This window comes from Streptomyces echinatus (genome assembly GCF_014203595.1).
Classification (GTDB): domain Bacteria; phylum Actinomycetota; class Actinomycetes; order Streptomycetales; family Streptomycetaceae; genus Streptomyces; species Streptomyces echinatus.
Window position 1 is genome coordinate 1 of sequence record NZ_JACHJK010000008.1, and the last position, 114,399, is coordinate 114,399.

A 114,399-nucleotide genomic window follows, 5' to 3' on the forward strand; every position below is an offset into this window, starting at 1 on the left:
CCGGGTGGGGGTAGGCGAGGGTCAGTCCGTCCTCGCCCACGAAGACGACTCCCTGGGAGTCGATCTCCAGCCGCTGGTCGAGTGTGGAGGACCAGCTCGGGCCGAACCAGCCGCCGAGCCGGTACGACGACTCGAACTGGCGCTTGACCAGGAGGGGCAGCGTGCCGGGCAGGAGGATGTCGGTGGCCGGCAGCACCATCCGGCCGGTCGCGACGTCCACGGGGTCCTTTTCACAGACCTTCTCGAGCGGGCGCCGGGAGACGTCCCGCGCTCCTTCCTCGACCGCGTTCCGGGCGGTCTTGCGCGCTCCCTGTTCGGCGAGTTCCTCCACGCCTTTCTTCAGGCCGAGTCGTAGTCCTCCCCTGGCCAGTCCTGTGCCCTTCGTGCCGGCCATCTCGGGGAACATGCGGCCGAAGAACTCCGAGGGGTCCTTCTTGAAGCCGTCCACGGATGCCTGGACGGCGCGCTCGGGGTGGGCGGCGGTGGAGACCAGGCCGGTGAGCGTCGTGTTGACGTTCTGCAGGTAGGCGGCCGGGTGGGTGAGGTTGTAGGGGTCCATCGGGTTCAGGCCGCGGACGAAGCTGTACAGGCCGGCCGTGCCCTTCAGCACGCCGCCCGCCACGTGGGTCAGTTCGGTGGCGGCACCCTGGAATCCGTCCGCGAGGTTGTCGCCGAGGCGGTCCAGGGGCGGGGGCTCGGCCGGGGCGTGGGCCAGGGCCGCCTTGACCTTGCCCCGGGCCTCAAGAGCGGCGGTGTTGCGCTGCTTGCGGGCCTCGGCCAGTTTGTGGTGAGCGGACCGGACATCGGCCTTGCCGGGGTCCTCGAACGACCCCGGTTTCGGGCCGGGGTCCTCGCCCGCCTCGGCCTTGGCCTTGTACGACTCCACCTTCTCCTTGTGGGCCTCGAAGGCTTCCTTGGACGCCTTCACGCCCTTGTCGTACAGCGCCACGGCCTCCTCGGCCTGCCCCTGCGCCCACTTCACGGTGTCGGCGTAGGCCTCCAGCGCCCCGGCCGCCGTCGTGCAGGCCTCCGCGGCCTGTGCCCACTTCGTGGGGTGCACACCGAACTTCTCGCGGAAGGCGTCACCGCCCTCGCCCTTCCAGCCGGAGGAGTCGACCTTCTTCAGCCCCTGGCCGACCTTGTCGAACGCACCGTGGAAGTCCCGCAGGTGCTTGGCGCTCTCCCGGATCTTCGACGGGCTGCCGTGGACGAGCTCGTCGGCCTCGTCGGTCTCACCCAGCTGCTGCTCACCCGGAGTCGCACCCAGGTCCGAGGCGACCCCGTCGCCCCAGTCCTCCACCACGTCGGCCCACTTGTGCGCCCCGACGTGGTCCAGGCCGTCACCGATCTTGTCGGTGGTGTAGTCGACGCCCTCGCCGAGGAGTTTCTTGCCGCCGTCGAGAAGCTTCTCGCCCTTGCCCAGCAGCGAGTTGGTCACATCCCCGAGGCCCATCAGCCCTCACCGCCCTGCCGCTCGGCGGCCTCGGGGGGAGGGGCTCCGAGACATCAGCGGCCCTCGGACCGTCTTCCCGGCGAACCCGTTGCCCTCGTTGGTCAGCGACCGCACACCCCACTCCCAGCGATCGCAGAACGACCTGAACTCATCCGCCAGGCCCTCGTGCCCCAGCGCCATCCCGCACGGCACCCCGGCCGTGGGGACAGCCGCATCGGGCAAGCGGGCGCCGGGGATCGTCCGGTGACGCCGCTGACGGGCGGCCTCACCGCGAGCGACCGCGCAACGGGCCGGCGCCTGCCCGTCGGGGAGCGCCAGGACGAGACGGACACCGTTGAAGTCCGCTGTCGGCAGCCCTCGTTCGGCGTTCCGACCCGGCCCGTCGCCCAGCGGCACCAGGACCGGCGTACGACGGAACTCACCCAGCAGAACCGCGAACGCCCGACGCCTTCGCTCGGTCTCCTCCCGGGCGTCCGGGCGCGGTTGGTCCGCCCCGGCCATGTCCGCATAGTCGTACAGTCCCGACCTGCGTGTATGCCCCGTCGCGGTGGTGTCTCCCCCGTGTTCGACCATGCTCGGGATCGTCACATCGGGAAGTTGCCGATCGCAACGCGTCCAGGCGCTCGGCGGTCAGGTTCAGCCAGTCGCGAGGGCCCCGGCGCGCGACGGCGCCCGGACCGTCGGGGTCCGGGCGCCGGGGGTGGGGGTGGGGGTGGAGGTAGGGGTTCGGGTCAGGGGAGGGCGTGTACGTGGGCGCCGACCGGGGTCGACCAGGCGTTGCCCGATGCCGCGTCCCAGTTCGTGGACCAGGTCATCGCGCCCCGCAGGTCGGGGTAGGTCCTGGACGGCTTGAAGGAGCCGCAGTTCGTGGCCGCCGTGAGGCAGTCCAGGGCGTTGTTCACGACCGTGGGGGAGACGTAGCCGCCGCCCGCCGCGCGGGTGGACGCCGGCAGACCGAGGCCCACCTGGGACGGGGACAGGCCGCCCTCCAGCTGGATGCAGGCGAGGGCGGTCAGGAAGTCGACCGTGCCCTGGCTGTAGACCTTGCCGTCGCAGCCCAGCATGGAACCGCTGTTGTAGTACTGCATGTTGACGACCGTGAGGATGTCCTTCACGTTCAGGGCCGTCTGGAAGTAGGACCCCGACGTGGACTGCATGTCGATCGTCTGCGGTGCCATCGTGATGACCAGGGACGAGCCCGCCTTCGCGGACAGGGAGCGGAGCGCCTGGGTCATGTACGTGGCGTTCAGGCCGTTCTCCAGGTCGATGTCGACGCCGTCGAAGCCGTACGTCTGCATCAGCGAGTAGACGGAGTTCGCGAAGTTCGCCGCCGAGCCCGCGTCGTTGACCGACACCGTGCCCTTCTCGCCGCCGATCGAGATGATGACCTTCTTGCCGGCCGCCTGCTTCGCCCTGATGTCCGCCTTGAACTGGTCGGCCGTGTATCCGCCGAGTCCTGACGAGTCCAGGGTGAAGGAGACGGCTCCCGGCGTGGACGTCGCGTCCGCGAAGGCCACCGCGATGATGTCGTAGGCGGCGGGGACGTCGGAGAGCTTCTGGACCGTCGCGCCGTTGTTGAAGTTCTGCCAGTAGCCGGTCACCGCGTGCTTGGGGAGCGTCCCGCCCCCGCCGCCGCCCGTGCCGGAGGACGTCGTGCCCGTCACCGTCGCCGACTTCGCCGACTCGCCGGCCGCGTTGGCCGCCGTGACCTGGAACGAGTACGACGTCGACGCCGACAGGCCGGTCACCGTCGCCGACGTGCCGGGCACCGCCGTCACCTTGGTGCCGTTGCGGTAGACGTTGTAGCCCGTCGCGCCCGACACCGCCGACCAGGACAGGGAGACCGAGGAGGAGGTCGTGCCGGAGACCGAGAGGCCGGCCGGTGCGGACGGGACCGTGGGGGCCGGGTCGCCGCCCCCGCCGCCGTCGGGGCCGTAGACGGAGAGGTCGTCGGCGAGGTAGGCCGCCTGGCCGTACCAGCCGTGGGTGTAGACCGTGACCGACGTCGTCGACCCGCCCGTGGTGAAGCTCGTCGACAGCTGCTTCCAGGACGCCGAGTCGGGGGTCCACGTCGAGACGTCCGTCGTGCCGGTGCCCGTCACGCCCAGGTATGTGTAGCCGCCCTGCACCCACGCGCTCAGGGTGTACGTGGAGTTGGGCCTGACCGCCACCGTCTGGGCGCACTTGGCGTTGTCCTGGCCGGCCGGGGTCGCCTTCAGGGCGCCGGTGCCCCCGTGCACCGGGGAGGAGACCGTCGTGCCGCTGCCGGCCGTACAGGTCCAGTTGGCCAGGCCGGACTCGAAGCCCGCGTTCCTGACGTTGTTGACGTCCGCCGCGGACGCGGGGGAGGCCGCGGCGAGGCCCGCGACCGAGAGGGCCAGGGCGGTGGCGGCGGACCACGTCGCGAGCCGTCGTCCGCGGGGTCTGGGTATGCCTGGTGCGCGGTCCACTGGAGCCTCCGGTGGGGAGTTGGCGGGGAGAGAGGGGAGAGGACGGTGGCCACCGCTCGCCCTACAAGTTGGTCCAGACCAATCGGGGTGTCAAGAGGTCCAGACCAAAACCGTCTCCGGTTCGCGGCTCAACCTGTCCGGGTTTGGCGGGACTTGCTCCCGGAGAGTTCCACACCGGCTTCACAAACGCTGTTCTCCGGTCATACGCCCGTGGATACAGTGCTCAGGTAGTCACGCAATGAAGTCGTCCTGGCGCATTGGAGTCACGCCGGTGGGCCGGAGGGTGTGAAGAGCGGGGAGCTGCGCGTGCCAACTGCCATCGCCGTGACCAGCGCCGACATGGCACTGCCGGCGCAGGACGAACGGACCATGCCCGCCGTCGTGCTGACCGGTCTCGACCGCAAGCCGCTCGACGAGGCCCTCACCGAGATCCACGCCCTGACCGAGCAGCACGGGTACCTGGTCGTCGTGTGCTCGCAGGCCACCCCGGACCCGGTCGTGCGGCGGCTGTACACCCTGCGCTCGCTGCTGGAGAGCGACCGCATAGCCCTGTTCCGGCCCGGGCTGCCGCCGCTCGGCATCGCCGTCCTGGCCCGGCAGCTGCGCCAGCTCGCCTCCTGCGACCTGAGCCCGGGCGTGCTCGCCTCGGCCGGACGGCTGCTCACCCACTACATCCACGCCGGTGCCGTCCTCGGCTCCGTCGCCAGACTGGACCGGGTCCCGGTCGGGCTGAAGGCGCACGCCAGGTCCTGGGTACCGGGCAGCCAGTTCGCCGTCCTCGCCCATCCCGAGCCCCAGCTCGTCAAGGTCGCCCCCGACGTCACCCTCAAGGGACCCGAGTTCAGCACCTGGATGCTGGTCGCCAAGGGGCAGCTGCAGTGCGACTGGGCGGCCGGCCTGGGCACCCGGTGGGGCGTCCACGGCCTGCGCGAGACCCCGCTGCCCGCCGAGTCCCCGGCGTGGTGGGGGACCGGCCGGCTGGTCGAGTTCTGCGGCTACCTCGCCGACCTCTCGGTCCTCTACCAACTGGTCACCTCCGTACGGCAGGCCAGCTGTCACTGGTGCGGCCTCGACGTCATCGGCGACCGCTGCGTCTTCTGCTCCGCCACCCCGCCGCCCGCCCACGAACCCGGCGCGCCCCGCGCACTGGAGCAACGCACCCCCGCCTGACCGTCCCGGACACGACCCTCACATCCCGCACGACCGATTCCCCCAATGAGGTTGCACGGTTCATGAACTCCCGTCAGCGCCGCGGCGTGATAATCCTGATCCTTTCGGCACTGTGCGCTCTGGGCGCGTTCGCCGGCGTGCTCTCCGTCGTCCGTGACGTGAACTCCAAGGTCGGGCCCGAGGTCACCGCCTACCGGGTGAGGGCCGAGGTGAAGCCGTACACCACGCTGAGCACGGGCCAGTTCGAGAAGATCGAGATGCCTGAGCGGTGGCTGTCCGACAACGCCGTCACCGACCTCGGGCAGATCCGCGGCAAGATCGCCGTGACCACCCTGCGGGCGGGCTCCCTGCTGCAGACCGACATGATCGTGAACCAGCCCGCCCTCCGGCCCGGCGAGCAGGAGGTCGCCATCATGATCGACGCGGCCACCGGGGTCGCCGGCAAGATCACCCCGGGCTCACGGGTCAACGTCTACGCCACCTTCGAGGGGAAGAAGGAGACCGCCCCCGACCAGTCGAAGATCATCGTGACCAACGCCCGGGTCCTCGACGTCGGCCAGATCACCGCCCTCGACCCCGACAACGACAAGAACCAGCAGCCCACCGAGGCCGTCCCCATCACCTTCGCGCTGTCCACCATCGACGCCCAGCGCATCACCTACGCCGAGTCCTTCGCCCAGCGCGTCCGGCTCGCGCTCGTCGCCCCCGGCAGCGAGACCAGCGTCCCCGACAAGGACCGCACCTACGAACTCGCGACGGACAAGTGAGAGGCGGCCATGCCCACCAGGATCCTCCCGGCCGGCGCGGACCCGGACGCCGTCCGCTCCCTCACCACCCTGCTCAGCCAGCTCCCCGACGCCGAACCGCAGCCCCCGGTGACCGACTCCACCCAGCTGGTAGACACCCTCGCCCGGTACGCCGCCGAGTCCGTCGACGAACTGCCCGAAGTGGTCGTCGTCCACGAACGCATCGGCCCCGTCCCGGCCCTGGAGCTGATCCGCGAGGTCGCCCTGCGCTTCCCGGCCGTCGGCGTCATCCTCGTCACCACCGACGCGAGCCCCGGCCTGTTCGCCGCCGCCATGGACTCCGGCGCCCGGGGCCTGGTCGCGCTCCCGCTGTCGTACGAGGAACTCGCCGGCCGGGTCCAGGCCGTCGCCCAGTGGTCGACGGGGGTACGACGGCACCTCGGGCACGGTGCCGAGGTGCCGGCCGGGGCCGGCGGCACCGTCGTCACGGTCAGCGGCGCCAAGGGAGGCGTCGGCGCGACCCTGGCCGCCATCCAGCTGGCCCTCGCCGCCCAGGCCTCCGGCCGCCCCACCGCACTGGTCGACCTCGACCTGCAGACCGGCGACATCGCCTCCTACCTCGACATCCAGTTCCGCCGGTCGGTGGCCGACCTGGCCGCCATCACCGACATCTCGCCCCGCGTCCTCGCCGACGCCGTCTTCCGCCACGACACCGGCCTCGCCCTGCTCCTCGCACCCGGCGACGGCGAACGCGGCGAGGAGGTCTCCGACCGCGCCGTCCGCCAGCTCGTCGGCGCCCTGCGCTCACGCTACGAGGTCGTCGTCATCGACTGCGGCGCCCAGCTCAGCGGCGCGGGTGCCGCGGCGGTGGAGACGGCGGACACGGCCCTGCTCGTCACCACCCCGGACGTGATCGCCGTACGCGCCGCCAAGCGCACCGTACGGATGTGGGACCGGCTGCAGATCCGCAAGGCCGAGGAGACGACGGTGGTCGTCAACCGGCACACCCGGCACACGGAGATCCAGCCGGCCCTGGTGCAGCGCATCACGGGCACGGCGCTGGCCCGTACGGCCGTGCCCGCCAACTTCAAGGAGCTGCAGGCGGTCGTGGACGCGGGGCGGGTCCACGAACTCGACGCCAGGAGCACGGTGAAGCAGGCGCTGTGGGGGCTCGCGGGGGAGCTGGGGCTGGTACGGGCCGCGGACGAGGGCGGCTCCCACCGGGGCGGCGGCCGGGGGCCGGTGGGCTTCCGGCGGCGGAAGGAGTGAGCGTGGGATGAGACGGCCGGGTGGGGATCGCGGTCAGGTCAGCATCGAGTTCCTGGGGATGACGCCGCTGATCCTTCTGACGCTGGTGCTGATGTGGCAGGCCGTGCTCGTGGGGTACACCTTCACGCTCGCCGGGAATGCTGCCGACGAGGCCGTGCGGGCGGGGACGGCGGCGCCGCGGGGCGACGCGCGCCAGGCCGCGTGCGCGGAGGCGGGGCTGAAGCACCTGTCGGGGGCGTGGAGGGGGGACGCGTCGGTGGAGTGCAGTCCGTCCGGCTATGTCACGGCCGACGTCCGGCTCAAGGTCCCGGTCCTCTTCCCGGGCGTGTTCTCCTTCCCCGTCACCGTCCACGGGCACGCCGGAGCCGTCGAGGAGGTGAAGGACTGAGATGCCGTACCGCCGCCGGCGCGACCGGGGCCAAGTGGCCATTGAGTACCTGGGGTTCCTTCCCGTTCTGCTGATCGTGGGACTGGCCGGCCTCCAGATCGGGGCGGTCGCGTACGCGGCCGAACAGGCCGGCACGGCGGCACGGGCGGGGGCGCGGGCGGCCTCCCTGCGCCAGTCCTACGACCAGGCGTGCGCGGACGCGGTGAGCGGCGGGATCCAGGTGGCGTGCTCGGCCGCCGAGGGAGACGACTCCGTCACCGTCACCGCGACCGTCCACATCCCCACGATCGTCTGGGACCTCGGCTTCGCCACCAAGGCCGCCACCATGCCGCTCGACCACTGAACGAGGAGTCGCCGACCATGAGCCTGCGGGCACGCATCAGCACTCCGGAGGAGCACGCCGGCCGGGGCGAGGACGGGCATCTGGTCGCCTCCTACCGGGCCAAACTGCTGGAGGAGATCGACCTCGCGGAGATGAGCTCGCTCGCGGCGGCCGAGCGCCGGGCGCGGCTGGAACGGGTGCTCGGGCACATCATCAGCCGCGAGGGACCGGTGCTGTCGACCGTCGAGCGGTCCCAGCTGATCCGCCGGGTCGTGGACGAGGCGCTCGGCCTCGGCATCCTCGAACCCCTCCTGGAGGACGCGTCGATCACCGAGATCATGGTGAACGGCGCCGACGCGATCTTCGTGGAGCGCGGCGGCCGGGTGGAACAGCTGCCGCTCCGCTTCGCCTCCGCCGACCAGCTGATGCAGACCATCGAGCGCATCGTCTCCACGGTCAACCGCAGGGTCGACGAGTCCAACCCGATGGTGGACGCCCGGCTCCCCTCCGGCGAGCGCGTCAACGTCATCATCCCGCCGCTGTCCCTGACCGGCCCCATCCTCACCATCCGCCGCTTCCCGCGCTCCTTCACCCTCCAGGAGCTGGTCGGCTTCGGCTCGCTCGACGAGCACATGGTGTATCTGCTGGCGGGCCTGGTGCAGGCGAAGTTCAACGTCATCGTCTCGGGAGCGACCGGTACCGGGAAGACGACCCTGCTGAACGCCCTGTCCGGGCTGATCCCGTCGCACGAGCGCATCATCACCATCGAGGACTCCGCCGAACTGCAGCTGCAGCAGACCCATGTGGTCCGCCTGGAGTCGCGCCCGCCGAACGTGGAGGGCAAGGGACAGGTCACCATCAGGGACCTGGTCCGCAACTCCCTGCGCATGCGCCCCGACCGGATCGTCGTCGGCGAGGTCCGCGGCGGCGAGTCCCTGGACATGCTCCAGGCGATGTCCACGGGTCACGACGGATCGCTGGCGACCGTGCACGCCAACAGTGCCGAGGACGCCCTCACCCGGCTGCAGACCCTGGCCTCCATGTCCGACGTCGAGGTCCCCTTCGTCGCCCTGCACGACCAGATCAACAGCGCCGTCGACGTCCTCGTCCAGCTCACCCGGTTCGCCGACGGCGCCCGCAGGATCACCGAGATCGCGCTGCTCGACAGTCACGGCGGGGAGCCGTACCGGCTGGCCACCGTCGCCCGCTTCGACGCGCAGCCCATGACCCCGGACGGCCGGGTCCACGGCGTCTTCCGGTACTTCCCGCTGCCCCGCCGGGCCGCCGACCGCCTCTACATGGCGAGCCAGCCCCTCCCACAGGCCTTCGGCGTCGCCCGCACCGCCGACCAGCTCGCCACCCGAGAAGCCAGGTAGCCCCCCATGGAACTCCACACCCTCGTCCAGCTGACCACCGGCGTGGCGCTGCTGGCCTGCGTCCTGGCGGTGGCCGGCGTGCACGCCTACGCCTCCGGCCGGGCCCGGCGCGCCGCCCTCGTGGACCGCCTCGCGCACACCGGAGCACCGCCGGCGGCCGGACGCAGACGCCGCTTCCGCAACCTGGACCGGCGACTGCGCCGTACCCGCCTCGGCCGCCGGCTGGAGCTGCGCCTGGCGGCGACCGGCCTGGACGTCACACCGGGCGAGTTCTTCGCCTGCATGATCGCCGCCGTCGCCGCGCTCTGGCTGATCGGCCAGGCCGCCCTGGCCCCCTTCTTCGGCCCGATCGCCGGGCTGCTCGGAGTCGGGGCGGCGGTGCAGTTCCTCAACTGGCAGCGGCACAAACGCATCGAACGCTTCATCAACCAACTCCCCGAACTGGCCCGCATCCTGGCCAACGCCACCCAGGCCGGGCTCGCCCTGCGCACCGCGATCGGCATGGCGGCGGAGGAGCTGGAGGCCCCGGCCGGTGAGGAACTGGGCAAGGTGGCCGACCAGTTGGCTATCGGTCACTCCCTGGAGGACGCGCTCGGCGAGCTGGCCGACCGCCTCCCCTCCCGGGAACTGGTCGTCCTCGTCACCACGCTGGTCCTGTCGAACCGGGCGGGCGGCCAGGTGGTGTCGGCGTTGCGCAACCTGACCGAGACCCTGGAGGAACGCAAGGAGACCCGGCGCGAGATCCGCACCCAGCTCTCCCAGGTGACCATGACGTCGTACGCCGTCCCCGTCCTCGGCGTCGGCGCGCTGTTCCTGATGAACGGCGTGAAGGACGGCGCGCTGGACCGGATGACCGGCTCACCGGTCGGCCAGGCCTGCGTGATCATCGCGTTCGGCATGTACGCCGTCGGGTTCGTCCTCATCCGCCGGCTGAGCCGGATCGACGTGTGAGGGAGGTGACCCGATGGCATTCCTGCTCGCCCTGCTGATGGGCCTCGGGGTCTGGGGCGTCTTCGCCGGCGTCCGCATGTACCGCGCGGACGCCAGGCTCCCCGGCGATCTGGCCGTCGCCCTGGAGGTCGGCGCCACCCGCACCGGCGTGGTCGGCTCGGTCGTCGACCGCATGGGCATGCGCTACGCCCCGGCCGTGCTGCGCCTGATGGGCCCGCGCCTGGTGGCCAAGTACCGCCGGAAGATCGACCTCGCGGGCAACCCCGGTGGCCTGACCATCGACCGGTACGCGGCCCGCCGCGCGGTCTACGGCGCCCTCGGCGGCGTCGGCTTCCTGGTCTTCCTGCTGCGCGGACAGTGGTTCGTGGCTCTGCTCCTGCTCGCCTTCGGGGCGTTCTGGACGGAGGTCGGCATCTGGTCGGCGATCCGGGTCCGCCGGGACGTCATCGAGCGCACGCTGCCGGACTTCCTGGACGTGCTGGCGGTGGTGGTCAGCGCGGGGCTCGGTTTCCGGCAGGCCCTGGACCGGGTGGCCTCCCGCTACGAGGGCCCGTGGGCCGACGAACTCCGCATCACCCTGCGCCAGATGGACCTCGGCATGAGCCGCCGCGAGGCCTTCGCGGAGCTGAGGCGCAGGAACGACTCGGAACAGGTGGCGATGTTCGTGACGGCACTGCAGCAGGGGGAGGAACTGGGCGCCCCGATCGTGGACACCCTGGTCTCCCTGGCCAAGGACATGCGCCGCACCGACGCCCAGAACGCCCGCCGGAAGGCCGCGCGCGCGGTGCCCAAGGCCACGCTGATGATCACCACGTTCATGGTCCCGGCGACGATGCTCCTGCTGGGCGCGGGCCTGCTGCTCGGCTCCGGGGTGGACTTCGGCTCGCTCACGGGGAAGTGAGGACGGGCGTGACGGTGACCGGGCTGACGGGACGCGGGAGGCGCGTCGGCGGAGGGGGCGCCGCCGGGGCGTGGCGGTGGGCCGTACGGCGGGGGAGGGCGACGAGGGGCGGCGGACCCGGGGCGGGGCCGGCGCCCGGTCCGGGTTCCGGTTCCGCGGAGATCGGCTCGACCGGGGACGGGGCCCAGCCGGACCGGGCCACCGGGCGGGCGACGCGGGCCTCACGGGATCGTGAGGCGGGGAGCGGGTCGCGGGCCTCGCGGGATCACGTGGCCGGGACCGAGGCGCGGGCCTCGCAAGATGGCGCGGCGGGGAGCGGGGCGCGGGCCTCGCAAGATGGCGCGGCGGGGAGCGGGGCGCGGGGCTCATGGGATCACGTGGCCGGGAGCGGGGCGCGGGCCTCGTTGGGGCAGGCGGCGGTCGGGGCCGGTCCTGAGGGGGTGCCGGCGCAGGCGGTGTCCCCGGCCGAGCCTTCCGAGAAGCTCCAGATCCGGGCCCTGCAGGCGATGTGCCGCCAGGTCTTCGGCTTCCGGCTGGCGATGATCGTCGTGTCCGCCCCCGCCGCCCTGCTCAACGCGGCCCCCGGCCTCGGCGCCCGCCTGGTCGGCGCGGCCGTGGTCGTCACCTTCATGGTGTCCTACGTCCTGTTCCGCGACTGGGAGCGCTTCGGCCCCCTCCTGCTGCGCCACCCCAGCCTGCTGGCCGCCGACACCCTCTTCGGCTCCTTCCTGCTGATCTCGGCGGGCCCGGACACCACCCTCGCCTACGTCAGCGTCTGCACCCCGCTCCTGGCCGGTCTGGTCTACAGCTGGCGCGGCGCGGCCTTCTTCGCCTCCCTGCAGTCCCTGATCCTGCTGCTGGTCCACGCCACCCTGAACGCCGGCCGGCACGCACCCGTCGTCGAGGCCCTGCTCCTGCCCGGCCTGTGCGTCATCGCCGGCGCCATGGGCTCGACCCTGCGCAACCTGATGCTCCGCTTCGGCGCCGCGACCCAGGCCCTCACGACGGCGCAGGCCCGGCTCGCGGCGGCGGAGGCGGTGAGCGAGGAACGCGCCCGGCTGGCCCGCGAGATGCACGACTCCGTGGCCAAGACCCTGTACGGCGTGGCCCTGGCGGCGGACGGCCTGGCGGCGACCGCCTCGGCCGACGCCCCGGATCCCGCCCGCATCAGACAGCAGGCGGAACTGGTGTCCCGGTCGGCGCGCAGGGCGGCGGCGGAGTCCCGGGAACTGCTGACGGACCTACGACGGGACCAGCCGGCGGCGACGGACCCGGCCCCGTTCTGGCACGAACTCGCCGACCAGGCACTCGCCTTCACGAGACGTACGGGACTGCCGGTCACCTGCCACTGGCGGCGGACCGGCCCCGCCCCCCTTCCGCCCCTCCCGCCGCCCGTGGCACGGCACGTCCTGGCCATCGCGGCGGAGGCACTGGAGAACGCCCACCGCCACGCGTCCGCGACCCACGTGGACGTACGGGCGGCGGTCGACGGGCGGCTGCTCAGCCTCACCCTTCACGACGACGGCACCGGGCTGCCGCCCGGCACCACCCTCGACAAGCTGCGCACCTCCGGTCACTTCGGCCTGCTCGGCATGGTCGAACGGGCCGCGCGGGCGGGTGCCCGCCTCCGCGTCGGCCGGGGCGTCCACGAACGCGGCACGGAGGTACGGGTGGACGTCCCCCTGCCGGCGCCCACCCCCTCCGCCCCCGAATCCACGAAAGCCTGAGAGGAGGCACCATGCGGCCATCGCACGGCGACCCCCGGCCGGACTTCCCGGCACCGGCACCGGCTCCGCCGCCCCTGCGGCTGCTGGTCGCCGACGACAATCCCGTGGTCCGCGCGGGTCTTTCGGCCCTGCTCTCGGGCCGCTGCGACACCACGGTGGTGGCGGAGGCGAGTGACGGCCGCGAGGCGTACGAGGCGGCGCTCCGGCACCGGCCCGATGTCATCCTCCTCGACGTCCGCATGCCCGGGGTCGACGGAATCTCGGCGTTGCCCCACCTGGTGCGGCTGGCTCCCGTCATGATGCTCACCTACAGCCATGAGACGGAGACGGTGCGGGAGGCGCTGCGGCTGGGGGCGGGGGGATATCTGGTGCACGGCGAGTTCACGACGGAGCAGTTGGTGCGGGCGGTGCGGGATGTCCGGGAGGGGCGTCCGCATGTGACGCCTGGGGCGGCGCGGGCGCTGCTGACGACGTTGCGAGAAGATGCAGCTGCACACTCATCCCCCCAACTCCCCCCTATTTCCGGCGATCCATCCCCTAAAAGCCTTTCGCAACTGCAACCATCTATGGGACAGTCGTTCCGCTCACGGTTCCAGCTGAGTACGAGGGAGGCGGAGATCATGGACCTCATCGCGTCCGGCATGACCAACCAGCAGATCGCCGCCGCCTGCTTCATCAGCGAGAAGACGGTCAAGAACCACATCAACCGCATCTTCGCCAAACTCCACACCACGACGAGGTCCCAGGCGACGGCGAAGTGGCTGGGGGTGGCGTGACATGCCACGTCGACCGAACTACGCCACTTGGGAATGGGCCTGGAGTTGGGTCCTTGGGCCCTCTGTTCGACCTGGCGGAGCGCTCTACGGTTCGTCGGTCGAAAGCAAGCCCGGAGGGGAGCACCGTGAGCGATCTGTGGCTGAAGGCGACTGTGGCGACGAAGGTTCGCGTGAACGGCTGGAGGAGCACGACGGTCGAGTCAATCCGCCGCCGTGGTGGCGACCGGGGACAGACCGCGGTCGAGTATCTGGGCATCATCGCGGTAGTGGTCGCGATCGTTCTCGCGATCACGGGCACGGACATCGGCAAGACGATTCTCGACAAGATCAAGGCGAAGATCACGGAGATCACCTGACCGTCCTGCGCGCAGGCGGCGACTCCGGGCAGGCCTTCCCCATCTACATCACGGTGGTGGCGGGCCTGCTCTTTCTTGCGTTCGCCTACCTCGCAGTCGGCCAAGCGGCAGTGAACAGGAGCGGCGCGCAGACGGCGGCGGATGCGGCGGCCCTGGCAGCGGCACAGAGCCGTCGGGACGAACTGACAGGAAAGTGGCTGGAGATACTCAAGGACCCAGCCAAGTGGCAGGACGTCTTCCACGGCAACGTAGAGGTCGGTCCGGCCTGTTACCGGGCTTACCCGCTCGCCAAAGAGAACGACGCCGTCGTCGAAGACTGCGACGACACTCAGCCGATGAAGGTCACGGTCGAGGTCAGGACGAACAAGCGGGTGGGGAAGTCTGTCGTCCCGGGGGTGGAGGACATCCAGTCGACCAGCTCCGCCATCGCCGTTGTCGAACCGATCTGCAGTTCTGATGACTCCGGTGAGGGCGGCGAGGACAGCCCACTGCCGGCACTCCGCTGCAATGGCACGGTCTGGGAGCCGAATCCGGACGACCCGGAGGACCTGCCAGGCCCCGAGGATCTCTTCGATGTCCACCTGGCCGCCGACTGACAAGCGGACGACGAGCGAAAAGGGAAGCAACGCGATGAGCATGCGGTTCGCTGCGAAGGCTCGCAGGGGAATGGTCGCCGTGACCATTGCTGCCGGCTTGGCGGTCGGTGTGGCCGGTTGCGGTGGTGGGGACACCGGTGACAAGAAGAAGCCGGACACCTCCACGGCTCCTTCCGAGCGGGGTGGTTCTCAGGCAAGCCCGCAGGAAGGCCAGTCCGCACAGCCGCTGGCCGAACTGCGCGGCCCTGATGGTCTGACGCTGGCGGTCATGTCGGCCCAACGCGATTCCGGTGGGTTCGTCACCATCAACGCGCAGCTCAAGAATGACGGCAGCAAGGATGCCGTTCTCTCGTCACAGCTGACCGGCAACGAGACTGAGATCATGAAGAACGGGCAGTCCTTCGGCGGAGCCACGCTTGTGGACTCGAAGGCGCGTAAGCGCTACTACGTACTGCGGGACACCGACGGCCGCCCTTTGACCACAATCGGCGTTCAATCCGTCAGGGCGGGGGACACTGTTCCCGTCTTCATGCAGTTCCCGGCACCGCCGGCCGACACGACGGAAGTCAGCTTCCAGCTGCCCACCTTCGCCTCCGCCAGCATCAAGATCTCCGGGTGAGGCTCCAGTGACCACCACCCCCCGGCGTGCCCTCGTCGTCGCTGTTCTTCTGGTCGGTGTGAATCTGGCCGCCGGTACCGCGGTCGCCGACGACACCGGGCCCAGCGAACCCCCCGGTACCGAACCCACCGCCACCGCCCCCGTCAAGGTCGACCCCACCGACCCCGATCTCAAGCTGCCCGAAGGTGCCACGCTCGCCGAGGCCAAGGTGCTGGACATCAAGTCGGTCGTCGAGGACCAGAGCGGGGACGAGCGCCGCGAGGACACCAACGCCGACGTGACCTTCGCCCTCCAGGCCGAGGTGCTGTTCGGCAAGGACAACGCCAAGATCGGCGGAGAGGCGAAGGCCCGCATCGCCGCCATCGCCCAGGAGATCAGCAAGCAGAACCCGACCCGGGTCCGCGTCTTCGGCTTCACCGACGACCTCGGCTCCTCCGCCCACGGCGACACCCTCTCCAAGCAGCGCGCCAACGCCGTACAGGCCGTACTCGACCAGGACCTGAACTCCCCGGCCCTCACCTTCGACGTCCGCGGCTACGGCGAGCAGTACCCGATCGCCGACAACTCCACCGAGGAGGGCCGGAGGAAGAACCGGCGCGTCGAGGTGTCCTTCCCCCGTACCCGGGACTGACCCGGAACGGCCCCTCTACTCGTCCACCTCGTACTCGAACCAGATCCGATGGGTGCCGTCCGGGTCGATGGCCAGACCGCCGGCCCCTCGGATCCCGGCCAGCGCCCCCGTCCCGCTGCCCGGCACGATCACGAAGAAGTCGGCCTCCCTGCCGTCCCCGCGCGTGGTGCCCGAATGGGCGAAGTTGAAGGTGCCGGTCCGGTCGCGCAGGGTGCCCTCGAAGGACTCCATGGCCACATAGGTGCCGGTCGCGCTCACCTGGTCGTACGCCGCGGTGAACAGGGTCACCGACACCCCGGCGGCCTCACCCTCGTACCGCTTCCGCATGGTGGCCACGCCGACGGGCACCGCCGTCTCGATCCCCGGCTCCGGCACCCGCACCTCGGCCGGAGTGAACTCTTCCACCTTGAACGTTCCCGTAGCACGCATGCCCGGATGCCAGTGCCGCCCCACCGCCATCACGCCACGGTCCGGCAGATCGCCTCGGCCACCCGGCCGCACCGCACCGGCGTCGGCCCCGCACCGGCACCGACTCCGCATCCCGACTCCGCACCCCGACTCCGCACCGGCCCCGCCCCGCGGCCCCGCGGCCCTCAGGGTGTCGTCTCCACCTCCACCCGTACGCCCGCCCGCATCCCCCACCCCGCCATCGCCCCCGCCTCCGCCTCCAGCACGTGCCGCGCCCGCAGGCGGGGCAGTCCCAGGCGGCCCGGGGGCATCGTGCGGACGGCGATGACCGTCAGCCGGCGGTCCAGGTAGGCCACGTCGATGGGGATCCGCATCCCGAACGTGTGCACCCCGCTCGCCGGCGACAGCAGCATCGCCCCGTCGACCGAGTCCCGGCCCAGGAGCCCCCTCGTCCGCGCCCGGTAGGAGGCCGAGATCTCCAGGGGGACAGGCGCGCGCACCTCCCCGGAGGCCGCCCGCACGATCAGCCGTCCCCGCCCGTCCCGCCAGCGCCCCATGCCCCGTCCTCCCCGCCCCGGTGCCGCCAACTCGCCGGATGCGTAAATGCGTTGTCCTTTCCCGTCCTCCCCACTAGGAAGGGCGGTATGACAGGACTCGGTGTTGTATTCCGCCCCCAGCTTCCTCCCGAGCGGCTCCGGGCCGTCGCCCGTCTCGCGGACGACGTGGGCCTCGAAGAGCTGTGGCTGTGGGAGGACTGCTTCCTGGAGGGCGGCGTGTCCACGGCCGCCGCCGCGCTCGCCTGGACCGAGCGGGTCCGGATCGGGATCGGGCTGCTGCCCGTACCGCTCAGGAACGTGGCCGTCACCGCGATGGAGGCCGCCTCGCTGGAACGCATGTTCCCCGGCCGGGCCGTCCTCACCGTGGGACACGGGGTGCAGGACTGGATGGGACAGGTGGGTGCCCGGGCCGCCTCACCGCTCGGCCTCCTCGGCGAGCACCTGGACGCCCTGCGGGCCCTGCTGCGCGGGGAGCGGCTCAGCGTCCGCGGACGGTACGTCCAGCTGGAGGACGTCGCCCTGGACTGGCCCCCGCGGCAGCCGGTCGACATCCTCGCGGGCGGCACCGGCCCCCGCACGCTCCGGCTCTCCGGCGAGAAGGCCGACGGCACCCTGCTCACCGCCGCCACGTCGGCGGACGGGGTACGGCGGGCCCGGAAACTCGTCGAGGAGGGGCGGCGGGCCGCGGGACGGGACGCCGGCCCGCACCGGATCGTCGTCTATCTCCTGGCCGCCACGGGGGACGGCGCCGCCGCCCGGCTGCGCGCCGAACTCGTCGCCGAGGGGATCGAGCCGGGGTCGGACGTGGGCGTCGCGGGGGACGCGGGCGCGGTGGCCGAGGCGGTGCGGCGGCTGGCCGAGGCCGGCGCGGACACCGTCGTACTGCAGCCGACGGCGGACGAGCCCGACCCGGAGGGCTTCGTACGCTTCGCCGCGGAGCAGGTCCGGCCCCTGGTCCCGTGAGGCACCCGCCCGGGGCCGGCACCGGCCCCGGGCGCCGACCGCTGCGCGAACCCGGCCTCCGAAGGCCCCGCGCCGCGGCCTCCGTCAGGGGGAAGAACCGAGGGGCCGCGCCCTCCGGCCCCTGCGATCATGGCGGTATGACAGCGGATCGTTCCTTCGAAGACCTCGTGGCCGAGGGTGTCGCCGTGCCCACCGAGGGGTGGGACTTCTCGTGGTTCGAGGGGCGGGCCACCGAGGCGAGGCCGTCGTGGGGGTACGCCCGGTCGGCGGGGGAGCGGCTGGCCGGCGCCGAGGCCGCGCTCGACATCCAGACCGGCGGCGGAGAGGTGCTGGACTTCGCGCTGGGCCGGGCGGAGCCGGCCCGGCCGGTGCTGGTCGCGGCGACCGAGGGCTGGCCGCCGAACGTGGCCAGGGCCACCGCCCTGCTGCGGCCCCGTGGTGCCGTGGTGGTCGCGGCCCCGGACGACGCGCCGCTGCCGTTCGCGGACGAGGCGTTCGACCTGGTGCTCAGCCGGCACCCGGTGCGCCCGCACTGGGACGAGATCGCCCGGGTGCTGCGGCCCGGCGGCACATACTTCGCCCAGCACGTGGGGCCCGCCAGCGTCTTCGAGCTGGTCGAGTACTTCCTCGGGCCGCAGCCGGAGGAGGTGCGCTGCGCCCGCGACCCCGAGCGGGAGCGGGCCGACGCCGAGGCGGCGGGGCTGGAGGTCGCCGGGCTGCGGGCGGAGCGGCTGCGGATGGAGTTCCATGACATCGCCGCCGTCGTCCACTTCCTGCGCAAGGTCGTCTGGATGGTCCCGGGCTTCACGGCCGAGGCGTACGAGCCCCGACTGCGGACGCTGCACGAGCGGATCGAGAAGGAGGGACCGTTCGTCGCGCACAGCGCCCGCCACCTGTTCGACGTGCGCAGGCCGGGCCGCTGACGAATCCGGCGAACCGGGGGACAGCCGGGTGATTCGGCCGTGGATTCGCCGAGAGTTCTCTCGGAGTTTCCACATTGTTATTCACCGCGGTTCACAGGCGCCTCACCCGTCACGTAGGTTCATACCAAGGTAATTCGCGTCAGCAAAGCTGCGCAGCCGGTACCGCGCAGTGGAGGGGGCTGCGCGGTGCCGTGAAGCCGCACGACGGCCGCCCCGGGCCGGAGCGGAACGGTCAAGTCACCGTTCGCCGCCCGGTCGCCCATCGGGGGGACCTCCTGGGCGACGCGCCGAAGTGCCCCCAAGACGGCCTAATCCTTGCGAATTCATTCGTATCCGGCTCGATTTCCCTGGGATTCCGTCGTGAATCGGCCACGGCATACCCCTGAATCTCGCGTTCCGTGGCCACCGGGGCGTCGCCGGGCGATTCCGGAGAGTAGTTGTGGCACGCCGATGCACCCACCATCCCTTACGAAGGGTTATGGTGGAAACCCCCCCTCGGGCCGGTCCGTCTCCCCCCCACGGACCGGCCCGTTTTTCATGGGCCGGTCCGGAACCGTGCCGCCGGGGCCGGCGTCCCCCTCACGGGCGCCGGGCCGCGCCCGGCGCGCGGCCGCGCCGCTCGGGCGCGACGAGCCCCGCGCGACCCCGCACCGGACGGCCGGCGGTGCGCACCCGGCCCCAAACCCCGGGCCAGGACCAGGCCTCCGGCAGCGGTAGGCTCAACGGCTCCGGCACCCATACCCCGCGCCCAACCCCCGGAGGGTCACGTGAACCTGCGCGACAAGCTGCGCGGCCTGCTCGTCAGGCTCTACGCACGCCGGGTGGAAGGCCACCTGGACCACGCTCAGGTGCCCAAGCACATCGGCGTCATCATGGACGGCAACCGCCGCTGGGCGAAGGCGTCCGGCTCCAGCGCCGTCCACGGCCACCGGGCCGGTGCAGAGAAGATCGAGGAGTTCCTCGGCTGGTGCACCGAGACCGATGTCGAGGTCGTCACCCTGTGGTTGCTGTCCACGGACAACTTCGAACGCCCGCAGGAGGAACTCGTCCCCCTGCTCGGCATCATCGAGGACGTCGTCCGCACCCTCGCCGCCGACGGCCGCTGGCGCGTGCACCACGTCGGTACGCCCGACCTGCTGCCCTCGCAGATGCAGACGGCGCTGAAGGAGGCCGAGGAGGCCACCGCCCACATCGACGGCATACTCGTCAACGTCGCCATCGGCTACGGCGGCCGGCAGGAGATCGCCGACGCCGTGCGCTCCATGCTGCACGACGCGCAGGACAAGGGTGTGTCGATGGAGGACCTCGCCGAGTCCGTCGACGTCGAGATGATCGGCCGTCACCTCTACACCGGCGCCCAGCCCGACCCGGACCTGGTGATCCGCACCAGCGGCGAACAGCGGTTGTCCGGATTCATGCTCTGGCAGACCGCCCACTCCGAGTACTACTTCTGCGAGGTCTTCTGGCCGGCCTTCCGGAAAGTCGACTTCCTGCGCGCCCTGCGCGACTACGCCGCACGTCACCGCCGCTACGGCGGCTGACCCGCACCGCACCGCCCCGTCGCCGCCCGGTGACGGGGCGTTGTCGTTTACCCCGTTCGGAGGGATGTAACGAGGAGTTCACCAGCGTGCTGTTGGCCGCATTTGCATGGCGCTGCATGTTCGAGGGCATAAGCCAATCAGGTTGACACCCGAACCACGGGCGTCGGATCTCAGCGGGCGGCACGGGGCCGTCCGCCCGGGAGGCCCTTTGCACCAGCCCGACCGTGCGGTCACGGCACGGAAGCAGCCGCGGAGGGCCGGTTCACGGCCCGCCGCACGCGGGGGCCTGACACCGGTCCAGCATCACTTCGTCGCTCCCCGACCTCATCCGAGGGGGTACGTCCTTCCGTGGTGACCAGCACAAAGCGCCATAAGCCCGACCGGCGCACGTATGTTCTCGACACCAGCGTCCTGCTGGCCGACCCGAACGCCCTGACCAGGTTCGACGAGCACGAGGTCGTGCTGCCCATCGTCGTGGTCACGGAGCTGGAGGCCAAGCGGCACCATCCCGAACTCGGCTACTTCGCCCGCCAGGCCCTGCGCCTGCTGGACGACTACCGGGTGAAGAACGGTCGCCTCGACGCCCCCATCCCGATCGGGGAACTCGGCGGGACGGTCCGGGTCGAGCTCAACCACTCGGACCCCAGCGTGCTGCCCACCGGCTACCGCCTGGGGGACAACGACTCCCGCATCCTCGCGGTGGCCCGTAACCTGCAGGCCGAGGGGTTCGACGTCACCGTCGTGTCGAAGGACCTGCCGCTCAGGATCAAGGCGTCCTCGGTCGGTCTCCTGGCCGAGGAGTACCGGGCCGAACTCGCCATCACGGAGAACTCCGGCTGGACCGGGATGTCCGAACTCACCCTCTCGGGCGAACAGGTGGACATCCTCTTCGAGGAAGGCCATGTGTACGTCCCGGAGGCGTCCGACCTCCCCGTGCACACCGGGCTGACCATCCAGTCCGAGCGCGGCAAGGCGCTCGGCCGGGTCACCGCCGAGGGCAATGTCCGCCTGGTGCGCGGCGACCGGGAGGCGTTCGGCATCAAGGGCCGCAGCGCCGAGCAGCGCATCGCGCTCGATCTGCTGCTCGACCCGGACGTCGGCATCGTCTCGATGGGCGGCCGGGCCGGCACCGGCAAGTCGGCGCTGGCGCTGTGCGCGGGCCTGGAGGCGGTCCTGGAGCGCCGCCAGCACCAGAAGGTGATGGTCTTCCGGCCGCTGTACGCGGTCGGCGGGCAGGAACTGGGCTATCTGCCGGGCAGTGAGGCGGAGAAGATGAGCCCGTGGGCGCAGGCCGTCTTCGACACCCTCTCGGCGGTCACCAGCCGCGAGGTCATCGAGGAGGTCACCGCGCGCGGGATGCTGGAGGTGCTCCCGCTCACCCACATCCGCGGGCGCTCCCTGCACGACGCCTTCGTGATCGTCGACGAGGCGCAGTCACTGGAACGGAATGTCCTGCTGACCGTTCTGTCCCGGATCGGCGCCAATTCGCGGGTGGTTCTCACCCATGACGTGGCGCAGCGGGACAATCTGCGCGTAGGCCGTTATGACGGAGTCGTCGCCGTGGTGGAGAAGCTCAAGGGGCATCCCCTCTTCGCCCATGTCACCCTGACTCGCTCGGAGAGGTCCCAGATTGCGGCGCTTGTGACCGAAATGCTGGAGGACGGCCACATCTGACGCTGAACCGACGGCTGTTGGCGCCGTCCGGCAAAGGCCACGAGCCTAGCCGGGCGGCGCCTTCGCGCGTGGGGCTTTCCTGAAATCCCTAGGGCCAAACGGGATGTGAGCTTTCACACGCAACACAGAATTGCCACGCGGCGTCCGGTTACGGCAGAGTCTCACTCCTGTCAGGCCCCGCATACGACACACCTGTACCCCCAGCGGTACGGCACCACAGAAGTAACGCTTTCAACTCCATAGCGTCGTCGTATGCCGCCCGAGCACCACGCGGCTCTCCCCTCTGGGGAGTTGCCCACCGGGCCCGCGCCTCCCGTGACCCCGCAGTTGGGAGGCCAGTGCCAGGGGCACGATTGCGTCCGCCAGGGTCACCGAAGCGGGCGATGCTGGAAGGAAACCGTGTGAGCCGGATTTCGGTCCGGGGATTCGCAGTGGCCTCGGCCACCGCGGTCACCGCCGTCGGAAGCGTCGTGGGCGTTGCCTCGGGCAGCACCGCGCAGCCCAACGACGCCGAGGCGACGGCAGCCGACACCACGCTCCTCGCGGAGATACCCGCGGGTCAGCAGGCGCAGGTGCAGACCGCGTCCCTGACGCAGCAGGCCGACGCGCAGGCCATCGCCGCGGACGCGAGCGCCAAGAAGGACGCCGAGGAAGCGGCCCGCAAGGCCGCCGCCGAGACGGCCATCGCGAAGAAGGCCGACGCGGAGCAGGCGGCCAAGGAGGCCAAGGAGCGCGCCGAGACGAAGGCCGCGGAGGCTGCCAGCCGCAGCGATGTCCGCGACTCCTCCAGCTTCCCGACCCAGTCCAGCTACTCCGTGGCGCAGATCCAGGCGATGGCGCGTCAGATGGTGGCCGGCGACCAGTTCCAGTGCTTCAGCAACATCGTGGACCACGAGTCCAGCTGGAACTACCAGGCGGTCAACGCCTCCTCCGGTGCCTACGGTCTCTTCCAGGCCCTGCCCGCCGGCAAGTACGCCTCGGCGGGCGCCGACTGGCAGACCAACCCGGCGACCCAGATCAAGTGGGGCCTCAACTACATGAACGAGCGGTACCACAGCCCCTGTGGCGCGTGGTCGTTCTGGCAGGCCAACCACTGGTACTAGGCCCTACCGCCGTCGCTCGACCTCGCGCAGCCCCTCCCCGTCCTCAGGGGAGGGGCTTTCGCCCTGTACGGTCGTATCCGGACGACTCCCGGGGGGAGTGGTGGCGAGTACCCGGGGACGCGGGGGAAGAGGACGGATCATGTCGCGAGTGCCAGGGTGGCTGGGCCGGCTCGGGGCCGGACTCACCGAGATGAGCGAGCGTCTGGACGAGCGCCGGGCGGAGGTCGAGAAGGACCACGCGGAACCCGCCGCCTCCGCCGCTCCCGAACCGGCCGACGCGCCCGCGGACACGCCCGCCGACACGCCCGCGGACCCGCCCGCCGAGACGGCCCCGGCCGCCCGGCGGACCGCGCAGCCCTCCGGACCGCGCCCCGACCCCGCCGAGGCCGTGCCCTGGGGTGTCCGGGTCGCCGCCGAGGCGGGCTGGCGGCTGCTGGTGCTGGCCGGCACGGTCTGGGTGCTGATGCGGGTCATCAGCGCCGTCCAGCTGGTGGTGTTCGCCTTCGTCATCGCCCTGCTGGTCACCGCCCTGCTCCAGCCGACGGTCGCCCGCCTCACCCGGCGCGGGGTGCCGCGGGGCCCGGCCACCGCGCTCACCGCCATCAGCGGCTTCGTCGTCATCGGCCTCATGGGCTGGTTCGTGTCCTGGCAGGTGATGGAGAACATCGACACGCTCTCCACCCAGATCCAGAGCGGCATCGACGACCTCCGTAACTGGCTGCTGAAGAGCCCCTTCCACGTCACCGACAAGCAGATCAACCAGATCGCCAAGAACCTCCGCGAGGCGATCGGCGCCAACGCCGACCAGATAACGTCCGCGGGTCTGGAGGGCGTCCAGGTCATCGTCGAGGCCCTCACCGGCATCCTGCTGGTCTTCTTCTCGACGCTGTTCCTGCTCTACGACGGCAAGCGCATCTGGGAGTGGTTCCTGAAACTGGTGCCCGCCGCCGCCCGCCCGGGCGTGGCCGGCGCCGGCCCGCGCGCCTGGCGCACCCTGACCGCCTATGTGCGCGGCACGGTCCTGGTCGCCCTCATCGACGCCATCTTCATCGGCATCGGCATCTACTTCCTCGACGTGCCGATGGCCGTGCCGCTGGCCGTGTTCATCTTCCTGTTCTCGTTCATCCCACTGGTCGGCGCGGTCGCCTCCGGCGCGCTCGCGGTGATCGTGGCCCTGGTCACCCAGGGCGTGTTCACGGCCCTGATGACGCTCGTGGTGGTCCTCGCGGTCCAGCAGATCGAAGGGCACGTGCTGCAGCCGTTCATCCTCGGCCGCGCGGTCCGGGTGCACCCGCTGGCGGTCGTCCTGACCGTGGCCGCCGGCGGCATGGTGGCCGGCATCGGCGGCGCGGTGGTGGCCGTACCGCTGGTGGCGGTGACGAACACGGTGGTCGGGTATCTGCGGCAGTACTCGCTGGAGATGCAGCAGCGGGACTCCGCCGGATCCGAGGACGAACCCGCGGAGGAGAACGCGAAGGACCCCGCTCACCAGGGGTGAGCGGGGTCCTCGGGACAGGGCCTACTCGGCCAGCACGGCCTCGGCGTCCAGCGTGACGCCGACCGCCTGGACCACGGAAGCGATCTTGAACGCCTCCTGGACGGTCTCGCGCTCCACGCCGGCCTTGCGCAGCACCTGCTCGTGCGAGTCCAGGCACATGCCGCAGCCGTTGATCGCGGAGACCGCGAACGACCACAGCTCGAAGTCGACCTTCTCCACGCCCGGGTTGCCGATGACGTTCATCCGCAGGCCCGCGCGCAGGGTGCCGTACTCGTGGTCCGACAGCAGGTGGCGCGTCCGGTAGAAGACGTTGTTCATCGCCATCACCGCGGCGGCGGCCTTGGCGGCCTGGTACGCCTCCGGCGAGAGGTTCGCCTTCGCCTCCGGCTCCAGCTCACGCAGCACGATCGGGGAACGGGAGGCGATGGCGGTCGCCAGCACCGTGCCCCACAGCTGCTGGGCCGGGAGCTCCGAGTTGCCGATGACCGAGCCCAGGTTGAGCTTCAGGTCCTTGGCGTAGTCCGGGACGCGGGACTTCAGCGAGTCGAGCGACATGGGTCACTCACCGGCCAGCAGCGCGACCGGGTCGAGGGTGTCCTCGCCCTTGCTCCAGTTGCACGGGCACAGCTCGTCGGTCTGCAGGGCGTCGAGGACCCGCAGGACCTCCTTGGGGTTACGGCCCACGGAACCGGCGGTGACCATCGTGAACTGGATCTCGCGGTTCGGGTCGACGATGAAGACGGCACGCTGCGCGAAGCCGTCCTCGCCCTCGATGCCGAGGTCGCGCATCAGCTCGTGCTTGGAGTCGGCCAGCATCGGGAACGGCAGGTCGGTCAGGTCCGGGTGGTCCTTGCGCCAGGCGTGGTGCACGAACTCGGAGTCACCGGAGAAGCCGAGGATCTGGGCGTCGCGGTCGGCGAACTCGTCGTTCAGCTTCCCGAACGCGGCGATCTCGGTCGGGCAGACGAAGGTGAAGTCCTTCGGCCATGCGAACACGACCAGCCACTTGCCCTCGTAGGACTTGTGGTGGATCTGCTCGAACTCCTTGCCCTTCTCCAGCGAGACGCAGGCGGTCAGTTCGAACTCGGGGAACTTGTCACCGACAGTGAGCACACGCTCTCCTTGCAGCGAAGAAACTTCCCTTTTGGGGTGTTTCCCATGGATTGGACGCTGTCGATGTTGGCACAGGGCGCATTGATTAGTGAAATAGCTACACTCGGTGGTGTTGATCGGAGGTGGCTATCAGTGGCCATGGGTAACGGGAAGCGCAGGCAGCCGAGCCTCGCGCAGCTGCGGGCGTTCGCCGCCGTGGCCGAGCATCTGCACTTCCGGGACGCGGCGGCGGCCATCGGGATGAGCCAGCCCGCCCTCTCCGGCGCGGTGTCGGCGCTGGAGGAGGCCCTCGGCGTGACCCTCCTCGAGCGTACGACCCGCAAGGTGCTGCTCTCGCCCGCGGGGGAGCGGCTGGCCGTGCGGACCAAGGCGGTGCTGGACGCGGTCGGCGCGCTGCTGGAGGAGGCCGAGGCGGTCCGGGCGCCCTTCACGGGTGCGCTGCGCCTCGGGGTGATCCCCACCGTCGCTCCGTACCTCCTGCCGGCCGTGCTGCGGCTCGTGCACGAGCGCTATCCGCACCTCGACCTCCAGGTGCACGAGGAGCAGACCGCCAGCCTGATCGACGGCCTGCACTCCGGCCGGCTCGACCTGCTGTTGCTGGCGGTGCCGCTCGGCGTGCCCGGCGTCGTCGAACTCCCCCTCTTCGACGAGGACTTCGTGCTCGTCACCCCGCTGGACCACTGGCTCGGCGGCCGGGAGGGCATCCCGCGCGAGGCCCTGAAGGAGCTGAACCTGCTGCTCCTGGACGAGGGGCACTGCCTGCGCGACCAGGCTCTTGACATCTGCCGGGAAGCCGGCCGGGCGGACGCGCCGGTCACCACCACGGCCGCCGGACTGTCGACGCTGGTCCAGCTCGTCGCGGGCGGCCTCGGCTGCACCCTGCTCCCGCGCACCGCTCTGAAGCTGGAGACGACCCGCAGCACCCAGTTGCTGACCGGCTACTTCGCCGAGCCAGCGCCGACCCGCCGGGTCGCCTTCGCCATGCGGGCCGGCGCGGCCCGGGCCGCCGAGTACGAGGAGCTGGCGGCGGCCCTGCGGGGGGCGCTCCGCGCGCTGCCGGTGCGGGTGCTGGACGCCGACGTTTAGGGGGTTTCGTTTGGATCAGCCCGGGTCCGCGACGCCCGGCACGGCACCTCGCCGCGTTGTCGGACCACCCGAGTACGCCCAGTACGCGGATGGTCCTCCGCCTTGCGATGCACCGCACCGGACGCCGCGGCCTGATCCGACCTGATCCAAACGAAACCCCCTAGCGCTCCGGGGAGGGTTGCGCCCCGGGTTGCGCGGCCGCGGGCCGGTGGGGCGTCTCGCGCAGTTCCCCGCGCCTCTTCAGGGCGCCGGCCCCGCCGTCCCTTCGGGGCGCCGGGCTACTCCGTGCGCAGGCCCTCCGGGCGCATCATCCGCAGCAGGGGCGGAAGGCTGAGCAGGGTGACCGCGAGGACCACCGCCGCGCCGGCGCCGGTCATCGACAGGACGCTCGCCCAGTCGACGGACACCGTCGCGTCCACCATCTCCAGCAGCACCGTGCCGAGCGTCAGCCCGACCACCGAGGCGAGCAGCAGACCCAGGGCGATCGGGACCGCCGTCTGCCACAGCACCGACATGCTCAGGGTGCGCCGCCGGGTACCGAAGGCGACCAGCGACGACAGCAGCTTCCTGCGCTCGCGCAACTGCTCCAGCTGGGACACCAGCAGGCTGACGCCGATCAGTGCCAGCACGCAGATGGCGCCGACGAACGTTCCGGTGCGGATGGAGGTGAACTTGTCCGACTCCTCGGTGGACGACCACAGCATGACGTCCGCCAGCGGATCGACCGCCGCCGCCGTGTTGCGCACGTACTCGTGCACGTTGCGGACCGAGTCGTCGACCGACACGTACACCGACCCGCTGAACGCCGCCGCTCCGCCCCCGGGCGCGGCGGCCGGGGTCAGCAGGAAGCCGCCGAACTCGTTGCCGTTCGGGGAGGTGATCGAGCGGACCTGCTTCAGGCCGCCCGGTACGGTCCAGGTGACCTCCGGGCGCTGTTCGAAGCCGTAGGTCATGTCGAGCCAGAGCCGGCGGCCGGGCTTGGCCAGTTTCGCCGTGTCGGCGTCCGAGACGCTGTCGGAGCCGGTGGCCACGAAGACGTCCCCGTCGTGGCAGCTGGGCAGCCGTGCCACCTCGCGCAGGGCGGCGCAGTCGCCGACCGTGACACCGGTGGTGGTGGCGGGCCCGTTGCCGCGCCAGGTCCGGTCGCCGACCTCGGCACTGCCCAGCGCGATCGCCTTGTCCACGCCCTTGGTGGCGGCGAACTTCCCGGCGGCCGTGGTGAAGGGAACGCCGCGGGAGAGGTTGACCTGCATCTGGGCGCGGGTGGTGTCCTGGCCGGTGACCTTGGTGTAGTCGCCCTGGACGCCCGCGAACAGCATCTGCATCGCGATCGCCCCGGCCACCGCGACCGCGATGCCGTTCACCATGCGGGCCGCCGAGCCGCTGCTCAACTGCAGGCGCCGTACGGCCAGCTGCCAGGCCACCGGGCCGGGGCCCAGCCGGGCCACCACCGCCTCGACGATCCACGGCAGCAGCGTCGTCACGCCGACGAGCAGCAGCAGCACACCGCCGATCACCAGGTACTCGTTGAAGTAGGTGTCGCGGCCCTGCCCGACCATCGGGGAGAGCATCGCGAGGCCGCCGAGCGGCAGCAGCAGCCGCCACCACAGCCGGCGGCGCCTGGGCTTGGCCGTGCGGACCACGCCCAGCGGCTCGATGACCACCCGGCGCAGCGCGAACAGGGTGACCAGCACCGCCGCCGCCGGAACGGTCACCGCGACCAGGGCGGCCAGCGCGGGCGCGGGGTCGAGATAGCTGGGGAAGACGCTGATGCCCATGATCTCGACCGAGCCCGCGAGCTGACGGCCGAGCAGGAAGAAGACGGTGCCGAAGACCAGACCGACCAGCGAGCCGGCGAGTGCCTCGCCCGCCGCGATCCGCCGGGTCGACCGGCTGTCGGAGCCCACCAGCCGCAGCGCGGCCAGTCTGCGGTCGCGCCGCTCCCCGCCGAACCGTACGGCGGCGGCGATGAACACGGCGACCGGCATCAGCAGCACCACGAAGACGACCAGCACCAGCAGCAGCAGGACCGGGTCCAGCCCGCGCGCCTTCGTCGGCTGCAGCGGACCGAACTTGGCGATCCGGGCCGTCTGCCAGCCGTTGATCCGCGGGGCCAGGTTCTTCACACCGGCGTAGTAGGCGAGTTCGTGCGAGCCGACGAGGCCGCTCTCGCCGATGGTCCCGACGACGCGGTACGGCAGCCGCTCGCGCAGCAGCTTCCCGTCCGAGGAGCCGAGGAGTTCCTTCAGCGCGGGGGAGACGACCATGTCGCCCGGCGCCGGGTACTTCGCCAGGCCGGGGGCGACAGGTGCCCGCGGTCCCTCCGGCTCCACCAGCCGGCCCCGGACGTCGCTGCCGTGGAACGTGGTGTCGGCGTCGGAGATCACCAGGGTGTCGGCGGCCTTGGGCCGGTTGGGGCCGTAGGTGTAGTCCAGACGGGCCTCGTCGCGCTCGTGCCGTACCGACAGCGCGTTCGGGATCGCGGTCGTCAGCAGCAGCAGCGCAACGCCGAGGCCGACGCCGACCGCCGTCAGCAGCATCCGGATCCAGCCCTCGCGCCCGCCGGTGAAGGCGAACCGGGCCCCGAGACCCAGGTCCCTGGACCTTCCCCACGCTCGGCTTCGCTCGCGCGGGAGGTGCCCCGTCCGCACGTTCATATGGCCCGCTCCATGTCCCGGGACCTGCCGTCGCGGACGACGATCTCGCGGTCGGAGTAGGCGGCCACCCGGGCCTCGTGGGTGACCAGCACCACGGCGGCGTTGGTGGAGCGGGCCGCGTCGGTCAGCAGCTCCATCACGCGCTCGCCGTTGAGGGAGTCCAGCGCGCCGGTGGGCTCGTCGGCGAACACCACCCGGGGGCCGGTGACCAGGGCCCGGGCCACCGCGACCCGCTGTCCCTGGCCGCCGGAGACCTCGCCGGGCCGCTTGCCCTTGAGGCCGTCCACCTCCAGGCGCTCCATCCAGCCGAGCGCGGCCCGCTCGGCCTCCTTGCGGGAGGTGCCGTTGAGCCGCAGCGGCAGGGCCACGTTCTCCACGCAGGTCAGCTCCGGGACCAGCTGGCCGAACTGGAACACGAACCCGAACTCGCTGCGGCGCAGGGCGCTGCGGCGGGCGTCGTTCATGCCGGCCAGTTCGTGGCCGTCGTAGGTGATGGACCCGGAGTCGGGCGGCACGATGCCGGCGAGACAGTGCAGGAGCGTCGACTTGCCGGAGCCGGAGGGGCCCATCACGGCGACGACCTCGCCGGCGTGGATGGAGAACTCGGCGCCGTCGAGCGCGACCGTGGGGCCGTAGGACTTGCGCAGGTTGTCGGCGGACAGCAGGGAGCCGGGGGGAGGAGTCACTTGGCCACCGCCTCACGGAGCCGGTCGAGGCGTGCCGCGGTCAGCTCCAGCCAGCGCAGGTCGGCCTCCAGGTGGAACAGGGCGTGGTCGCAGATCAGCTGGTCCGCGAGGTCGCCCTTGCGCTTGCGGTCGGTCAGGATGCGCATGCTGCGCAGGTGCTCGGCCCGCTGGGTGTCGAGGATGTCGGCCGCGTCGCGGTGGGTGAGGAGCGCGAGGACGACCTTGGTGTAGAGGGTCGACTGGAGGTACTCCTCCGGCTTCTCCGGGGTGGCGAGCCAGCGCTCGACGTCGGTGACGCCGGCGTCGGTGATGGCGTACCGCTTGCGCTCGGGGCCGCCACCCGCCTCGATCCCGTCGACTTCCACGAGCCCGTGCTTCAGCAGCCGGGACATCGTCGAGTAGACCTGGCCGTAGTGCAGCGGCCGGTCGTGACCGAACTTCTCGTCGAAGGCCCGCTTGAGGTCGTAGCCGTGGCGCGGGCCGGACTCCAGGAGCCCTAGGAGGGTGTGACCGATGGACATGCGAGCACTCTACACATGGTGTATACGCGGCATGTATACGCCGAGTGTGCAGATCATGGCGGGCGGTACGGCCTCGCAGGTGGGGCGCCATTGTCATGGTTCGGTAACGACCGCCGGCCCCGTCCCCTGAGGGGGCGGGGCCGGTCAGGCCGACGGGGGCGGGGAGGCGCTGTCGCCGGGGGGCCGTCCCCGGCGCGGCAGCGGACCCGCCTCCCGGGGCAGCCGCCCCGCCTCGGCCAGCGCCCTGCGCAGCAGGAACTCGATCTGTGCGTTGGCCGACCGCAGTTCGTCCCCGGCCCACCGGGCCAGCGCCTCGTACACCGACGGGTCCAGCCGCAGCAGCACCTGCTTGCGCTGCTGCGGCCGGCGCCGCGGAGTCTCCGGAGAGTCCGTCACTGGTAGAGCGTTCCCGTGTTCAGGACCGGCTGCGGGGCGCGGTCCCCGCAGAGCACCACCATCAGGTTCGACACCATCGCCGCCTTCCGCTCCTCGTCCAGCTCCACGATGTCCGCCTCCGAGATCCGGGCGAGCGCCGCCTCGACCATCCCCACGGCGCCGTCGACGATCTGCCGCCGGGCCGCGACGACCGCCCCCGCCTGCTGCCGCTGCAGCATCGCCGAGGCGATCTCGGGAGCGTACGCGAGATGCGTGAAGCGCGACTCGATGATCTGCACTCCGGCCGCCTCGACCCGCACCTGGAGCTCGACGGCGAGCTTCTCGGTGATCTCCTCGGCGTTGCCGCGCAGCGACAGGCCGTCCTCTTCATGGGCGTCGTACGGGTACTCGATGGCGATGTGCCGGACGGCCGTCTCCGTCTGCGTGGCGACGAACTCGGAGTAGTCGTCCACCTCGAAGGTGGCCTGGGCGGTGTCCTGGACCTTCCACACCACGACAGCGGCCAGCTCGATCGGGTTGCCGTAGGCGTCGTTGACCTTCAGGACGGCGGTCTCGTGGTTGCGCACCCGGGTGGAGATGCGGGTCCGCGAGGTGAAGGGGTTCACCCAGCGCAGTCCGTCCTGCCGGATCGTGCCCCGGTAGCGGCCGAACAGCTGGACGACTCTGGCCTCGCCCGGCGCGACCGTGTTCAGGCCGCGCATGGCGATGACGGCCGCGAGGAAGACGACGACACCGGCGGCGATGAGCCCGCCCTTGGCGCCGGCGGCGGAGACGGCCGAGGCGGCGGCGAACAGCGCCACGGCGCCGCCGAGCCCGACGAGGCCCAGCAGCAGGGCGAGCCCGCCGCCGATGCTGTGGGCGGTGAACTCCCGCACCCGCGGCGCGGGCATCTCGGGGACGTCGGCGGTGGCGGCCGGCGTGGGCGTGGACATAGGGGTCCCCCGTTCTCGTAGCGCTTAGCTGACTTCTAGCTAAGTGATATCACTTTAATCCGACAGGCAACCCTGCGCCAGTGTCAGCCGTCGGTTCCGGTGGGGCGGGTGCTGATTGTCACGTCCGTAAAAGAGCGGATCGGACGCCCTTTGTCATATAGAGGGGTGTTAGCTTTCGGAGCTGACCCCGAGACGGAAGCGAGCGTAGGGACCCATGGGACGAGCGGAAGAGAGACGAGCGCGACAGCGCGGCGGCCACCGCGCGGCGCCCAAGCGCCGCCGCTCCGCTCCGGAGGCCGGCAGCGCGTCGACGGCCGGCGGCGCACCCGCGGCCGGCAGTACCGCCGGGGCCGGCGGCAAACCCACGGCCGGCGGCAAGCCGGCGGCGGGCGCCAAGCCGCCCAAGAGCCTCATACGCCGGATATTCGGCTGGAAGAAGATCCTCGGGACCTTCTTCGGAGTGTGTCTGCTGGGCATCCTGGGCTTCATCGGTCTGTACCTGTACGTGGACGTCCCCGAGGGCAACGCCGCCGCCCAGCGGCAGAGCAACATCTACAAGTTCAGCGACGGAACGATCCTGGCCCGCGACGGCGAGGTCAACCGCGAGATCGTCGACCTCTCCAAGGTGCCCCGCAAGGTCCAGCTGACCTTCGTCGCCGCGGAGAACAAGAGCTTCTACCACGACGCCGGCGTCGACTTCAAAGGCACGGCCCGCGGTCTGCTCAACACGCTGTCCGGCAAGGGCAAGCAGGGTGGCTCCACGATCACCCAGCAGTACGTGAAGAACTTCTACCTCAACCAGGACCAGACCGTCACGCGCAAGCTGAAGGAACTGGTCATCTCGCTGAAGGTGGACCGAGAGAAGTCCAAGGACGACATCCTCGCCGGCTACATCAACACCAGCTACTACGGCCGCAACGCCTACGGCATCCAGGCCGCCGCCCAGGCCTACTTCCGCGTCGACGCCGAGGACCTCTCCGTCCAGCAGGGCGCCTACCTCGCCGCGCTGCTCCAGGCACCGAGCCAGTACGACTGGGCGGTCGCCGGCCCCACCGGCAAGAAACTGGTCACGGCCCGCTGGAACTACGTCCTCGACAACATGGTCGAGGAGGGCTGGCTGCCCAAGGCCAAGCGGGACGCCATGCACTTCCCCAAGATCATGGAACCCAAGGGCGCCCCGGGCCTCGACGGACAGAAGGGCTACCTGGTCGAACTCGCCAACCAGCAGCTGGAGCACCAGCTCATGGCGGAACAGGGCCTGACCCAGTCGCAGGCCGAGGGCGCGGTCGTCGAGAACGGCTGGACCATCACCCTCAACGTCGACCGGAAGAAGCAGGCGGCGCTGGAGAAGGCCGTCAAGACCAGGCTGACCAGCAAGCTCGACAAGAAGAAGCGCAAGGTCGACGGCGACATCCAGCCCGGCGCCGTCTCCGTCGACCCCAAGACCGGCAGGATCGTCGCGCTCTACGGCGGCCAGAACTACTACGAGCACTACTACAACAACGCGACCCGCAAGGACTACCAGCCGGCCTCGACGTTCAAGCCGGTCATCCTCGCCGCCGCGCTGGAGCACAACGCCACCACGCAGGACGGCAAGCCGATCACCGCCGACACCCTGTACGACGGCACCAGCCGCCACCAGGTCCAGGACCACGGCCGCAAGGTCGGCTTCGCCCCGCCGAACGAGGACGACGTCGACTACGACGACATCACCGTGCAGCAGGCGATGAACAAGTCCGTCAACTCCGTCTTCGCACAGATGGGCGTGGACGTGGGCATGGACGAGGTCATGGGCACGGCCAACAAGCTCGGCATGGACACCAAGGGCATGCAGGCGGTGCCCGCCCAGACGCTGGGCTCGATGGGCGCCAGCCCCCTGGAGATGGCCGGGATCTACGCCACCTTCGCCAACCACGGCAACAAGGTGACCCCGAGCATCATCAAGTCGGCGGAGCAGAAGGACCGCACGGTCGACATCCCGGACCCCATCGGCGGCCCGGTGATCAGCCGCACGGCCGCCGACACCGTCACCTCGGTGCTCACCGGCGTGGTCGACGACGGCACGGCCAAGACGTCCGTGGCCAGCAACCCGCTGCGCGACGGCCAGCAGGTCGCGGGCAAGACCGGTACCTCCGACGAGAACAAGTCGGCCTGGTTCACCGGCTACACCCCCGACCTGGTCACCTCCGTCGGCCTGTTCGGCGAGGACCCGAAGACCAAGGCGCACGTGACCATGAGGTGGGCGACCGGCCTGCCGGCCCCCGGCCGGATCAACGGCGGCGGCTACCCCGCGGAGATCTGGGCCGCGTACACCTTCGGTGTGACGGCCAAGGCCGAGTTCGACCTGGACACCACCCAGGGCGCCGCCGTCGCGCCGACCGAGACGCCGAGCTGGACGCACAGCCCGAGCCAGACGCCGTCACAGACGCCCAGCAGCGAGCCGCCGACGTCCGAACCGCCGTCCCCCTCGCACACGCCGTCCCGGACCCCCTCGCACACGCCGTCCCAGACCCCCTCGCAGACACCGTCGCAGACGCCCTCCAGCAGCGCGCCGCCGACGGACCCCGCGACGGAGGATCCGCTCGACCCCGACGGCGACCTCGGCCAGTTGGGGCAGTAGGGCCACACACGAAGGGGGCGCCCGGAGTACTCCGGGCGCCCCCTTCGGCGTCGTCCGCCGGCGGGACTCAGCCGCGGTTCAGCTCGAACCAGACCACCTTGCCGGTGCTCAGCCGGGTCGCGCCCCAGCGCCGGGCCAGCTTGTTGACGAGGTACAGGCCGCGCCCGCCCTCGTCCGTGGCCCGCGCCTGCCTGAGCCGCGGCAGCTGCGGCACGTCGTCACCGACCTCGCAGCGCAGCACGTGCGTCCGCAGCAGCCGCAGGGTCACCGGCCGGGACGCGTACCGCACGGCGTTCGTCACGACCTCGCTGACCAGCAGCTCCACCGAGTCCGACAGGTCCTCCAGGTCCCACCGGGCAAGCGCCCGCCGGGCCAGCCGGCGGGCCTGGCCGGGCGCCGTCTCCTCCGGCTCCAGCGTCCAGTACGCGACATCGCTCGGCGCGATCCCGTCGAACCGGGCCGCGAGCAGCGCGATGTCGTCGTCCCGGTCGCCCGGACCGAGCATGTCCAGCACCTCGTCGCACAGCGCTTCCAGCGGCGGCGGATGGTCCGGGCCGGTCAGCTGGGCGGTCGCGGCGAGCTTCTCCCGCAACTGCTCTATGCCGGTCCACACGTCCCGCAGCCGGGACTCCACCAGCCCGTCGGTGTACAGCAGCAGGGTCGCCCCGGCGGGCGCGTCCAGCTCCACCGCTTCGAAGTCCACCCCGCCGACCCCGATCGGCGCGCCCGGCGGCACCCGCAGCACCTCGGCCCGCCCGCCCAGGTGCAGCAGCACCGGCGGCGGATGGCCGGCGTTGGCGATCGTGATGCGGTGCGTGACCGGGTCGTAGACGGCGTACAGACAGGTCGCCATGCGGTCGGTGCCCAGGCGCTGCGCCTGCTCGTCCAGGTGGTGCAGCACCTCCTGCGGCGGCAGGTCGAGCCCGGCCAGGGTCTGCGCGGTGGTGCGCAGCTGCCCCATGATCGCCGCCGACGTCATCGAGTGGCCCATCACGTCGCCGACCACCAGCGCGACCCGGCTGCCCGGCAGCGGGATCGCGTCGTACCAGTCGCCGCCGACCCGCGCGGTCTCCGCCGCCGGCAGATACCGGGAGGCCAGCCGGACGCCGGTCGGCCGGGGCAGGGTCTCGGGCAGCATGGTGCGCTGCAGCTCGTCGGCGATGTACGCCTCACGGCCGTACAGCACCGCCTTGTCGATGCCGAGCGCGCTGTGCGTGGCCAGCTGGGCGGCCACCAGCAGGTCGTCCGCCTCGAACGCGAGCCGCTCCGGGCGGCGCAGGAACAGGGCCGCGCCGATCACCCGGCGCCGGCCGCGCAGCGGCGCGAGGATCGCGTGCTGCCCGCTCGGCACGACCGCCTCACCGCCCTCGCCGAGCAGCTCGGGCAGCGCGGCCCGGGCCGCGGGCGCGTCGGCGAACACCGGCCGCACCCCGCGCAGCACCTCGTTCAGCGCGCCGCCCGGCCGCACCTCGCAGAGCTCCGTGGTGAGCGTCGACAGATCCGCCAGCGCGGACGCCTCCGGTTCCGGTTCGAACGCCGACGGCAGCAGTACCCCGTCGGTGTCCCGCTCCTCCGGTATCCGGTCGGTGCGGCGCAGCCGCAGCACCACCGGGCCGGTGGGCCGCTCGTCACCGACCGGCAGCGGGTCGCGCAGATAGACCAGGATCGCGTCCGAGAACGTCGGCACGGTGGCCCGGCACAGTCCCATCACGATCTCGTCCAGGTCGATGCCGCGGGCGATCCGCCGGGTCGCCGCGCCCACGAACCTGAGCCGGTCGCCGTCCCGCCGCATCGGCATCGGCCGTCCCGGCGGCAGTCCCCGCCCGGTACGGCGCTCCTCACCGCTCGGCGTCCGCTCCTGCGCGGCGCCGGGCTGCGCGGGAATGGCCTCCGGCGCGGGGCGCGGACGATGGGCGCCGGCTTCGGCGGTGGCGGGCTGGGAGTGCTCGGGGCCGTTGACCGGGGGCTCCTTCCCCATGCCGTCCTTTCCCTTGCCACGGGGCGTGGCCGTGCCCGGACCCGAGGGCGTCGTGTCGGCCCGGGCCTGCGTGGGTAAGGCCGGGTTGCCGAGCTGTTTCGAGGTACGCAGGAGCGCCCCGCGGGCCTCCGCGGGGTCGACGCCCGGCTGGGGGCGTTCGAAGGAGGTGGGCTGCTCCGTCACGCGTGTCGCATCCGTCCGTCCGGGGCTGTGCGCCGGGTACGCCGGGCGCGCAGTTGGTCCCGCCGAAGTCCCGATACCCGCAATACGTGCCCCAGGAACGGAATCCGCGCGGGGACGGAGGTTGTTCCCCTGCCGTTCGCGCGGCCGCCGCACTCAGCGGTGGTGCCGCCCTCGTACCCCTCGCTCACGTCCAGCCGCCCCTCGGTGACGATCGGTCAAGCCCGGCAGGTGCGCCGGGAGTTGCACTAACGCCCCTTGCGGAGGACGATCCTACGGTTCTTGCCCTGGGGCACATCAAGGGTCTCATGAGGACAGGTGCGCGGGGGTGCGGTCCCAGTCCTCGGGGAGAGAAGGTACCGCCCAGGCCGGGTCCGGGCGCCAGTGCTGCCAGCCGTCCGAGAACGGCGCCCCCCACGCGCGGACCACTTCCACCGCGTCCCGGCCGGCCGCCCGCACCCGTCCGGCGGTCCCCGCGTCCATCAGCCCGTCCCGCTGGGCCTGCGCGAACTCGTCCTCGTCCCGCCAGTGCCAACTGCGGTCCGGGTGTACGGAGATGTCCAGGAAGTGGTCCTCGGAGTCCACCCCGCCCGCCCACCGGGACAGCGGCTGCTCCAGGTTGACGTACCAGTTCTTGAACCGCCAGCCCGGGTCCCAGAACAGCCATACCGACCAGGGCCTGCCGGGCTGGGCCAGTTTCAGCACGCCCGTGCCGAACCAGCGGTCCCGCTGCACCGTGCGCGGCTTGGTGTAGCGGGACTCCAGCGGCTCCTGGTGCACGGCCGTGCCGTCGGTCAGGACCGGCTTCACGCAGTCGGTGCCGGGGGCCAGCCACACCGCCAGCACCTCGGCGTCGTCACGTACGACGGTGACGGGCCGGGCGATGTGGAAGCGCGGGCCCCCGTTCTCCCGGTAGCGCCACAGGATGTGTGTCCCCGGGGCCCAGCGCGTCGCGGGTCCCGCCGCCCCTCGTGTCATCGCTCCGTCGTCCGTCATGCACAGATATTAGGTGCCACGGGCATACGACGCTGCGGCGCGCGTCACGGCGGTCCGGTTGGCCGGAAAGGTTCGCCGCCGGTCACGGGCGGGTCATCCGCAGGACGTCCAGCGCCTCGTCGAGCTGCTGCGGCGTCAGGTCGCCGCGCTCCACGTAGCCGCCCTCCAGGACGACTTCGCGGATCGTCTTCCGCTCGGCGAGGGACTTCTTGGCGACCTTCGCGGCCTCCTCGTAGCCGATGTACTTGTTCAGCGGGGTCACCACGGACGGGGACGACTCGGCGTACTCGCGGGCGCGTTCGCGGTCGGCGGTGATGCCGTCGACCGTCCGGTCGGCGAGCAGCCGCGAGACGTTGCCGAGCAGCCGGATCGATTCGAGCACGTTCTTGGCGATGACCGGGAGCATCACGTTCAGCTCGAAGTTCCCGGCGGCACCGGCCGTGGTGATGGTGGCGTCGTTGCCGATGACCTGGGCGGCGACCATCAGCACGGCCTCGGGTACGACGGGGTTGACCTTGCCCGGCATGATCGACGAGCCGGGCTGGAGGTCGGGCAGCCGGATCTCGGCGAGGCCCGTGCGCGGGCCGGACGACATCCAGCGCAGATCGTTGGCGATCTTTGTCAGGCCGACCGCGATGGTGCGCAGCTGCCCGCTGGTCTCCACGACGCCGTCCCGGGCGCCCTGCGCCTCGAAGTGGTCGCGGGCCTCGGTGAGCGGAAGTCCGGTGGTCCGGGCGACCTCCTCGATGACGGCGGCGGAGAATCCGGGCGGGGTGTTGATGCCCGTGCCGACCGCCGTGCCGCCGAGCGGCAGTTCGGCCAGCCGGGGCAGCGAGGCGCGCAGCCGCTCGACGCCGTACCGCACCTGGGCCGCGTATCCGCCGAACTCCTGCCCGAGCGTCACGGGCGTCGCGTCCATCAGGTGCGTACGCCCGGACTTCACCACGTCGGCGAACTCCGCGGACTTGCGCTCCAGGGATGCGGCGAGGTGCTCCAGGGCCGGGATCAGGTCGTGGGTGACGGCCGCGGTGGCCGCGATGTGGATGGAGGACGGGAAGACGTCGTTGGACGACTGCGAGGCGTTGACATGGTCGTTGGGATGCACGTCCCGGCCGAGCCGCTCGGTCGCCAGCGTCGCGATGACCTCGTTGGTGTTCATGTTGGACGAGGTGCCGGAACCCGTCTGGAAGACGTCCACCGGGAAGTGCTCGTCCCACTTCCCCGCGGCGACCTCGCCGGCCGCCTCCTGGATCGCCTCGGCGACCTCCTTGTCCAGCACGCCCAGCTCGGCGTTCACCTTCGCCGCCGCCGCCTTCACGCGGGCCAGCGCCTCGATGTGCGCGCGTTCGATCCGCTGCCCGGAGACCGGGAAGTTCTCGACGGCGCGCTGCGTCTGCGCCCGCCACTTGGCATGGGCCGGGACCCGGACCTCGCCCATCGAGTCGTGCTCGATCCGGTACTGCGGCTCTTCGGTCGTCATCGTCGTACCTCCGAAAACGTGAGCACCCGTCGTGACAGGCGTATTCCCCGACGTGGCCGCCCGTCGGCGTGCACCGGGGGTGACAGCTGCTCCGGGGAGGCGCCGCGCGACGCGTCAGATCCAGGATCAGGTGAACGGCCGTCGCTGTCGCGGCGGCAATTTGTCATGAACGGAATAACAAATGACCGACCGCTCATTCACCGGGGGTGAATGCCTCGCGGAATGTGATTCCGGCCACGCATCGAGTGAATGCACGGCGCATGCACACCTCGGATCAGCGGATTCGCCGATCAATGCCGGATACGTGATCGAATCCGTCAACTCCCGCGGAATCGCGAGTACTTCCGCGTGCCACAATCCGGCCAAGACCAGGTGGGGGCAGGGAGTGCTGCGGTGACTCAAAGCAAGGCGATCCTTATCGGGGCGATCATCACCGGTGCCGCGGCGGTCATCGCGGCGGTCATCGCTCTCTGGGGCGGCCCGTCGGAGACCAACGCCTGCAAGAACGAGGCGCAGACCGTGCAGAACTGCGGCAAGGGCAACGAGATCCACATCGACCCGCCGGCGTCGGCCTCTCCCGCGAGCGGGGGGACGGGTGCGGCGGCCGGCTAGGGCGGTACGGCCGGCCGTGTACCTGGCGGCGGCCTGGCTGGCCGCCGCCGGTGTCGCGGGGTGCGGCGACACCAACTCGTGCCAGAACACGATCAACTGCGGCAGGGACAACACCAGCGAACAGACACAAGCGGTGCCCACCGGCGCTCCACCGGTCCCGGCCGGTCCCACGAGCACCGCGCCGTCCGAGACACCCGTCCCGCCCGACGAGACGGAGTCCTCCGGACCCCCGCCCTCCCCGGTGTCGGACCGCCGGTACCTCTCGGAGCTGGGCACGGTCGAAGACGCGGACTCGGACACCGAGGTCGACGCCACGGCGGTCGTGGGCGGCACCTCCTACGATCACAGCGTCACGTTCGTCTGTTCCGCGTACTGCAACAACGCGCCCGGGGAAAAACCGCAGAGCGTGGTCTCCTTCAACCTGGGCGGCGGTTATCGCACCCTCACGCTGAGAATGGCGGTACTCGATTCCAGCCCGGACGAAAGCGAGACCGGAACGTTCGAGGTCTATCTCGACGGTGTTCCCCAGGGCACCCGGCACGTACGTTTCGGTTCCCCGGAGACACAGACCCTGAAGGTCGCGGGCGTCAACCGGGTCCGGCTGGTCGCCCACCGCCCGGGAACGGTTCCCAATGCCGCCATGGCCGGCGCCCAGCTGCTCGACACCGTCGTGCCCCATCTGGCCTGGCTGGACCCCGAGTTGCGCCGCTGACGCGCAAAGCCCCCGGCCGACGGCCGGGGGCTTTGCGCGTGCGCCGTGACCGGGTCAGCCGAGGCCGGGCCCCCGCACCGGAATCGACGTGAACGTGGGCTGCGGGGCCGGATCCTGGAAGAAGTCGTTGCCCTTGTCGTCCACTACGACGAACGCCGGGAAGTCCTCGACCTCGATCTTCCAGACCGCCTCCATGCCCAGCTCCTCGTACTCCACGACCTCGACCTTCTTGATGCAGTCCTGGGCGAGGCGGGCGGCCGGGCCGCCGATGGAGCCGAGGTAGAAACCGCCGTGCGTGCCGCACGCGTCGGTGACCTGCTTGCTGCGGTTGCCCTTGGCGAGCATCACCTTGGAGCCGCCCGCGGCCTGGAACTGCTCCACGTAGGAGTCCATGCGGCCGGCCGTCGTCGGGCCGAAGGAGCCGGAGGCGTAGCCCTCGGGGGTCTTCGCCGGCCCGGCGTAGTACACCGGGTGGTCCTTCAGGTACTGCGGCATCTCCTCGCCCGCGTCCAGCCGCTCCTTGATCTTGGCGTGCGCGATGTCGCGGGCCACGACCAGCGGGCCGGTCAGGGACAGCCGGGTCTTCACCGGGTACTTGGTCAGCTCGGCGAGGATCGTGTCCATCGGCTGGTTGAGGTCGATCTTCACGACGTCGCCGGCCTCGTCGAGGTGCTCGTCGGTCGTCTCCGGCAGGAAGCGCGCCGGGTCCTTCTCCAGCTGCTCCAGGAAGACGCCCTCGGCGGTGATCTTCGCGACGGCCTGGCGGTCGGCGGAGCAGGAGACGGCGATGGCGACCGGGCAGGACGCGCCGTGCCGCGGCAGCCGGATCACGCGGACGTCGTGGCAGAAGTACTTGCCGCCGAACTGCGCGCCGATGCCGATCTTCTGCGTCAGCTCGAAGACCTTCTCCTCCAGGTCCTTGTCCCGGAAGCCGTGGCCGAGCGGCGAGCCCTCGGTCGGCGCGTCGTCCAGGTAGTGCGCGGAGGCGTACTTCGCGGTCTTCAGCGCGTACTCGGCGGAGGTGCCGCCGACCACGATCGCCAGGTGGTACGGCGGGCAGGCGGCCGTGCCGAGCGAGCGGATCTTCTGCTCCAGGAACTTCATCATGGAGGCCTCGTTCAGGACGGCCTTCGTCTCCTGGTACAGGAAGGACTTGTTGGCCGAGCCGCCGCCCTTGGCCATGAAGAGGAACTTGTAGGCGCCGCCGTCGGTGGCGTACAGCTCGATCTGGGCCGGCAGGTTGGAGCCGGTGTTCTTCTCCTCCCACATGGTGAGCGGAGCCATCTGCGAGTAGCGCAGGTTGAGCTTGGTGTAGGCGTCGTAGATGCCGTGCGAGAGGTGCTTGGCGTCCTCGCCCTCGGTGAGGACGTTCTGCCCGCGCTTGCCCATGACGATCGCCGTGCCGGTGTCCTGGCACATGGGCAGCACGCCCGCCGCCGCGATGTTCGCGTTCTTCAGCAGGTCGAGCGCGACGAACTTGTCGTTGCCCGACGCCTCCGGGTCGTCGATGATCCGGCGCAGCTGCGCCAGGTGGGCCGGGCGCAGGTAGTGCTGGATGTCGTGGATGGCCTCCTCGGCCAGCTTGCGCAGCGCCTCCGGCTCCACCTTGAGGAACGTCCGCCCGTCGGGTCCCTCCACGGTGGAGACGCCCTCCGACGTCACCAGCCGGTAGGGGGTGGTGTCCTCTCCCTGGGGGAGCAGATCGGTGTACGCGAACGCTGGGCGGGGCGGGGGGGAACTACTCGGCATCTCAGCCCATTCCTCACTCTGACGGACGGCGGCCCGCCGACGCTGGCGGGCCTCACCAGCGTAGAACCTGTCGCCGACGGCGAGGCTGTGAGGTAAGGCTCAGTCAGGGGTGTCGCGATCTATCGTGTTTCGGTAGGCTGCTGTCGTGGACCTTCAGAAGCAGACCGCACCCCCACCCGCGGGCGACCTCCGGGCCTCGGACGCCGACCGTGACCGGGTCGCCGACATCCTCCGCGAGGCCCTGGCCGAGGGCCGGCTGACCGCCGACGAGCACGCCGAGCGCGTGGAAGGGGTGCTGAACGCCAAGACGGTGGGGGAGCTGGAGGTCTTCATCCGGGACCTGCCGGCGGCCCACCAGCGCCCCGCGGGCCCCGCCTACACGCCCGTCCCGCCCCGCCCCGAGCCGGGTGCGATCCCGGCGCAGCCCGACGCCAACGTGGTCGCGGTGTTCAGCAGCGCCATGCGCCGGGGCCGCTGGCGCGCCGGGCGCCGGCTGCACGCGTACGCGGTCTTCGGCAGCGTGGAGATCGATCTCAGCGAGGCGATCTTCGAGTACCAGCAGGTGGTGATCAAGGCGGTCTCGGTCTTCGGTGACGTCCAGATCCGCGTCCCGGAGAACATCTCGCTGCGCGGCACCGGCGGCGGTGTGCTCGGCAACTTCGAGGTGAGCCCGCTGGACTCGGTGGACTCCGACGCGCCGGTCGTCTACGTCGACGGCTGGGCCGTCCTCGGCAACGTCGAGGCGCGGCCGAGGCGGGGCAAGGTCGTGGCGGACATCCTGGAGCGCGTCCAGGACAAGGTCGACCGGAAGCTGCGCAAGCACCTCGACCGTTGACGGCCGCCGGTCCGCCGGTCCGCCGGTCCGCCGGTCCGCCGGTCCGCGGGTCCACGGGTTCGCCGGTCCGCGGGTCCGCCGGTTCGCGCGGATCCGGAACGGTCCGGTCCTGTGGCGGCGGAGGCGTGGGGGCGCGAACGAGGAGTCGCGCGCCCGCGGTTGGGAACTCTGTGCATAGGCGCGCGCACAGCGGGTAGGCCTTGCTGCATCGTCTCTCGCTCGCGAAGCCGTCGTCAGGAGTAGACCGTGCTGCAACCGCCGCATTCGTCCCTGCAGGTAGCCGCCGTTCCGGCCCAGCGGGTGCCAGCGCGGGACAGGGACCAAGACGCTCCCTGGCACACCGAGGCGGTGTGCCGGCGCGACGAGGCCGGCCTGTTCTTCGCCCCGTCGAAGGAGCCGACCGCCGCCCGGCTGTCACGCGAGGAGGCGGCCAAGCGGGTCTGCTCCCGCTGTCCGGTCATGGTCGAGTGCCGTGAACACGCCCTCCTCCAGCCCGAGCCCTACGGCGTCTGGGGCGGCCTCACGGCGGCCGAACGCCGGGTGGTCCTGGCGCGGCGCCGCCGCCGGGAGATGGAGCTGAAGAAGGCGGCCGGGGCGACAGCGAACCGCATGGCGGGCTGAGACCGTCAGCAGGCGCCCCCTCCGCACGGGGGGCGCCTTCCGCGTCCTGAAGGGCGAGCCGTGTTCGGTGCGCGCCTCTGCCACGGAAGGCGCGGGAAACCGCGGACGACCCGCACTCACGCGCCCACCCGCACCAGCCTTGCCGACTCACACCAGCCGTGCCGGCCCCGCCCTCGTCGGGGGCGTGCTGCCCGGCTCGGCCGGGATGGCCCGCCCCCTTGTCGGCGAGTGCTACTTGGCCCGCTCGAAGTCGATCGCGCTGTAGGCCCGCAGCTTGCTCAGCCGGTGCTCGGAGTCGATCCTGCGCACCGTTCCCGACTTCGACCGCATCACGATCGACTCGGTCAGCGCGGTCTCCGACCGGTAGCGGACGCCGCGCAGCAGCTCGCCGTCGGTGATCCCGGTCGCGACGAAGAACACGTTCTCCCCGGACACCAGGTCGTCCGTCGTGAGCACCCGGTCCAGGTCGTGCCCGGCGTCGATCGCCCGCTGGCGCTCCTCGTCGTCCTTGGGCCACAGCTTGCCCTGGATGGTGCCGCCCAGGCACTTCACGGCACAGGCCGAGATGATGCCCTCGGGGGTGCCGCCGATGCCGAGCAGCAGGTCGACGCCAGTGCCCTCGCGCAGCGCGTACACCGACCCGGCGACGTCGCCGTCGGAGATCAGCTTGATGCGCGCGCCCGCCTCCCGGACCTCCCGGATCAGCCCCTCGTGCCGCGGCCGGTCGAGGATGACGACGGTGACGTCCTCCGGCATGGCCTTCTTGGCCTTGGCGATCCGTCTGATGTTCACGGCCACAGGCGCGTCGATGTCGACGAAGTCCGCGGCCTCGGGGCCGGTGACCAGCTTGTCCATGTAGAACACGGCGGACGGGTCGAACATCGCGCCGCGCTCGGCGGCGGCGAGGACGGCGATCGCGTTGGGCATGCCCTTGGCCGTCAGCGTGGTGCCGTCGATCGGGTCGACCGCGATGTCGACCTCGGGGCCGGTGCCGTCACCCACCTGCTCCCCGTTGAACAGCATCGGGGCCTCGTCCTTCTCGCCCTCACCGATGACGACGACGCCGTTCATCGACACGGTGGAGACGAGGGACCGCATGGCGCGCACAGCGGCGCCGTCGGCGCCGTTCTTGTCACCGCGCCCCACCCAGCGGCCGGCGGCCATCGCGGCGGCTTCGGTCACCCGGACCAGTTCCAGGGCGAGGTTGCGGTCGGGAGCCTCGGAGGGAACATCGAGCTCGGACGGCAGGTGATGGTTTTCGGTCATCGGAGCGCACCTTTCTGACTGATACGACGACGGCCGGATGAGGGGCTTGGCCCCGACTCTATCGTTAGGCAGACAAAATGAGCAGGGGACCCCACGGATGAGCGCCTGGGGCACCTGCGACGATAGGGGTGTGGCAGGTTCGAACGGTAAGCAGAAGTCGGCCCGGAGCATGGTCCTCTCCCTGGGCGTGATCGGTATCGCGGCGTTGGTCGTGTACTTCCTGGCGATCCCGCACGACAACCACGCTCCCGACGTCAAGCGGGTCGACTACCGGGTCGAGCTGCTCACGGCCCGCCGGGCGGCGAGCTACCCGGTCGCCGCGCCCGAGGGGCTGCCGGAGGCCTGGAAGGCCACCTCCGTCCGTTTCCAGGGCGCGGACTCCGATCGCTGGCACCTCGGCTTCGAGACCCCGGACGGCCAGTACGTGCAGGTCGAGCAGTCCCGGCAGAAGCGTGCCGACTTCATCGACCAGGCCAGCCAGGGCGGGTCGGCGACGAAGCGGACCGAGCGGATCGACGGCCGTACCTGGACCCACTACACGGGCGGCCGGTACGACGCCCTCGTCCTGCAGGACACTCCCGGCTCCACGACGGTGGTGGCCGGCACCGGTTCCTTCGGGGAGCTGACGACGATGGCGGCGGCGCTGAAGATGGGGTGAGCCGCGCACGGCATGCGGAAGAGGCCCCCGGCGGTGTGCCGGGGGCCTCTTCCGTGCGTACGGGCCGTGCGGACCGTCAGACGGTCGTGACGACGTCCTCGTAGGCCAGTCGCGGCGAGCGCGGGTACCAGGCGTCCGGGCCCGGGCGGCCGATGTTGACGACCATCAGCGGGGTGTGGTCGTCGTCCAGGAACTCCTTGCGGACGCCCTCGAAGTCGAAGCCGGTCATCGGGCCGGCGGCCAGGCCGGCGGCGCGGACGCCGACGATGAAGTAGGCGGCCTGCAGCGCGGCGTTCAGGGTGGCGGAGCCCTCACGAGCCGGGCGCTCGGCGAAGAAGACGTCCTTGGCCTGCGGGAAGGCCGGGAACAGCGCCGGCAGCTCCTCGTGGAACTCGTTGTCCGCGGAGAGGATCGCGACCAGCGGGGCGGAGGCGGTCTTGGGCTGGTTGCCCTCGGCCATGTGCTGGACCAGGCGCTCGCGGGCCTCGGCGGAGCGGACCAGGGTGATGCGCAGGGGGGTCTGGTTGAAGGCGGTGGGGCCGTACTTGACCAGGTCGTAGATCGCCTGGACCTGCTCCTCGGTCACCGGCTCGTCGGTGAAGGTGTTCGCGGTACGGGCCTCGCGGAACAGCAGGTCCTGGGCAGCGGGGTCAAGAACGAGAGACATACGTGACTTCCTCGGGTGCGCGTCCGGTCCGGGGAGCCCGGACCGGCTGACGGTACGACCCTACGGCAGCTTAGGTTTAAGCTTCAACTAAAACCGGGGCGTGGTGATCCGCTTCACAGCCCGGCGCCCCGGCGTGATCCGGGCGGAAGCCCCTAGCCGCGGCTCCCCTCGGCCGTTTCGCCCGCCTCCTCCTCGGCCAGCGCCGCGTCCAGCCGGGCCCGCGCCCCCTCCAGCCAGCGCCGGCACACCTTGGCCAGCTCCTCGCCGCGCTCCCACAGCGCCAGGGACTCCTCCAGCGTCGTACCGCCCGCCTCCAGCCGCCGTACGACCTCGATCAGCTCGTCCCGCGCCTGCTCGTACGAGAGCGCCTCGTCCACCTTGCTCGTCATTCGTCCACCTTCACTGTGAATTCACCGTCGGCGACGCGGGCCCGCAGCGCCTCGCCCGCCGTCACCTCGGCCGGATCGCGCACCACGTGCCCGTCCGCCCGTTGCAGCACCGCGTAACCGCGCCGGAGCGTCGCTGCGGGGGAGAGAGCCACCACGCGCGCGTGCGTGTGCGTCAGCTCCGAGTCCGCGCGGTCCAGCAGATGCCCAAGGGTCCGCCGGCCGCGATCGAGCAGCGAGGCCACGTGATCGGCGCGCTCGTCGATCATCCGGTGCGGATCCTCCATCGAGGGCCGGGCCAGCGCATGCGCCAGCCCCCGCTCCTCCCGGTCCACGAACGCGGCCGCGCAGCGCCGCGCCCGGTCCCGCAGCATCCGCACCCGCTCCAGCTCCTCGCCGACGTCCGGGACGACCTTCTTGGCGGCGTCCGTCGGCGTGGAGGCGCGCAGATCGGCGACGTGGTCCAGCAGCGGGTTGTCCGGCTCGTGCCCGATCGCGGACACGACGGGCGTACGGCACTCGGCCACGGCCCGCACCAGCTGCTCGTCGGAGAAGGGCAGCAGGTCCTCGACGCTGCCGCCGCCGCGCGCCACGATGATCACATCCACGTCGTCGAGCGCGTCGAGTTCCTTGACGGCCTGCACGACCTGGGGGACGGCGTGCACGCCCTGCACCGGGACGTTGCGCACCTCGAAGCGGACGGCGGGCCAGCGGTGCCGGGCGTTCTCCAGCACGTCCCGCTCCGCGGCGGACGCCCGGCCGCACACCAGCCCGATCAGCTGCGGCAGGAACGGGAGCGGTTTCTTGCGGTCCGGCGCGAACAGGCCCTCGGCCGCGAGCGTCTTCTTCAGCTGTTCGAGGCGGGCCAGCAGCTCACCGACGCCGACGGGCCTGATCTCGGCGGCGCGCAGGGACAGCTGGCCCCGGGGCGCGTACCACTCCGGCTTCGCCAGGACGACGACCCGGGCGCCCTCCCCGACGACGTCCGCGACCGCGTCGAACACCTGGCGGTAGCAGGTGACGCTGACGGAGATGTCGTAGGACGGGTCGCGCAGGGTGAGGAACACGACGCCGGCTCCCGGGCGGCGGGACAACTGGGTGATCTGCCCTTCCACCCACACCGCGCCGAGCCGGTCGATCCAGCCGCCGATGAGCCGCGACACCTCGCCCACGGGCAGGGCGGATTCCGGGGACGTGTTGACAGCCATGCGGCGAGCCTAACGGCCGGGGCCGACAGTGCGGTTCCGCGCCGTGGGGGAGGCGGGTGCGTTGCCGGGCGCGGGTGGTGCGGGGCCGGGCGTGCGGTTCCCCGCGCCGCTTCGGGGGCGGTCAGGGGGCGGTGTTCGGTGGCTCGCGTCGGCGTTGGGCCGTCAGCACCAGCAAGCCGATGAGGAGCCACACCGCGCCCAGCAGCTGGGCGGTTCCGGTCGCCTCCGTGATGACGGACAGCGTGATCGCCGCCCCGAGAACCGGCACCAGCGCGTGCCGCCACCAGCTCACCGGCCCCCGGGCCCGCCGCACCACGAAATACCCCACCACGCTCGCGTGCAGCAGCGTGAACGCGCACAGCGCGCCGATGTCGACCACCGAGACCAGCTGGTCGAGACCGTCGTCCCGGCGCGCCGCCCACCCCGCCGCCGCGAGCGTGACGCCGGCCGCGCACAGCAGCGCGACCCGCGGCACACCGGCGTCCGTGCGGGACAGCGCGGGTGGCAGCCGCCGCTCCCGGCCCATGGCGAACAGCAGCCGCCCGGCCGCCGCCTGCCCGGCCAGCGCCGCGAACGCCGCCCCGATCGCCTTGCTCGCGGCCACCAGGTCGTGCAGCCAGGCGCCGACGGAGGCGTCCACCACGTCGTAGAAGGCCGACCCCTGGCGCACGGGATCCGCGGCGAGCCGCGCGGACGGCACCGGCTCCAGCAGCGCAGCCAGATAGGTCTGCGCCACGAACAGCACCCCGGCCAGCGCCAGGCAGAACAGCAGCGCCCGCGCCACCTTCGCCGAGCCCCCGGTCACCTCCTCGGCGAACGTCGCGATCGCGTCGAAGCCCAGGTAGGAGAGGACCGCCACCGACACCGCGCCGATCACCGCGGACAGCGCGAACCCGCCCTGCGTGCCGTCCCCGGTCAGCGGCGACAGCAGCCCCCGCTCCGCCCCGTGCCGCGCCAGCACCACACCGGCCGAGACCACGAACACCAGCAGGACCAGGATCTCCAGGGCCAGGACGACAAGGCCCACGCGCGCGGCGGTCCGTACGCCCCACAGGTTCAGCAGGGTCGTGAGCACCACCGCCAGCGCCGTCCACAGCCACCGGGACACCCCGGGGACCAGCGCGTTCATCGCGATCCCGGAGAAGAGGTAGGCCACCGCGGGGATGAGCACGTAGTCCAGCACCGCCATCCACCCCGCGACGAACCCGGCCCCCTCGCCGAGCCCCGCGCGCGCGTAGGCGAACACCGAGCCCGCCCGCGGCACGACCCGCACCATCTGCGCGTAACTGAACGCGGTGAATCCCATGGCGACCGTCGCCACCACGTACACCAGCGCCACCGCGCCGCGCGACCTGGCGTCCAGCGTGCCGAACACCCCGACCGGCGCCATCGGGGCGATGAACAGCAGCCCGTACACCACCAGATCCGCGAAGCCCAGGCTGCGCCGCAGCCCGTGGTCAGCGCCGGCCCTGGAAGCTGTCGTTCCGGTGTCGGGCATACGCCCCAGTCTTCCCCGCGGGGCCGAGGGCACGCGATCTCAGGGCCGCCGAACGCGGCCTTACGATGGGACGCATGACCGCTTCGTCTGGCCGCCGTGTCCTGCTCGCCGCCCCCCGGGGCTACTGCGCCGGTGTGGACCGCGCCGTGATCGCCGTCGAGAAAGCCCTGGAGCAGTACGGGGCCCCGATCTACGTCCGGCACGAGATCGTCCACAACAAGTACGTCGTGCAGACCCTGGAGAAGAAGGGCGCCATCTTCGTCGAGCGGACCGAGGAGGTGCCGCCGGGCAACATCGTGATGTTCTCCGCGCACGGCGTCGCCCCGGTCGTGCACGAGGAGGCCAGGCAGGGCCGCCTCGCCACCATCGACGCCACCTGCCCCCTGGTCACCAAGGTCCACAAGGAAGCCGTCCGGTACGCGGGCGAGGACTACGACATCCTCCTGATCGGCCACGAAGGGCACGAGGAGGTCATCGGCACCTCCGGCGAGGCCCCCGAGCACATCCAGCTCGTCGACGGCCCCGAGGACGTCGCCAAGGTCGAGGTCCGCGACCCCTCGAAGGTCGTCTGGCTCTCCCAGACCACCCTGTCCGTCGACGAGACCATGGAGACCGTCGACGCCCTGAAGACGAAGTTCCCCGGACTCGTCTCCCCGCCCAGCGACGACATCTGCTACGCCACGCAGAACCGCCAGCTCGCCGTGAAGCAGATGGGCGCCGAGGCCGAGCTGGTCATCGTCGTCGGCTCGCGCAACTCCTCCAACTCCAAGCGGCTGGTCGAGGTGGCCAAGCTGGCCGGTGCCCGCGACGCCTACCTGGTGGACTTCGCCGACGAGATCGACGAGGCCTGGATGGAGGGTGTGACGACCGTCGGGGTGACCTCCGGGGCCTCCGTGCCCGAGGTGCTGGTCGAGCAGGTCCTGGAGTGGCTCGCCGAGCGCGGCTACGCGGACGTGGAGCTCGTCCGGGCGGCCGAGGAGTCCATCACCTTCTCGCTGCCCAAGGAGCTCCGCCGCGACCTGCGCGAGGAGGCGGCCACCCTGGTCGCCGAGCGCGGCGGGAGCGGCACCTCCGAGGCGTGACCGTCAGTGGTCCGTCGTAACGTGGAGCCATGCAGATCTTCGGCGTGGACATCGGCGGATCCGGGATCAAGGGCGCCCCTGTGGATCTCGACCGGGGCGACCTGGCCCAGGAGCGCTGCAAGGTGCTCACCCCGCACCCGGCGACGCCGGACGGCGTCGCCGACGGGGTCAAGCAGGTGGTGGACCACTTCGGCTGGACCGGGCCGGTCGGCCTGACCTTCCCCGGAGTGGTCACCGGCGGCGCCACGGTCCGTACGGCCGCGAACGTGGACAGGAGCTGGATCGACACCGACGCGCGCGCGTTGTTCAGCGGCAGGCTCGGCGGCCTGCCGGTGACCGTGGTCAACGACGCGGATGCGGCGGGCGTCGCCGAGATGGAGTTCGGCGCCGGCCGCGGGCGCCGGGGGACGGTCATCCTGCTCACCTTCGGCACGGGCATCGGCAGCGCCGTCTTCGTGGACGGCGCCCTGGTCCCGAACACCGAGCTGGGCCACCTGGAGCTGAACGGCCACGACGCGGAGAAGCGGGCCTCCAGCAAGGCCAAGGAGGACCACGACCTCAGCTGGGAGCGGTGGGCACGCCGTGTCCAGCGTTATCTGGCACACGTGGAGATGCTGTTCTCGCCGGAGCTGTTCATCGTCGGCGGCGGGGTCAGCCGCAAGGCGGACAAGTTCCTGCATCTCATCCAGGACGTCAGGGCCGAGGTCGTCCCCGCGCAGCTGCAGAACGACGCGGGAATCGTGGGCGCGGCGATGAGAGCGGCCCAGCACGCCTAGAGCCCGCCCACCGGACGCGCCGGGGCCCGGCCTCGCCGCCGCCCCGTTCGCGCCCCGCTCCCCAGCCCGGCCCCAGCCGCGCCGGACGTCCCCGCCCCGCCTCAGCCGCGCCGGACGCCCCCGCCCCGCCTCAGCCGCGCCGGGTGCCTCGGCCCGGTCTCAGCCGTGCCGGCGGCGGGTCCGCACCCACAGCACCCGGCGGGCGAGCACGAGCGCTCCGGCGGCGAGGGTCCCCCCGTACAGCCACCCGGCCTGGGTGGCGAGCCCGGTGACCAGCCCCATCAGGCGGCCGAGCAGCCCCCCGCCGCTCTCGGCGACCGGCAGCAGTCCCACGGCGAACGCGATCGGCAGGACCACGGGCGCGGTCAGCACGTCCCCGACCCGCACCCACAGCGCGGTCAGCACGCACACCGGCAGGAACAGCACGCCGTACACCGTCAGGGACGCCCCGAACAGCAGCTGGTCCAGGCAGCCGAGCAGGAACATCGCCATGACGCAGAACAGCCCGCTGCCGAGCCCGGTCAGCCGGGGGTTCGGAAGCCGCCGGCCCGCCGGACCGGACAGCCCCTCCCGCGCGGGCCCGGAGCCCCGTGCCTGCCGCGCGGACCGTCCGGCACGCGGCACGGGCCCGCGCCCGCCGGCGGCCCCGCGGCCGGCGCCCGGCCGGCGCCGTGCCTGCGGTGGCAGCGGGGTCTGCGGCGGGGTGCCGCGTCGCGGTCCGTCGTTCGGGGGTCGCGTGCTGTGTTGCTCCACAGGGACCAACCTAGGTCTGTTTATGTGCAGAATCGGCCCCGGGACACGCCGGTGGACGGAGCTTGGCCGCCCGTTCGACGCTCTCGTGAGGCGGCGGCGCGGGACGCCGTAAACTGGGGGATCGGCCAGTGTCGGTCTCTGGCCCCTGGCAGCCCCTGGCCCACTCAATTACGGGAAGTCGCAACGTGTCGCTCACGATCGGAATCGTCGGCCTGCCCAATGTCGGCAAGTCGACCCTGTTCAACGCCCTGACCAAGAACGACGTGCTGGCGGCCAACTACCCGTTCGCCACGATCGAGCCGAACGTCGGCGTGGTGGGCGTGCCCGACGGCCGCCTCGCCAAGCTGGCGTCGATCTTCAAGTCGGAGCGCATCCTCCCGGCCACGGTCGACTTCGTCGACATCGCCGGCATCGTGCGCGGCGCCTCCGAGGGCGAGGGCCTGGGCAACAAGTTCCTCGCCAACATCCGCGAGTCCGACGCGATCTGCCAGGTCATCCGTGCCTTCAAGGACGAGAACGTCGTGCACGTCGACGGCAAGGTCTCGCCGAAGGACGACATCGAGACGATCAACACCGAGCTGATCCTCGCCGACCTCCAGACCATCGAGAAGGTCCTGCCCCGCCTCCAGAAGGAGTCGCGGATCAAGAAGGACATCGCGCCGAAGGTCAAGGCCGTCGAGGAGGCCAAGGAGATCCTGGAGAAGGGCGACACGCTCTTCGCGCACGGCATCGTGCAGGGCACCGAGCGCAACGAGCTGCTGCACGACCTGCACCTGCTCACCACCAAGCCCTTCCTCTACGTCTTCAACGTCGACGAGGACGAACTGGTCGACGAGGACTTCAAGAACGAGCAGCGCGCCCTGGTCGCCCCCGCCGAGGCGATCTTCCTCAACGCCAAGCTGGAGCAGGACCTCGCCGAGCTGGACGAGGAGGACGCCCTGGAGCTCCTGGAGTCGGTGGGCGCCGAGGAGCCCGGACTCGCCACCCTGGCCCGCGTCGGCTTCAACACCCTGGGCCTGCAGACGTACCTGACGGCCGGCCCCAAGGAGTCCCGCGCCTGGACGATCAAGAAGGGCGCCACGGCCCCCGAGGCGGCCGGTGTGATCCACACCGACTTCCAGAAGGGCTTCATCAAGGCCGAGGTCATCTCCTTCGGCGACCTGGTCGAGACCGGCTCGGTGGCCGAGGCCCGCGCCAAGGGCAAGGCCCGCATGGAGGGCAAGGACTACGTCATGCAGGACGGCGACGTGGTGGAGTTCCGCTTCAACGTCTAGTCGATCTTGCGGAAGGCCGTCTGACCTGCGATGGAGTGGGTTGGGCGGCCTTTGTGGTCCGCGCAGAGTCCGCAGCGTGCTGACTTCGGTCAGCGCGCGGGGGAGCGGCTACGCCGCTTTGTCGACCTGTAGCTGGGCATCGGCGGACTGGTCCGCGTACGCCTTGTCGACGGCGGCCCGGGTCCGTTCTTCGGAGTCGGGCCACAGGTGGGTGTAGACGTTCAGCGTCATGGCCGCGTTGGTGCGGCCGAGGCGCTCGGAGACCGTCTTCACGGACTCGCCGTGCTTGATCAGCAGGCTGGCGTAGTGGAGGTGGTGGGCTGGATCGCCTCCTGCCACCACTTGGCTTCGATGAGCGAGCCGTCGATTTGCTCGTACTCCAGCGGTATTGGTGCTCGCTTGCCATCAACCGGTCCACGAACTCATCTTGCGGTGGCCCATTTGAGGATGTCGTACTGCAGCTCACCGGCTACCTCATCATGTGCCGCCCTTGCGGCCGGTACATGGCGTGCGCCGACTTCATGGAGCGGCAGTCAGGCAGCTGCGGCTACGTCCGGGTCCAACCGTTGGCGAAGTCGCATTGGAGGTCCGTCCAGCGGCGAAGCTCGGCGGGGGTGTGGCTGGGGTAGCCGAGGCGTCCCACGCCCTTGACCCACTCGTCCCAGAGGCCGTCGGGCTCCGTGAAACGGTCGGCGTGGCGGGTACCGAGGAGGGCGTCGAGGCGGAGGAGTGCACCCAGGGCGGCGGACTGGTCGTAGTGGAGGTCGGTGCGGGGGAGGTAGCGGTCGAGGTAGGCGGTGAGGATCTCAGCGTCGGCGTGTGTGCCGAAGCGGGCCAGGGCGAAGCAGTAGGCGCCGCCGGAATAGCAGACCTCGCTGGCCAGGAGCAGGTCGCCGAGGCGCGCTCGGAACCGTTCGCGGCGGTCGACGCCGATCAGCCAGCCGGCGGTGAGACGCGAGCGCCATTCGTACCCGAGGAGGGCTTCCAGTTCCTCGTCGTTGATCGCGGCGGCGTCAGCGATCAGGTGCCGGGTAAAGCGTGTGGTGTGCCACCACCGGGGGCCCAGGAACCGCCCGCCATTCAGTACGAGATAGCGCGGGAGGCCGCCGTACATCCTCGTCACGTAGCTCTCGACCACATGGCCGTAGCCGACTTCCTCGGGGTGCTGGGACGGCATCGGTCACCTCTCCGGGTGCAGGTCGGTCCGGTCGATCCAGGTGAGGGCGACGAAGATGTTGTCGCCGACGGGGGATTCGGAGGCTTCCAGCAGGGACCAGGTGCGGGACTCTTCGACCAGGTGCTCCCAGGGCGCGGTCCAGTCGAGTTCCCAGACCAGGGCGGGGCCGGGGACGCCGTATGTGCCGCCGGCGTCCACTCGCCAGAACTGGGAGTAGAGGATCACCTGGCCGTGGTCGGCCAGGTCGTTGATGATCTCGGTGAAGTGGGCTGAAGGCCAGCCGGGTGCGTTGTCCGCAGTGGTTGGTCGTAGGCGCGCGGTGAGCGACGGGATGACGGGGGTGCGTGCGCCGAGTTCGGTCAGGGCCCAGCGGATGCCGACAGACTCGGTCCAGTCCGGTGGGGTCGCCCGTTCCAGGCAGGCGCGATAGGCGTGGCGCAGGGGCTCGATGGCGCCGTCGATTTCCAAGCTCGCCAGGGCCATGGCCGCCCATTCGCGGACGGTCGGATTGTCGCTGTCCAGCAGGCTGATGAGAGCGGGGCCGCAACGGGGATCGCCCAACTCCTCGAAGACCTCGACGGCGGTCAGCTGGCCGAAGCCGCCGAGGGAAGGCAGGCCGTTGATGACGGCGGGTATGGCGTCGGCGCCGATCCAGATCAGCTCCGCGCGGGCGTCGTAGGACTCGTCGGCCTTGCCGTCGAGCTGCTGGACGAGTGTCTCGATGTGGGAGGTCATGACGCGGAGTGGTCCCGGCGCCAGAAAGTGGGGAGCCACCAGCAGAGAACCGAGCTGTCGTCGGGCCACGGGGCGCTGTCCTCGGCTGCCCAGTCCTCGAAGGAGTCCCGGGTTAGATCGATGGAGCGCCAGGCGGGGTCGAGCGGCTCGTCTTCGGCCGGCGGGCGGACGAACCGGTGGGCGTGCTCGTCGCAGGCGCCGAAGTCCTGGTAGTTCCGCTGGGCCTCGATCAAGTACACCTTGTTCACGCCGCCGCCCCTGGTCGGCCAGCGGAACAGGACCCTGTCGTCCTCCCAGAGGCAGACGGGGCAGATCTCGTACGAGCCGAGCAGCTCGCCCAGCACGCTGTGCCCGCAGCATGGGCAGGGGTAGCGGTCGCTCACCTGGGCAGTCTCCTTGCCGGTCCCGCCGGTGCGCCATGGATGTCTCGGTCTCCGCCCGCCCGGTCGGTCCGCAGCCAGTCCGCAGGAAAACGGCCGTCGGGAGCCAACGTATGCCAACGAGGATTCCCAGGTCAGGGTCCTGCGCTGAGCTCCGCCGCAGGTCAGGATCAGCCGCCGGATATTCCGCTTCAATGTGGCTCTGGCGAGGCCGCCCCCTTCGTCGTCACCGTGCTGGATGGGCGCTGGATGTCCTGACGTGGAGTCAGCGGTAATCAGCTCTCGTAGACGGATGACCGGTGCCCCACATGAACGACCCAGACCACCAGCTCTCCGTTGTCGATCGTGTAGACGACGCGGTAGTCGCCGACACGCAGACGGCGTCGCTCGGGCTGGGACACGAGTGCGGTGGTGTTGAAGCCGAGAGGGTCGGTCTCCAGCTCGGTCAGCTTGGCCAGGATGCGCAACGCTGTGTCGCGAGGGATCTTCCGAAGCTCGGCCTGCGCCTCAGGGCGGAAGACGGTTCGGTACTCACTCACCGCGCGCCAGCGTCTCCCTCATGATGTCCTCGATGGGGATGCCGGGGGCCGGGTTGGCCATGCGCTCATCGATGATCCTGTTGATCTCGCGCTCTTCCCATTCCTGGTACTTGCGCAGCACCTCGATGGAGACGACCGCGGCAACCTGCTTGCCTCGGCGCGTGATCACCGTGGGCACGTCGTCGCGGTCCGCGCGCTCCACCACCTCCGCCAGGTGCGCGCGCACGTCGCGGATGGACTCTATGGGCAGTGGCTGCGTCATGCGCCCAAGCGTACCGAGTGTCCCATGTGTACACAATCAGGAAGGGGTCGGACTCCGGTGAGTCCGACCCCTTCCGCACTTCTGTGGCTGCTTGGCGGCGACTCTTCAGCTGTTCCGTGGCGGTGTGAGCTTGTCCAGGTCCAGGCTGATCTCGAACGGCACCGGGCGCCGCAGAGTGCCCCGGAAGATACCGGCGGGCGCGTAGGTGTGGGTGGGCTCGTCAAGCTCGTAGACGTGGACGACGGGAGCCCCGTCCTCTTCCTCGATGCACCAGTAGTGCGGGATTCCGGCCTCCGCGTACTTGCGGAGCTTGACAGTGCGGTCGCGGTGGGCGGATTCGGGGGACACGACCTCGATGATCAATCGCACTTCCTCCGGGGCGAACCAGGTTCGGTCGCCGTCGTAGCCGGCGGTCGTCACCAACAGATCCGGCTCCGGCCGGTTCCGCTGATCGAGCTTGATCGTCATCTCTCGGCCGACGCGGACATCGGCGGGTGCCTGCTCCATGAGGGCGACGGTGAGCACGGTGACGAGGTGGCCGTGCCACCACCTCTGCGGCGACAGCATGAAGACGAGGGCTCCGTCGATCAGCTCGGTGTGGCGAGGTGCCTCGGGGAGGCGGTCCAGGTCCTCCGCGAACCAGCCTTCCGCGCGCGGCGGGCGCATCCAGTCGGGCAGTGCGGTCATGGCTCAACCGTAGTGACTCGGCGAGACCCGGGCCACGAGATCGCCAACGGGGCGACCGCCGTTCCTGCCGTACGCCACCTCGCTGACGCGGCAGACACCCAGGTCAGAAGGGGCCGGCTCCTGCGGGGCCGGCCCCTTCGTCCATGCCGTGCCGGACCTGTGCCGGCTGTTCGGACGCCGCATCGGCCGGGATCGGGTGTCGTGCACGGTGGAGGGACCTCGACCGGCCTGCTGTGATCAGCGACCACGGCCCGCGCCGCCTCGTGACGTCACCCTCCCCTCGCCGCAAGGAGCCGCTGCCGAAGGTGCCTCCCGCGTAGCCCCTCCTCCGGCCTGGAAGAGTAGGGGCAGTGGCCGGGAACCGTCGGGTGGGGCCGGGACGTGATTTCGTGTGAAGGCGCGTCATCGTCGATGTCGGGGGTAATGAAGTGCGTCATGGGGCAGAGCTCGCCGAGCGGATCGCTGAGCGGCGAGCCGGGACGGGCGATCCGCGTGCGCTCCTCGGGGAGCTGAGGCGGGCCCTGGTGCTCGTACCGCTGGACCGGCGCGGGCTGTGGACGGGACATTTCGGCGGTGTGCGCTGGGTGTTCGCGTTCACCGGCGAGGAGGCCCTCGCCCGTTTCGCGCAGGCGCGGGCGCGGGAGCCCGGGCGCTCCCAGGACAGCGCGCGGCCCTGGGAGTTCGCCGAGCTGCTCGGCGCCCGGCTGCTCGACGAGATCATTCCGGCGATGGGTGAGCCCGCGGGCGTCGCCGTCGACGTCGCGGACCCCGACGGGTCCATGTTCTTCCCGCCCGCCATGGGCATCGTTCCGGAGGAAGCCGCCGTCGACGCGCCGGGCAGGCTCGTCGGCGGGACCGACGCGACCCACGGGACCGACAAGACCGCAGGGGGTGCCGCCTGATGGGCGACGGGGCGAAAGATCTCAGTGTCGACGCCTACACCGTTCAGCGGCTCACCCAGGGCCTGCGCAACGCGGTCGGTGAGCTGAAGGAGATCGGTACGGGCACCGGAGCGGTGCTCGGCAAGGGCTTCTCCGAACTGGCGATGACCGGCATGGAAGCCGGGCACCACGGCCTGTCCGTGGACTTCGAGGACTTCTGCGAACGGTGGGAGTGGGGCGTACGGGCGCTGATCCAGGACGCCAACACCATCGCGGCGAAGCTCGGCCTGTCCGCGGGTGTGCTGTGGGAGGAGGACCAGTACGTCGAGAGCGCGCTGAAGTACGGCGTCAACTCGATCGCCGGTGGCAGCCCGTACGCCTCCGAGGAGGACATCGCCAAGCAGGGCTGGGGCGACGTGTTCACACCGGACGCGTTCCACCCGGACTGGAGCGCGAAGTCGTGGGACCACGCCGGTGACGAGATCACCCAGACCTGGAAGGACACCGGGCGGGCGGTGCTCACCGAGGGGCAGGGCGGCGAGCGGGCGCGGATGCTCAACGACCTCCTCGGCGTCGACCAGGATCAGTTCGACAAGGCCGTCGACGACACCTTCGGCCCGTCGCCGGAGGAACGCGCCCGGCAGCAGGAGCAGCAGCAGAACAACGGCGGGGGTAACTGACGTATGGGCATCGGGGATTTCGTCAGTGACATCACGCCGGATGTCGTCGAGGACGTTGTCGAGGACGGCGTCGAGTGGGTCGGCAACCGGGTCGAGGACGCCGGTGACTGGACGGCGGACCGGCTCGACGACGTCGGCTGGAAGTCCGGTGCGGACTGGGTGCGCGAGAAGTCGCGTTCACTGGCGAACCGGATGGGCGCCGAGGTCGACGAGATGGACCTCGGGCAGACCGAGGACAAGACCAAGCTCGTCTACGGCTCGCCGAGCAAGCTGCGCTCCACCGCGTCCCACCTGCGCGACTTCACGGAATCGTTCAACGACGTCGGGCTCGGTCTCGAAGGGCTCGACTCGGACTCCCTGCAGGGTCAGGCGGCGGACGCGTTCCGCAAAACGGTGAACCTGGAGCCGCCCAAGTGGTACAAGGGCGCGGACGCGTTCGAGGGAGCGGCGAAGGCGCTGGAGTCGTTCGCGGACACGGTGACCTGGGCGCAGGGCCAGGCGCAGCTCGCGATCGACAAGTGGAAGGAAGGCACGAAGGCCTCGGCGGAGGCCGCGGACGCGCACCAGAAGAACGTCGACAACTACAAGAAGGCCGTCCACGAGTACAAGGCGACCCCCGCCGACAAGCGTGACCCCTCCTCACTGCCGGCGAAACCGGGCACGTTCTCCGACCCCGGTGAGGCGAAGATGAAGGAGGCGCAGGACATCCTCGCCGAGGCGCGCAAGCAGCGGAACTCCGCCGCCGAGACCGCCCGCACCGCCGTGCAGAAGGCCCGGGACGCGGCCCCGCGCAAGCCCTCCTACAGCGAACAGCTGAAGGACGGGCTCGACGAGGTCGACCTGATGAAGACCCACTTCACCATGGGCGCGGTCAAGGGCACCGCGGGCATCCTGAACTTCGTCCGGGGCCTCAACCCGATGGACCCGTACAACATCACGCATCCGGCCGACTACGTCACCCATCTCAACAGCACCGCCGCCGGGCTCGTCCAGGTCGCCAACGACCCGTGGGGCTCCGGCAAGCAGATGCTGGACGATTTCATGAAGGACCCCGCGGAAGGGCTCGGCACCTTCGTGCCGGACGCGATCCTCACCGCCGCGACGGGTGGCGCCGGAGCCGCCGCGAAGGGCGCGAGGCTCACGGAAGAGCTCGCGGAGGCCGCCAGGGCGCGGCGCGCACGCAGGCTCAGGGAGACCGTCCGCAGGCCCGACGGCAAGCGGTGCGGGCGTGAGCCCGTCGACTTCGCGACCGGCCGCATGTTCCTGCCGCAGGAGGACGTGCTGCTGCCGGGCAGCCTGCCGTTGCTGTTCCGCCGGGACTTCGAGTCCTCGTACCGGGCCGGCCGCTGGTTCGGCGAGAGCTGGTCGTCGACGATCGACCAGCGCCTGACCGTCGACCCGATCGGTGTCGTCTTTCACGGAGAGGACAACCTGCTCGTCCCGTACCCGCACCCTGCCCCCGGTGCACCGGTGCTCCCCGAGGCGGGGCCGCGCTGGCCGCTGGAGCGGCACACCGACGGGAGCTACACGCTCACCGACCCGGACACGGGCATCGTCCGGCATTTTCTCGCCCCGCCCGGCACCGAGCCGGGGGACAACGGTTCCGCGCCGCTCGCCGAGATCGCCGACCGCAACGGGCGCACCATCATCGCCGAGTACGACGAGGAGGGTGCCCCACTCGCGCTCACCCACTCGGGGGGCTACCGCCTCACGTTCACCACGGAGAACCGCCGGATCACCTCGCTGAGCCTCGGCGGCACCGAGATAGCCAGGTACGCATACAGCGAGGAAGGCCATCTCACCGAGGTCACCAAGTCCTCGGGAATTCCCACCCGGTTCGCCTACGACGCCGAGGGCCGCATCGCCTCCTGGACCGACACGAACGGCTCCAGCTACAGCTTCGAGTACGACGACGAGGACCGGTGCGTGTCCCAGACGGGTGTCGAGGGGCACTTGCGCTCGGAGTTCCACTACAGCGACCCGCACCCCGACACCGGCCTGACCACCACCACGGTCACCGACTCCCTCGGCCACACCTGGCGCTACACGGTCAACAGCCACCTCCAGGTCGTCGCCGAGACCTGGCCCACGGGCGCGACGGTCCGCTACGCCTACGACCGCGACGACCGGCTGCTGTCCCGTACCGATCCCCTCGGCGCGCGCACCGAGTTCCGCTGGGACGACGAGGGCCGTCTCGTCTCGACGACCCGCCCCGACGGCAGCGTGCAGACGGCGGCCTACGGCAGCGACGGCCGCCCCGTCGAGCTGGTCCAGCCGGGCGGGCTGCGCTGGAAGCAGGAGTTCGACGAACGCGGCAACCGGGTCGCGGTCACCAACCCCGCCGGGCGCACCACCCGCTACACCCACGACGCGCTCGGCCACGTCACCTCGGTCACCGACCCGCTCGGCGCCACGACCCTGTTGCGCCACAACGCCGCGGGCCTTCTCCTGGCCCAGACGGCCCCGGACGGCGGTACGACGTCGTACGTGCGGGACGCCTTCGGCCGGATCACCGAGCGCACCGGACCGAGCGGCGGCACCGCCCGCTACGAGTGGACCCCTGAGGGCCGGCTCGCGCTGTTCACGGGCCCGGACGGCGCCGTGGAGTCGTGGACCTACGACGGCGAGGGCAACTGCCTCGGCCACACCGACCCCGAGGGGCGCACCACGTCCTTCGAGTACACCCACTTCGACCTGCTCACGGCACGCACCGACCCCGACGGCACCCGCCACGAGTTCACGCACGACACAGAGCTGCGCCTCACCGAGGTCCGCAATCCCCTGGGCCTGCGGTGGAGCTACACCTACGACGCGGTGGGCAACCTCGTGGCCGAGACCGACTTCGACGGCCGCACCATCGCCTACGACGTCGATCCGCTCGGCCGGGTGCTGAGCCGTACCACCCCGCTCGGCACGGTCGTCCGCTATGAGCGGGACGCGCTCGGCCAGGTGGTCCGCAAGGATGCCGGCGACGCCGTGACGACGTACGAGTACGACCCCGCGGGCCGGCTGCTGCGGGCCATCGGGCCCGACGCGGAGCTGACGTACGCGTACGACCGCCGGGGCCACGTCAAGACCGAACTGGTCGACGGGCGTGCGCTGTCGTTCTCGTACGACGCGGCCGGACGCCGCACCAGGCGTGTCACCCCGAGCGGCCATGCCACCTCGTACACGCACGACAGCGCGGGCCGTGCCGCCGCGCTGACCGTCGCGGGCCACGACATCGTGTTCACGCGGGACGCCGCGGGCCGCGAGCTGACCCGCAGCGTCGGCGAGACGCTGACGCTGACGTCGGACTGGGACGCCGCGGGCCGGCTCACCGCCCAGGAGATCGCGCGCGGCGGCCACCGGCTGAACCTGCGGACGTACACGTACCGCGAGGACGGCAATCTCGTCGCGGTCGACGACGCCCTGCGCGGTCCCCGCCGCTTCGGCCTGGACGCGACGGGCCGGGTCACCGCCGTCACGGCCGACCGGTGGAGCGAGTCCTACGCGTACGACGGCGGCGGCAACAACGTCTCCGCCGACTGGCCGGACCGCCACGCCGGTGGCGACGCGCGCGGCAAGCGTTCCTACTCCGGCACGCGGATCACGGAGGCCGGGGCCAACCGCTTCGTGTACGACGACGCCGGCCGGCTGATCCGCCGCTCGAAGACCCGGCTGTCGAAGAAGCGTGACGTGTGGGAGTACGCGTACGACGCCGAGGACCGGCTCACCGAGGTCACGACCCCGGACGGCACGCTGTGGCGCTACCGGTACGACCCGCTCGGCCGGCGCATCGCCAAGGAGCGCATGGCGGCCGACGGCCAGGCGGTGGCCGAGCGCACGCGCTTCGTCTGGGACGGGCCCGTGCTGGCGGAGCAGACGACGGAGATCCCCGGCGAGCTGTCCCACCACACCACGCTGAGCTGGGATTACGAGGGCCTGACCCCTGTCGCCCAGACCGAACGGCTCACCGACGCGGCCACCCGGCGGGAGATCGACGCGCGGTTCTTCGCGATCGCGACCGACCTCATCGGCACCCCGAGCGAGCTCATCGACGAGGACGGGCGCATCGCCTGGCAGAGCCGCACCACGCTGTGGGGCGTCACGACCTGGAACGCCGACGCGTCCGCGTACACACCGCTGCGGTTCCCCGGCCAGTACTTCGACCCGGAGACCGGCCTTCACTACAACCATCACCGCTACTACGACCCGCAGACCGCCCGGTACACCACGCCCGACCCGCTGGGGCTCGCACCCGCGCCCAACCCGACGGCGTACGTGCACAACCCGCACCGGTTCAGCGATCCGCTGGGCCTCGCGCCGTACGAGGACAACGGGGGGCTCGGTGAGCTCCACGAGGTCAACAAGCCCGACCCCGACGCCGACAAGCTGGCCGAGAAACTCGGCGGAGAGCCGCGCAGGAGGTTCGCGAACGACCCGGACGGACGTGAGTTCGACGCGATCAGCGACGAGTACGTGGCCCAGGCGAAGCCCGCGGACTTCACCCTGAACAAGAAGTTCCGCAAGCAGGCGCAAGCCACGTTCGAGGCGGCGATCCAGAGTGGGCGCACGCCGTACTTCCAGTTCGACGGACCGCCCGGGCCAGGCGTGATCGATAAGCTCCAGGAATACGGACGCCGGTACGGCGTCGAGCCGGTGATCGACACGACTCCGCTGGAGTGAGGGCATGTACGAGTTCCATGGCTGGTTCGGTATCTCCGAGGACCCGTACGACGACGACCCGCAGTCCCTGAGGGCGGGTGTCGAGGAGCTGCGTGCGCGGATCGACGCGGTCCAGTGGTCCTCCAGCTGCAAGGTCGTGCTCGACGTCTTCAACGGACTGGACGTCGTCACGGCCACCGGCCACACGAACCACATCGGCTACGAGGCCGGACAGTTGGACGAGCTGGTGGCGTACATCGCGCGCCGCTTCCCCGGCGCGTGGGGGCTGCTCTACGACCGCTCGGACGACGGTGACATCCCGAACGCCGACAACGCGTTCCGGGTACGCGTCATGCGCAGGGGATCCGTCGAGGAGCGCCTGGACCCGTTCCTGTCGCCGTGCGTTCCGGTGATCGAGGACTGATCACCGCTGCCGCCCCCGTTCACCGGACGATCCTCAGCGCGCTCTCGGCGGCCGCCACGACCGTGCGTGCCTGGTGTTCCACCTGGCTGCTCACGGGCACCCAGCGCAGCCCCAGGGCCCGCTCGAAGTCCGTGCACCACGCGGTGAAGAGTTCGTCCAGCTCGCGGTGGAGTCCGGGGGCGGCGGCGTCGTCCGACTGCTCCAGCAGCCGCAGCAGGAGCCCGGCCGCGCGCAGCGGTTGCCGGCGGGCCACCACGTCCAGGGCGCAGAGCTGGGCCGTCGACAGCCGCCGTGGATCGCCGTCCCCGGACGCCTCGGCCGCCTGCCGGGCGAGCGGTGTCCAGGACTCGGCGACCAGGTCGTAGAGCCCGTCGGCCATCCACTCCAGTACGCGTCTGCGCGGGCTGTCCCGGGCCGGCGGCAGGAAGCCGCGCGCCTTGTCGAGGAGGGCGGTCACCTGCCGCCCCCCGTCCCGTACCAGTCCGGCCAGGTCGCTCAGGACGCGAGCGGCGTCCGGGTGCGGGGACGGGTCGTCGGCCATGTCGGTGGCCCACAGGGGAACTTCGACGATCGCCGTGACCCCGCCGTACCGCAGCGGGGCGCACCAGGTCGACAACCCGATCTCCGCGGACCCGGCCGCCAGGCGGTCGGTGCTGTCCGGCGGTGGCAGGACGTGCACCCCGGGGCTGGGGTTCTCCCAGTACAGGGCGTCGAACGTGCCGTGCTGGACCGGGATGCCGATCTCGGCGGCGGACGCCTGGAAGGGGGCGGCGAGTCCGGGGAGGGCGCGGGTCAGCTGAACCCAGGTGCCGCCCGCCTCGACGTTGTGCAGGGAGCACTGGAGGAACGGCCGCAGCTCGTCGATCACCCGGAACAGCGCCTGGCTCTCCGGGAGTTGCCGCGACTCGATCGGTGCCCACTCCGGCTGTTCCGCCGCGACCGGGCGGAAGGCGGTGCGGTAGTAGCTCTCCAGGGTGGGGCCGGAGCGGCCGTCCGGGGCGGCCCCGGCTGTCGCCTCCGCGAGTCCCTCGCTCAGCGCGGCGCCGTCCGGGTCGAGGCACAGGACGACGTCCCAGGTGACGAGGGAGGGGTCGGTGGCCGCGGACAGCCGGTCGCCGCGTGCCACTCGTTGCGCCAGGGCGATCCCGGTCGCGCCGCCGGCCGGCTCGTCGGGGTGCGGCCCGGCGACCACCAGCACATGGCGCGGCCCGTGGCCCACGGACAGCATCGAGATCGGACGGCCTGCACGGGACGTGCCGATCCGGCGCAGGCGGCAGGTCCCGGGAAACCGGGAGACCAGCCGCCGCGCCGACTCGGCGACGTCCGCGACCGTGGGGTAGCGGTCCATCGTGCGTGTCCGGTCAGGCGCCGCCGTTGCCACCGCTCTCGCCGGTGGTCTCCTTCTTGTCCAGCGGGCGGATCTCGATCTTGTTCGCCATGCCGTGTCCTTCCGGTGGGGCTGTGACGTGCACGGAGTCGAAGTGCTCTTGCAAGAGTTCGCTCACCGGGTCACTGTTGTCAATGTCCTTTGCTGCCGATGGAGTTGGGGCTCGCGAGATTGGTGAGGCGATGACGGTCCACGCGATGCGGCGGCCTCGGATCAAGCCGGAGCACCGGCCCTACCGGACGGCGGACGGTCACATACGGATCGGGAGCGTCGTCTACGGCATCGGTGCCGAGGTCAAGGATCCCGACGGCTGGCTGTGGACGCTGGTCGAGGCCATGGACGGCACGCGCGGCGCCGCGGACGTCGTCGCCGAGGTGTCCCGCCGTCACCCGGCACTGCGGCTGCCGGCCCCGGACATCGTCCAGGCGATGACGGACCTGACCACGGCCGGGTACGTGGAGGACGCCGGTGCCCCGCCGCCGGCGGAGCTGTCCGACCGGGAGCGCGAGCGGTACGGCAGGGGCATGACGCTGGCGCGGTGGATGGATCTCCAGCCGCGTCAGAGCCCCTGGGAGCCGCAGTTGCGGCTGCGTCGCGCCCGGGTCCTGCTGATCGGCGTCGGCGGTACCGGCGGAGCCGCCGCCCGGGACCTGGTGGCCTCCGGGGTGGGGCGACTGCACTGCGTCGAACCGGATGTCGTCGAGCTGTCCAACCTCAACCGGCAGACCCTCTTCCGCGAGCGGGACATCGGTACGCCCAAGATCGACGCGGCGCTGACGGCGCTGCGCTCCCTGAACTCGGACGTGACGGTGACCGGCGAGCGCCGCGAGGTACGCGGGCCGGCGGACCTGGAGGACCTGCTGACCGGCGGCCCCGGCGGTTCCGATGTTCCCGGTGGCTCCGGCGACGGGCCGGGGTACGACGTCCTGCTGCTGGCCGCCGACCGCCCCGCGGTGATCCGCAGATGGGCCAACCAGGTCTGTCTGGCCTCCGGCACCTCGTGGGCCGAAGCCGGATACCGCGGCCCGCTGGTGAGCGTCGGGGTCTTCACGCCCGGCCGGGGCGCGTGCTGGGAGTGCCTGCGCAGCGCCGAGATCGAGCGGCGCGACCTGCGGCTGGCGCCCGGCCAGGACGAGGACGTCGCCTCGCCCCGCATGCCGTGGAACCCGGTCAACGCCGTGACCGCCGGTCTGTCGGGCGGTCTGCTGGCCCATGCCGCGCTCATGCTGCTGTGCGGCATCCCGCCGGTCGAACCGGGATGCCGGTTCGGCCTCAACCTCATGGTTCCCGGCGACACGATCATGCAGCGCTCGGAGCGACGCCCCGACTGCCCCGCCTGCCGGGCGGAACCGGCGGTGAACCCCGGGTCCGGGGACCTCCCGTGACGGATGTCGCGGCCGAGGACGCTCCCCGGATCGAGCCGTCGGCCCGCGTCCTGCTGCACGACCTGGCGGTGCGGCGGGACCGGGACGAGTGGATCGTGGGCCGCATGGCCACCCGGACCTTCGTCGCGCTGCCGGCGGCCGGCGCACGCGCGCTGGAACTCCTGGGCGACGGGCGGAGCGTGGCCCGCACGGCGGAGACGCTGCGTGCCGAGACCGGTGAGGAGTTCGAGATCACGGACTTCGTCAGGGACCTGGCCGCTCTGGGGTTCGTGGCGCGGATCGCGGACCGCCCGCTCCCGGACGCCGAGCCGCCCCGCGCGTCACTGCCGTGGCTGCGCCCCCGCCATGTCCGGTTCGCCCTGCACCCGGCGCCCGCGGTGCTCGCCGGAGTGCTGCTGGCGGCCGCCGTCGCCGTCCTCGTCCGCCGTCCCGACCTGCTCCCGGGCTATCGCGACCTGCTGTGGAGCCCGCACGGCAGCCTGGTCCTGTTCAGCGGGGCGGCGGCCGGGTGGGCGCTGTTGCTGGCGCACGAGCTGGCGCACCTGGTCACCGCCCGCGCCGCGGGCGTGCCGGGGAGGATGCGGCTGGGCACCCGGCTGCAGTTCCTCGTCATGCAGACCGACATCAGCGGCATCGAGCTCGCGCCCCGCCGCCACCGGATGACGGCCTACCTGGCCGGCATCGCCCTCAACCTGTCCGTCGCATCGGCCCTGGTCCTGATCCTCGCCGTGACGGACACCGGTACGACGGCCCACCGGCTGCTGGCCGCGGCCCTGCTGCTGGCCCTGATGCCGCTGCCCTTCCAGTGCATGGTGTTCACCCGTACGGACCTGTACTTCGTCCTCCAGGACGTCACCGGCTGCCGGAACCTGTACGGCGACGGTCTCGCCTACGCCCGGTACGTGTCCCGGCGGGTGACGCGACGGCTGCGGCCCGGCCGGAGCACCGAAGCCGGTGACCGGAGCGCCGAAGCCGGTGATCCGAGCGTCCCGCTGCCCCCGCACGAGCGCCGGGCCGTTCGCCTCTACAGCGTGGTCCTCGTGGCCGGCACGGCGGCCTGCCTGGCGTTCATGGCCGCCGTCACCCTTCCCGTCGACGTCGCCCTGCTGGTCCGCGCGGTACGGGGACTGGGGCCGGGCCACAGCCTCGCGGACACCGCCGACTCGGCCGCGGTGCTGGTCACCCTGGGCGGGATCAACGTCCTGTGGCTGGTCACCAAGTGGCGTGACCGCCGCTCGCGATCCGGTCCGTCGAGTCCGTAGCCGTGGCAGGGGCCGTGATCAGCCCGCCCGGCCCCTTCCCGAGCGGTCGAGCCGCGGCCCGTAGAGTGGCCGCGTTCTTGATCGCGAAGGCGGGGGTACGGGGTGTTCGGCAGCCGGAAGCGGGCGGTTCGGGAGGAACAGCTCAGGTGGGAGCGGCAGTTGACCGAACGCTATGTCGTCGGCGAACTTGACGCTCACGCCGAGGAGCTGCCGGACATACCGGTTCCCGAGCCCGGCACCTGGCAGGCGCCCGGCGAGCTCGAACAGCACCTGTACGAGCTGCTGACCCGCCATGCCACGACCGAGTGGGCGAACGCGGAGGCCGAGGAGGAGGCCCGGGAGGACCTGACCCTGGCCTACCTGGAGGCACTCGCCGGTGAGGTCGTGTACGTGCCGTTCCACCGCGAGGAGACCGCGCCCGAACCCGGCGGGCGCACCTTCCAGGTCCACGACACCCACGTCGGGCGACTCGTCGCCGTCTACACCCGCGGACTGCTGCCCCGGCCGCACCCGCACCGGGTCTTCGAGTCGTACACCCTGCGCGACCTGGCCGACCACCTGCCCGCCGACGTCGTGGGCATCGCCGTCAACAACCGGACCCCGTGCCCGATGCTCATGTCGGCCGACTCGGAGGAGCGCCGGGTGTGGCGCGCGCTGCACCGGGAGCACTGGGAGCCGGACGGCCGCGCCGACCGGGTCGTCACCCGGCGGACCGGCGCACCGCCCCTCGGCCGGCTCCTGCACGGTCTGGCCCTCGGCGCCCAGATGTGCTTCGTCAACGGCGAGGCCTGGAACAACCCGGACTACCACGGCCTCGGGCTGTCCATGGAGCACCGGCGGCTCGCCGAGTGGTGGGGCGTCACCGGCCGGGCGGAGTGGCAGGAGACCCAGCGGCGGCTCCTCGCCCGCGAGGTCACGCCGTGGTACTGGGAGTTCGCCCTCGACGCGCGGAACGCCCTCGCCCACCGGTACGCGGACGGCCGGCCGCAGGCCGTCGACGCCACCGCGTGGCGCGAGTACGTGGAGGTGACGCTGCGCGAGCGGGCCGCCGAGGTGCCGGAGCAGATCGGTGCGGACTGGGAGGAGTTCGTCGCCCATGTGCTCGGCCTGGCCGGCAAGGTGCTGCGCTACGAGGCCAGGTTCCGTGCCGACGGCCTGCTCACCGGGGACGCCGTGGTGCGTTCGGTCGCCGCCTGGGACCTCGGCCGCGCGTCGATGATGGCCCGCTGGGGCTACGGCGCCCGCTTCGCCACCCGCGCGGAGATGCGTGAGGCCGTCCTGGAGGCGAGCGGCAGCGCACGGTCCGCGCACACCTCGTGGCAGGACTTCTCCGCCGGCTACGCCCTGGGCCGGTGCCTGCACTTCGACGAGGAGCGGTTCGGCGACTGGTACCAGGAGATGCTCACGGCCCACCGGGCCCTGACCACCCACCCGGACAGCCCCTGGAACACCGTCCCCTTCCACCTGCCGGCGGAGGAGACGGGGCGGCCGGGGGCTTAGGGCCTGTCGTTCGGATCATGCCAGGCTGATCCGGCGAAAGACCCTGGACGTCCCCGCTGGCCGGCCCCCTCCCGCCGGGTCACATGTTCCCGAGTTGCGTCACCGGGTACGGCGCCGGATCCGTGACCCAGCCCGCCGCCAGGACCAGGCGGGAGTCGCGGTCGGCCGCCAGGAAGCCGAAGGGGCGGTCGAAGGCGGCCCGGACGACCGTGGTCTCGTAGCGGTACTGCGGCATCCCGCCGGCCGCCGTCGGCATCACCGCCGTCACCGCCGCGGCCCGGAAACCGAGCGCGCCGAACTGGGCCACCGCCGACTGCCGGGCCTCTCCGACGGCCAGCGGGTAGGCGCTCACCCCGGGGAAGTGGCCGACGCGGGTGTCCGTCGCCGTCGTGAGGCCGAAGAGGCCGGCGAGGGCGAGCAGATCGTGGTCGGCCCGCACCTCGTACGCCACCGTCCGCACGTCCAGCGTCCTCGGCTCCGGCGTGGCGGCCGGCTGCTGCTCCACATGCAGGCCGGGGCCGACATGCCCGTGCGGCAGGGCGCCGCCCCCGGTCACCGGCAGTCCGCGCTCCACGATCCGCACGCCGGCCGCCAGCACCTGGCCCGGTGTCATCCGCTCCTCGCCGAGGACGAGATGGACGTCGACGCCGTTGTCCCCGGGCACCGTCAGCGCGGTGACGAAGCCGTCCGGGGTGCCCGCCACGCCCACCCGGTCGGGCCGTACGCTGCGCCGGTGCAGGCCGCGCAGGGTACGGCCCTGCCAGGGGCCGGAACCGGGCCGCAGCGGAAGCTCCGTGAACGGCTGCCGCCACTCCGTGCGCAGCGCGAGCGCACTGGCGAGCACCATCCGCGCCTCCCGGTTCAGCGTCACCGGCATGCGCTCGACCAGCCCGCCGGTCCGCTCGGCCGCCCACGCGTCCAGCCGTTCCTGGGCGGTGACGAGGTCGTCCCCGAAGACCCCCTGGGTCCCGGCCGGCAGCCCGGCCCGCCACTCCTCCCGCAGGGACAGCGCGTGGTGCGTCCACAGGCCGAGCGCCGCGTCCAGTCCGGACACCGACGCCAGCCCGGCCAGCAGCTCCCGCGCTGCGCCGGCCGCCTGTTCGGCCGGCACGCCCAGCGCACCGGCCAGCTCCGCGCGCGCCGGGCCCGCGGCGCCGTCGGCCAGGAAGCCCAGCAGCGGCCAGACCCCCGGCGCCGCAAACACCGTCCCCCCGTCCAGCGCCTGCGCCCACCGGACCGTCAGCCCGTTCACCGCCCGGACCGCCGCGCCGCCCATCCGGCCGTCCGTAGGGGTCTCCACCCGCATTCCGTCCCCGTTCGTGCCCCGCTTACCATGCGGCCAGTCGTACGTCAGTCCAGCCGCCGGCCCGGTCGGCGGTGCTGTGCCGGCGCCGCCCGACCCAGGAGCACGGTACCGGTGTCCATACCCCCTCCTCCCGGCCCCCATCAGCCACAAGGGCCGTTCCAGCCATCCGGGCAGGACCCGCGGGGGCCGCACGGGCCGTCGCCGTACGCCCAACAGCCGGGCGGTCCGGCGGGGTTGCCGGCCTACCGGCCGTGGACGCAGGGCTACCGTCCGTACAACCAGCCGGCGCCGGTCAACGGACTCGCCATCTCCTCCCTGGTGCTCGGTGCGCTGTGTTTCCTGCCGGGTGCGGGGCTGGTGCTGGGGCTGGTCGCGCTGCGGCAGATCCGCAGGCGTGGCGAGCGCGGCACCGGGCCGGCCGTGGGCGGCGCGGTGCTGTCGGGGGTGGGTCTCGCGCTGTGGGCGCTGACGCTCGGCATCGGTGCCGCCTCGGACATGTGGCAGGGGTTCAAGGAGGGCGCGCGCGGCGGCGCGGCCGGCTCACCGGCCGTGGGCGAGCACTACGAGGCCGGTTTCGACCTGATCGGACCGAGCAGGGCGGTCCCCGCGCGCAAGTCCCTGGGGCCGGCCGCCACTCCGCCCGCGGCTTCGGGCGACGAGGGCGGCGACACCGGCATGCGGGTGTGAGCCGGGAGGTGTGAGGAGGGCCTATACGGGAGAGAAAGTGCCCGGGTGAAGCCCTCCCCACCCGCATGTCATCACATCGAGTGATTCTCTGGCCTTTGCTTGCATGGCACAACCCACGGTTGCCAGGCTGTTGCTGTCTGTACAACCTGATGGGAGCGGCCAGTGACTTTCGGTGAGCAGCCGGCGTACCTGCGCGTCGCGGGTGATCTCCGCAAGAAGATCGTCGACGGTTCACTCCCGCCCCACACCCGGCTGCCCTCCCAGGCGCGCATCCGCGAGGAGTACGGCGTCTCGGACACGGTCGCGCTGGAGGCCCGCAAGGTGCTGATGGCCGAGGGGCTGGTCGAGGGCCGCTCCGGCTCGGGGACCTATGTGCGCGAGCGGCCGGTGCCCCGGCGGGTGGCCCGCTCTGGATACCGCCCGGCCGGCGGCGCCACCCCCTTCCGGCAGGAGCAGTCCGACGCCTCGGTGCGCGGCACCTGGGAGTCCAGCAGCGAGCAGACCGGGGCCGGCGTGGTCATCGCCGAGCGGCTCGCGATCCAGGCCGGCGACCGGGTCATGCGCACCAAGTACCTGTTCCGGGAGAACGGCGAGCCGATGATGCTCTCCACCTCCTGGGAGCCCCTCGCGGTCACCGGCCGCACCCCGGTGATGCTGCCCGAGGAGGGTCCGCTCGGCGGGATGGGCGTGGTCGAGCGCATGCGCGCCATCGACGTCATCGTGGACAACGTCACCGAGGAGGTCGGTGCCCGCCCCGGTCTCGCCGAGGAACTGCATCTGCTCGGCGGCGTCCCCGGTCATGTGGTGGTGGTCGTCCAGCGCACGTACTTCGCCTCCGGGCGGCCGGTCGAGACGGCCGACGTGGTGATCCCGGCCGACCGCTACCGGGTCTCCTACCACCTGCCCGTCAAGTGACCGAGGGCCCGGCCGGCGCACGGCCCGGACGGCGCCGCGCGCGCCCCTCCGCGTGAGGTAGCGCACACCCTGACGCGCCTCGGGGCGGTCATCCCCGCCTTCCCGCCGTCGCCGGCGCCCTTGCGGGCCGCAGCAATCCGGCCGTTCTCCCAGGTGGCCGGGCTGCTCCCGGTATGCCCCCGACTTGAGGCAGGGGCGCTCGCGACGGCGCATTCGGTCCCGTGCGCCCCCGGCGTTCTGGCTGGTTGCGTACCTCTTTGTGAAAAGCCGTATTCGCAGCGTAAAGGTTGGGCGTACGCTCGGGCATATGCGGATTGCGGTTTCCTTAGGCGGGGGAAGCGGGTGGGGCGGTGCGAGAAGGGACGCGGGCGGTGGGGGCCATGAGTGAGGGCACGGTCTCGTTGCCCTGGATCGTGATACGGCAGGACGACAACGGCAATCGCTACCGCGTCGGGCGGTACGCGACCCGTGCGGAGGCGCAGAAGATCGCCGACAGCTTCGACGACCGGGGCCACAAGCAGCTCTACTGGGTCGAGCGCATCGGCCAGAACGGGGACGGCGCGCAGAACTGACCCGCTGCGCACTCCCGTAGGCTCCGCTCCATGACGCGCACGACTCCCGAGACGGATCCGATCGTGGTGGTGGGAGCCGCCCTGCTCGACGGCGGCCGGCTGCTCGCCGCGCGCCGCAGCGCGCCCGCGGAGCTGGCCGGACGCTGGGAGTTGCCCGGCGGCAAGGTCGAGGCGGGCGAGCGGCCCGCGGACGCCCTGGTGCGCGAACTGCGCGAGGAACTGGGCATCGACGCCGAGCCGGTCGGGCGCGTGCCGGGGGAGTGGCCGCTGCGGACACCGTACGTCCTCCAGGTGTGGACCGCCCGCCTGCGCCCGGGCTCACCCGCGCCCCGGCCCCTCCAGGACCATGACGACCTGCGCTGGCTGACGCCGGCGGAGCTGTGGGACGTGCCGTGGCTGGACCAGGACGTGCCGGCGGTGCGCGAGATCGAGGAGACCTTCCCGGCCGGTGCGGGCGACGGGGCCGCTTCCCGGGCGGCCGGCCCGGGTGACGGCCGGGAGTAGCCCGGGGCTCCGGGCGTTCACGCCGACCCGGCCGAGCGCCTCGTACGCCGTTCGTGCCACAGTGCGCCCTCTCGTGCGGTACTGCCCGCCGGATATCGGGTATGTGCCCATTAACCCCATGAAACCGGACATGGGTGGGCTCCGCTGGCCTGGGAAGTGATCGGCGTGATCGACACCGATGGTGACTGCGCCGAGTGGACGTTTCCGGCGGAGCCGGGGGCCGTGCGTGCCGCCCGTGCGGCGGTCCGGGGCCAGTTGCACGGCTGGGACCTGGACTGTCTCGCCGATCTCGCCGCGCTGCTGGTCAGCGAGCTGGTCACCAACTCGCTGCGGCACGCCACCGGTCCCATCGGCGTACGGCTGGTCCGGCTCGGCGGGCTCGACGACACGCTGCGGGTGGAGGTCTCCGACCCGCTCCCGGACCCGCCGCGGGAGCGGGTCGCCCACCCCGAGGACGAGAGCGGGCGTGGCCTGCAGCTGGTCGCCGGGTCCTCGCGCCGCTGGGGCACCCGGCCCGGCGCGAGCGGAAAGACCGTCTGGTTCGAGCTCGCGGTGCCCGGCTGAGGGCGGAACGCCCGTGGGGGCACGGGGGTGTACAGCGGTCCGCGTGCCGTCCATCGTGCGCGCCGGGGGCGCACATGGTCCGACCGGACGTGATTCGGCGGTGTGTTCCCTGGTTAGAAGAGTGGAAGTGTTGTCACGGACCGGTCCGAAAAACACCTGGACCGAGCTGTGATCGTGAACACCGTGTCGTGCGGCGCCGTAGTGCTGGATACTGCGGGCAGCCGCCCCCGGTGACCGGTGCCGGACGCGGTGAGCTGGAGGGGACGGTTCGCGTGAGCGAGATACCAGCGAAGGCCACGGAGTCCGAGGACCCGTCGGACGGCGCGAGGAGTCAGGCCGCGGAGGCTGCCGCGGCACCCGGCGACGCCATGTGGCAGAGCAGTCCGCCCGGTTCGATCTACGACTACATCAGGGTCGCGTCCTTCTCCATCAACCCCGGCGGGTTCGTCGACCAGTGGAGCCTGCGCGCCGAGCAGCTCTTCGGCATCCCCGCCTCGCGCGCCGTCGGCATGGATCCGATAGAGGCTTTCATCGATCCCGACCTGCGCGATCGCGGCCAGCGGAAGATGGCCGAAATCCTCGACGGGCGCGAGTGGACCGGAGTGGTGCCCTTCCGGATGCCGGACGGGCCGGACGGCACCCGCGGGGAGGAGGGGCTGGCCGAGGTCTACGTGATGCCGACGCGCACCGCGGAGGGTGACAAGGCCGCCGTCTGTATCGTCGTGGACGTCCGCACGCTGCGCAGCATCGAGACGGATCTCGCCGCCTCCCAGGCGATTTTCGGACAGTCACCCTTCGGATTCCTGCTGATCGACACCGACTTGCGGGTCCGCCGGGCCAACATGCGGTTCGCCTCCATCTTCGGCGGCACCCCGGACGACCACCGGGGCAAGGGAGTTCACGACTATCTGCCGCGCGGTGAGGCCGACCGGGTCTCGGCGACCCTGCGCCGGGTGCTGGAGTCCGGCGAGTCCATCACCGACATGCACGTCACCGGATACGTCCCGGGTTCCGAGGAGCGCCGGCACTGGTCCGTCAACCTCTACCGCGTGCACAGCGGCAGCGGCCGGCCCATCGGCATCGCCTGGCTCGGCACCGACATCACCGCCCGCCGGGCCGCGGCCCGCGAGGCCGCCGCCGCCCGGCGCAACCTCGCGCTGCTCAACGAGGCCGGCGCCCGCATAGGGAACTCCCTGGACCTGGAGACCACGGCCCGCGAACTCCTCGACGTGGTCGTGCCCGGCTTCTGCGACCTCGCGACCGTCGATCTCTACCAGGGCCTGCTGGCCGGCGACGAGGCCCCGCCCGGTCTCGCCGACGGCAGCGCCGAACTGCGTCGCGTCGCCTTCGCCAGCGCCGTCTCCGGCGCCCCCTTCATCGGCTCCGGGCAGCCCGTCGAGGTCGGCGCGGTCCACCATTTCCCGTTCAACTCGCCCTGCGCGGACGCCCTGCGCACCGCCCGCCCGCAGCATGTGCCCGCCGAGGAGGGCGGGCTCGTGCAGTCCACGCTGGCCGTGCCGATGGTCGCCCACGACACCGTCGTCGGGCTCGCGCAGTTCTCCCGCACGAAGGGCAGCGAGCCGTTCGGCGAGCGGGACCGGGACCTCGCGGTCGAGCTGGCCGCGCGCGCCGCCGTCTGCATCGACAACGCGCGCCTGTACCGCCGGGAGCACGAGCGGGCGCTGATACTGCAACGGTCCCTGCTCCCGCCGGGCGACCCGGAGGCGTCCGGTCTGGACATCGCCTGCCGCTACCTGCCGGGCAACGCGGCGACGGAGGTGGGCGGCGACTGGTTCGACGTCATCGAACTCCCCGGTCACCGCACGGCGCTGGTCGTCGGGGACGTGATGGGCCGGGGCCTGCGCGCGGCGGTGGCGATGGGCGAACTCCGTACGGCCGTACGGACCCTGGCACTGCTCGACCTGGAGCCGGCCGAGGTGCTGTCGGCGCTGGACGAGATCGCGCGGGGGCTCGGCACGCCGGGCGGTGTCCAGCAGGCCACCCGCGCCGCCCGCCAGCCCCGGGACGCCGACCTCTCCGAGGTGTACCTGGCGACGTGCGTGTACGCCGTGTACGACTCCGTCACCAGACGCTGTACGTTCGCCAACGCCGGCCATCTGCCGCCGGTCCTGGTGGAGCCCGGCGAGGCGGCGCTGATGCTCGACGTGCCGCCCGGCATGCCGCTCGGTGTGGGCGGCGAGCCGTTCGAGGAGGTCGAGGTCGAACTGCCGGAGGGCGCGCTGCTGGCCCTCTACACGGACGGCCTGGTCGAGTCCCGCGACCATCCGCTGGACGAGGGCCTGCAGGCCTTCGTGGGCGCGCTGACAGATCCCTCCGAACCCCTGGAGGACGTCTGCGACCACGTCCTCAACACCCTCGACACCCATCACGGCGAGGACGACATCGCCCTGCTGATGGCCCGTGTGCAGGGCCTGCCCGCCGACTCCGTGGGCGACTGGACCCTGCCCCGCGAGCCGCGCAGTGTGGGCCGGGCCCGTGAACACGCCCGCGGCCGGCTGCTGTCCTGGGACCTGGAGCCGCTGGTCGACACGACGGAGCTGCTGGTCAGCGAGCTGGTGACGAACGCGCTGCGGTACGGCGAGGGGGAGATCCGGCTACGGCTGCTGCTGGACCGCACGCTGGTCTGCGAGGTCTGGGACGCCGGTCTGGTCCAGCCACGGCGCCGACGGGCCCGGGACACCGACGAGGGCGGCCGTGGACTGCAGCTCGTCGGCCTCCTCAGCGCGGCCTGGGGTTCCCGGCGTACGCCTCGCGGCAAGACGGTGTGGTTCGAACTGCCCCTGCCGGGCGGCGAGGGCGGCCTCACCGACCCGGCGGAAGCCCTGCTGAGCCTGTTCTGACCGCCCCCGTTCCACACGGCCGACCGAAGACACACCACAACCGCCGCCCCGGTCGCCCGGACCACGCCCGCGGACACGGGCGCCGGCGCCGGTAAGACCACGCGGTTCACCGGGCGCCGGACGAGGAGGCCCGGTCGGTGGCGGGTCCGGGCGGGGCGCCGATGGTCGTCAGGCGTGGTGGTGGCAGCGGGTCTGTGGGCGGAGGGTGGCCGGGTGATGCTCTCGCGCAGTGTCCCGGGCACAGGTGCCGGACGAGGGGGGCCGGCGTTTGGCGGACGGGGGCGGTCGGCCGGGTGGTGGTCCCGGAGCGGTGCGGCCGTCAGGCGTGGTGGCGGGAGAAGGCGTGGTGGCGGGAGCGGGTCCGGGGGCCGCCGAAGGCGGCCGGGGGGCCGCCGTCCGGGTCCTCGGCCAGCAGGATGCCGCCGAGCACGGCACCGGCGAGCCCGGCCGTGTCCCCCTCGGCACCGGCGTAGGGGATGCCGTGCGCCCGTACGTCCCGCTCGGCCAGCTCCCGCGCCTCCCCGGCCACGGCACCGGCCCGGCCGGCGTTACCCGCGCCCAGCTCTCGTACCGCCTCCGCCAGCCGGGCCCGGGCCTCCGCGTCCACCGCTCCCCGGTGCACCCCGACGAATTCCTCCGCCCCGGCCACGGAACTCCGCGCCACCAGCAGCGCCGCGGTGTCCGGAACCCCGGTGCCCGCCCCCTCCAGCCGCTCGACGGCCCCGGTGATCCGGCGCAGCGCGTCCAGCGGGTCGTACGCTCCGCCGCCCAGCTCCGCACGCACCGCCGCCAGCACCCCGTCGACATGGGCCAGACGGGCGTGCAGCTCACCCGCGGTCAGCGAGGTCCCCCCGGACCCGTCCCGCAGGCCCGCCACCTCCTCCTCCGCACCGGTCAGTACCGTCGGCACCAGCCCGGCCGCCTCCCTCAGCTGGGCCGAGAGCCGCTCCACCCCGCCCACCAGCACCCCGGCCTGGGCCACCGCGCCCTCACCCGCGCGCAGCCGCCGCACCGCCCGCAGCGAGTCGCCCGCGTCGGTGGCCTGACGAGCCTCGTTGAGCCGGGCGGTGGCGAACACCAGCCGGTCCTTGGCCTGTTCGACGTACCCCGTGACGGACCCGGTGGCAGCGGGCGCGTACGACTCGTGAAGCGCCGCCAGGGTCCGCTGGGCCGTCACCACTCGCCCCGTCAGCTCCCGGAACCGCCCCTCGGCCACCACCAACGCCGCACGGATTCCCCCCTCGGCACCCTCCGGCGTCCCGCTGATCTCCGCCCCTGCCCCCTCCGGCCCCGCGCCGACTCCACCCTCGGCCGCGACCCGCTCGTCCCCGTCCGCCTCCGGCCCGACCGCCCCCCGAAGGCTCTCCCCGTCCACGTCGAACCCCCGCGCCCGATCCAGCGCCGGGGCCTCCGCGTCCAGCCGGCGCCCCGCCTCCGCACAGCGGCCGATCACCCCGACCAGTGCCTGGCGCCGGGCGCTCGGCTCCTCGGGGACGCCGCCCTCGTACTGCCGCCAGATCGCGAACGCCGCCGACAGCTCGGTCTCGGCGGCCCGCAGCGCCTGCGCGAACGGCTCGATCCGCTTGTCCCCGAATCTCTCCCGGACGAAGGAGAGTTCCTCCCGGCTGGTCCGTACGCAGTCGTCGGCCAGGCGCAGGGCCGCCCGGGCCTGCCGTTCGGAGTCGGCCGGTATGGGCACGGACGGCGGCGCCGGGGCGGTTCCCGGCGTCGTCCGGGTGCGGGCCCGCCGGGTGCGCCGCACATAGCCGTATCCGGCCAGGGCCACGGCCGCGACCCCGGCGACGAGCGGCATCACGAGGTCCGCCGCCGACGTCCCCTCCTGCTCCGGCGCGGCGGCGCTCGCCACCGCGCTCGCGGAAGCCGTGGGAACCGGATCATGCGCGTCGACCGTCATCACCGGCAACACCAGCCACCCGGCTCCCGCCAGGGCGCCCAGCACGGCATGCACCACCCGCATCCGTATGTGCGCCGTGGCGCGCCGGGGTCGGCCCCGGATCAGGGAGGACGTCACATTTTGGAGCGTATGGGCAGGTAGACGGCTCCGCGAGCGGGGCGGACACGGGTGGGGGAGCAGGCGCACAGGGGGGCGGAATGGACGAGAACCGGACGGACGAGAACCGGACGGACGAGAACCGGACGGCCGAGGGCCAGGGCGGTGGGCCGGAGGCCGGTGGGTGCCCGGGTGCGGAACCCGCGGAGCAGACGCGTCGCTCCGATGCGGAAACGGTTGCTCAGCCGGCCGGGGCCCCGGCCACCGGCCGTCCGGCTCGGCCGGTGGCCGGACGCCGCTCCCTCCGGCGGCGCGTCCTCCGGTTCACCACCGCCGTCCTCGCCCTCCTCCTGCTCCCGCTCCTCACCGCCGAGACGGCCCTCCGCCTCAACTACACCGGCGACCCGGCTCCCGGCACCCTCACCCGGCACCAGGACGCCCTCTGGCTGGGCCACGCCTGGGTGGACGGCCGGAAGACCGGCCAGGACGTCAAGGCCCTGGCCCGCCGGCTGCGCGACACCGGCATCCGGGATCTGTACGTCCACTCGGGGCCCCTGGAGCACGACGGCACCCTCCCCGCGTCGGACTATCCGAAGGCCCGATGGCTGATAGCGGCGGTGCACCGGGAGCTGCCGGACGTCCGTGTCCAGGCCTGGCTCGGTGACAAGCTGGCCGGCGAGGGCCCCGACGGGCTGCGCCTGGACCGCCCGGCCACCCGCACGGCGGTCCTCGCCTCCACCCGCGCCATCCTCGCCGCCGGTTTCCAGGGCGCGCACTTCGACCTGGAGCCCCTGCACTCCGGTGACCGCGACTACCTCCGCCTCCTCGACGACCTGCGCGAACTCACCCATGCCCGGGGCGCGGTGCTCTCCGTCGCCGCGCACCAGATCGACCCGCTGCCCGCGTTCCACTCCTTCTGGGGCACGACCACCGGCCACCCCAAGTGGTGGTCGCAGGCGTACTTCGGGCAGGTGGCCCGGCGCGTGGACCAGATCGCCGTGATGTCGTACGACACCATGCAGCCGCTGCAGAGCCTGTACGGCGGCTACGTGGCCCAGCAGACCAGTCTCGCCCTGGAGGTCACCCCGGCCGGTACCGATCTGCTGATGGGCCTGCCCTTCTACCACGAGAACCGGTTCGGCCACTGGGCGCACGCCGAGACCGTCCCGGCCGCCGTGCGCGGCGTCCGCCTGGGCCTGACCCGCACGGACGCCGACCGCGCCCGCTTCGGTGTCGCCCTGTACGTCGACTTCGCGGCCACGGAGGCGGACTGGCGGGCGTACCGGGAGGACTGGGTCGGCTGACCGCGGCTCACGGCCCGTGGCGGGCGCCGTCCCTCACGGGGTCCTCCGTCCGATCTTCGATCCCAGCCACACCAGCGGGTCGTACTTGCGGTCGACCGCCCGTTCCTTCAGGGGGATCAGGGCGTTGTCGGTGATCTTGATGCCCTCGGGGCAGACCTCCGTACAGCACTTGGTGATGTTGCAGTAGCCGAGGCCGTGCTCGTCCTGGGCGGCGCGCCCGCGGTCCAGGCCCGTCTCGGCGGCCTCGTCCAGCGGATGCATGTCGAGTTCGGCGACCCGCATCAGGAAGCGGGGTCCGGCGAACGCCCGCTTGTTCTCCTCGTGGTCGCGCACCACATGGCAGGTGTCCTGGCACAGGAAGCACTCGATGCACTTGCGGAACTCCTGCGAGCGGTCCACGTCCTCCTGGAACATGCGGTACTCGCCCGGACCCAGCCCGGCGGGCGGCACGAAGGCGGGGACCTCCCGCGCCTTCTGGTAGTTGAAGCCGACGTCCGTCACCAGGTCGCGGACGACCGGGAAGGCGCGCAGCGGGGTGATCGTGACCGTCTCGGCGGGGTCGAAGACCGACATACGGGTCATGCACATCAGCCGCGGGCGGCCGTTGATCTCCGCCGAGCACGAACCGCACTTGCCCGCCTTGCAGTTCCAGCGCACGGCCAGGTCGGGTGCCTGGGTGGCCTGGATGCGGTGGACGATGTCCAGGACCACCTCGCCCTCGTTCACCTCGACCGCGAAGTCCCGCAGGTCACCGCCCTGTTCGTCGCCCCGCCACACCTTGAAGCGGGCCTCGTAGCTGCTCACTCGTACAGCTCCTCTTCGGCGAGGTACTTGACCAGCTCCTCCTTCTCGAAGAGGGCGAGCAGGTCCGGGCGGATGGAATCGGTGGTCTCGCGGGTGAGCCGGATCTGGCCCCGGGCCGGGTCGGTCGCGGCGAGCGTGCCGGTGGGGTCGGCGAGGGCGCAGAGCAGGTTCACGTTGCGCCAGGCGCGGTCCATCGCCGGATGGTCCTCGCGGGTGTGGCCGCCGCGCGACTCGGTGCGCTCCAGCGCGGCCCGGGCCACGCACTCGCTGACCAGCAGCATGTTCCTGAGATCCAGGGCGAGGTGCCAGCCGGGGTTGAACTGGCGGTGGCCCTCGACCCCGGCCCGCCGGGCGCGTGTCCGCAGCTCGGCCAGCCTGTGCAGGGCCTGCTCCATCTCGCCCTCGCGGCGGATGATGCCGACCAGGTCGTTCATCGCCTGCTGGAGTTCCTGATGCAGGGTGTACGCGTTCTCCGGCGGACCCGCGGCACCCTCCGTCTCCGCGGAGAAGGGGCGTAGTGCCTCCGCCGCGGCCGTGTCGACCTCGGCGTCGTCCACCGGCGGGCGCCGGTCCGCCGCCCCCAGGGCGTACTCGGCCGCGTGCAGGCCGGCCCGCCGGCCGAACACCAGGAGGTCGGAGAGGGAGTTGCCGCCGAGCCGGTTGGAGCCGTGCATACCGCCGGCGACCTCACCGGCCGCGTACAGCCCCGGCACCCCGCGGGCGGCCGCGGTGTCGGAGTCGACCGCGACGCCGCCCATCACGTAGTGGCAGGTCGGCCCGACCTCCATCGCCTCGGCCGTGATGTCGACGTCCGCCAGCTCCTTGAACTGGTGGTACATGGACGGCAGCCGGCGCCGGATCACCTCGGCGGGCATACGGGTGGAGACGTCGAGGAAGACCCCGCCGTGCGGTGAGCCGCGGCCGGCCTTCACCTCCGCGTTGATGGCTCGCGCGACCTCGTCGCGGGGGAGCAGTTCGGGAGGGCGCCGGTTGTTGTCCGGGTCCTCGTACCACCGGTCGCCCTCGTCCTCGGACTCGGCGTACTTCTCCTTGAAGACGTCCGGGACGTAGTCGAACATGAACCGCTTGCCGTCGGAGTTCCTGAGCACCCCGCCGTCGCCGCGCACCGACTCGGTGACGAGGATGCCCTTCACCGACGGCGGCCAGACCATGCCGGTCGGGTGGAACTGCACGAACTCCATGTTCACCAGCGGCGCGCCCGCCAGCAGCGCCAGCGCGTGGCCGTCGCCGGTGTACTCCCAGGAGTTCGAGGTGACCTTGAAGGACTTGCCGATGCCGCCGGTCGCGAGGACCACGGCGGGCGCCTCCAGGACGAAGAAGCGGCCGCTCTCCCGCTCGTAGGCGAAGACCCCGCAGACCCGGCCCGTGGCGGAGCCGCCGCCGGGTGCCGTGTCCTTGAGGACCCGGGTGACCGTGCACTCCTGGAAGACCTTCAGCCGGGACTCGTAGTCCCCGGTCTCCCTGAAGTCCTCCTGCTGGAGCGCGACGATCTTCTGCTGGAGGGTGCGGATCAGTTCCAGGCCGGTGCGGTCGCCGACGTGGGCGAGGCGCGGGTATTCGTGGCCGCCGAAGTTCCGCTGTGAGATCCGGCCGTCCTTCGTGCGGTCGAACAGCGCGCCCCAGGTCTCCAGCTCCCACACCCGGTCGGGGGCCTCCTGCGCGTGCAGCTCGGCCATCCGCCACTGGTTCAGGAACTTGCCGCCGCGCATGGTGTCGCGGAAGTGGACCTGCCAGGAGTCGTGCTCGTTGGCGTTGGCCATGGCCGCCGCGATGCCGCCCTCGGCCATCACCGTGTGTGCCTTGCCGAACAGTGACTTGCAGATCACCGCCGTACGGGCGCCCCGTTCGCGCGCCTCGATCGCGGCGCGCAGCCCGGCGCCGCCGGCACCGACCACGACGACGTCCCACTCCTGCCGGTCGACCACGGACATCTATCAGTCCTTCACTAGAGCACTGGATCGCTGGAGCACTGGATCGCTGGATCGCTAGAAGAAGCGCGGATCGTCGAAGACCCCGGACGCGACGAGGTACACGTAGAAGTCGGCGAGCGCCACGCTCAGCAGCGAGGCCCAGGCCAGCTGCATGTGGCGGGCGTTGAGCCTGCCGACGAACTGCCAGGCCCGGTAGCGCACGGGGTGTCTGGAGAAGTGCTTGAGCTTGCCGCCGACGATGTGCCGGCAGGAGTGGCAGGAGATGGTGTACGCCCAGATCAGCACGATGTTGGCCAGGAAGACCAGGGTGCCGAGGCCCATGTGCCCCCACCGGTAGTGCGGGTCCCGGAAGGCCAGCACGGTGTCGTACGTCAGCACGCCGGCCACCAGCAGGGCGGCGTAGAAGAAGTACCGGTGGATGTTCTGCAGGATCAGCGGGAAGCGGGTCTCGCCGGTGTACGTGCGGTGCGGTTCGGCCACCGCGCAGGCGGGCGGGGAAGCCCAGAAGGCGCGGTAGTACGCCTTGCGGTAGTAGTAGCAGGTCAGCCGGAAGCCGAGCGGGAAGATCAGGATGATGATCGCGGGCGAGATGCCCCACCAGGCGCCGAACAGGTCGGCGTTGGGCCCGGCGCGCATCGTCCGGCAGTTCTCGGCCAGGCACGGCGAGTAGAAGGGCGAGACGTACGGCGCCGCGTAGTAGTGCGCGTTGGCGAAGGCCCGCCAGGTCGAGTAGACGACGAAGGCGAACAGACCGGCCGCGGTGACGGCGGGCGCCAGCCACCAGCGGTCGGTCCGCAGGTGCGGGGCGGTGATCGCGGCGCGCGTACCGGTGCGTACGCCGTCGGTGTTCTGTTGGGGTTCCGTACCAGTAGCCAAAGGGGACTCCGGTCGGTCGGAGGGTTCAGGGGGCGCGGCGGTCGCGGGCGCCGAGGCCCTCGTCGTCCGAGTCCGTCCACAGACTGATGTCGTAGGGCGTGTCGGAGATGGTGACGAGGTCGGGCCGGCGCGGCGCGTCCGGGGCGGCGGCGGCCTCCCGCAGCAGTGCCACGCTCTCGCGCAGGTGGTCGGCGTCCAGCCGGACCCGGCGTATCTCCAGGCCGCCGCTGCCGAGCTGGTGCTCCAGGCGGCCCAGTGACCGGTGCAGATCGTCGAGACAGCGCTGGACGGCGGTGAGGTCGTCGTGCACGGACATGACTTGCCCTCGCTTCCATGGGTCCGGCGGGTCATGGGCGGCAACGTTCATGCGCCTTGGAGTGTTGCGCCTCACGCCTGCCTGTGTGAAGGGATGTGCAGCGATTGGCCGGGGCGTACGGGTGTATCGCCCGGTGTGTTGCGCCGCACGGGTGGGGTTACCGGGCGTTGTCGCCGTGTCGCCCACCGTTGCCGGATCCTTTCCTCTTCAGTGGCCGCGTAGATCTGATCAGCTCCATATACCGCCAAACGTGATCAGTTCCACATACCGACAAATGCGAGCATAAGGCCCGTGGCTCCCCGGAGGTAGCAGAGATGTCCTACGACGGCGTCGGCCCCCATGCGCGACCGGCCACGACGGGCCCCCGGGCGCACGACGGCACGGCGCGGTGTCCCCGGCCGTCGCCTTCCCGGACACCGCGGCACTTCCGGCGCAGCCTGGCCTTCCTCACCGCCGGCGCGCTCGCCGTGCCGCTGCTCTCCGGCTGCGGCTCCGACGAGCAGCCCAGCAAGCCCCTCGCCGGTCAGGACATCGCCCCGGTCGCCCGGGACCTGGTCGCCGACGGCGGCACCCTGAAATGGGCCGTGGACGCCCTGCCGGAGACCCTGAACACCTTCCAGGCCGACGCCGACGCGGGCACCGGCCGGATCGCCCAGGCCGTGCTGCCCTCGATGTTCCGGCTCGACGCGGACGGCCGTCCGGTGGCCAATCCCGCCTACCTGGAGTCGGCCAAGGTCATCGAGACCGAGCCGCGCCAGGTCGTGCTGTACAAGCTGAACCAGCAGGCGGTCTGGAGCGACGGACGGGAGATCGGCGCCGCTGACTTCGTGGCCCAGTGGCGCGCCCTGTCCGGCCGGAACAGCGCCTACTGGACCGCCCGCAACGCCGGCTACGACCGCATCTCGAAGATCGAGCGGGGCGACAGCGACCTCCAGGTCAGGGTCACCTTCTCCCGGCCCTACGCCGACTGGAAGTCACTGTTCTCGCCGCTCTACCCGAAGGACGTCACGGGCACCCCGGACGCCTTCAACGACGGCGCCCGACGCACCCTGAAGGTCACCGCCGGGCCCTTCAAGGTGGAGAAGGTCGACACCGCGAAGAAGGACGTGGTGCTCACCCGCAACCCGCGCTGGTGGGGCACCCCCGCCAAGCTGAACGAGATCGTTCTGCACGCCGTGTCCCGCGACAAGCGGGCCGCCGCACTGGCCGACGGCAGCGTGGACCTCGCCGAGATCGACTCCTCCGACGCCCAGCGGATCGGGCTCGCCAACCGCGAGAAGGGCGTCGGCACCCCGCTCCAGGGCGGAGGCGGGAAGTCCGTGACGAAGCTGCGCTCCTGGGCGCGCGCGCACGGCTTCGACGCCGACGAGGTGCACGCCGGCAGGAAAAAGCTCGGCAAGGCCATCGCCCGGTATCTGGAGCAGCAGCAGGCGCTGCGTGACGTCGAGGTCCGCAAGTCCCTGGAACCCGCCTACACCCAGCTCGCCCTCAACGGCTCCACGGGCCCCCTCGCCGACGAACGGGTCCGCCGGGCCGTCGCCCGGGCTCTGGACCGCACGGAGCTGGCGCGGCTGGTGCTCACCCCGCTGGGGCTGCCCGCCGTCCCGGTCGGCAGCCACCTCGCCCTGTCCGGGCAGGTCGCCTACGCCGACAACAGCGGCGCGATCGGCGACCAGAACGCCCAGGAGGCGCAGGCGCTGCTCGCCGACGCCGGCTGGGTGCGCGGCGGCCCGCTCAAGGAGCAGAAGAAGGGCGAGAAGGCGGCCGGACCCGAGAGCCACGACAAGGACAAGGACAAGTCGAACGGCGGCGAGGACGGCGAGTACATCGTCGGCGAGGACGACAAGGACCACGACCGGGGGCACGACGCCGACCGGGACGTCGCGCAGGAGGGCAAGCACGGCGGGGCGCCCGGCGCCTACGCCCCCAAGGGCACGGCCGCCCCGGCCGCCGCGCCGGCCGGACCGCTCGCCAAGGACGGCAAGCCGCTCGCGCTGCGCTTCGTCCTGCCCTCCGGGCCGGGCTCGGACACCCTGAACTCGGTCGCCGAGCGGATCTCCGCGATGCTGGAGCAGGTCGGCATCCGCGCGACGATCACCAAGGTCTCTGACGAGAGCTACTTCAAGGACCACATCGCCGCCGGCGACTACGACCTCGCCCTGTACTCCTGGCCCTCCTCCGCCTACCCGGCGACCGACGCCCGGCCCGTCTACGCCAAGCCCCTCCCGGCGGCTGACGGCTCGGTGAACGTCGAGCAGAACTACACGCGGGTCGGTACGGACCAGGTCGACCAGCTCTTCGACGAGGCCGCGACCACCCTGGACGAGGACGAGGCGCGGGACCTGATCAGAAAGGCCGACTCGCGCATCTGGGCCGCCGCCGGCTCGATCCCGCTCTACCAGCGCCCGCAGCTGGTGGCGGCGCGGAAGAACCTGGTCAACGCGGGGGCCTTCGGGTTCCAGACACCGGTCTACGAGGACATGGGCTTCCTGAAGAAGGGGGCGAAGGCCTCGGCGTCCCCGAACAAGGGGTAGAAGGCCCGGCGAGCCCCGACTGCGAAGGCCACGTACCATGGGGTGAGGCCGTGGCGTGTCCAGCCCGGCAGGGCCCGCGCGACACGGACGTACGCGCAGGGCAGTCCTCACACTCCGGGAGTACGCCACACCATGGCCACGCGCCACGACATCCGCAATGTCGCCATCGTCGCTCACGTCGACCACGGCAAGACCACCATCGTCGACGGCATGCTGAAGCAGGCCGGTGCCTTCGCCGCCCACCAGCTCGACCAGGTCGACGATCGGGTCATGGACTCGAACGACCTGGAGCGTGAGAAGGGCATCACGATCCTCGCCAAGAACACGGCGGTGAAGTACCACCCCAAGGACGGCGGGGAACCGATCACGATCAACATCATCGACACCCCCGGCCACGCCGACTTCGGCGGCGAGGTCGAGCGCGGTCTGTCGATGGTCGACGGCGTCGTGCTGCTGGTGGACGCCTCCGAGGGCCCGCTGCCGCAGACCCGCTTCGTGCTGCGCAAGGCGCTCCAGCAGCGGCTGCCCGTCATCCTGTGCATCAACAAGACGGACCGCCCGGACTCCCGCATCGACGAGGTCGTCAACGAGACCTACGACCTCTTCCTCGACCTGGACGCGGACGAGGAGCAGATCGAGTTCCCGATCGTCTACGCCTGCGGCCGTGACGGCGTCGCCTCGCTGACCAAGCCGGAAGACGGCACGGTGCCGAGCGACTCCACCAGCCTGGAGCCGTTCTTCTCCACGATCCTGGAGCACATCCCGGCCCCGACGTACGACGAGGCCGCGCCGCTCCAGGCCCACGTCACCAACCTCGACGCGGACAACTTCCTCGGCCGTATCGCGCTGCTCCGCGTCGAGCAGGGCGAGCTGCGCAAGGGCCAGACGGTGGCCTGGATCAAGCGCGACGGGTCCGTCAGCAACGTCCGCATCACCGAGCTGATGATGACCGAGGCGCTCACCCGCAAGCCCGCCGAGGTGGCCGGCCCGGGTGACATCTGCGCCGTCGCCGGTATCCCGGACATCATGATCGGTGAGACCCTCGCCGACACCGAGAACCCGATCCCGCTCCCGCTGATCACGGTGGACGAGCCGGCCATCTCCATGGTCATCGGCACCAACACCTCCCCGCTGGTCGGCCGCGGCGGCACCGGCAAGGGCGCCGACGCGAAGGCGGCGGTCAAGGACCGCAAGGTCACCGCCCGCCAGGTCAAGGACCGTCTGGACCGCGAGCTCATCGGTAACGTCTCGCTGCGCGTCCTGGACACGGAGCGTCCGGACGCCTGGGAGGTCCAGGGCCGTGGTGAGCTGGCGCTCGCCATCCTGGTCGAGCAGATGCGCCGTGAGGGCTTCGAGCTGACCATCGGCAAGCCGCAGGTCGTCACCAAGGACGTCGACGGCAAGACCTACGAGCCGGTCGAGCGCATGACGATCGACGTGCCCGAGGAGCACATGGGTGCCGTCACCCAGCTCATGGGCGTCCGCAAGGGCCGGATGGACAACATGTCCAACCACGGTTCCGGCTGGGTCCGCATGGAGTTCGTCGTTCCGTCCCGTGGTCTGATCGGCTTCCGTACCGAGTTCCTGACCCAGACCCGCGGCACGGGCATCGGCCACTCCATCCACGAGGGCTTCGAGCCGTGGTTCGGCACCCTGCAGACCCGTAACAACGGTTCGCTGGTCGCCGACCGCGCCGGTGCCGTCACCGCGTTCGCGATGACGAACCTCCAGGAGCGCGGCGTGCTCTTCACGGAGCCGGGCACCGAGGTTTACGAGGGCATGATCGTCGGTGAGAACTCGCGCTCCGACGACATGGACGTGAACATCACCAAGGAGAAGAAGCTCACGAACATGCGGTCCTCGTCGGCCGACTCGTTCGAGGCCATCGTTCCGCCGCGCAAGCTCTCCCTGGAGCAGTCGCTGGAGTTCTGCCGCGACGACGAGTGCGTCGAGGTGACCCCGGAGGCCGTTCGCATCCGCAAGGTCAACCTGGACCAGCGTGAGCGGGCCCGCGCCGCGAGCCGCGCCAAGCACGGCTGATCCTCCGCCCACCCAGCCCGGGTGCCCCCCATGGGGGGCACCCGGGCTTTTTGCAACCCGTTTTCGGGTGGCCGCATACCGACCCTGCGTCACCGGGTGTCCGGATTGCGGAGATCTCCGACCGATAGCCATGTAACACGTCCGTTTCGCGGCCTTCTCCCGCCGAACAGTTTGTCCACTTATTGGAAGTTCTTCGCGTCAGCTGTGACTGAATTGAGATTTAAAGACGGTGGTCGCCACCTGACTCATGGCAGATAGTTAGCCGCGTAGCGCTCGGGTCAATGGGTCTCGCGCTGTGGGGACAGCGCCGACTCGCGAGCACCAGGGGGTGTCTGACCTTCCGTCAGGGGTGTCGGAGGGAAGACGGTAACCCTCTCCTGTTGGTGAACACGTGGAGTCATGAGGAGGAACCCCCATGCGCGGTGTCACGAACACCAGGTGGGTCGGTCCGTCACGTCCAGCGGTGTGATTCGGCTGTAGAACTACGCGCGTCCCGCTGCGGTTTCGCGCGTCCTCGGAGTACCCGGGCACCTCTCACACTTATACCTGTGAAACGGACGAACCGTGACAAGTCCTATCGATATAGAGGGCGGCGGGGCGTCGGTCGTCGTCGACGGCGAACCACAGCCGGAGACGAAGAACGAGGCCGTCAAGCTCGCGGGCCGGTCCCCCGGCCAGTTGATGTGGCTGCGTTTCAAGCGTGACCGCACGGGCGTGATCTGTGCCGTCGTGGTGATCGGCTACTTTGTCGTCGCCCTGCTCGCGCCGTTGCTCGTCAAGCTGTCGGGCACCGATCCGTACACCCTGTACGGCCAGGACCCCACCTATGCCGACAAGCCCATACTCGATGAATTCGGGCTTCCGCTCGGCTACTTGGGCGGTGTCTCGGGCGACCACTGGTTCGGCGTCGAACCGCAGTACGGCCGCGACCTCTTCGCCATGCTGATGTACGGCATGCGCACCTCCCTGTACATGGCGCTCGGCATCACCGTCCTCCTCATGCTCACGGGGATCGTGATCGGGCTGATCGGCGGGTACTTCGGCGGCCGTACCGACTACTGGCTCGGCCGCGGCACCGACTTCTTCCTCTCCTTCCCGCAACAGCTGTTCTTCATCGCCTTCATGCCCGTCGTGACGTCGTTCTTCGTGGATCCCCGCGAGGAGACGCCGACCTACTTCCGCGCCCTCGCCATGCTGATCGTGCTGTGGCTGCTCGGCTGGATGGGCATGGCCCGGCTGGTCCGGTCCACCGTACTGTCGCTGCGCGAAAGGGAGTTCGTGGAGGCGGCCAAGGTGTCGGGCGCCTCGCCGTGGCGGATCGTGCGCAAGGAGATCCTGCCCAACGTCGTCACCCCGATCCTGGTGCAGTTCACGTACCAGCTGCCCAGCACCATCCTCAGCATCGCCTTCCTGTCCTTCGCGGGTGTCGGGTTCGTCGAGCCGACGCCCGACTGGGGACGCCTCTTCGCCGCCGGCGCCCGGTACGCCGAGCAGGACCCGGCGTTCATGTTCTTCCCCGGGGTGGCGCTGGTGATCTTCGTCCTGTGCTTCAACCTCCTCGGGGACTCCGTACGGGACGCGTTCGACCCAAAGTCCGGGCGATAGAGCGTCCGTTGGGTGGGGGTGGCTGCCGCCCCCGCCGGCCCGTCCGGCCGGCGCCCGGCAGATCTCACGGATAACAATCGACAGGTAGGTGGATTCGCCACATGATGTCTCATCGCGCCCGCGGAGCGCGTGCCGTTGTGATCGCCATCGCGGCCGGCTCCCTTGCTCTCACCGGCTGCTCGAAGAACGAGGGCGGCAAGTCCGGCAAGGACTCCAAGAAGGATCAGAAGGAGGCGGCGGTCCAGTCGAAGGCGGTCACCTACGTCGACGCGGCGGGATCGACCGGCCCCGCCAAGGAGGTGCCCGGCGCCAAGCCCGGCGGCACGATCACCGTGTACCAGGAGGCGGGCCTGTCCCACCTGGACCCGGGCCAGATCTACGTCTCCGACGCCGGACAGGTCGCCAACCTGCTCTTCCGCCGTCTGACCCAGTTCCAGGAGGACGACAAGGGCAACGTGTCGGTCGCCGGTGACCTCGCCACCGACTCCGGCAAGTCCTCCGACGGCGGCAAGACCTGGACCTTCACGCTGAAGGACGGCGTCAAGGACGAGAACGGCAACGCCATCACCTCGTCCGACGTCCGGCACAGCGTCGAGCGCCTGTACGCGAAGTTCATCTTCGACGGCCCGACCTATCTGCAGAGCTGGCTGAGCGGCTCCGACTACCGCAAGGCCCTGCCCGGCGGCGGCTTCGACGGCAAGCACCTGCCGGCCTCGGTGCTGGACACCCCCGACGACAAGACGGTGGTCTTCCACTTCGACCAGCCGCGTCCGGACCTGCCGCAGACGCTCGCCATGGCCGGCTACGCCGTCGTCCCGGCGAAGGGCGACACCAAGGAGAAGTACGAGAAGAAGCCGGTCGCCACCGGCCCGTACAAGATCGCCCAGAACAAGGCCGGCAAGCTGCTGAAGCTGGTGAAGAACACCAACTGGGACCCGAAGACGGACTCCGTGCGCCACCAGTACGTGGACGGTTTCACCATCCAGTTCGGAGTCACCGAGTCCACCCAGACCAAGCGCCTGATCGCGGACAAGGGCGAGAACAAGAACGCCATCCAGCTCACCAACGGCGTCGAGGCCACCCAGATCCAGGACGTCATCAACAACCCCGAGGCCAGCAAGCGCACGGTCAAGGGCTACCAGCCCTACGTCATGCAGCTGACCTTCAATCTGGACCGGGTCAAGGACCTCAAGGTCCGCCAGGCCGTCACCTACGCGGTCAACTCCAAGTCCCTCATCGCCGGCGAGGGCGGTGCCTACGGCGGTGACGTCGCGCCGAACTACTTCGCGCCGACGCTGCCCGGCTACGAGCCGGCCTACGATCCCTACGGCCGCCTGAAGACCCCGCAGGGCAACATCGCCAAGGCCAAGGAGATCCTCAAGAGCGTCCCGGCGGCCGAGAAGAAGCTCGTCTTCGCCTACGCCAACAGCGAGGCCGGCCAAAAGCGCAAGGTCGCCATCGAGGACGCGCTCACCAAGGTCGGGTTCGACATCGTCGCCAAGGAGGTCGACGCGGCGAGCTACTACGAGCAGATCGGCAAGCTGAAGAACCCGTACGACATCTACATCTCCGGCTGGGGCCAGGACTGGCCGTCCCCGGGCACGGTCGTCACCCCGATCTACGACGGCTCGCAGGTCTTCGACGGCTCCTCGAACTACTCGCACGTCAAGGACCCGAAGGTCGACGCCCTCACCAAGAAGGCGCTGACCCAGGAGCCGGCCGAGGCCGCCAAGACCTGGAAGGAAGCGCAGCACTACCTGCTGGAGAACGTCATCCCGGCGGCTCCGCTGTGGTACACGAAGCAGTTCCAGATCTCCGGTTCCAACGTGGGCGGTGCCCGCTACGGCTCGGTGTCCAGCCTCATCGACATCAACCGGCTGTTCCTGAAGTCGTGATCCGCGGCTGATGACGGGGGCGCGCCGCGCGGCGACGCGCCCCCGCATCCGAGCGCCCCTACCCACCGTCTCCGCAGAGAGCAGCCAGCCCGCCATGCTTCAGTTCATCATCCGGCGCACGGTCGGCGCCTTCGTCACGCTCTTTCTCATCGGGGCGGCGACGTTCTTCCTCTTCGTGGCCGCACCCTCCGACTACGCCTCCCTGGCCTGCGGCAAGGACTGTTCGCCGCAGCGGCTGGCGGACATCCGGGAGGCCCTGGGCCTCAACCTGCCCCTGGCGCAGCAGTTCTGGGACTTCATGTCCGGCATCGTGACGGGCCGCGACTACCCGACCGGTCACTGCTCGGCCCCCTGCCTTGGCGTGTCGTTCTATTCGGGGGACATGGTCTGGAGCACCATCATGGACCGGTTCCCGCTGACCCTCACCCTGACCGCCGGCGGTGCGATCGTCTTCCTCGTCGTGGGCGTCGGCGCGGGCATGATCGCCGCGTACCGGCGCGGGACGCTGGTGGACAAGGTCGCCACCGGCGCGTCCATGGTGCTCAGTTCGTTCCAGATCTACTTCCTCGGCCCGGTCGTGCTGACCATCCTGGTCTACGGCACCGGCTTGATGGAGGACCCGAAGTACGTGCCCGTCACCGAGGATCCGGTCGGCTGGTTCGTCGGGATGTCGATCCCGGTCTGCGTGATGGCCACGATCTTCACCGCGCAGTACACCCGTATGGCGCGCTCGTCGATGATCGAGCAGCTCGCCGAGGACCATGTGCGCACGGCCCGGGCCAAGGGCATGTCGCGCAAGTACGTCTTCCTGCGCTACGCCTGGCGCGGCTCGCTCATCCCCATCGTCACCGTGCTCGGCATCGACGTCAGCTCCATGCTCGGCGGTGCCGTCGTCACCGAACTGACCTTCTCCCTGCAGGGAATCGGCCGGCTCGCGGTGGACGGGGCGGTCAACAAGGACCTGCCGCTGACGATGGGAGTGATGCTGTTCGGTGCCTTCTTCATCCTGCTCATCAACATCCTGACCGACGTCACCTACGCGTGGATCGACCCCCGCATCCGGCTCTCCTAGGAAGAACCAGCCACTGTGACCACACTGACCAAGGCCGAGGGGGCACCGGCCCCGGCCGGGCCGGACGGATTCCTCTCGGTGCGCGATCTCCAGGTGACGTTCTCCACCGAGGACGGCCCGGTCAAGGCCGTCGACGGGCTCTCCTTCGACCTGCACCGCGGGAAGACCCTCGGCATCGTGGGCGAGTCGGGTTCGGGCAAGTCGGTCACCAATCTGACGGTCCTCGGACTGCACGACCCGCTGTTCACGACGGTCGACGGGGAGATCGTCCTCGACGGCAAGGAACTCATCACCGCCACCGAGAAGGAGATGGAGCGGCTGCGCGGCAACCGCGTGGCGATGATCTTCCAGGATCCGCTCACCGCGCTGTCGCCCTTCTACACGATCGGCCGGCAGATCGCCGAGCCGTACATGAAGCACACGGGCGCCTCGAAGAAGGCCGCCCGGGAGCGTGCCGTGGAGATGCTCGCCAAGGTCGGCATCCCCAACCCCAGGGAGCGCGCCCAGGACTATCCGCACCAGTTCTCCGGCGGTATGCGTCAGCGCGCGATGATCGCCATGGCGCTGGTCTGCGACCCGGACCTGGTGATCGCCGACGAGCCGACCACGGCCCTGGACGTGACGGTCCAGGCCCAGATCCTGGACCTGCTCAAGGATCTCCAGCGGGAGTTCGGCACGGCGATCGTCTTCATCACCCACGACCTCGGTGTCATCGCCGACATGGCCGACGACATCATGGTCATGTACGCCGGGCGCGCGGTCGAGCGCGGCACCGTCGACCAGGTCCTCAGGTCCCCGCAGCACCCGTACACCTGGGGCCTGCTGAACTCCATGCCCCGGCTGGACTCCGACCTCGGCACCCCGCTGTCGCCGATTCCCGGTACGCCCCCGAGCCTGCTCACCCCGCCGTCCGGCTGCCGCTTCCACCCCCGGTGCGCCTTCCGGGACCGGGTCGGCGGCGACCGCTGCGTCACCGAGCGCCCGCCGCTGGGACCGGACCGTTCCTCGGCGTGCCATCTGGGCACGGAGCAGAAACGAACCATCTTCGTCGAAGAGATCAGGCCCCGGCTGGGCTAGGAGGACAACCGTCATGAAAGAGGACCTGGTCCTCCCCGCCACCCGTGAGGCCGGTGCCGGCACGGCGCAGGAGCCGCTGCTGACGGTCTCCGGGCTGGTCAAGCACTTCCCGGTCAAGGGTGGCTTCCCCATCAAGCGGACGGTCGGCGCCGTCCAGGCCGTCGACGGCCTGGATCTGACCGTGCAGGCGGGGGAGAGCTTCGGGCTGGTGGGTGAGTCGGGCTGCGGCAAGTCGACCACCGGCCGGCTGATCACCCGCCTGCTGGAGCCGACCGCCGGCACGATCACCTACCGCGGCCGGGACATCAGCCACGCGACGCGCAAGCAGCTGGCGCCGATCCGTTCCGAGATCCAGATGATCTTCCAGGATCCGTACTCGTCGCTGAACCCGCGGCAGACGGTCGGCAAGATCATCTCGAGTCCGATGGAGATCAACGGCATCGATCCTGCGGGCGGCCGCGAGGCGCGCGTCCGTGAGCTGCTGGAGATCGTCGGTCTGAACCCCGAGCACTACAACCGGTTCCCGCACGAGTTCTCCGGCGGCCAGCGTCAGCGCATCGGTGTGGCCCGGGCGCTCGCCCTGGAGCCGAAGCTGATCGTCGCCGACGAGCCGGTCTCCGCGCTGGACGTCTCCATCCAGGCGCAGGTCGTCAACCTGCTGCAGAAGGTGCAGAACGAACTCGGCATCGCGTTCGTCTTCATCGCCCACGACCTCGCGATCGTCCGGCACTTCTCGCAGCGCGTCGCGGTCATGTACCTCGGCAAGATCATCGAGGTGGGGGACCGCGACTCCATCTACGCCCGCCCGCGCCACCCCTACACCCACGCCCTGCTGTCCGCCGTCCCCGAGGTGACCCTGGCGGAGGAGGAGGCGCCCCAGCGCGAGCGCATCCGCCTCGCCGGCGACGTGCCGTCCCCCATCTCCCCGCCCTCCGGCTGCCGGTTCCGCACCCGCTGCTGGAAGGCGCAGGACAAGTGCGCGGCCGAGGAGCCCCCGCTCATCCAGCTCTCCGGCAACCGGGCCGGGCACCTGACGGCCTGCCACTTCCCGGAGGAGCCGTCGACCGAGGCCCGCGACGAGGACATCGTGCTGGATCCGGCCCTCGCGGCGCTGGAGGAGGGGAAGACGGAGGCTCCGTAGACAGGGTGACGGGACGACCGGGGGTGTGGTGCCTGTCCGTGCCCCCGCTCGTACACCGTCACCCGCCGGCCGCGGACCCGTCGGTCCGCCACCGCCGTGAAGTGCCGTCTCAGCACGTCGGCCTTCGTCCTGTCCCGTTCCCCGGACAGCGGCGGGGCCACCTCCGGCGCATCGGTGACCAGCAGGATGCGCCGTTGCGCCAGCATCGCGGCCCGTATCCGCTCCGGACCGGCCTCCTCGCCCTTCAGCGTCCCGGCCGCCACGGGGTCCCGCACCAGCGCGATGTCCCGCAGGCCGGCGAAGTCGTCGGGGGAGACCTGGGCGGTGTCCCGCCGGTCCGCCGGCACGAAGACCACCGCGTCCCCGCTCCGTTTCAGCTTCCGGACGTCCGCGGCCACCGCGAGGACGTCGTCCACCCGGCTGGCCGGGGACCGCTCGGCCAGCGACTCGGGCAGCAGCGCCACCAACGCCAGCGCGGTCGCCACCGGGACGACCCATGCCGAGGCGCGCGGGAACCGGGGGCGCGCCGCCCGTACCGCCGCCTGCAGCGCCGCTCCGATCAGCAGCGCCAGACCCAGCATGCCGAACAGGACGTACCGCTCCTGGAACAGGGGATGGACCAGGGAGACGGCGATGAGGGAGAGCTGCGGCGCCGCCAGCAGCGGCAGTCCGACGGCCGCCGGTGACAGCCGGCCCGCGCCCGGCCGGTCCAGCAGGGCCCCGAGCCCGCCGAGTCCCAGCAGCACCGCGGGGCCGATCATCATGTGCCAGGTCAGCGGCGGGATCCAGGCCACCTGGTGGGACTGGGTCCGGCTGAACAGGACCAACGGCAGCGCGCCGAGGACCGCGGCCGCCGCGGCAACGGCCCAGCGCGCCCGGAGCGGCCGCCCGGCCCTCGTCCAGAGCAGGGTCGCCAGGTGCGCGGGCAGGATGAGCAGGGACAGCCAGTTCAGCAGCGCGCACACCAGGACGGTGCCCCCGTAGGCCACCCACCGCGCGGTGCGGCCCCCGCCCTGCAGCACGGTGACGAGGAGCAGGGTGGAGATCCCGGCGCCCGCGCAGACGAACGCGTACGGGCGGCCGTCCTGGAGGGAGAACTGCACGGCCGGAAGGAGGCCGAAGGCCAGACCCGCCCCCAGGCCCGCGGGGTCACCGGCCAGCCGCCGGCCGATCGCCGTGACACAGGCCGCGGCCACCGCCATGGCCAGCGCGGAGGGCAGCCGGAGGGTCGTGGTGCTCGCCCCGAAGCACGAGAACAGGGCGTGCATCAGCAGGTAGTAGAGCCCGTGCACGGCGTCGACCTGCCCGAGCAGATGCCAGATCTCGGGTACGGACCGCTGGGCCGCCATCCAGGTCGCGGCCTCGTCCCGCCACACGCTCCGCTGCCGGGACAGTCCCCACAGACCGAGAGCGAGGGTCCACGGAACCGGGATCAGCCAGACGGGCGGGCGGAACCGTCGGAGGGATATGTGTGCGGGCATGGCGAGGTGAGGGACCTTGGGTGTGGGAGACGCGTCAACGGGCCTGCGGAACAAGGCCCTTCAGGACTTCGCACGCATGTGCCGAAAACCTACGCCACGGCCACGAACGTCAACCAGTGATCACTCACATGATCACAATCACGCCCGGCGCACGGAACCCCGGCGCCGCCTAGGCCTTCCGCGCCACCGTGATGATCTCGGGGGAGGCGGGTCCGAGCGGCCCCCGCTCCCAGTCCCCGTACTGTTCGGCGACCGTCAGACCGGCCTCGCCGAGGAAGCCCTCCAGCGTCCCGGCGTCCAGGAAGCGCAGGACGCTGTGGCTGACCCGTGGGGCGGGCCACCGGGGGCCGGCGTAGGTCTCGGTGAAGTGCACCCGGTCCCCGTGCGGTCCGCCGTCCCGGACCTCGTGCCAGATCCGTACGGGGGTGCCGTCGGCGGCGGTGGCCCGGTGGACCCGGTCCGGGGTCCACCGTTCCCAGGCGCGGGCGTCCGGGTTCCGGGTCTCGAACACGAACCGTCCGCCGTCCCGGAGGGCCGCGCGTACGGCGCGCAGACAGACCCGGATCTCCTCGTCCGGCACCAGCGCCTGGAAGGCGTGCCCGGTCATGACGACGAGGTCGAACTCCTCCTGCCACCGCCGCACCCGCACATCGCCGAGCACCCACTCGACGTCGGGTCGCGCCCGGCGTGCCTGCACGAGCATGGCGGCGGCCGGATCGAGGCCCATCAGCCGCCCCCGGTGCCCCTCGGCCCGGGCCCGGCGCAGCAACTGCCCGGTGCCGCACCCGATGTCCAGCACGGCCCCGGCCTCCCGCAGCAGACCGAGGTAGAAGTCGTCACCCGGTCCCCAGGGGTTGAGGCTCTCGTAGAGAGCGGCGAGCGAAAGATCGGCGAAAGCGTGATCTGCCACCGCGGCAGTGTGCCACACGATGCTGAACGGCGCGTCAGGAACGGTCTGCTTTCCAAGCTCCGCACAAGTACAGGTGAGTTGAGGCCTCACCCGGGCATGGAGGAGGGCCCGTGCCTGGGGAGGCACGGGCCCTCGTCCCCTGGACCGGACGTTCATGGGCTCGGGTCAATGGGCCGGTGAAAGTCCGCTCCACAAGGGGGCGGCTGACGGAAAGGGGTGTGTCAGGCCGCCGCCTCGGGGTCCTTGGAGAGGCGCGGTGCGGGGACGGCGTCCGCCGTCTCCGGGTAGTGGCAGGCCGTCAGGTGACCCGGCTTGTTGCCCTCCACCTGCACCAGCGGAGGCGCCTCCGTCGCGCACTTCTCGGTCGCCTTCCAGCAGCGGGTGCGGAAGCGGCAGCCGGAGGGCGGGTTGATCGGCGACGGCACGTCGCCGGTCAGGCGGATGCGCTCGCGCGGCTCCTGGTCCACCGTGGCCTCGGGCACGGCGGACAGCAGCGCCCGGGTGTACGGGTGGCGCGGGTTGTCGTACAGGTCCTCGCGGTCGGCGATCTCCACGATCTTACCCAGGTACATGACCGCGACGCGCTGCGAGAAGTGCCGGACGATCGCGAGGTCGTGGGCGATGAAGACGAACGCGATGCCGAGTTCCCGCTGCACCTTCTGCAGCAGGTTGACGACCTGCGCCTGGATGGAGACGTCCAGGGCGGAGACCGGCTCGTCGGCGACGATCAGCTTCGGCTCCAGGGCGAGCGCGCGGGCGACACCGATGCGCTGGCGCTGGCCGCCGGAGAACTCGTGCGGGAACCGGTTGTAGTGCTCCGGGTTGAGACCGACGATCTCCAGCAGCTCACGGACGCGCGCCTCGCGGCCGCCGGCCGGGTTGATGTCGTTGATCTCCATCGGACCCGAGATGATCTTGCCGACCGTCTGCCGCGGGTTCAGCGAGGCGTACGGGTCCTGGAAGATCATCTGGATCTCGGAGCGGATCGGCGCCAGATCCCTGCGGCCCGCGTGCGTGATGTCCTGCCCGCGGTAAGAGATCTTGCCGCCGGTCGGCTCCAGCAGCCGGGTGATGAGCCGGCCGGTGGTCGACTTGCCGCAGCCCGACTCGCCGACCAGGCCGAGGGCCTCGCCCTCGGCGACCTGGAAGTCGAGACCGTCGACGGCCTGGACGGCGCCGACCGTCCGCTTGATCGGGAAGCCGCCCTTGATCGGGAAGTGCTTGGTCAGACCGCTGACGTCCAGGAGCGGTTGCGCGTTGCTCATGATGGTGAATCCCGTCTCGTGTACGTCAGTGCCGGGCGGCGGCGAAGTCGGCGAAAAGGTCTCCCCGCTGCTTCGGCGGGAGGTGGCAGGCCGATCCCCTGCCGTCCACCACGTCCAGCAGCGGCCGCTCCGTGGAGCACAGCCCGCCCGCGACCTTGTCGGCGAACGTGCACCGCGGGTGGAAGCGGCAGCCGGAGGGCGGGTTCAGCAGCGACGGCGGCGAACCCGGGATCGGCGACAGCGGCACGTCGACCGGGCCGTCCAGGCTCGGCATGGAGCCGAGCAGGCCGAGGGTGTAGGGGTGCTGAGGGCTGCTCAGCACCTCCTCCTTGGTGCCCCGCTCCACGCACCGGCCGCCGTACATCACGAGCACGTCGTCCGCGATGTCGGCGATGACACCGAGGTCGTGCGTGATGAAGATGATGGCCGTGCCGAACTCCTGCTGGAGCTCCTTGAGCAGGTCCAGGATCTGCGCCTGCACCGTCACGTCCAGGGCGGTGGTCGGCTCGTCGGCGATCAGCAGCTCGGGGTCGCAGACCAGGGCCATGGCGATCATGGCGCGCTGGCGCATACCACCGGAGAACTGGTGCGGGTAGTCGTCCACCCGCACGTCCGGCTGGGGGATCCCGACCCGCTTCAGCATCTCGATCGCCCGCGCCCGGGCCTCCTTCTTGGAGGCGCCGGTGTGCTTGCGGTACGTCTCGCCGATCTGCGTGCCGATCGTGTGGAACGGCGACAGCGAGGCGAGCGCGTCCTGGAAGATCATGGACATCTTGTTGCCGCGCAGCCGCTCCAGTTCCTTCTCGGAGGCGGTGAGCAGTTCCTTGCCGTCCAGCAGGATCTCGCCCTCGATCGCGGTGTGGGCGCGGTCGTGGAGGCCCAGGATCGTCAGGTTGGTGACGGACTTGCCGGAGCCCGACTCACCCACGATGCCGAGCGTCTGCCCCTTGATGAGGTCGAAGCTGAGCCCGTCGACGGCCTTGACGATGCCGTCCTCGGTGGAGAAGTGGACCTGTAGGTCCTTGACGGAGAGGAACGGCTGCTGATCGGTGCTCGTCACGGGGACGCTCCTGAGGGGGTGATGCGGGAGAGATCGCCGGGTGGGGCGGGGGAGGAACGGGGTGGAGGCGGAGGTCAGGCGAGCCGGATCCGCGGGTCGATCAAGGCGTAGACGGCGTCCACGAGGATGTTGAAGAACACGATCGCGCCGGCCGCCAGCAGGGTCACGCCGAGCAGCATCGGCAGGTCGCTCTGGTCCACGGACTTCACCGCGAGCCGGCCGATGCCCTGGAGGCTGAAGGTCGACTCGGTGATGATGGCGCCGCCGATCAGCGTACCCAGGTCGATGCCGAACACCGTGACGATCGGGCCCATCGCACCGCGCCAGGCGAACCGGAAGAACACGTTCGCCCGGGACAGGCCCTTGGCCCGTGCCGTGCGGACGTAGTCCTCGCTGAGCTGCTCGACCAGCTGGGAGCGGGTCATGCGGGTGTAGTTGGCCGTGAAGATGATCGCGAGGACCAGCCAGGGCAGCAGGAGGCCCGAGAACCAGGCGCCCGGGTCGTCGGTCAGCGGCGTGTACTGCGGCTGGCTGAGCCAGCCCAGCTGCGCGACGAAGAAGAACATCGCGATGTAGCCGACGAAGTAGATCTGGAGGGAGGAGCCGAGCAGCGAGGCAGAACTGGCGAACTTGTCCAGGAACTTGCCCTGCTTCAGGGCCGCGAGCATGCCCGCGCCGATACCGAGGATCAGGAAGACGACGGCAGCGCCGAAGGCGAGCGAGAGAGTGGTGGGCAGCCGGTCCATGATCGTGTCGTAGACGGGCTCACGGTTGGCGAAGGAGTACCCGAGGCAGGGGGCGTTGCAGTAGTCGAAGCCGGCGTAGTTGCGACCGGCGAAGATGCCCACGAGCCACAGCCAGTACTGCACCGGGATCGGCTTGTCGATGCCCAGGTTCTTCCGGATCTGCTCAAGGTTCTCAGGCGTGCAGTTCTTGCCGCAGGACATCATGGCGGGGTCACGCGGCACGGCGTAGAAGAGCCAGAAGGTGATGGCGCTGATGATCAGCAGAATGACCAGCGCACCGATGACTCGGCGGACAAGGAAGCGGAACATGAGGCGTGACTTTCCGGACGGGGCGCCGTCGCCGGGAGGGAAGTAGAGGGGGGTGGCCGCAGGGGCGGCCATGCGGGATGGCCGCCCCCGACGGTTCGAAGGTGCTTACTTCTTGGCGTAGAGCTTGTTGAGCGCGACGCAGGTGTTGGCGCTGTCCCAGATGACGTTGCCGACCTTGGAGCCGTACAGGTAGTTACGGATCTTGTGGTAGTCCGGCACCGCCGCCGCCTGCTCCAGGACCATCTTGTCGATGTTGCCCCAGGCCTTGTTGGCCTCGTCGACGTCCGCGATCTTCGAAGCCGCTTCGATGGCCTTGTTGATGCTCGGGTCGTTCAGCTGGGCGTAGTTGTTGCGGCCGTCACCGATGTTCTTGCCGCTCCAGCAGGGGTAGAAGACCGAGTAGCCGTTCGGCCAGTCGGGGCTCCAGCCGGCGCCGAACAGGTCGAAGTCGTTGTCGATCTTGCCGATCTGGGTGTAGAAGGTCGACTTGTCGACCTGCTTGTTGACGACGGTGAAGCCGGCCGCCTCCAGGGCGTTCTTGACGGCGACGGCGACCTTCACCTGGGTGTCGGACTGCTGGTAGGCGATGACCAGCTTCTGGCCGAGCTTGCCGGCCTCCTTCAGCAGCGCCTTGGCCTTCTCGGGGTTGCCGCCCGGCGTCGTCTTCGCGCCGTACAGGTCGAACTTGGCGTAGCCGGGGGTCACCGGGGCGAGGATCGTGGAGGCGATCTCGGTGGTGGCGCGGCCACCGTTGATCGTCTGGACCTGCTGGTGCGGCCAGGCCCAGTTGATGGCCTGACGGACCTTGAGGTCCTTGATGCGGGTGGTGTTGATCGGCCAGTAGTAGGTGGCCGTGTCCACCGCGGTGAGGACGCGCTGCTTCAGCTCCGGCTTGGTGAGGACCTGGGCGATGCGCTCGGGAGCGATCTCGTTGAAGATCGGCACCGCGTACTGGTCGTTGCCCTGGTCCGCGATCCAGCGGTCGGTCGACGCGACGAGCTCGAAGCCCATCTGGAAGACGTACTGGTCCGGGTAGGCGTTGCGGACCGAGTCGGTCTTCGGGTCCCAGTGCTCGTTGCGCACGAAGGTCATCGACTTGCCGATCTTGCGGTCGCCGATCTTGTACGGACCGCAGGAGAACGGACGCTTGTCGTACTTCTCCTTGGTGTCGTGCTTCTTCGGCACCAGGGAGTAACCGCGCATCGCGAGCGTGTAGTTGAAGTCGGTGCGGGCCTCGTTGAGACGGAAGGTGACGGTCTTGCCGTCGATCTCGATGGAGCTGAGGCTCTTACCGGTGTACGGGCCCTTGTACTTGTCGCCGCCCTCGAGCCACGTCTGCACGTAGCGGGGGCCCTCGGTGATGAACGCGGCGAAGAGGCGCTCGAAGGTGTGGCGGACGTCGTCCATGCTGACGTCGGAGCCGTCCTCCCACTTCAGGCCGTCCTTGAGCGTGAAGACCCAGGTCTTGCCGCCGTCCTTCATGGTGCCGGCGTCGGTCGCGGCGTCGCCGACCAGGACGGCGCCGCCCTTGTCGTCCAGCTTGTAGCCGGTCAGGGCGCGCATGATCGGGACGGTGATGGCGGCCTCAGTCGAGTTGTAGATCTGAGCCGGGTCCATGTGGTCCATGTCGAACTGCTGGAGCGAGTAGATCGTCCCGCCCTTGACCGCGCCCTTGACCTCGGGAGCCGGACCCTGCGAGTCGGCCTTGCTGCCGACCGGGATGGCGATCGTCTTCGAACCGCTGACCTGGGGGGCGTCGTTCTGCCCGGAGCCGCCCTCGCTGCCGCTGCTGCAGGCGCTCAGCACCGAGGTCGACGCCGCGGCGACGCCGGTGGCGATGAGGAAGTTTCTACGGGAGAAGGACATGGCTTCCTGCCTTGGAAAGTGGGAGTGATGAGAGAGATCCCGGCACCCTCGGCGCCGTCGCCGTGGTCCTGAAGAGCCGGAGTCAGCGCTTGGACTTGGGGTCGAGTGCGTCACGCACCGAGTCGCCCAGAAGGTTGAACGCGAGCACGAAGATCACCATGGACAGGCCCGGGAAGAGCATGAAGGTGATGTCCTCGGTGTAGAACATGGCGCCGCGCTGGATCATGACGCCCCAGTCCGGGGTCGGGTCGATCATTCCGACACCGAGGAACGCGAGGCCCGCCTCGGCGGTGACGAACGCCGGGAGCATCAGCGTGCCCTGAATGATGATCGGCGTCCACAGGTTGGGCAGCAGTTCCTTGAAGACGATGCGTCGCGGTGACGCGCCCGTGACCTTGGCGGCTTCGACGAACTCCCGCTCGCGCAGGCCCAGTACCTGACCGCGCAGCAGTCGGGCGATGGAGGCCCAGCCGAAGGTGGCGAGGACGATGATCAGGCCGGTGGCCCGCAGCCAGGTCGGGATGTCCTCGTCGGGGGCGATGAAGAGCCCGTAGATCACCGGCATGAACGCGATGAAGAAGAGGGTGGACGGGAACGACAGGAGGATGTCGATGACCCGGCCCACGAGGTAGTCCGTCTTGCCGCCGAGGTAGCCGGCGGTGACGCCGATGACGACACCCAGGAACACGGTGAGCAGGGTGGCGGCGAGGGCGATGCCCAGCGAGGTGCGGATCGCGTAGAGCAGGAAGGTGAAGACGTCCCGCCCGAGCTGGGGCTCGATGCCGAACCAGAAGTCCGAGCTCATGCCGCCGTTGGGGCCGGCAGGGTACGAGAACACGTTGAGCAGGTTCGGGTTCGCGCTCGCGTAGGTGGTGTACGGGTCCTTGCCGTAGAGCTTCGCTATCAGCGGCGCGGCGATCGCTATCACGAAGAAGAAGATCACGACGTACGCGGATATGACGCCCGTCTTGTCACGCTTGAAGCGCTTCCAAGCAAGACGTCCCGGAGAGCGGCCTTCGCTGCCCTTCGAGCCGTCCGAAGCGGTCAGCTTCGCAGTGGCCTCGTCGGTCACCTCAAGCGGGGCAGCCGCAGATGGAGTTGGGGGGGGTCATGTTGCTCCTGGCCCAAGGGAGGGTCTGATGACTCCGCAGGGCGCTCCCCTACGGGCTACGCCGGACTTTTTCAACGCAATTCATTCAAGGTCAATAAATTCTCGACCGCCTTGGTTTTCTCTTTACGTTTTTTGCTTGGGCTTGACTGTTCCGTAGCTACGCGGGTAGCACGCCGTAATCAATCCGTGCTTCACATCGGACCAACTGCTCAAAACGGGCAAGGAGTTCGATATGCGGACGGTGGAGTGTCGAAATGCGTACATCGGAACGTCGTAATCCAACGTTTCGGCATCGTTGCCCGAAGATCTATTGCGCCGCGGACTCAAGATCATCGGGGCTTCGGCCGGACGGTGCCTGCATTCGGATGACGTGTCCCCCTAAAGGCCGCCCAAACGGGCAGTGCGTGTGAGCTATGCGCGGTATGTGTCGATATCGACGGATAATCGGTCGAGGCTCAGGGAGGAGGCACGTCATGCGCGGCAGCAGGCACGTCCGAGGGGCCGCCGGTGCCCTGGCGATGGCGCTCGCGGCCACGGGCTGCGGGGTGATCGTCGGTACGAGCGGCGGCGCCAACGGCGGCGCCGTGCTCAGCTCCTCCTGGGGCGATCCGCAGAACCCGCTGGAGCCGGCCAACACCAACGAGGTGCAGGGCGGCAAGGTCCTCGACATGATCTTCCGCGGTCTGAAGAAGTACGATCCGAGGACCGGCAGGGCCCAGAACTGGCTGGCCCGGTCCATCGAGACCGAGGACTCACGGAACTACACCGTCAGGATCAAGCGGGGCTGGACCTTCTCCAACGGCGAGAAGGTGACCGCCCGGTCCTTCGTGAACGCCTGGAACTACGGGGCGAGCCTGCGGAACAACCAGAAGAACGCCTACTTCTTCGGCTACATCGACGGGTACGACAGGGTCCACCCCGACAGCGGCAGGCAGAGCGCCCCCGCGCTGTCCGGTCTGAAGGTGGTCGACGACCACACCTTCACCGTGCGGCTGAACCAGAAGTTCTCCGGCTTCCCCGACACCCTCGGCTACGCGGCCTTCGCCCCGCTGCCCCGCGTCTTCTTCACCGACCACGCGGCCTGGGTGAAGAAGCCGGTCGGCAACGGCCCCTACACCGTCGAGTCCTATACGAGGGGCTCACAGATGTACCTGCGGAAGTGGGACGGCTACCCGGGTACCGACAAGGCGCGCAACGACGGCGTGACCCTCATGGTCTACACCGACAGCAACACCGCCTACACCGATCTCCTGGCCGGCAATCTCGACCTCGTCGACGACATCCCCGCCGCGCAGCTGAAGAACGTCGAGGGCGACCTGGGCGACCGCTACATCAACACCCCCGCGGGCATCATCCAGACCCTCGCCTTCCCCTACTACGACAAGGCCTGGAACCGGCCGGGCTCGGCGAAGGTCCGCACCGGCCTGTCCATGGCGATCAACCGCAGGCAGATCACCGAGATGATCTTCCGCGGGACCCGGACCCCGGCCACCGACTGGACCTCCCCGGTCCTCGGCGTCGACGGCGGCTTCAAGGCCGGCCTGTGCGGCCGGGCGTGCGACTACGACCCCGCCCGGGCGAAGCAGCTGATCAAGGAGGGCGGCGGGATCCCCGGCGGCCAGGTCAAGATCACGTACAACGCGGACTCGGGCTCGCACAGACAGTGGGTGGACGCCGTGTGCAACTCCGTTAACAACGCCCTCGGCAACGACCGGGCCTGCGTCGGCAACCCGGTCGGCACCTTCGCCGACTTCCGCAAACAGATCGGACAGCACACGATGACCGGCCCGTTCCGGGCGGGCTGGCAGATGGACTACCCGCTCATCCAGAACTTCCTCCAGCCGCTCTACTACACCGGCGCCTCCTCCAACGACGGCAAGTGGTCGGACCGGGAGTTCGACCGGCTCGTGGACCGGGCCAACGCCCGGACGGACACCGCCGAGGCCGTCGCCGGTTTCCAGGAGGCCGAGAAGGTCGTCCGGGACCAGATGGCCGCCGTCCCGCTCTGGTACCAGAACGGCAACGCCGGCTACTCCGACCGGCTGTCCCACGTGGCGCTCAATCCCTTCAGCGTCCCCGTCTACAACGAGATCAAGGTCGGCTGAGCCGCCATGGGGCGCTATGTCCTGCGGCGGCTGCTCCAGATGATCCCCGTGTTCATCGGTGCCACGCTGCTGATCTTCCTGATGGTGAACGTGATGGGCGACCCCGTCGCCGGCCTGTGCGGGGAGCGGGCCTGCGACCCCGCGACGGCCGCCGCGCTGAGGCGTGAGTTCGGCCTCGACAAGCCGCTGTGGCAGCAATACCTCACCTACATGGCGAAGGTCTTCACCGGCGACTTCGGCACCGCCTTCAACGGGCAGCCGGTCACCGAGCTGATGGCCACGGCGTTCCCGGTCACCGTCCGGCTGACCGTCGTGGCCATCGTCTTCGAGATCGTCATCGGCGTCACGCTGGGCGTCGTGACCGGACTCAAGCGCGGGCGTCCCGCCGACACCGCCGTGCTCCTGGCCACCCTCGTGGTGATCTCCGTCCCCACCTTCGTCACCGGTCTGATGCTGCAGCTGCTGCTCGGTATCAAGTGGCACTGGATCAGACCCTCGGTCCGCTACGGCACCCTCGACGAGCTGATCGTGCCCGGCCTGGTCCTCGCCTCCGTCTCGCTCGCCTACGTCACCCGGCTGACCCGTACCTCCATCGCCGAGAACAAGCGGTCCGACTACGTCCGCACGGCGATCGCCAAGGGCCTGCCGCGGCACCGGGTCATCACCCGGCATCTGCTGCGCAACTCCCTGATCCCGGTGGTCACGTTCATCGGCACCGACATCGGCGCGCTGATGGGCGGCGCGATCGTCACCGAGCGGATCTTCAACATCCACGGTGTCGGCTACCAGCTCTACCAGGGCATCCTGCGCCAGAACACCCAGACGGTCGTCGGCTTCGTGACCGTGCTCGTGCTGGTCTTTCTGGTCGCCAACCTGCTCGTGGACCTGCTCTACGCCGTACTCGACCCGAGGATCCGCTATGCGTGACCAGCCGCAGCAGCCCGAGGGCGCGATCGCCGGCACCGGCATGGGCGGCGCGATGGACCTCGGCGCGAGCGAGGCCGTCACCCTGGAGAGGACACCCGGCGGCCCGGCGGGCACGGGGCCCGCGGGCAGGCCCCGCTCCCTGTGGTCCGACGCCTGGCGGGACCTGCGCCGCAACCCGGTCTTCCTGCTCTCCGCCCTGGTCATCCTGTTCCTGGTCTTCATCTCCCTGTGGCCCTCGGCGATCGCCTCCGGCAGCCCCCTGACGTGCGATCTGGCCAAGGCCCAGGACGGTGCGGCACCGGGCGCCCCGTTCGGGTACGACGGCCAGGGCTGCAACGTCTACACGCGCACCGTCTACGGCGCCCGTGCGTCCGTCACGGTGGGCCTGTGCGCCACGCTGGGCGTCGCCCTGCTCGGTTCGGTCCTCGGCGGACTCGCGGGCTATTTCGGCGGCGTCTGGGACTCCGTGCTGTCCCGGGTCACCGACATCTTCTTCGCCATCCCGGTCGTCCTCGGCGGTCTCGTCCTCCTCTCCGTCGTGACCTCCAATACGGTCTGGCCGGTCGTCGGGTTCATGGTGCTGCTCGGCTGGCCCCAGATCTCCCGGATCGCCCGCGGCGCGGTCATCACCGCCAAGCAGAACGACTACGTCCAGGCCGCCCGCGCCCTGGGCGCCTCCGACTCCCGCATCCTGCTCCGGCACATCGCCCCGAACGCCGTGGCGCCGGTGATCGTCGTCGCGACCATCGCGCTCGGCACGTACATCGCCCTGGAGGCGACGCTGTCCTACCTCGGCGTCGGCCTCAAGCCGCCCAGCGTCTCGTGGGGCATCGACATCTCCGCCGCCTCGCCCTACATCCGCAACGCCCCGCACGCCCTGCTGTGGCCCGCGGGCGCCCTCGCCCTCACGGTCCTGGCCTTCATCATGCTCGGCGACGCGGTCCGCGACGCCCTCGACCCGAAGCTGAGGTGATGGTGCCGTGCTCCTCGACGTAAGGGACCTGCACGTGGAGTTCCGGACCCGGGACGGGGTCGCCCATGCCGTCAACGGGGTGAACTTCGCGGTGGACGCGGGGGAGACGCTGGCCGTGCTCGGCGAGTCCGGGTCGGGCAAGTCCGTCACCGCGCAGGCCGTGATGGGCATCCTGGACGTGCCGCCGGGCCGGATCACCGCCGGGCGGATCCTGTTCCGCGGGCAGGACCTGCTGAAGCTGAGGGAGCAGGAACGGCGCAGGGTCCGGGGCGCCGGGATCGCGATGATCTTCCAGGACGCGCTGTCGGCCCTCAACCCGGTGCTCTCCGTCGGGGACCAGCTGGGGGAGATGTTCGTCGTGCACCGGGGGATGTCCAGGAAGGACGCGCGGGCCCGGGCCGTCGATCTGATGGACCGGGTGCGCATCCCGGCGGCGGCGCAGCGGGTGCGGGACTATCCCCACCAGTTCTCCGGCGGCATGCGCCAGCGGATCATGATCGCCATGGCGCTGTCCCTGGAACCGGCGCTCATCATCGCCGACGAGCCGACCACGGCCCTGGACGTCACGGTCCAGGCCCAGGTCATGGAGCTGCTCGCGGAGCTGCAGCGCGAGTACCGTATGGGGCTGATCCTGATCACCCACGACCTGGGGGTCGTCGCGGACGTCGCCGACCGGATCGCGGTGATGTACGCCGGGAAGATCGTCGAATCCGCGCCCGTGCGCGACCTCTACAAGGCACCGGCCCACCCCTACACCCGCGGACTGCTGGACTCCGTTCCCCGCCTGGACCGGAAGGGGCAGGAGCTGTACGCCATCAAGGGTCTGCCGCCGAACCTCATGCGTGTTCCGCCGGGCTGCTCCTTCCACCCCCGCTGCCCGATGGCCCAGGACGTGTGCCGCACCGACGAACCCCCGCTGTACCCGGTGTCCGACGGCCGGGGCAGCGCCTGCCACTTCTGGAGGGAGTGCCTGCATGGCCCCGACCACTGAACCGATCCTGGAGGTCAGCGGCCTCGTCAAGCACTACCCGCTGACCCGGGGCGTCCTGTTCAAGAAGCAGATCGGCGCGGTGAAGGCGGTCGACGGCGTCGACTTCACGCTGCACCGGGGCGAGACCCTGGGCATCGTCGGCGAGTCGGGCTGCGGCAAGTCGACGGTCGCGAAGCTGCTCTGCAGCCTGGAGCGCCCCACGGCCGGCTCCATCCGGTTCAAGGGCGAGGACATCACCGGGCTGTCCGGCAGGGCCCTGAAGGCCGTGCGCCGCAACATCCAGATGGTCTTCCAGGACCCGTACACCTCGCTCAACCCCCGGATGACGGTCGGCGACATCGTCGGGGAGCCCTACGACATCCATCCCGAGGCGGCGCCCAAGGGCGAGCGCCGCCGCCGCGTCCAGGAGCTGCTGGACGTGGTCGGGCTCGACCCGGACTACGTCAACCGCTATCCGCACCAGTTCTCCGGCGGCCAGCGCCAGCGCATCGGGATCGCCCGGGGGCTGGCGCTGCGCCCCGAGGTCATCGTCGCCGACGAACCGGTGTCCGCGCTGGACGTCTCGGTGCAGGCCCAGGTGATCAACCTGCTGGACCGGCTCCAGTCCGAGTTCGACCTGTCCTACGTCTTCATCGCGCACGACCTGTCGATCGTCCGGCACATCTCGGACCGGGTCGGGGTCATGTACCTGGGCCGGATCGTGGAGATCGGGCGGGACGCCGAGATCTACGACCATCCGACCCACCCCTACACCCAGGCCCTGCTCTCCGCCGTGCCCGTGCCCGATCCGGAGGCCCGCGCACAGCGCGAGCGGATCATCCTCACCGGGGACGTGCCGTCGCCGACGGCCATCCCCTCGGGCTGTCGCTTCCGCACCCGCTGCTGGAAGGCGCAGCGGCGCTGTGCGCAGGAGGTGCCGGCCCTGGCGGTGCCGGAGGCCTTCCGTGGCACGGCCGGCCCCGCGGCCCACGCCTCGGCGTGCCACTTCGCTCAGGAGGCGGCGCCGGTCCCGCCCGCCCCGCCGGGGGAGCGGCGGCTGAACGGCAACGGGCCGGGGTGACATGGTGCACCCCGGCCCGTCTACGGCACCCGCACGGCCGTACGGAGTTCAGGCTTCCCTGTCCGTATATCGGTACCGCTTCCGTGAAGTTGCCTGTGCGTTAACGCAGTTCACGAGCGTTCGGCCGGGCGGAGGGAGCGCCGGAGGAAGTCCAGCTGCAGTCGCAGCAGGTTCTCCGCGACCGTCTCCTGCGGGGTCATGTGGGTCACCCCGGACAGGGGCAGCACCTCGTGCGGGCGGCCGGCGGCCAGCAGGGCGGACGACAGGCGCAGGGAGTGGGCGACGACCACGTTGTCGTCCGCCAGCCCGTGGATGACCATCATCGGGCGGTGCGGCTCGGCCGGGTCGACCAGGCCCGCGTCGTCGATCACCGAGTTGCGGCGGTACACCTCCGGCCGCTCGGCCGGGTCGCCGAGGTAGCGCTCCTGGTAGTGGGTGTCGTACAGCCGCAGGTCGGTGACGGGTGCGCCGACCACCGCCGCGTGGAAGACGTCCGGCCGGCGCAGCACCGCCAGCGCCGCGAGATAGCCGCCGAAGGACCAGCCGCGGATCGCCACCCGGTCCAGGTCCAGCGGGTACCGCTCGGCGAGCGCGTGCAGCGCGTCGACCTGGTCCTGGAGCACCACGGCCGCCAGGTCGTCCCGGATCGCCTTCTCCCAGGCCGGTGAGCGGCCGGGGGTGCCGCGGCCGTCGGCGACGATCACCGCGAAGCCCTGGTCGGCGAACCACTGGGAGGTGAGGTGGGCGTTGTGCGCGGCCGCCACCCGCTGGCCGTGGGGGCCGCCGTAGGGGTCCAGAAGGACCGGCAGGGGAGTGTCACCGTGGTAGTCCCGTGGCATAAGCACGGCGCATGGAATTCGGCGTGCGCCCCCCTCGGTGAGGGTCACCCTCGGGGACAAACCGGGGTCTTCGGCGTAAGACCGGACAGTCGCCGCCGGTTTTCCGTCACTCAGCACCTGGACACGGGCGCCGGGCCTGTCCAGCGCCGCGGACACCAGGACGGTCACGCCGCCGGCGCGCACCGCCGAGTGCACGCCGGGTTCCTGCGACAGCCGTTCCACGCCCAGTTCGTTCACCCGGTACACATGAACTTCGCCAATCTCCGGCGACTGGGCCTCCGGTCCCGCCGAGGCGGAAACGAGTACGTCCTCCGAACCCACGTCCAAAACCGCGCGAATGTGCAATTGACCGCTGGTCAGCGGCCGTTCGCCGACCGCCAGCACCCGTGCGCCGCCCTCGTCCGCGATCCGGACGAGTCGCCCCGACGGGCTCCAACAGGGCACACCGGCGAACAGTTCAAGCCAAGTTGGATCTTCATCCGCGTGCACCATCCGGGTGGCCCCCGTGGCCGGATCCACCGCCAGGTACAGCTGGCTGCGCTGATCCCGCGCCTGCACAAGGAGCAGCGGCGCACCCGCCGCTGACCAGTGCACACGCGCCAGATACGGATAGCGCGCCCGGTCCCATGCGACCTCCGTGCGCTCCCCGTCGAGGCCGATGACGAACAGCCGTACGTCCGCGTTCGGTGTGCCCGCCGCGGGGTACCTGACGTTATTTGGCTCACGCCCGGGGTGGGCCGGATCCGAGATCCACCACTGCCGCACCGGCGTGTCGTCCACGCGCGCCACGAGCAGCCGGTCCGACCCCGGCGCCCACCAGAAGCCCCGCGAACGGGCCATCTCCTCGGCCGCGATGAACTCCGCGAGGCCGTAGCGGACCTCCGCCGACTCCGGCTCGGCCAGCGCCCGGTCGCCGCTCCCGTCGGCGCCCACGACCCGCAGCGCACCCCCGCAGACGTACGCGACGTGCCGGCCGTCGGGGGACGGACGCGGGTCGATCACCGGTCCCGGAACGGGTAGTTCACGCGCCGTCCCGGCCCGCAGCTCCGCCGTGAAAAGCCGCCCTGACAAGGCGAAAGAGGCCAACTCCACGGCGCCGTCGGTGGCGTAGCCGACGATGCCGGCGCCGCCCTCGCGGCTGCGCTCCCGGCGCGCCCGCTCCTCGGCCGGGAGTTCCTCGGTGGCGCCTTGGAGGAGCACGCCGGGATCCGCCGCCGGGCGCTCGGTGCCGTCCGGAAGATCCAGTACCCACAGGGAGTTGGCCCGGTCGGTGCCGGAGCCGGAACGCAGAAAAGCGACACGCGAACCGTCGGGTGCCACGGTGAACGCACGCGGCGCGCCGAGCGTGAACCGCTGGGTCCGGGCGTGCCGACGGGGGAAGGAGTCAGCCTCGGTCGTCATACCCTGACCATATTGGCCATGCGCCCCCTTGTGCGGCCGTGCGCCGAGCGATGCGCGAGCACGGATAGTTATGATCACTGTCGCACTGTGGGTATGAACCTGCTGGCGTCTGCATGGATTTGCTCAACTGATCTAGAACCCGCGTCCCTGGGATCTTTGGAGGTGAGCCGCCGTGGCACTCTCGATTTCGGCGGTGGTGCTGCTGGCGATCATCGTCTTCCTGCTGATCAAGAAGTCAGGGTTGAAGGGTGGTCATGCCGTCGTCTGCGTCCTGCTCGGCTTCTATCTCGCCTCGTCGACCGTCGCTCCCACGATCAGCGAGCTGACGACCAATGTCGCGAGCATGATCGGCAGCATCAAGTTCTGACGGCCGGCGCCCGGCCCGCCGGGTCAGTCCCCGGACGCGTACGACACGAAGCGGGCCCACGTCCCCGGCGTCAGCACGAGCCGGGGGCCTTCGGCGATCTTCGAGTCGCGGATGTGGACGGTGCCGGGGGTGAGGGCTACCTCGACGCAGTTGTCGGGGAGGCTGCTGTCGCTGTAGCTGCTCTTGAACCACGCCAGTTCGGAGGCGTCTCCGGCAGTTGCCTTGCGGATCATGTCTCTCCCAGCAGTTGTTCGATGAAGGTGAGCGACTCCCGTGCGGTCAGAGCCTGGGACCGGATGATGCCATAGCGCAGTTCGAGGATCCGTAGCTGTTTCGGGTCGGAGACGGGGCGGCCGCCGAACTCGTCGTCCATGCGACCCACCGCCGCGCCGTCCCCGAACTTCAGTACCTGGATCCGTCCTCCGGTGCCAGGGTGATCCCAGCAGGCCATGGGCATCACCTGGATCACGACGGTCGGCAACTGGGCCAGCTCAAGGAGGTGTTGCAGTTGCCTGTTGAGCACCATCTTGCCTCCGACCGGCCGCCTCAGGGTCACCTCTTCCAGGACAAAGCTGAGGTCGGGCGCGGGTGAGCGCTGGAAGATCCTCTTCCGGGCCATGCGGCCTGCCACCGCCCGCTCAAGCTGGTCTTCCGGGAGCAGGGGCCGTTGAGTCCTGAGCAGCGCCTCCATGAACTCCTCTGTCTGCACGAGCCCGTGCAGGTTGTGGTTGCCGTACGAGAGCAACTCGACCGCCTTGGCCTCCAGTGCCGCCAGGTCCCGCACCTTCTTCGGGTAACGGACTTTGTCCACGTCCTGCTTCATCGCCGCGAGCAAGCCGTCCGCGCTCAGCACCTCGTCGGCCTTGTCGAGAAACTCCGGCCGAGGGATCCGTTGTCCGCTCTCGGTCGGGTAGCCGGGGCCCATTGCTGGGACCCCGGCCCCCTCAGAACCGGGCGAGCGGGTTTCCCCGCACCACGGCTCAAGCAGGTCACGTGGGCCTGCCCGCATCTGCGCCTTCGATCGCGTGATGCTGCTGGTGACATTGCGAGTGCAGGAGTTCGAGATTCTTGAGGTCGTTCCCACCGCCGTGCTTTCGGTGCACGATGTGGTGCACGTTCAGCGTCCGGCGGACGGCGTCGAACCAGGACACCCAGTCGTGGACATTGTCCGGTTCGAACTCGGCTCCTTCCACGAGGTCGAGGCCGCATCGCGCGCATCGGCCTTTCTGACGGACGGCGAGAGTCTGGACGAACTTGTTCTCCAGTCCCAGTTTTGTCCGTCTGGCTGCGCGCTCGGCCCAATAGTCGACCAACGCCGGGTCGTCCTTGGAATGGGTTCCAAGGACCGGCACGTGCCTGACGATCCTGGTCATCGCGGCGGGCTTGATGTGCACCGAGTCATCGCCAAAGACCCAGCGGTTCTCACTCCCGGGAATCCGCTTGCCCCAGTACCGGGCTGCGACCCACTGCCTTCCCTTCCTCCGATGCTGTCTGCACGCCCAGTTCCACAACTGGCCGAACATGATCCGATCGATTTCCGTGAAGGCCCTCTTGGAGCTCCAGGGGCGGTAGTACATGGTCCAGCCCCGAACGAACGAGTTCATCTGACGGATCAGCAGACCCGCAGGATTCCCCCGGTTCGTCCGGGCGATGTCCCGGATACGTTCCCTGGCCCTCTTCACCGCGTTCTTGCTCGGCGTCACGAGGGTGTAGCCGTTGGCGTACGTCCGGATGGTGCACCCGAGGAAGTCGAAGCCGTCCGTGAGGTGTCGGACTCTCGTCTTCTCCTCGTTGAAAGCCAGCCCCCTGGGGGTGAACCATTCCTTCAGCCGCCGGTACGCCTCGTGCGCGGCCTGCTCCGTGTGA

103 protein-coding genes and 1 pseudogene (1 of these 104 only partly in view) are annotated in these 114,399 nt (G+C 70.8%); 57 read left to right on the forward strand and 47 right to left on the reverse strand.

The features are described from left to right. Both FHS34_RS22230 and FHS34_RS22235 read right to left on the reverse strand, forming a co-directional pair. On the reverse strand, positions 1-1,453 hold a 1,453-nt coding region (locus tag FHS34_RS22230), incomplete at its 3' end, for a putative T7SS-secreted protein (RefSeq protein WP_221509303.1). A gap of 731 nt (positions 1,454-2,184) precedes the next feature. Continuing rightward, positions 2,185-3,903 carry a chitinase gene (locus FHS34_RS22235; protein ID WP_308288304.1) on the reverse strand — a complete coding sequence of 573 codons (1,719 nt, stop codon included), beginning with the start codon at positions 3,901-3,903 and terminating at the stop codon, positions 2,185-2,187. Between the two features lie 306 nt (positions 3,904-4,209). Here FHS34_RS22235 and FHS34_RS22240 point away from each other — a divergent pair, with 306 nt between their 5' ends. The 14 genes from FHS34_RS22240 to FHS34_RS22305 all read left to right on the forward strand — a co-directional run bounded on the left by FHS34_RS22240 (position 4,210) and on the right by FHS34_RS22305 (position 15,731). Then, positions 4,210-5,073: a hypothetical protein gene (locus tag FHS34_RS22240; RefSeq protein WP_372478589.1), complete on the forward strand. Its 864-nt coding sequence runs from the start codon at positions 4,210-4,212 to the stop codon at positions 5,071-5,073. A gap of 62 nt (positions 5,074-5,135) precedes the next feature. Then, a complete protein-coding gene (cpaB, locus tag FHS34_RS22245; protein ID WP_184968152.1) occupies positions 5,136-5,840 on the forward strand; it encodes a Flp pilus assembly protein CpaB in 705 nt (234 codons plus the stop codon). Positions 5,841-5,849: 9 nt separating this feature from the next. Then, positions 5,850-7,088: a CpaE/TadZ family protein gene (locus FHS34_RS22250; protein ID WP_184968154.1), complete on the forward strand. Its 1,239-nt coding sequence runs from the start codon at positions 5,850-5,852 to the stop codon at positions 7,086-7,088. Positions 7,089-7,095: 7 nt separating this feature from the next. Continuing rightward, positions 7,096-7,476 (forward strand): TadE family protein, encoded by a 381-nt coding sequence (locus FHS34_RS22255; protein ID WP_184968156.1) that lies wholly within the window; start codon positions 7,096-7,098, stop codon positions 7,474-7,476. A 1-nt stretch (position 7,477) separates the two neighbouring features. Next, positions 7,478-7,819: a TadE/TadG family type IV pilus assembly protein gene (locus FHS34_RS22260; RefSeq protein WP_184968158.1), complete on the forward strand. Its 342-nt coding sequence runs from the start codon at positions 7,478-7,480 to the stop codon at positions 7,817-7,819. A gap of 17 nt (positions 7,820-7,836) precedes the next feature. Continuing rightward, entirely contained in the window at positions 7,837-9,174 is a 1,338-nt protein-coding gene (locus FHS34_RS22265) for a TadA family conjugal transfer-associated ATPase (protein ID WP_184968160.1), read from the forward strand. A 6-nt stretch (positions 9,175-9,180) separates the two neighbouring features. Continuing rightward, positions 9,181-10,125 (forward strand): type II secretion system F family protein, encoded by a 945-nt coding sequence (locus FHS34_RS22270; protein WP_184968162.1) that lies wholly within the window; start codon positions 9,181-9,183, stop codon positions 10,123-10,125. Positions 10,126-10,138: 13 nt separating this feature from the next. Further along, entirely contained in the window at positions 10,139-11,026 is an 888-nt protein-coding gene (locus tag FHS34_RS22275) for a DUF5936 domain-containing protein (RefSeq protein WP_184968164.1), read from the forward strand. 506 nt (positions 11,027-11,532) lie between these two features. Beyond that, positions 11,533-12,753: a sensor histidine kinase gene (locus FHS34_RS22280; protein WP_184968898.1), complete on the forward strand. Its 1,221-nt coding sequence runs from the start codon at positions 11,533-11,535 to the stop codon at positions 12,751-12,753. 11 nt (positions 12,754-12,764) lie between these two features. Next, on the forward strand, positions 12,765-13,529 hold the full coding sequence (locus FHS34_RS22285; RefSeq protein WP_184968166.1) for a response regulator: 765 nt from the start codon (positions 12,765-12,767) through the stop codon (positions 13,527-13,529). 125 nt (positions 13,530-13,654) lie between these two features. After that, positions 13,655-13,885 (forward strand): hypothetical protein, encoded by a 231-nt coding sequence (locus FHS34_RS22290; RefSeq protein WP_184968168.1) that lies wholly within the window; start codon positions 13,655-13,657, stop codon positions 13,883-13,885. Then, entirely contained in the window at positions 13,882-14,481 is a 600-nt protein-coding gene (locus FHS34_RS22295; protein WP_372478593.1) for a pilus assembly protein TadG-related protein, read from the forward strand. The genes FHS34_RS22290 and FHS34_RS22295 overlap by 4 nt, the downstream gene beginning before the upstream one ends. Before the next feature lie 34 nt (positions 14,482-14,515). Beyond that, positions 14,516-15,100 (forward strand): hypothetical protein, encoded by a 585-nt coding sequence (locus FHS34_RS22300; protein ID WP_184968902.1) that lies wholly within the window; start codon positions 14,516-14,518, stop codon positions 15,098-15,100. A 7-nt stretch (positions 15,101-15,107) separates the two neighbouring features. Next, a complete protein-coding gene (locus FHS34_RS22305) occupies positions 15,108-15,731 on the forward strand; it encodes an OmpA family protein (protein WP_184968170.1) in 624 nt (207 codons plus the stop codon). A 15-nt stretch (positions 15,732-15,746) separates the two neighbouring features. On the opposite strand, the gene FHS34_RS22310 is transcribed toward FHS34_RS22305, so the two are convergent. Both FHS34_RS22310 and FHS34_RS22315 read right to left on the reverse strand, forming a co-directional pair. Further along, complete coding sequence (locus tag FHS34_RS22310; protein ID WP_184968172.1) at positions 15,747-16,160, reverse strand: DUF3224 domain-containing protein; 414 nt, start codon at positions 16,158-16,160, stop codon at positions 15,747-15,749. Positions 16,161-16,324: 164 nt separating this feature from the next. After that, positions 16,325-16,696, reverse strand: coding sequence for a DUF192 domain-containing protein (locus FHS34_RS22315; protein ID WP_184968174.1), 372 nt, complete (start codon positions 16,694-16,696; stop codon positions 16,325-16,327). A 51-nt stretch (positions 16,697-16,747) separates the two neighbouring features. Between FHS34_RS22315 and FHS34_RS22320 the strand changes: the two genes are divergently transcribed. The 6 genes from FHS34_RS22320 (at position 16,748) to FHS34_RS22345 (ending at position 24,398) form a co-directional block, all read left to right on the forward strand. Next, the gene (locus FHS34_RS22320; protein ID WP_225817560.1) at positions 16,748-17,659 is read left to right on the forward strand and encodes an LLM class flavin-dependent oxidoreductase; all 912 of its coding nucleotides are present in this window, start codon (positions 16,748-16,750) and stop codon (positions 17,657-17,659) included. Positions 17,660-17,796: 137 nt separating this feature from the next. Further along, positions 17,797-18,582 carry a class I SAM-dependent methyltransferase gene (locus tag FHS34_RS22325; protein WP_184968178.1) on the forward strand — a complete coding sequence of 262 codons (786 nt, stop codon included), beginning with the start codon at positions 17,797-17,799 and terminating at the stop codon, positions 18,580-18,582. Positions 18,583-19,349: 767 nt separating this feature from the next. Then, positions 19,350-20,123, forward strand: coding sequence for an isoprenyl transferase (locus FHS34_RS22330; RefSeq protein WP_184968179.1), 774 nt, complete (start codon positions 19,350-19,352; stop codon positions 20,121-20,123). A gap of 348 nt (positions 20,124-20,471) precedes the next feature. Further along, positions 20,472-21,797: an RNA 5'-3' helicase PhoH2 gene (gene phoH2 / locus FHS34_RS22335; protein ID WP_184968181.1), complete on the forward strand. Its 1,326-nt coding sequence runs from the start codon at positions 20,472-20,474 to the stop codon at positions 21,795-21,797. A 401-nt stretch (positions 21,798-22,198) separates the two neighbouring features. Further along, the gene (locus FHS34_RS22340) at positions 22,199-22,900 is read left to right on the forward strand and encodes an aggregation-promoting factor C-terminal-like domain-containing protein (protein ID WP_446697030.1); all 702 of its coding nucleotides are present in this window, start codon (positions 22,199-22,201) and stop codon (positions 22,898-22,900) included. Positions 22,901-23,039: 139 nt separating this feature from the next. Then, complete coding sequence (locus FHS34_RS22345; RefSeq protein ID WP_184968185.1) at positions 23,040-24,398, forward strand: AI-2E family transporter; 1,359 nt, start codon at positions 23,040-23,042, stop codon at positions 24,396-24,398. 21 nt (positions 24,399-24,419) lie between these two features. Here the strand turns inward: FHS34_RS22345 and FHS34_RS22350 are convergent, their stop codons facing one another. Next, on the reverse strand, positions 24,420-24,953 hold the full coding sequence (locus tag FHS34_RS22350; RefSeq protein WP_184968187.1) for an alkyl hydroperoxide reductase: 534 nt from the start codon (positions 24,951-24,953) through the stop codon (positions 24,420-24,422). Between the two features lie 3 nt (positions 24,954-24,956). Continuing rightward, complete coding sequence (locus FHS34_RS22355) at positions 24,957-25,511, reverse strand: peroxiredoxin (RefSeq protein WP_071381327.1); 555 nt, start codon at positions 25,509-25,511, stop codon at positions 24,957-24,959. Positions 25,512-25,649: 138 nt separating this feature from the next. Here FHS34_RS22355 and FHS34_RS22360 point away from each other — a divergent pair, with 138 nt between their 5' ends. After that, the gene (locus tag FHS34_RS22360) at positions 25,650-26,597 is read left to right on the forward strand and encodes a LysR substrate-binding domain-containing protein (RefSeq protein ID WP_184968189.1); all 948 of its coding nucleotides are present in this window, start codon (positions 25,650-25,652) and stop codon (positions 26,595-26,597) included. Positions 26,598-26,875: 278 nt separating this feature from the next. On the opposite strand, the gene FHS34_RS22365 is transcribed toward FHS34_RS22360, so the two are convergent. The 5 genes from FHS34_RS22365 to FHS34_RS22385 all read right to left on the reverse strand — a co-directional run bounded on the left by FHS34_RS22365 (position 26,876) and on the right by FHS34_RS22385 (position 31,789). Then, the gene (locus tag FHS34_RS22365; protein ID WP_184968191.1) at positions 26,876-29,254 is read right to left on the reverse strand and encodes an ABC transporter permease; all 2,379 of its coding nucleotides are present in this window, start codon (positions 29,252-29,254) and stop codon (positions 26,876-26,878) included. After that, positions 29,251-29,940 (reverse strand): ABC transporter ATP-binding protein, encoded by a 690-nt coding sequence (locus tag FHS34_RS22370; protein WP_184968193.1) that lies wholly within the window; start codon positions 29,938-29,940, stop codon positions 29,251-29,253. Before FHS34_RS22370 ends, FHS34_RS22365 begins: the two co-directional genes overlap by 4 nt. Further along, positions 29,937-30,461, reverse strand: a complete 525-nt coding sequence (locus tag FHS34_RS22375) for a PadR family transcriptional regulator (protein WP_184968195.1) — start codon at positions 30,459-30,461, stop codon at positions 29,937-29,939. Before FHS34_RS22375 ends, FHS34_RS22370 begins: the two co-directional genes overlap by 4 nt. 144 nt (positions 30,462-30,605) lie before the next feature. Continuing rightward, on the reverse strand, positions 30,606-30,857 hold the full coding sequence (locus tag FHS34_RS22380) for a type II toxin-antitoxin system antitoxin (protein WP_184968197.1): 252 nt from the start codon (positions 30,855-30,857) through the stop codon (positions 30,606-30,608). Then, complete coding sequence (locus tag FHS34_RS22385) at positions 30,854-31,789, reverse strand: SPFH domain-containing protein (RefSeq protein ID WP_184968199.1); 936 nt, start codon at positions 31,787-31,789, stop codon at positions 30,854-30,856. Before FHS34_RS22385 ends, FHS34_RS22380 begins: the two co-directional genes overlap by 4 nt. Before the next feature lie 214 nt (positions 31,790-32,003). On the opposite strand from FHS34_RS22385, the gene FHS34_RS22390 reads away from it, so the two are divergent. Beyond that, positions 32,004-34,409, forward strand: coding sequence for a transglycosylase domain-containing protein (locus FHS34_RS22390; RefSeq protein ID WP_184968201.1), 2,406 nt, complete (start codon positions 32,004-32,006; stop codon positions 34,407-34,409). Positions 34,410-34,476: 67 nt separating this feature from the next. Here the strand turns inward: FHS34_RS22390 and FHS34_RS22395 are convergent, their stop codons facing one another. The 3 genes from FHS34_RS22395 to FHS34_RS22405 all read right to left on the reverse strand — a co-directional run bounded on the left by FHS34_RS22395 (position 34,477) and on the right by FHS34_RS22405 (position 39,043). Next, on the reverse strand, positions 34,477-36,570 hold the full coding sequence (locus tag FHS34_RS22395) for a SpoIIE family protein phosphatase (protein WP_184968203.1): 2,094 nt from the start codon (positions 36,568-36,570) through the stop codon (positions 34,477-34,479). Positions 36,571-36,873: 303 nt separating this feature from the next. Beyond that, complete coding sequence (fomD, locus tag FHS34_RS22400; protein ID WP_184968205.1) at positions 36,874-37,563, reverse strand: cytidylyl-2-hydroxypropylphosphonate hydrolase; 690 nt, start codon at positions 37,561-37,563, stop codon at positions 36,874-36,876. Between the two features lie 82 nt (positions 37,564-37,645). Next, on the reverse strand, positions 37,646-39,043 hold the full coding sequence (locus FHS34_RS22405) for a class II fumarate hydratase (protein WP_184968207.1): 1,398 nt from the start codon (positions 39,041-39,043) through the stop codon (positions 37,646-37,648). 393 nt (positions 39,044-39,436) lie between these two features. Between FHS34_RS22405 and FHS34_RS22410 the strand changes: the two genes are divergently transcribed. Beyond that, positions 39,437-39,655, forward strand: coding sequence for a hypothetical protein (locus tag FHS34_RS22410; protein ID WP_184968209.1), 219 nt, complete (start codon positions 39,437-39,439; stop codon positions 39,653-39,655). A gap of 16 nt (positions 39,656-39,671) precedes the next feature. After that, the gene (locus FHS34_RS22415) at positions 39,672-40,367 is read left to right on the forward strand and encodes a hypothetical protein (protein ID WP_184968211.1); all 696 of its coding nucleotides are present in this window, start codon (positions 39,672-39,674) and stop codon (positions 40,365-40,367) included. A gap of 54 nt (positions 40,368-40,421) precedes the next feature. Here FHS34_RS22415 and FHS34_RS22420 read toward each other — a convergent pair whose 3' ends face one another. Next, complete coding sequence (locus FHS34_RS22420; protein WP_184968213.1) at positions 40,422-42,116, reverse strand: fumarate hydratase; 1,695 nt, start codon at positions 42,114-42,116, stop codon at positions 40,422-40,424. A gap of 145 nt (positions 42,117-42,261) precedes the next feature. Between FHS34_RS22420 and FHS34_RS22425 the strand changes: the two genes are divergently transcribed. Continuing rightward, on the forward strand, positions 42,262-42,951 hold the full coding sequence (locus tag FHS34_RS22425) for a DUF1707 SHOCT-like domain-containing protein (protein WP_184968215.1): 690 nt from the start codon (positions 42,262-42,264) through the stop codon (positions 42,949-42,951). A gap of 246 nt (positions 42,952-43,197) precedes the next feature. Beyond that, on the forward strand, positions 43,198-43,572 hold the full coding sequence (locus FHS34_RS22430) for a WhiB family transcriptional regulator (RefSeq protein WP_184968217.1): 375 nt from the start codon (positions 43,198-43,200) through the stop codon (positions 43,570-43,572). Between the two features lie 231 nt (positions 43,573-43,803). Here the strand turns inward: FHS34_RS22430 and glpX are convergent, their stop codons facing one another. Further along, positions 43,804-44,838, reverse strand: a complete 1,035-nt coding sequence (glpX, locus tag FHS34_RS22435; protein ID WP_184968219.1) for a class II fructose-bisphosphatase — start codon at positions 44,836-44,838, stop codon at positions 43,804-43,806. Between the two features lie 130 nt (positions 44,839-44,968). Between glpX and FHS34_RS22440 the strand changes: the two genes are divergently transcribed. Then, the gene (locus FHS34_RS22440) at positions 44,969-45,496 is read left to right on the forward strand and encodes a DUF4245 domain-containing protein (protein WP_184968221.1); all 528 of its coding nucleotides are present in this window, start codon (positions 44,969-44,971) and stop codon (positions 45,494-45,496) included. Between the two features lie 76 nt (positions 45,497-45,572). On the opposite strand, the gene FHS34_RS22445 is transcribed toward FHS34_RS22440, so the two are convergent. The 4 genes from FHS34_RS22445 to FHS34_RS22460 form a co-directional block, all read right to left on the reverse strand. Further along, complete coding sequence (locus tag FHS34_RS22445; RefSeq protein ID WP_184968223.1) at positions 45,573-46,163, reverse strand: malonic semialdehyde reductase; 591 nt, start codon at positions 46,161-46,163, stop codon at positions 45,573-45,575. A gap of 152 nt (positions 46,164-46,315) precedes the next feature. Then, the gene (locus FHS34_RS22450; RefSeq protein ID WP_184968225.1) at positions 46,316-46,552 is read right to left on the reverse strand and encodes an exodeoxyribonuclease VII small subunit; all 237 of its coding nucleotides are present in this window, start codon (positions 46,550-46,552) and stop codon (positions 46,316-46,318) included. After that, on the reverse strand, positions 46,549-47,757 hold the full coding sequence (gene xseA, locus FHS34_RS22455) for an exodeoxyribonuclease VII large subunit (RefSeq protein WP_184968227.1): 1,209 nt from the start codon (positions 47,755-47,757) through the stop codon (positions 46,549-46,551). The genes FHS34_RS22450 and xseA overlap by 4 nt, the downstream gene beginning before the upstream one ends. Before the next feature lie 121 nt (positions 47,758-47,878). Then, positions 47,879-49,255 carry an APC family permease gene (locus FHS34_RS22460; RefSeq protein ID WP_184968229.1) on the reverse strand — a complete coding sequence of 459 codons (1,377 nt, stop codon included), beginning with the start codon at positions 49,253-49,255 and terminating at the stop codon, positions 47,879-47,881. Between the two features lie 65 nt (positions 49,256-49,320). On the opposite strand from FHS34_RS22460, the gene FHS34_RS22465 reads away from it, so the two are divergent. Continuing rightward, positions 49,321-50,337: a 4-hydroxy-3-methylbut-2-enyl diphosphate reductase gene (locus tag FHS34_RS22465; RefSeq protein ID WP_184968231.1), complete on the forward strand. Its 1,017-nt coding sequence runs from the start codon at positions 49,321-49,323 to the stop codon at positions 50,335-50,337. 29 nt (positions 50,338-50,366) lie between these two features. Continuing rightward, positions 50,367-51,113 (forward strand): polyphosphate--glucose phosphotransferase, encoded by a 747-nt coding sequence (ppgK, locus tag FHS34_RS22470; RefSeq protein ID WP_184968233.1) that lies wholly within the window; start codon positions 50,367-50,369, stop codon positions 51,111-51,113. A 159-nt stretch (positions 51,114-51,272) separates the two neighbouring features. Here the strand turns inward: ppgK and FHS34_RS22475 are convergent, their stop codons facing one another. Further along, complete coding sequence (locus FHS34_RS22475; RefSeq protein ID WP_372478590.1) at positions 51,273-51,737, reverse strand: DUF6542 domain-containing protein; 465 nt, start codon at positions 51,735-51,737, stop codon at positions 51,273-51,275. A 314-nt stretch (positions 51,738-52,051) separates the two neighbouring features. Here FHS34_RS22475 and ychF point away from each other — a divergent pair, with 314 nt between their 5' ends. Beyond that, complete coding sequence (ychF, locus tag FHS34_RS22480) at positions 52,052-53,140, forward strand: redox-regulated ATPase YchF (protein ID WP_184968237.1); 1,089 nt, start codon at positions 52,052-52,054, stop codon at positions 53,138-53,140. A 108-nt stretch (positions 53,141-53,248) separates the two neighbouring features. Here ychF and FHS34_RS22485 read toward each other — a convergent pair whose 3' ends face one another. From FHS34_RS22485 to FHS34_RS22515, 7 genes are all read right to left on the reverse strand, one after another. Continuing rightward, a complete protein-coding gene (locus tag FHS34_RS22485) occupies positions 53,249-53,482 on the reverse strand; it encodes a site-specific integrase (protein WP_225817561.1) in 234 nt (77 codons plus the stop codon). A gap of 205 nt (positions 53,483-53,687) precedes the next feature. Beyond that, the gene (locus FHS34_RS22490) at positions 53,688-54,317 is read right to left on the reverse strand and encodes a DUF6000 family protein (RefSeq protein WP_184968239.1); all 630 of its coding nucleotides are present in this window, start codon (positions 54,315-54,317) and stop codon (positions 53,688-53,690) included. Positions 54,318-54,320: 3 nt separating this feature from the next. Beyond that, on the reverse strand, positions 54,321-55,052 hold the full coding sequence (locus tag FHS34_RS22495; protein ID WP_184968241.1) for a HEAT repeat domain-containing protein: 732 nt from the start codon (positions 55,050-55,052) through the stop codon (positions 54,321-54,323). Beyond that, the gene (locus FHS34_RS22500; RefSeq protein ID WP_184968243.1) at positions 55,049-55,435 is read right to left on the reverse strand and encodes a CPCC family cysteine-rich protein; all 387 of its coding nucleotides are present in this window, start codon (positions 55,433-55,435) and stop codon (positions 55,049-55,051) included. Before FHS34_RS22500 ends, FHS34_RS22495 begins: the two co-directional genes overlap by 4 nt. 272 nt (positions 55,436-55,707) lie before the next feature. Beyond that, positions 55,708-55,971 carry a type II toxin-antitoxin system RelE family toxin gene (locus FHS34_RS22505; RefSeq protein WP_184968245.1) on the reverse strand — a complete coding sequence of 88 codons (264 nt, stop codon included), beginning with the start codon at positions 55,969-55,971 and terminating at the stop codon, positions 55,708-55,710. Then, on the reverse strand, positions 55,964-56,233 hold the full coding sequence (locus FHS34_RS22510) for a type II toxin-antitoxin system Phd/YefM family antitoxin (protein ID WP_030744248.1): 270 nt from the start codon (positions 56,231-56,233) through the stop codon (positions 55,964-55,966). Before FHS34_RS22510 ends, FHS34_RS22505 begins: the two co-directional genes overlap by 8 nt. 105 nt (positions 56,234-56,338) lie before the next feature. Further along, positions 56,339-56,920: a Uma2 family endonuclease gene (locus FHS34_RS22515; protein ID WP_184968247.1), complete on the reverse strand. Its 582-nt coding sequence runs from the start codon at positions 56,918-56,920 to the stop codon at positions 56,339-56,341. A 428-nt stretch (positions 56,921-57,348) separates the two neighbouring features. On the opposite strand from FHS34_RS22515, the gene FHS34_RS22520 reads away from it, so the two are divergent. From FHS34_RS22520 to FHS34_RS22535, 4 genes are read left to right on the forward strand one after another with little or no spacing between them, the layout of a single operon-like run. After that, positions 57,349-57,822: a hypothetical protein gene (locus FHS34_RS22520; protein WP_184968249.1), complete on the forward strand. Its 474-nt coding sequence runs from the start codon at positions 57,349-57,351 to the stop codon at positions 57,820-57,822. Beyond that, positions 57,819-58,481, forward strand: coding sequence for a hypothetical protein (locus FHS34_RS22525; RefSeq protein ID WP_184968904.1), 663 nt, complete (start codon positions 57,819-57,821; stop codon positions 58,479-58,481). Before FHS34_RS22520 ends, FHS34_RS22525 begins: the two co-directional genes overlap by 4 nt. Before the next feature lie 3 nt (positions 58,482-58,484). Continuing rightward, the gene (locus FHS34_RS22530; RefSeq protein WP_184968251.1) at positions 58,485-63,149 is read left to right on the forward strand and encodes a putative T7SS-secreted protein; all 4,665 of its coding nucleotides are present in this window, start codon (positions 58,485-58,487) and stop codon (positions 63,147-63,149) included. 4 nt (positions 63,150-63,153) lie between these two features. Then, complete coding sequence (locus FHS34_RS22535) at positions 63,154-63,552, forward strand: Imm7 family immunity protein (RefSeq protein ID WP_184968254.1); 399 nt, start codon at positions 63,154-63,156, stop codon at positions 63,550-63,552. Between the two features lie 19 nt (positions 63,553-63,571). Here the strand turns inward: FHS34_RS22535 and FHS34_RS22540 are convergent, their stop codons facing one another. Together FHS34_RS22540 and FHS34_RS22545 are read right to left on the reverse strand one after the other, a co-directional pair. Further along, positions 63,572-64,900 (reverse strand): M14 family zinc carboxypeptidase, encoded by a 1,329-nt coding sequence (locus FHS34_RS22540; protein ID WP_184968256.1) that lies wholly within the window; start codon positions 64,898-64,900, stop codon positions 63,572-63,574. A gap of 13 nt (positions 64,901-64,913) precedes the next feature. Continuing rightward, entirely contained in the window at positions 64,914-65,057 is a 144-nt protein-coding gene (locus FHS34_RS22545) for a hypothetical protein (RefSeq protein WP_184968950.1), read from the reverse strand. Positions 65,058-65,136: 79 nt separating this feature from the next. Between FHS34_RS22545 and FHS34_RS22550 the strand changes: the two genes are divergently transcribed. The 3 genes from FHS34_RS22550 to FHS34_RS22560 all read left to right on the forward strand — a co-directional run bounded on the left by FHS34_RS22550 (position 65,137) and on the right by FHS34_RS22560 (position 69,086). Further along, a complete protein-coding gene (locus FHS34_RS22550; RefSeq protein ID WP_225817562.1) occupies positions 65,137-66,324 on the forward strand; it encodes a ThiF family adenylyltransferase in 1,188 nt (395 codons plus the stop codon). After that, complete coding sequence (locus FHS34_RS22555; protein WP_184968260.1) at positions 66,321-67,586, forward strand: hypothetical protein; 1,266 nt, start codon at positions 66,321-66,323, stop codon at positions 67,584-67,586. The genes FHS34_RS22550 and FHS34_RS22555 overlap by 4 nt, the downstream gene beginning before the upstream one ends. A 159-nt stretch (positions 67,587-67,745) precedes the next feature. Beyond that, positions 67,746-69,086, forward strand: a complete 1,341-nt coding sequence (locus FHS34_RS22560; RefSeq protein ID WP_225817563.1) for a DUF1266 domain-containing protein — start codon at positions 67,746-67,748, stop codon at positions 69,084-69,086. Between the two features lie 79 nt (positions 69,087-69,165). Here the strand turns inward: FHS34_RS22560 and FHS34_RS22565 are convergent, their stop codons facing one another. Continuing rightward, a complete protein-coding gene (locus FHS34_RS22565; protein WP_184968262.1) occupies positions 69,166-70,392 on the reverse strand; it encodes a serpin family protein in 1,227 nt (408 codons plus the stop codon). A 234-nt stretch (positions 70,393-70,626) separates the two neighbouring features. Between FHS34_RS22565 and FHS34_RS22570 the strand changes: the two genes are divergently transcribed. The 6 genes from FHS34_RS22570 (at position 70,627) to FHS34_RS22595 (ending at position 76,495) form a co-directional block, all read left to right on the forward strand. Next, a complete protein-coding gene (locus FHS34_RS22570) occupies positions 70,627-71,079 on the forward strand; it encodes a DUF4190 domain-containing protein (protein ID WP_245002370.1) in 453 nt (150 codons plus the stop codon). Positions 71,080-71,241: 162 nt separating this feature from the next. Continuing rightward, positions 71,242-71,994 (forward strand): GntR family transcriptional regulator, encoded by a 753-nt coding sequence (locus FHS34_RS22575; RefSeq protein ID WP_184968266.1) that lies wholly within the window; start codon positions 71,242-71,244, stop codon positions 71,992-71,994. 380 nt (positions 71,995-72,374) lie between these two features. Next, positions 72,375-72,566 carry an SPOR domain-containing protein gene (locus FHS34_RS22580; protein WP_067006089.1) on the forward strand — a complete coding sequence of 64 codons (192 nt, stop codon included), beginning with the start codon at positions 72,375-72,377 and terminating at the stop codon, positions 72,564-72,566. Between the two features lie 30 nt (positions 72,567-72,596). Beyond that, positions 72,597-73,070: a (deoxy)nucleoside triphosphate pyrophosphohydrolase gene (locus FHS34_RS22585; protein WP_184968268.1), complete on the forward strand. Its 474-nt coding sequence runs from the start codon at positions 72,597-72,599 to the stop codon at positions 73,068-73,070. Positions 73,071-73,235: 165 nt separating this feature from the next. Then, on the forward strand, positions 73,236-73,634 hold the full coding sequence (locus FHS34_RS22590; protein ID WP_225817564.1) for an ATP-binding protein: 399 nt from the start codon (positions 73,236-73,238) through the stop codon (positions 73,632-73,634). Positions 73,635-73,906: 272 nt separating this feature from the next. Continuing rightward, complete coding sequence (locus FHS34_RS22595) at positions 73,907-76,495, forward strand: SpoIIE family protein phosphatase (RefSeq protein WP_184968270.1); 2,589 nt, start codon at positions 73,907-73,909, stop codon at positions 76,493-76,495. 319 nt (positions 76,496-76,814) lie between these two features. Here FHS34_RS22595 and FHS34_RS22600 read toward each other — a convergent pair whose 3' ends face one another. Further along, positions 76,815-78,527: a hypothetical protein gene (locus FHS34_RS22600; RefSeq protein WP_184968272.1), complete on the reverse strand. Its 1,713-nt coding sequence runs from the start codon at positions 78,525-78,527 to the stop codon at positions 76,815-76,817. Positions 78,528-78,607: 80 nt separating this feature from the next. On the opposite strand from FHS34_RS22600, the gene FHS34_RS22605 reads away from it, so the two are divergent. Continuing rightward, positions 78,608-79,810 (forward strand): glycoside hydrolase family 18 protein, encoded by a 1,203-nt coding sequence (locus tag FHS34_RS22605; protein WP_184968274.1) that lies wholly within the window; start codon positions 78,608-78,610, stop codon positions 79,808-79,810. 33 nt (positions 79,811-79,843) lie between these two features. Here FHS34_RS22605 and FHS34_RS22610 read toward each other — a convergent pair whose 3' ends face one another. From FHS34_RS22610 to FHS34_RS22625, 4 genes are read right to left on the reverse strand one after another with little or no spacing between them, the layout of a single operon-like run. Then, positions 79,844-80,614, reverse strand: coding sequence for a succinate dehydrogenase/fumarate reductase iron-sulfur subunit (locus tag FHS34_RS22610; protein ID WP_184968276.1), 771 nt, complete (start codon positions 80,612-80,614; stop codon positions 79,844-79,846). Beyond that, complete coding sequence (locus tag FHS34_RS22615) at positions 80,611-82,566, reverse strand: fumarate reductase/succinate dehydrogenase flavoprotein subunit (RefSeq protein ID WP_184968278.1); 1,956 nt, start codon at positions 82,564-82,566, stop codon at positions 80,611-80,613. Before FHS34_RS22615 ends, FHS34_RS22610 begins: the two co-directional genes overlap by 4 nt. Before the next feature lie 54 nt (positions 82,567-82,620). Further along, entirely contained in the window at positions 82,621-83,442 is an 822-nt protein-coding gene (gene sdhC, locus FHS34_RS22620; RefSeq protein ID WP_184968280.1) for a succinate dehydrogenase subunit SdhC, read from the reverse strand. Positions 83,443-83,467: 25 nt separating this feature from the next. Beyond that, on the reverse strand, positions 83,468-83,758 hold the full coding sequence (locus tag FHS34_RS22625) for an Rv0250c family protein (RefSeq protein ID WP_184968282.1): 291 nt from the start codon (positions 83,756-83,758) through the stop codon (positions 83,468-83,470). Positions 83,759-84,072: 314 nt separating this feature from the next. Here FHS34_RS22625 and FHS34_RS22630 point away from each other — a divergent pair, with 314 nt between their 5' ends. The 7 genes from FHS34_RS22630 (at position 84,073) to FHS34_RS22660 (ending at position 95,122) form a co-directional block, all read left to right on the forward strand. Next, positions 84,073-86,292 carry an ABC transporter family substrate-binding protein gene (locus FHS34_RS22630; RefSeq protein ID WP_184968284.1) on the forward strand — a complete coding sequence of 740 codons (2,220 nt, stop codon included), beginning with the start codon at positions 84,073-84,075 and terminating at the stop codon, positions 86,290-86,292. Between the two features lie 132 nt (positions 86,293-86,424). Further along, entirely contained in the window at positions 86,425-88,332 is a 1,908-nt protein-coding gene (gene typA, locus FHS34_RS22635) for a translational GTPase TypA (RefSeq protein WP_184968286.1), read from the forward strand. A gap of 564 nt (positions 88,333-88,896) precedes the next feature. Continuing rightward, positions 88,897-89,937 carry an ABC transporter permease gene (locus FHS34_RS22640; RefSeq protein WP_184968287.1) on the forward strand — a complete coding sequence of 347 codons (1,041 nt, stop codon included), beginning with the start codon at positions 88,897-88,899 and terminating at the stop codon, positions 89,935-89,937. Between the two features lie 101 nt (positions 89,938-90,038). After that, entirely contained in the window at positions 90,039-91,832 is a 1,794-nt protein-coding gene (locus tag FHS34_RS22645; RefSeq protein WP_184968289.1) for an ABC transporter substrate-binding protein, read from the forward strand. A gap of 94 nt (positions 91,833-91,926) precedes the next feature. Next, a complete protein-coding gene (locus tag FHS34_RS22650) occupies positions 91,927-92,904 on the forward strand; it encodes an ABC transporter permease (protein WP_184968291.1) in 978 nt (325 codons plus the stop codon). A 15-nt stretch (positions 92,905-92,919) separates the two neighbouring features. After that, complete coding sequence (locus FHS34_RS22655) at positions 92,920-93,981, forward strand: ABC transporter ATP-binding protein (protein WP_184968293.1); 1,062 nt, start codon at positions 92,920-92,922, stop codon at positions 93,979-93,981. Positions 93,982-93,994: 13 nt separating this feature from the next. Continuing rightward, on the forward strand, positions 93,995-95,122 hold the full coding sequence (locus tag FHS34_RS22660; protein WP_184968295.1) for an ABC transporter ATP-binding protein: 1,128 nt from the start codon (positions 93,995-93,997) through the stop codon (positions 95,120-95,122). A 44-nt stretch (positions 95,123-95,166) separates the two neighbouring features. Here FHS34_RS22660 and FHS34_RS22665 read toward each other — a convergent pair. From FHS34_RS22665 to FHS34_RS22695, 7 genes and pseudogenes are all read right to left on the reverse strand, one after another. Continuing rightward, positions 95,167-96,603, reverse strand: a pseudogene (locus tag FHS34_RS22665) (glycosyltransferase family 39 protein); the annotation flags it as partial. 169 nt (positions 96,604-96,772) lie between these two features. Beyond that, positions 96,773-97,513, reverse strand: a complete 741-nt coding sequence (locus tag FHS34_RS22670) for a class I SAM-dependent methyltransferase (protein WP_184968297.1) — start codon at positions 97,511-97,513, stop codon at positions 96,773-96,775. Positions 97,514-97,734: 221 nt separating this feature from the next. Continuing rightward, positions 97,735-98,778 (reverse strand): ABC transporter ATP-binding protein, encoded by a 1,044-nt coding sequence (locus tag FHS34_RS22675; RefSeq protein ID WP_184968298.1) that lies wholly within the window; start codon positions 98,776-98,778, stop codon positions 97,735-97,737. Positions 98,779-98,803: 25 nt separating this feature from the next. Further along, positions 98,804-99,838, reverse strand: a complete 1,035-nt coding sequence (locus FHS34_RS22680; RefSeq protein ID WP_184968300.1) for an ABC transporter ATP-binding protein — start codon at positions 99,836-99,838, stop codon at positions 98,804-98,806. A 74-nt stretch (positions 99,839-99,912) separates the two neighbouring features. Next, positions 99,913-100,893 (reverse strand): ABC transporter permease, encoded by a 981-nt coding sequence (locus FHS34_RS22685; RefSeq protein ID WP_184968302.1) that lies wholly within the window; start codon positions 100,891-100,893, stop codon positions 99,913-99,915. Between the two features lie 105 nt (positions 100,894-100,998). Continuing rightward, on the reverse strand, positions 100,999-102,759 hold the full coding sequence (locus tag FHS34_RS22690) for an ABC transporter substrate-binding protein (RefSeq protein WP_184968304.1): 1,761 nt from the start codon (positions 102,757-102,759) through the stop codon (positions 100,999-101,001). An 82-nt stretch (positions 102,760-102,841) separates the two neighbouring features. Then, the gene (locus FHS34_RS22695) at positions 102,842-103,831 is read right to left on the reverse strand and encodes an ABC transporter permease (RefSeq protein WP_184968306.1); all 990 of its coding nucleotides are present in this window, start codon (positions 103,829-103,831) and stop codon (positions 102,842-102,844) included. A 512-nt stretch (positions 103,832-104,343) separates the two neighbouring features. On the opposite strand from FHS34_RS22695, the gene FHS34_RS22700 reads away from it, so the two are divergent. The 5 genes from FHS34_RS22700 to FHS34_RS22720 are packed head-to-tail and all read left to right on the forward strand — an operon-like array spanning position 104,344 to position 109,926. Next, complete coding sequence (locus FHS34_RS22700; RefSeq protein WP_184968308.1) at positions 104,344-105,975, forward strand: peptide ABC transporter substrate-binding protein; 1,632 nt, start codon at positions 104,344-104,346, stop codon at positions 105,973-105,975. Between the two features lie 6 nt (positions 105,976-105,981). Further along, positions 105,982-106,902 carry an ABC transporter permease gene (locus FHS34_RS22705; protein WP_184968310.1) on the forward strand — a complete coding sequence of 307 codons (921 nt, stop codon included), beginning with the start codon at positions 105,982-105,984 and terminating at the stop codon, positions 106,900-106,902. Next, positions 106,895-107,875, forward strand: coding sequence for an ABC transporter permease (locus tag FHS34_RS22710; protein ID WP_184968312.1), 981 nt, complete (start codon positions 106,895-106,897; stop codon positions 107,873-107,875). The genes FHS34_RS22705 and FHS34_RS22710 overlap by 8 nt, the downstream gene beginning before the upstream one ends. Positions 107,876-107,882: 7 nt before the next feature. Next, complete coding sequence (locus FHS34_RS22715; protein ID WP_184968314.1) at positions 107,883-108,866, forward strand: ABC transporter ATP-binding protein; 984 nt, start codon at positions 107,883-107,885, stop codon at positions 108,864-108,866. After that, the gene (locus FHS34_RS22720; RefSeq protein ID WP_184968315.1) at positions 108,850-109,926 is read left to right on the forward strand and encodes an ABC transporter ATP-binding protein; all 1,077 of its coding nucleotides are present in this window, start codon (positions 108,850-108,852) and stop codon (positions 109,924-109,926) included. The genes FHS34_RS22715 and FHS34_RS22720 overlap by 17 nt, the downstream gene beginning before the upstream one ends. A 110-nt stretch (positions 109,927-110,036) precedes the next feature. Here FHS34_RS22720 and FHS34_RS22725 read toward each other — a convergent pair whose 3' ends face one another. Continuing rightward, positions 110,037-112,166 carry a S9 family peptidase gene (locus FHS34_RS22725; protein ID WP_184968317.1) on the reverse strand — a complete coding sequence of 710 codons (2,130 nt, stop codon included), beginning with the start codon at positions 112,164-112,166 and terminating at the stop codon, positions 110,037-110,039. A gap of 172 nt (positions 112,167-112,338) precedes the next feature. On the opposite strand from FHS34_RS22725, the gene FHS34_RS22730 reads away from it, so the two are divergent. Then, on the forward strand, positions 112,339-112,533 hold the full coding sequence (locus tag FHS34_RS22730; RefSeq protein WP_161287201.1) for a hypothetical protein: 195 nt from the start codon (positions 112,339-112,341) through the stop codon (positions 112,531-112,533). Positions 112,534-112,556: 23 nt separating this feature from the next. On the opposite strand, the gene FHS34_RS22735 is transcribed toward FHS34_RS22730, so the two are convergent. The 3 genes from FHS34_RS22735 to ltrA all read right to left on the reverse strand — a co-directional run. Then, positions 112,557-112,766 carry a DUF397 domain-containing protein gene (locus FHS34_RS22735; protein WP_184968319.1) on the reverse strand — a complete coding sequence of 70 codons (210 nt, stop codon included), beginning with the start codon at positions 112,764-112,766 and terminating at the stop codon, positions 112,557-112,559. Then, entirely contained in the window at positions 112,763-113,458 is a 696-nt protein-coding gene (locus tag FHS34_RS22740; RefSeq protein ID WP_225817565.1) for a DUF5753 domain-containing protein, read from the reverse strand. Before FHS34_RS22740 ends, FHS34_RS22735 begins: the two co-directional genes overlap by 4 nt. 64 nt (positions 113,459-113,522) lie before the next feature. Beyond that, positions 113,523-114,399, reverse strand: partial view of a group II intron reverse transcriptase/maturase gene (ltrA, locus tag FHS34_RS22745; protein WP_184968321.1) — the final stretch only. 878 nt of this gene lie beyond the right edge of the window; 877 of the gene's 1,755 nt are visible here — the last part of the coding sequence; its start codon lies off the right edge, out of view — the gene reads right to left on this strand; its stop codon occupies positions 113,523-113,525.

Excerpts from the sequence above, each read along its gene's own strand:
- cpaB (WP_184968152.1), top strand. The coding sequence starts at position 5,136 with ATGAACTCCCGTCAGCGCCGCGGCGTGATAATCCTGATCCTTTCGGCA.
- FHS34_RS22250 (WP_184968154.1), top strand. The coding sequence starts at position 5,850 with ATGCCCACCAGGATCCTCCCGGCCGGCGCGGACCCGGACGCCGTCCGC.
- FHS34_RS22255 (WP_184968156.1), top strand. The coding sequence starts at position 7,096 with ATGAGACGGCCGGGTGGGGATCGCGGTCAGGTCAGCATCGAGTTCCTG.
- FHS34_RS22260 (WP_184968158.1), top strand. The coding sequence starts at position 7,478 with ATGCCGTACCGCCGCCGGCGCGACCGGGGCCAAGTGGCCATTGAGTAC.
- FHS34_RS22265 (WP_184968160.1), top strand. The coding sequence starts at position 7,837 with ATGAGCCTGCGGGCACGCATCAGCACTCCGGAGGAGCACGCCGGCCGG.
- FHS34_RS22270 (WP_184968162.1), top strand. The coding sequence starts at position 9,181 with ATGGAACTCCACACCCTCGTCCAGCTGACCACCGGCGTGGCGCTGCTG.
- FHS34_RS22275 (WP_184968164.1), top strand. The coding sequence starts at position 10,139 with ATGGCATTCCTGCTCGCCCTGCTGATGGGCCTCGGGGTCTGGGGCGTC.
- FHS34_RS22280 (WP_184968898.1), top strand. The coding sequence starts at position 11,533 with ATGTGCCGCCAGGTCTTCGGCTTCCGGCTGGCGATGATCGTCGTGTCC.
- FHS34_RS22285 (WP_184968166.1), top strand. The coding sequence starts at position 12,765 with ATGCGGCCATCGCACGGCGACCCCCGGCCGGACTTCCCGGCACCGGCA.
- FHS34_RS22300 (WP_184968902.1), top strand. The coding sequence starts at position 14,516 with ATGAGCATGCGGTTCGCTGCGAAGGCTCGCAGGGGAATGGTCGCCGTG.
- FHS34_RS22310 (WP_184968172.1), bottom strand. The coding sequence starts at position 16,160 with ATGCGTGCTACGGGAACGTTCAAGGTGGAAGAGTTCACTCCGGCCGAG.
- FHS34_RS22315 (WP_184968174.1), bottom strand. The coding sequence starts at position 16,696 with ATGGGGCGCTGGCGGGACGGGCGGGGACGGCTGATCGTGCGGGCGGCC.
- FHS34_RS22325 (WP_184968178.1), top strand. The coding sequence starts at position 17,797 with ATGACAGCGGATCGTTCCTTCGAAGACCTCGTGGCCGAGGGTGTCGCC.
- FHS34_RS22345 (WP_184968185.1), top strand. The coding sequence starts at position 23,040 with ATGTCGCGAGTGCCAGGGTGGCTGGGCCGGCTCGGGGCCGGACTCACC.
- FHS34_RS22350 (WP_184968187.1), bottom strand. The coding sequence starts at position 24,953 with ATGTCGCTCGACTCGCTGAAGTCCCGCGTCCCGGACTACGCCAAGGAC.
- FHS34_RS22360 (WP_184968189.1), top strand. The coding sequence starts at position 25,650 with ATGGGTAACGGGAAGCGCAGGCAGCCGAGCCTCGCGCAGCTGCGGGCG.
- FHS34_RS22365 (WP_184968191.1), bottom strand. The coding sequence starts at position 29,254 with ATGAACGTGCGGACGGGGCACCTCCCGCGCGAGCGAAGCCGAGCGTGG.
- FHS34_RS22375 (WP_184968195.1), bottom strand. The coding sequence starts at position 30,461 with ATGTCCATCGGTCACACCCTCCTAGGGCTCCTGGAGTCCGGCCCGCGC.
- FHS34_RS22385 (WP_184968199.1), bottom strand. The coding sequence starts at position 31,789 with ATGTCCACGCCCACGCCGGCCGCCACCGCCGACGTCCCCGAGATGCCC.
- FHS34_RS22390 (WP_184968201.1), top strand. The coding sequence starts at position 32,004 with ATGGGACGAGCGGAAGAGAGACGAGCGCGACAGCGCGGCGGCCACCGC.
- fomD (WP_184968205.1), bottom strand. The coding sequence starts at position 37,563 with ATGACGGACGACGGAGCGATGACACGAGGGGCGGCGGGACCCGCGACG.
- FHS34_RS22405 (WP_184968207.1), bottom strand. The coding sequence starts at position 39,043 with ATGACGACCGAAGAGCCGCAGTACCGGATCGAGCACGACTCGATGGGC.
- FHS34_RS22420 (WP_184968213.1), bottom strand. The coding sequence starts at position 42,116 with ATGCCGAGTAGTTCCCCCCCGCCCCGCCCAGCGTTCGCGTACACCGAT.
- glpX (WP_184968219.1), bottom strand. The coding sequence starts at position 44,838 with ATGACCGAAAACCATCACCTGCCGTCCGAGCTCGATGTTCCCTCCGAG.
- FHS34_RS22445 (WP_184968223.1), bottom strand. The coding sequence starts at position 46,163 with ATGTCTCTCGTTCTTGACCCCGCTGCCCAGGACCTGCTGTTCCGCGAG.
- FHS34_RS22450 (WP_184968225.1), bottom strand. The coding sequence starts at position 46,552 with ATGACGAGCAAGGTGGACGAGGCGCTCTCGTACGAGCAGGCGCGGGAC.
- xseA (WP_184968227.1), bottom strand. The coding sequence starts at position 47,757 with ATGGCTGTCAACACGTCCCCGGAATCCGCCCTGCCCGTGGGCGAGGTG.
- FHS34_RS22460 (WP_184968229.1), bottom strand. The coding sequence starts at position 49,255 with ATGCCCGACACCGGAACGACAGCTTCCAGGGCCGGCGCTGACCACGGG.
- FHS34_RS22465 (WP_184968231.1), top strand. The coding sequence starts at position 49,321 with ATGGGACGCATGACCGCTTCGTCTGGCCGCCGTGTCCTGCTCGCCGCC.
- ppgK (WP_184968233.1), top strand. The coding sequence starts at position 50,367 with ATGCAGATCTTCGGCGTGGACATCGGCGGATCCGGGATCAAGGGCGCC.
- FHS34_RS22490 (WP_184968239.1), bottom strand. The coding sequence starts at position 54,317 with ATGCCGTCCCAGCACCCCGAGGAAGTCGGCTACGGCCATGTGGTCGAG.
- FHS34_RS22495 (WP_184968241.1), bottom strand. The coding sequence starts at position 55,052 with ATGACCTCCCACATCGAGACACTCGTCCAGCAGCTCGACGGCAAGGCC.
- FHS34_RS22510 (WP_030744248.1), bottom strand. The coding sequence starts at position 56,233 with ATGACGCAGCCACTGCCCATAGAGTCCATCCGCGACGTGCGCGCGCAC.
- FHS34_RS22515 (WP_184968247.1), bottom strand. The coding sequence starts at position 56,920 with ATGACCGCACTGCCCGACTGGATGCGCCCGCCGCGCGCGGAAGGCTGG.
- FHS34_RS22530 (WP_184968251.1), top strand. The coding sequence starts at position 58,485 with ATGGGCATCGGGGATTTCGTCAGTGACATCACGCCGGATGTCGTCGAG.
- FHS34_RS22535 (WP_184968254.1), top strand. The coding sequence starts at position 63,154 with ATGTACGAGTTCCATGGCTGGTTCGGTATCTCCGAGGACCCGTACGAC.
- FHS34_RS22540 (WP_184968256.1), bottom strand. The coding sequence starts at position 64,900 with ATGGACCGCTACCCCACGGTCGCGGACGTCGCCGAGTCGGCGCGGCGG.
- FHS34_RS22550 (WP_225817562.1), top strand. The coding sequence starts at position 65,137 with ATGCGGCGGCCTCGGATCAAGCCGGAGCACCGGCCCTACCGGACGGCG.
- FHS34_RS22565 (WP_184968262.1), bottom strand. The coding sequence starts at position 70,392 with ATGCGGGTGGAGACCCCTACGGACGGCCGGATGGGCGGCGCGGCGGTC.
- FHS34_RS22580 (WP_067006089.1), top strand. The coding sequence starts at position 72,375 with ATGAGTGAGGGCACGGTCTCGTTGCCCTGGATCGTGATACGGCAGGAC.
- FHS34_RS22585 (WP_184968268.1), top strand. The coding sequence starts at position 72,597 with ATGACGCGCACGACTCCCGAGACGGATCCGATCGTGGTGGTGGGAGCC.
- FHS34_RS22605 (WP_184968274.1), top strand. The coding sequence starts at position 78,608 with ATGGACGAGAACCGGACGGACGAGAACCGGACGGACGAGAACCGGACG.
- FHS34_RS22615 (WP_184968278.1), bottom strand. The coding sequence starts at position 82,566 with ATGTCCGTGGTCGACCGGCAGGAGTGGGACGTCGTCGTGGTCGGTGCC.
- FHS34_RS22625 (WP_184968282.1), bottom strand. The coding sequence starts at position 83,758 with ATGTCCGTGCACGACGACCTCACCGCCGTCCAGCGCTGTCTCGACGAT.
- FHS34_RS22630 (WP_184968284.1), top strand. The coding sequence starts at position 84,073 with ATGTCCTACGACGGCGTCGGCCCCCATGCGCGACCGGCCACGACGGGC.
- typA (WP_184968286.1), top strand. The coding sequence starts at position 86,425 with ATGGCCACGCGCCACGACATCCGCAATGTCGCCATCGTCGCTCACGTC.
- FHS34_RS22645 (WP_184968289.1), top strand. The coding sequence starts at position 90,039 with ATGATGTCTCATCGCGCCCGCGGAGCGCGTGCCGTTGTGATCGCCATC.
- FHS34_RS22650 (WP_184968291.1), top strand. The coding sequence starts at position 91,927 with ATGCTTCAGTTCATCATCCGGCGCACGGTCGGCGCCTTCGTCACGCTC.
- FHS34_RS22660 (WP_184968295.1), top strand. The coding sequence starts at position 93,995 with ATGAAAGAGGACCTGGTCCTCCCCGCCACCCGTGAGGCCGGTGCCGGC.
- FHS34_RS22675 (WP_184968298.1), bottom strand. The coding sequence starts at position 98,778 with ATGAGCAACGCGCAACCGCTCCTGGACGTCAGCGGTCTGACCAAGCAC.
- FHS34_RS22685 (WP_184968302.1), bottom strand. The coding sequence starts at position 100,893 with ATGTTCCGCTTCCTTGTCCGCCGAGTCATCGGTGCGCTGGTCATTCTG.
- FHS34_RS22690 (WP_184968304.1), bottom strand. The coding sequence starts at position 102,759 with ATGTCCTTCTCCCGTAGAAACTTCCTCATCGCCACCGGCGTCGCCGCG.
- FHS34_RS22700 (WP_184968308.1), top strand. The coding sequence starts at position 104,344 with ATGCGCGGCAGCAGGCACGTCCGAGGGGCCGCCGGTGCCCTGGCGATG.
- FHS34_RS22705 (WP_184968310.1), top strand. The coding sequence starts at position 105,982 with ATGGGGCGCTATGTCCTGCGGCGGCTGCTCCAGATGATCCCCGTGTTC.
- FHS34_RS22710 (WP_184968312.1), top strand. The coding sequence starts at position 106,895 with ATGCGTGACCAGCCGCAGCAGCCCGAGGGCGCGATCGCCGGCACCGGC.
- FHS34_RS22720 (WP_184968315.1), top strand. The coding sequence starts at position 108,850 with ATGGCCCCGACCACTGAACCGATCCTGGAGGTCAGCGGCCTCGTCAAG.
- FHS34_RS22725 (WP_184968317.1), bottom strand. The coding sequence starts at position 112,166 with ATGACGACCGAGGCTGACTCCTTCCCCCGTCGGCACGCCCGGACCCAG.
- FHS34_RS22735 (WP_184968319.1), bottom strand. The coding sequence starts at position 112,766 with ATGATCCGCAAGGCAACTGCCGGAGACGCCTCCGAACTGGCGTGGTTC.
- FHS34_RS22740 (WP_225817565.1), bottom strand. The coding sequence starts at position 113,458 with ATGGGCCCCGGCTACCCGACCGAGAGCGGACAACGGATCCCTCGGCCG.